The organism is Streptomyces sp. NPDC085460, assembly GCF_044541975.1.
GTDB lineage: Bacteria > Actinomycetota > Actinomycetes > Streptomycetales > Streptomycetaceae > Streptomyces.
The window spans coordinates 449,219-563,335 of record NZ_JBITTO010000001.1 but is presented as its reverse complement, the minus strand read 5'-3'; the positions used below and the strand labels follow the sequence as shown (position 1 = coordinate 563,335).

Genomic DNA, 114,117 nt, shown 5'->3' with positions numbered 1-114,117 from the left:
CCGTGTCTCAGGACGTGCGGCCGGCGTCGGCGGTCGCGCCGGCCGCCTTCGGGTTCTCCGTGACGATGACACGGCCCTTGCGGAGGGTCGCGAGGCGCGGGGCGCGGCGGGCGAGGGCGCTGTCGTGGGTGACCATCACGAAGGTCAGGCCGTGTTCCCGCCAGAGCCCTTCGAGGAGGTCGGCGATCTCGTCGCGGGTGGACTCGTCGAGGTTGCCGGTGGGTTCGTCGGCGAGCAGCACCTGGGGCCGCTTGACCAGCGCGCGGGCGATGGCGACGCGCTGCTGCTGGCCGCCGGAGAGTTCCGAGGGGAGGTGGCCGAGGCGTTCGCCGAGGCCGACGGAGTCCAGCGCCTCGGCGGCCCGGCGGCGCCGCTCGGCGGGCTTGACGCGGAGCGGGACGAGCGCGGTCTCCACGTTCTCCTGGGCGGTGAGCGTGGGGATGAGGTTGAAGCTCTGGAAGACGAAGCCGATGTACCGGCTGCGGACGGCGGTGAGCCGGCTCTCGGAGAGCCCGCCGAGGTCGGTGCCGTCGAGGAGGACGCTGCCGGCGGTGGGGCGGTCGAGGCCGCCGAGCATCTGGAGCAGGGTGGACTTGCCGCCGCCGGTGGGGCCCTGGATGACAAGGTGGTCGCCCTGCGCGATCTTCAGGTCGATCCCGGCGAGGGCGTCGACTCTCTTCTGGCCGCGCCGGTACTGCTTGGTGACGCCGTTGAGTTCGTACATGGGTGGGACTCCTGGGGTGCGGGAGGGACTCCTGCGGTACGGGACGGGGCGGGCGGTTACTCGACGCGGCGCAGCGCGTCGGCGGGGCGCAGCCGGGCGGCGCGCCAGGCGCCGAAGGCTCCGGCGACGAGGCCGCCGGCGACGGCGAGGAGGACGGCGAGGCCGACGGTGGTGAGGCTGACCGGGGCGGTGAGCGCGATGTCGACGCTGCGTTCCGCGGCGGTGCGGGTCGCGCCGGGTCCGCCCGCGCCGCCGAAGGCCATGCCGCCGCCGCGGCCGGCGAACCCGCCGCCGGCCGCGCCGAGTTCGGCGGTGAGCGTGGGGCTGACGGCGGTGACGGCGTAGGCGCCGGCGAGGCCGGCCGCGATGCCGAGGGCGCCGCCGATGACGCCGTTGACGAGGGCTTCGCCGACGACCTGGCGGGTGACGCGGCCGCTCTTCCAGCCGAGCGCCTTGAGGGTGCCGAACTCGCGGACGCGGCGGCTGACGGCGGAGGAGGTGAGGAGGCCGGCGACGAGGACGGCGGCGAGGAGGACGGCGTACGAGAGCCATGTGCCGACGCTGGAGGCGAGGCCGGCGGCGGTGTCGAGGGAGCCGGAGACGGTCCGGGCGAGGTCGGCGGAGGTGGTGACGGTGGTGCCGGTGACGTTCTTCTGGATGGCGGCCTTGACGGCCTCGATCCGCGTCGAGTCGGTGGCCCTGACGTAGACGGTGGTGACCTTGCCGGCAGAGTCGGAGAGGGTCTGCGCCTTCTTGAGCGGAAGGTAGACCTGGGCGGTGGACTGGCCGCTGTCGGCGGTGGCGATGCCGATGACCTCGAACTTCACTCCCTTGACGGTGAGTTCGTCGCCGACGGCGAGGTCCTGCTGCTGGGCGTAGGCGCTGTCGACCACGACGACGGCGGCGTCGGTCTCGGTGGTCTCGAAGGTGCGGCCCTCGGTGACGGTCGAGGTGGTGAGGGGGCCGAGGTCGGGGGCGGTGACGTCGGTGCCGTAGAGGGTGAAGGAGTCGACGCCGAAGGCGGCGCCGCCGCCGGTGACGGTGTCGCCGGGCCCGCCGCCGGTCCCGCCCTGGCCGCCCTGCCCCTGCCCCTGCCCCTGGCCCTGCCCCTGACCCTGCGTCTGGCCCTGGCCGCGCTGGATCTCGCCGCGCCGGAACTCGCCGTCGATCTTCAGGTTGACGAGACTCAGTCCGCCCACCGCCCGGTCGACGCCGGACTGCCGCGCGACGGTGGCGACGGTGGAGTCGGCGAGCGTCTGGAAGCCCTGGACCATGAGCCGGTCGCTGCTCTGCGCCTCGCCGTCGCCCCGGCCCTGGAACTCGAAGCGGGGCCGCGTCGGCTGCGCTCCCTCGGCGGGCCGCTCCTGGGCCTTGGTCACCGTGAGGTCCGTGCCGAGTCCGTAGAGGGATTCGAGGACCTTGCCCTGGGCCTGCTTCATCCCGGCGGAGACCGAGGTCACGACGATGACCAGCGCGATGCCGAGCGCCAGGCCGGAGGCGACGACGAGCGCCGCCTTTCTGCGGCGGCGCAGTTCGCGCCGGAGGTAGGTGAAGAACATGGGCGCGAACGTAGGGGGGCCGTGTGAGGCCGGGATAAGGCCCGCGTGAGAGCCGGATGAGAGCGCGCCGGCGCCCTTCGGGCGGGGTACGGAGACGCCGGGGCGAGCTCTCGGCCCGCTCGTCCGCCGGGGCGCCGGACACCCTCCGGACACCCGTGGCGCCGTTCGCCGGCCGACCCCTGGACAAGCTCCGCCCAGGAACTTACCCTCCAGTACACCTATTCAACTTGTTGAATAAACGAGAGCACCACCAGTGCCGTCCTGGAGGCCCCGTGCACCCCTTCCGTACCGCCGTCGAGAACCGCGACGAGGCCGCCGTCGAGGCGCTGCTCGCCGAGGACGTCGTCTTCACCAGCCCCGTCGCCTTCAAGCCGTACGCCGGCAAGGCCATCACCGCCGCCATCCTCCGCGGAGTCCTGCGCGTCTTCGAGGACTTCACCTACGTCCGCGAGATCGCGAACCCGGACGGGCGCGACCACGCCCTCGTCTTCACCGCCACCGTCGACGGCAAGCGGATCCAGGGCTGCGACTTCCTCCACTTCGACGAGGAGGGGCTGATCGACGACTTCACCGTCATGGTCCGGCCGCTCTCCGCCGCCCAGGCCCTCGCCGCCGCCATGGGCGCCCAGTTCGACCGGATCGCCCAGGAGGCGGCGGCCGGAGCTCCGCGTCAGTAGGTGACGGTGATCCGGCGGGCCGGACCGTCGACGCGGACGGTGCCGCCGTACGGGATCACCACCTGCGGGTCGGTGTGGCCGAGGTCCACGTCGAACACGGCCAGGGTGTCGGGGGCGTAGGCGTCGAGCGCGCGGAGCACGGCGGCGCGCTGGGCGTCCCGGTAGGCGGCCCGGGCGGCGGCGTCGTTCGGGGCGTCGAAGGACCAGGCGCGGGCCCGGCCCATGAGGAGGGCGGAGAAGCGGGCGAGCAGGCCCCGCTCCCCCATGGCCCGCAGGATCCGGAACACCTCGTCGGCCGAGGGCAGCATCTCGGAGGTCTCCAGGAACAGCACCCCGCCCTCGTACGCCGCGGGCTCGGCGATCTCCCCGCCGGCCATGAGGAGCTGGGCGACGATCTCCAGGCAGCCGCCCCAGGTGCGGCCCTCCACCACCCGCCCGGCCCGGTGCCAGTGCCACGGCCCGGCGGGCTCCATGACCGGCGCGGAGTCGAAGGTGCGGGGGTCCTCCCAGGGCCGCTCGACGTCGTTGGTGTCGGTCGGGGCGGGGAGTTCGTACGGCCCCGAGCCGAAGAGCGCGGCCCGGACGGAGGCGTCGGTGACCGGGTGGACGGCGCCGGGCCGCCCGAACTGGGTCATCACCGAGGCCCCGTGGAAACCGACCACGCCGAGGTTCCACAGCCGCATCAGCAGGTTGGTGTTGTCGCTGAACCCGAAGAACGGCTTGGGGTGGGCGCGGATCAGTTCGTCGTCCAGGTGCGGCAGGACGGTGATCTGGTCGTCGCCGCCGATGGAGGCGACGATCGCCTTCACGGCGGGATCGGCGAAGGCGGCGTGCAGGTCGGCGGCCCGGTCCCGCGCGGACGCGCCGAGCTTGCGCGTGGTCGGGTACTCGACGGGCACGAGCCCGTACTCCTCGGAGAGCCGCCGCAGTCCGAGCTCGAAGGGGAGCGGCAACACCTCCGGCAGTCCGGCGGCGGGCGACAGCACGGCGATCCGGTCTCCGGGGCGCGGCTTGGGCGGTATGACGATCTTCGACATCTCCGCACCCTAGGGCCTGTCGTCAAACTCCGGCCGTCGCCCGGAGGGCGGCCCCGCGGCGTCAGGTGCGTGCTCTCGGCGTGCCGGGCGCACGCCCTCGTACTGGGCGTACTCGGGCTTGTGCCCGGTGCGGCGAGAGTGCGTGCATGGCGTCGCGGGGCAGGCCGGTGTTTGACGACAGGCCCTAGCCGGGCTCCCGTCGCGGTCGCCCGGCCGTTCTCCCGTCAGAGGGCGTGGGCGAGCGGGTCGGCGAGGACGTCGTGCAGGACCAGGGCGGCGGCGCCCCGGGCCGCGTCGGTGGCCGGGGAGGCGGCGCGCAGCCGGGCGGCGTCGGCGGGCCAGAGCCCCGAGACGACCCGGGCGGCGAGTTCGGCGGTGACGGCCGGGGCCAGCCAGGGCAGCAGGCGGGGGTAGATGCCGCCGAGGACGACGGCCTCGGGGTCGAGGAGGTTCACCGCGCCGGAGAGCGCCCGGCCGAGCATCCGGCCGGCCTCCCCGAGCGCCGCGAGCGCCCGGGGGTCGGCGCGCTCGGCGCGGGCCGCGAGGTCGTCCACGGAGCCGGCGCCCGCCGCGCCGAGGAGCGCGGCCTGGCCGGCGTACTGCTCCAGGCAGCCGCGCGAGCCGCAGCGGCAGCGGGGGCCCTCCGCGTCGACGACCAGATGGCCGATCTCGCCGGCGAAGCCGTGGGCGCCGCGCAGGAGTTCGCCGTGGACGACGACGGCTCCGCCGACCCCCGTCTCGCCGGTGAGGTGGAGGAAGGTGCGGGGCCCGTCGGCGGCGCCGAAGCGGAGTTCCGCGAGGGCCGCCATGTTGGCCTCGTTGTCGGAGGCGACGGCGAGCGGCGGCGCGGTGGGGCGCAGCGCGGCGAGGGCGTCCCCGAAGAGGCTCTCGGCGGGGGTGTCGTGCCAGCCGAGGTTGGGGGCCTGGCGGACGGTGCCGCCGGAGACCAGACCGGGCAGGGCGAGCGCGGCGCCGGCCGGCCCCAGGCCCAGCGCCTCGGCCTCGGTCAGCGCCTCGGCGGCGATCCCGGCGGCCCGGGCGAGGACGTCGGGGGCGGCGGCGCGGTTGTCGACGCGTACGGTGCGGCGGATCCGGTCGGTGCCGGTGAGGTCCACCAGGCAGACGGAGACGTAGGCGACGTTGATCTCGACGCCGAGGCCCGCCGGGCCGGTCCCGGCCGGTTTGAGGACGGTGCCGGGACGGCCCGCCTGACCGCTGAAGGTCTTGCCGGACTCGACCAGGAACCCGAGGTCGAGCAGCTGCTCCACGAGGGAGGAGACGGCCGGCCGGGTGAGGCCGACGCGGGCGGCGACGGCGGCCCGGGTGGTCTCGCCGGCGTCGTGGACGGTCCTGAGGACGAGACTCAGGTTGTGCCGGCGCACGCCCGACTTGTCGGCCTTGGGTTCCGTGGTCTGGTTCATGGTGAGCGAGAGCCTAGTCGCCCTTTTCGCTCGGACAGAAACGGTCCGACCTGGGGCAGTAGGCTCGGCGGCGCCGGTACGGGAGCAGAGGAGCGACAGAGTGTTCGTCAAGGTGTGCGGGCTCGCCACGACCGCCGACATCGACGTGGCCGCGGAGGCGGGCGCGGACGCGATCGGGCTCGTGATCAGCGGGACCAGTGTCCGGGGGCTCGACCGGGACCGGCTGCCGGCGCTCGTGGCGCGGGTGCCGGACGGCGTGGTGTCGGTCCTCGTCGTCAACGACACCCCGGCCGCCGAGGCCGCCCGGCTCGCCGCCGGCCTGGGCTTCGACGCGCTCCAGCTGCACGGCCGCCGCTACGACCGCGCCGAGTTCGAGGCCGCCGCCGGGGTCTTCCCGCACCTGTGGCGGGCGACCGCGCTCGCCGACGGGCCCGACACCCGCGTGGGCGCGCTGGGCGAGGAGATCCTGCTGCTCGACTCGCCCCGGGCCGGCTCGGGCTCGCGCTGGGACCTCTCGCTCCTGGAGTCGGCCCGCCCGGAGGGCCGCTGGCTCCTCGCGGGCGGACTCGCCCCCGGGAACGTCGCCGAGGCGATCGCCGCCGCCCGCCCCTGGGGCGTCGACGTCTCCAGCGGCGTCGAGTCGGCGCCGGGCGTGAAGGACCACGACCTGGTGCGCGCCTTCGTCACCGCGGCCAAGGCCGCGGCCGGCACGCCCTAGGACCCGGCGTCGGGGGTGGCGAAGACCCGGGCCAGGTGGGCGGTCAGGCGGGTCGGGTCGGGGTCGGCGAGGCGGGCGCCCAGGCAGCCGTCCGGGCGGACGACGAAGGCCGTGGGCCGGTGTGGGTCGACCGCGTACCGCGCGGCGAACTCGCCGCCGGTGTCCCGGTAGACGGGCAGCGGGCCCGCGCCGGCCGGCCCGTCGGGCGGTCGGATCGCGCAGACGTCGACCCGTCCGCCGGTGGCGCGCCAGGCCGTCGAGGCCAGGTCGTCCCGGCCGGCGACGCCGCCGGAGCCGTACCCCGTCCCGTACAGCAGGAGCACGGTCCGGCGGTCGCGGAGGACGTCGTAGAGGCGGACGGGGTAGGTGGCGATGGGGCCCGCGAGGCCCCCGCAGTCGGGGGCGCGGTCGCCCGGTCCCGGCCCGGGGCCGTCGCCGGGCGGGTCCACCGCCGGGCTGCCCCGGTAGCCGACGAGCAGCTGCGCCTCGCGGAGCATCAGGGTCTCCGGGTCCTCCGGGTCGGCCTGTACGCCGCCGCCGGTGGCGTGCCGGACGGTGCGGCCGACGACCTCCTCGCCGACCGGGCGGCGCTCGGCGTCGTAGCTGGCGAGCAGCCCGGCGGAGGCGGCCCCTTCGACGGCGAGGGCGAGTTTCCAGGCGAGGTTGTAGGCGTCCTGGATGCCGGTGTTCATGCCCTGGGCGCCGGTCGGCGGGTGGATGTGGGCCGCGTCCCCGGCGACGAAGACCCGGCCCTCGCCGTACCGGTCCACGATGCGGTGGCTGATCCGGAAGACCGAGGCCCAGCGGAGCGCCGAGGCCGTGGTGCGCTGCGGGGAGAGGCGGTCCAGGACGGCCTGGATGTCGGCGAGGCCGGGGGCGGCGCCGCCGTCGAGCCCGTGCGCGACGCGGGCGCCGGGGCCGGTGTCCTGGGCGGAGAGTCCGGGCGGCACGCGCATCGACATCCGGTAGCGGCGGCGGCCGGGCAGCGGGATGCAGACGAGGACGTCGTCGACGGCCCCGTCGCCGTCGAGGCGCATCGAGCGCAGCCCGTACCCCTCGGGGAGGTCCCAGTCGACCTCCACGTCGCCGAGCATGTACTCCTCCGGGAACGCGCCGCCCTCGAAGGAGAGCCCGAGCCCTTTGCGGACGGTGCTGTGGGCGCCGTCGCACCCCACCAGGTAGCCGGTCCGCAGCTCCTCCCGGGCGCCGGTGGCGTCGGTGAGGCGTGCGGTGACCCCGTCCGGGTCCTGCGTGAAGGAGTCGAGCGCGGTGCCGCGTTCGATGCGGGTGCCGTGGCGCGCGAGGGCCTCTTCGAGCAGCCGCTCGGTCTCGTACTGCGGCAGGGCGGCGAAGCCGTACGGCACCTCGGGCGGCAGCACCAGGTCGTACCGGCCCTGCTCGACGCCGTCGACGTACACGTACTGCCCGCGCATCGGCACGGCCGCCTCCAGGGCGGCCCTGACCAGGCCCATCCGGTCCCACACCTCCAGGGTGCGGGGCTGGACGCCGACGGCCTTGGCGTACGGCAGCCGCTCGGGGAGCCGGTCGACGATCCGGCACGCGACGCCCTGGCGGCGCAGCTCCAGGGCGGCCGTCAGGCCCACCGGTCCCGCCCCGACGACGAGCACGTCCGTCCCGCCGGACCGCGCCCCTGATCCGCTGGTGTGTGCCACGGCGCCTCCCGGGCGTGCGGCCCCCGAACGGGTCGTTCCGCCACCATGGTCGCCCGGGCGCGGGGAGGCGCGCCACTCGGTGCGGGCCGGGTCAGTCAGGCGGCATGAGGTCGCTCTCGCTGACGGTGCAGGTCAGCGAGGGGTAGCGGAAGTCCGTCTCCTGGTTCTCCCGGCGGCGCAGCCGGTAGAAGGCGCCCCGCTGCTCCTCGTCGGCGAGCGTGAGGCGGGCGCCCTGCGGGAGGTGGGCGTGTCCGTCGCGGAACCGGAGGGTGGTCTTCGAGGTGCGGAAGGTGACGCCGAGCCACTGGTTCTCGGCCGCCCTTCCCGCCTCCTCCAGGACGATCCGGTGCCGGAGCAGTCGGTTGGTGTCGACGGAGAAGGCGACGACGGTGTGGTGTGCGAGGGGCAGCTCGAACCCTCCGGCGCCGGGTTCCTTCGGCTCGAACACCAGCTTTCTCGGCGGGCCCGCATCGGGGTTCTCGTAGCAGGAGTAGACGGCGACGATCGACCCGTCGGCCAGGTCGAGTGCCTGGTCGGAGTGGGCGCCCATGGTGGCGTAGGCGTTCGTGTACGTCTCGATGAGGGCGTTGTCGAAGGCGGCCGGGCTCCCCGTGACGTCCTGGATCCGGTGGGCGAGCCGTTCGTGCACCGGCCTGAAGCGCTGGGCGGGGGTGGCGTACCGCGTGGTGGTGCGGACGAGCGGTACGCCGCCCGCCGCGTCGACCTTGGTCAGGACGGCGCCGCGCCGGCCCTTGCCGACGTCCTCCCAGCGCACGGACGCCGACAGTTCGGCGAAGGGGTTGTCCTCCGCCGGGAGGGCGCGGGTCAGGATCCGGTCCCGGAGGTCAGGCGCGGGGGGCACGGTAGTCTCCCGTGTTCATGCTGAAGAGGAACGCGTCGCCGTAGTCGACGAAGGCCGGGGTCCTGTTCTCCTCGGCGTACAGCGCGCGGAGTTCGTCCATGCCGTCCGGGGTGGGCGGTTCCAGCTCCACCAGCGCTCCGTCTCTCTTCAGGAACGTGCGGCCGTCCTGGTGGACTGCTTCGGCGCGCGAACACCGCACCACGTACCCCAGGCGGGTCGGGAGCAGGGCGGCGTCCAGGCCCGAGGGGCGGATCTCGTGGGTGTAGAGGCGGTTGGTGGAGAGCGGCATGAGGAACACCGAGCCGGGGTGGAGGGTCAGGGTGAACTGCGCGGGGAGCGTGGCCCCGTGGAGTTCGGCGGCGGCCGGGTCCTTGAGGCGGAAGTGGAGCCGGGTCAGTCCGCTGACGCCCTTCACGCCGAGGTCGAAGGGGTCGCCGGCCAGGGGTTCCAGCCCGTCGAGTCCGTCGTAGAAGGTGCAGAAGGCCATGATGCCGTCGACCGGCATGTCCTTGGTCTTGTCGGCGTGGGACGAGATCTTCGCCTTGGACTGCTTGCGGCCTTCCGTGGCGGGGGTGTTGTGGTAGGTCTGCGCCAGGACGTGGTTGAGCGGCGCGTGGTTCCGGAAGACGGCGGCGGCCTCGCGGTTGAGGGCGTCGACGATCCGCGTGTCCGTCGGGCGGAAGCCCTCGGTCGGTCCCGAGAGGTTGGTGGAGCAGCGGAGCAGGCGGAAGTGGAGCGCGTCGCCGTCGCGGGTGACGGGGGTGAGGTAGATGCCGCTGCGATGAGCCGTTCCCGGCTTGGTGGACTCCGTCAGGGTCTGGAACTCGTGCTCCGCGCGGATCCTGGCGAAGTGGCCGGCCTCGGGTGCGAAGAAGCGGCGGTAGAAGACGCCGGCGCCGTGGACACGGGTGGGCACGCGGCCGGTGCCGACGGCGGTCCACGGCCCGCCGCCGTCCCCGGCGTGGTCGCGTGACGGATCGGGGGACCGCGTACAGGCGACGGACGGCTCGGGGGACGGCGTACGGGCGACGGACGGCTCCGGGGACGGCGTACGGGCCGGCTCGCCGGCCGGCTCGCGGACCGTGAACACCCGGGCCGCCGACCGCAGGAGGCGCTCGTCGGTCCCGGAGGTGTCGCCGTACAGGTAGACGGTGGCGCGCGTGAGGTCGGGCGCGCCGGCGGCCAGTTCCTCCGGGGTGAGGACCCGGCCGAAGAAGTCCCTGACCACGTCGTCGTCGTGTGACGACGACGGCGCGACGAGGATGTTGTCCGCGTCCTCGATGCGCGCTTCTGTCGGCTCCGTCGTGCTCGTGCTCATGGATCGGCACCTGCCCTTCGCGGATCTCGGCGGCTCACCCGGGATCTTGGAAGGCCAACGGTAACGGCCGCCTATGACAGCAGCGTCGGCGTGGCCTTCGCCAGCACCTCCTCGATGCGCCGCCAGGTCGCGTCGTCGCGGGCGACGGGCGGGAGGACCGGTCCCGTGCCCGTGCCCCAGGCGGTGGCGACGGCGACCGGGTCGTCGCCGGTGGCGGCGCCCGCGGCGAGGGCGGCGGCGCCGAGCGCGACGAGTTCGCCGGCGGCGGGGACGACGAGGGGGCGGCCGGAGAGGCGGCGGACGGTGTCGGTCCAGGCCCGGCCGCGGGCGCCGCCCCCGATCAGGCGCAGCGGCCGGTCGCGTACGGCGGGGTCGGCGGGGTCGAGGCCGCAGGCGGCGAGGAGTCCGTCGAGGGCGCGCAGGACGGTGAAGGCCGCGCCCTCGTAGGCGGCGCCGAGGATCGCGCGCGGGTCGGTGGTGTGGCGGAGGCCGGTGAGGAGGCCGGCGGCGGCGGGGAGGTCGGGGGTGCGTTCGCCGTCCAGGTACGGGAGGACGACGGTCTCGCCGCCGGGGCGGGCGTCCTCGCGGTCGAGGCCCAGGAGGCCGGCGAACCGGTCGACGGCGAGGGTGCAGTTGAGGGTGCAGCCGAGCGGGAGGTAGCCGCCGTCGGCGGCGGCGAAGCCGGCGAGGGCGGGGTCCGCGGGGCGGGTGCGGGTGGCGGCGAAGACGGTGCCGGAGGTGCCGAGGCTGACCACGGGGTGGTCGAGGAGGCCGGCGGCGCCGAGGCCGAGGCCGACGGCGGCGGCCATGTTGTCGCCGGTGCCGGCGGCGACGGTCACCGCGCGGGGCAGGCCCAGGGCGTCGGCGGCGGTCGCGGTGAGCCGTCCGGCGGGGGTGGCGCCGGTGGGGGCGACCGCGGGCAGCAGGGCGGGGTCGAGGGCGAGGAGGTCGAGGACGCCGGGGTCGTAGGCGCCGTCGGCGGTGGCGTACCAGCAGGTGCCGGAGGCGTCGCCGGGGTCGGTGACGGCCTCGCCGGAGAGGCGCTCGGTGAGCAGGTCGTGCGGGAGGCGGACGGCGGTGGCGGCCTCGGCGTGGCGGGGCTCGTGCTCGCGCAGCCACTGCCACTTGGCGGCGGTCATGGAGGCGACGGGGACGGAGCCGGTGCGGCGGAGCCAGGCCCCGGGCCCGCCGAGGCCCTCGGTGAGGGCGGCGGCCTGGGCGGCGGAGCGGGTGTCGTTCCAGAGGAGGGCGGGGCGCAGCGGCCGGTGGCCTGCGCCGAGCACGACGAGGCCGTGCTGTTGGCCGGCGACGGCGATGCCGGTGACGGCGTGCGGGGCGGCGCCGGAGTCGCGTACGGCCGCGCGGACGGCGGTGACCAGGGCCGTCCACCACTCCTCGGGGTCGCTCTCGCGGGCGCCTCCGGTGCCGGTGACGGTGTGCGGGGCGCGGCCGAGGCCGAGGAGTTCGCCGGTGGCGGTGTCGACGGCGACGGCCTTGGTGGACTGCGTGGAGCTGTCCACGCCGATCACGACGGAGCGGCTGACGGGCACGCCCTCACCTCTTTCCGGTTTCCGGTCGTTCCGACCCGTGCCCTTCCGGTCTCCGGTCGTTCCGACGCGTGCGGGGTCTGGCGCCGCCGGGGAACGGTGGCGCCACTCCGACACGTGCGGGGTCTGGCGCCGCCGCTACCGGTGGCGTATTAGTTATCTCAGAAAACAAATCAGGCCGCCAGGAGAAGGACCCACCATGCCCGAGCGTTTCTCCCCCACCCCCGAGGACCGTTTCACCTTCGGCCTCTGGACCGTCGGCTGGCAGGGCCGCGACCCCTTCGGCGACGCGACCCGCCCGGCCCTGGACCCGGTCGAGTCCGTCGAGCGGCTGGCCGGTCTCGGGGCGTACGGCGTCACCTTCCACGACGACGACCTGATCCCCTTCGGCGCGCCGGAGGCAGAGCGCGAAGCCGTCGTGAAGCGGTTCAGGGACGCCCTCGACCGCACCGGCCTGAAGGTCCCCATGGCCACCACCAACCTCTTCACCCACCCGGTCTTCAAGGACGGCGCCTTCACCGCCAACGACCGGGACGTGCGCCGCTTCGCCCTGCGCAAGACGATCCGGAACATCGACCTGGCCGTCGAGCTCGGCGCGGAGGTGTACGTCGCCTGGGGCGGGCGCGAGGGCGCCGAGTCCGGCGCGGCGAAGGACGTGCGGGTGGCCCTGGACCGGATGAAGGAGGCGTTCGACCTGCTGGGGCAGTACGTCACCGAGCAGGGGTACGAGCTGCGCTTCGCGATCGAGCCCAAGCCGAACGAGCCGCGCGGCGACATCCTGCTCCCCACGATCGGTCACGCCCTGGCCTTCATCGAGCGCCTGGAACGGCCGGAGCTGGTGGGCGTGAACCCGGAGACGGGGCACGAGCAGATGGCCGGGCTCAACTTCCCGCACGGCATCGCGCAGGCGCTGTGGGCCGGCAAGCTCTTCCACATCGACCTCAACGGGCAGTCCGGCATCAAGTACGACCAGGACTTCCGCTTCGGGGCGGGCGATCTGCGGCAGGCGTTCTGGCTGGTCGACCTGCTCGAGACCGCCGGATACACCGGGCCGCGCCACTTCGACTTCAAGCCGGTGCGCACCGACGGCGCCGACGGCGTCTGGGAGTCGGCGAAGAACTGCATGCGGAACTATCTGATCCTGAAGGAGCGGGCCGCGGCGTTCCGCGCGGACGCGGAGGTGCGGGAGGCGCTCGCCGCCTCCCGGCTGCCGGACCTCGCCGTGCCGACCGCGCCCGGGGGCCTCGCGGAACTGCTCGCCGACCCGACCGCGTACGAGACCTTTGACGCGGACGCCGCCGCCGCGCGTTCGATGGCCTTCGAGCGGCTCGACCAGCTGGCCCTGGAGCACCTGCTCGGCGTACGGCCCTGAGCCCGGCGACCGGCGCCCTGAACCCCGCTCCCGGCACCCGGTGGCCGGCGACCGGGTGCCCGGTGCGGCGTCAGCGGGGGCCGAGGGTGGAGCGGCGGACGACCAGCTCCGGCTGGAGCACCACCCGCTGGTGCCGGTGGTCCGCCGCCGCCTCGCCGGTCTCCTCCAGGAGCAGTTCGGCGGCCCGGGCCCCCAGGGTCACGGCCGGCTGGCGCACCGAGGTGAGCGGCACGGTGGCCGCCGCCGCGAACTCGATGTCGTCGTAGCCGACGATCGCCATGTCCTCCGGGACCCGCACCCCGGCCGCGTACAGCGCCTGGAGGACGCCGAGGGCGAGCAGGTCGTTGGCGCAGAAGACGGCGGTGGGGCGGTCGGCGAGGCCGAGGAGGCGGGAGCCGGCGTCCCGGCCCGAGGCCACGTCGAGCCGGTCCGCGGGGAGTTCGCGGAGGGCTTCGGCGGGGAGCCCCGCCTCGGCGAGGGCGAGCAGGGCGCCCTCGCGGCGGTCCCGGACCTGCTGGAGGCGGTCGGGGCCGCTGACGTAGGCGAAGGAGCGGTGGCCCGCGGAGACGAGGTGGCGGATGGCGAGGGAGCCGCCGACGACGTCGTCGACGGAGACGGAACAGCCGCCGCCGTCCCCGCCGACCCGGTCGACCAGGACGTACGGGATGCCGTGGCGGCGGAAGTCTCGGAGGTTGCCGCCGCTGGGGTCGGCGGGGGTGACGAGGACGCCCCGGACCCGCTGTTCGGCGAAGAGGGAGAGGTAGTCGGCCTCGTCGCCGGGGTTCTGGTCGCTGTTGCAGACCATGACGCCGAGACCGGCCGCCCGGGCGGTCCGCTCGGCGCCGCGGGCGATGTCCACGAAGAAGGGGTTGCCCATGTCGAGGACGAGCAGCGCCATGATCCGGCTGCGGCCCGCCCTCAGCTGACGGGCGGACTCGCTGCGGACGTAGCCGAGCCGGTCGATGACGCGGCGGACGTGTTCGAGGGTGGCCGGGGAGACCCGGTCCGGCTGGTTGATGACGTTGGAGACGGTGCCGACGGAGACGCCGGCCTCCCGGGCCACGTCCTTGATGCCGACGGTCCGCGCGGTGCCCGTCACCCGTTCCACCTGCGTCCCACCCGGCCGTCCGTCCTGCCCGCCCGGTCCGTCCGGGGTCGCCGCCACCTGTCGCATCCTATGCGGCTGCGCGCTCACGCGAGGTGGAAGACCTCGGTCAGCGGGCGCATCGCCTCGTCCGGGCGCCGGCCGGCCGTCTCCTCGAAGAAGCCGGCCATCTCGGCCTGCCAGCGGGCGTTCACCTCGGTGGCCGCCATCGCGGCCCGCGCCCGGTCGAAGTCCTCGGTCTCCAGGTAGCCGACGAGGAGGCCGTCCTCGCGCAGGAAGAGCGAGTAGTTGTGCCAGCCGGCGGCGGTGAGCGCGTCGCGCATCTCCTGCCAGACCTCGGCGTGGCGCGCGCGGTACTCCTCCGCCCGCTCGGCACGCACCTTCAGCAGGAAGCAGACCCTCCGCACGGCGGCTCCTCGGCTCACGTCATCGAATGAAATGTTTCACACGCTCCGCGACCGGACGCTAGATCCCCGTCCGCCCGGCGGTCAAGAACCTCGACGGTACCTAGGAGGAGGATGACCTTGCGGTGAAGCGTGAATCGATTCATGGTACGTGAGGGGCGCCCCGGCGGGGCTCAGGCGGACTCGCGGACCACCAGTTCCGTGGGGAGGATGACGGTGGCCGGGTCCTCGCCCGCTATCCGGGCGAGGAGGGTGCGGACCATCTCGGCGCTGATCCGGTCCCAGGGCTGCCGGATGGTGGTCAGCGGCGGCTGGGAGGAGAGGGCGGCCGGCGAGTCGTCGAAGCCGCCGACGGCGATGTCCTCGGGGACCCGCTTGCCGGCGCGGGCGAGGGCGTCGAGGACGCCCTGGGCCATCAGGTCGGAGGCGACGAAGACGGCGTCGACGTCGGGGGCCCGCTCCAGGAGGGTGCGGGCGGCCTCGGCGCCGCTGGCGCGGCTGTAGTCGCCGGTGACGACGAGGTCCTCGTCGACGGGGAGCCCGCAGGCGGCGAGGGTCTCGCGGTAGCCGGCGAGCCGCTCGACGCCGCCGGGGGTGTCGAGCGGGCCGGTGACGGTGGCGATCCGGCGCCGGCCGGTGGCGTGGAGGTGGCGGACCATCTCGCGGGCGCCGTCGCGGTCGTCGGCGGCGACGTACCCGATGCGGGTGGTCTGGCCGAGCGGCTTGCCGCAGGCGACGACGGGCACGCCGGCCTCGTGCAGCCGGGCCACGACGGGGTCGCCGGAGTGGCTGGAGACGAGGAGGACGCCGTCGACGTGGCCGGCCTCGATGTAGCGGAGGTTGCGGCGGCGCTCGTCCTCGGTGCCGGCGATCATCAGGATCAGGGGGATGTCGCGGTCGGCGAGCGCCTGGGTGCAGGCGCGCAGGAGGACGTTGAAGTTGGGGTCCTCGAAGAAGCGCTCCTGCGGTTCGGTGAGGAGGAAGGCGACGGAGTCGGACTTGCCGGTGATCAGCGAGCGGGCGTGCCGGTTGACGACGTACCCCGTTCTCCGGATCGCGGCGTCGACGGCCGCCTTGGCCGTCGGGCTGACGTAGTGGCCGCCGTTGAGGACGCGGGAGACGGTGCCGCGCGAGACGCCGGCCTCGCGGGCCACGTCGTGGATGGTCACCGGCCTGCGCCTGCTCGCTGCTGTGCTCATGCTGTGTGTTTCCCCTCGTTCCCCTGTGCTCAGGACTTTACGGCGCCCGACAGCAGGTCGAGGCTCCAGAACCGCTGGATGACGAGGAAGAGGGCGATCAGCGGGACGACGGCGAGGAGCGCGCCGGTGATGACCAGGGTGTAGAGGGCGGGCTGGCTGGCGCCCTGCTTGAGGAGCGTGAACAGGCCGACGGTCATGGGGAACTTCTCGTCGTCGCCGAGCATGATGAACGGCAGCAGGAAGTTGTTCCAGATGGCGACGAACTGGAAGAGGAAGATCGTCACCAGGCCGGGGGCGAGCATCGGGACGGCGATCCGGGTGAAGATGCGCCATTCGCCGGCGCCGTCCACCCGGCCCGCCTCGACCAGCTCCATGGGGATGGCGGCCTCGGCGTAGATGCGGCCGAGGTAGACCCCGTACGGGGAGAGGATCAGCGGCAGCAGCACGGAGGCGTAGCTGTCGGTGAGGTCGGCCTCGGCCATGAGCAGGTACTGCGGGATGGCGAGGATGACCGGGGGCATGAGGACGCCGGTGAGCATGACGTTGAAGAAGAGCTCGCGCCCGCGGAAGCGGTAGACGGCGAGGGCGTAGCCGGCGAAGGCGGAGACGACGGTCGACAGGAGCGCGCCGAGGCCGGCGTAGAGGACGGAGTTGCCCATCCACGTCCAGTAGATGCCGTCGCGGTAGGCGGTGAGGTCGCCGAGGTTGTCGGCGAGGCCGCTGCCCGGGAGGAAGGTGAAGGTGGAGAAGAGTTCGTCGTCCGCCTTGGTGGCGGCGACGACGACCCAGGCGACCGGGAGCAGGCAGTAGAGGGCGCCGAGGATCAGCGCCGCCGTGGGCAGCAGCGCGGTGCGGCGGGGGCGGGGCGGCCCCTGCGGGACGCCGGGGGTGGTGCCGGGCGCGGGGGGCGCCTTGCGGAGCGTCGGGGAGGCGATCCCGGTCATCGGCCGGCTCCTTGTGTGGTGCGGCGGTTGGAGATCCTGAGGAGGGCGAAGGAGAGCGCGAAGGTGGCGAGGGCGAGGACGACGGCCGTGGCGGAGGCCGCGTGGATGTTCCCGCCGGTGAACGCGTCGTTGTAGACCTTCATCAGGGGGCTCCAGGTGGAGGGGATGCCGTTGGTGAGCGGCTTGAGCGTCATGGGCTCGTTGAAGACCTGGAGGGTGGCGATGATGGAGAAGAAGAAGGTGAGGACCAGCGAGGGCGCCACCATCGGGATCTTGACGCGGAGCGCGATCTGGAGTTCGGAGCAGCCGTCGAGCTTGGCGGCCTCGTACACCTCGGCGGGCAGGGCGCGCAGCGCGGTGTAGATGACGATCATGTTGAAGCCGGTCCCGCCCCAGACGGCGATGTTGGACATGGCGAGGTAGAGCGGGCCGCCGTCCATGAGGTCGGGCTGCGGGAGTCCGGCCTTCTCCAGGAGGAAGTGGAAGGGGCTGACGTCCGGGAGGTAGAGGAAGCCCCAGAGGACGGCGGCGATGACGCCGGGCACGGCGTACGGGAGGAAGATCGCGAGCCGGGCGAAGGAGCGGCCCCGGACGCGCGGGGAGTCGAGCAGCAGCGCGAAGAGGAGGGCGAGGCCGAGCATCACGGGGACGACGATGGCCCCGTAGCCGAGGACGCGGAGCGCGCTGGCGAGGAACTCGGAGTCGGTGAGGGCGGAGGCGTAGTTCTCCAGGCCGGCCCAGACCTCGGACTTGGCTCCCTTGCCGAGGCCGAGTCCCTTGATCTCGACCTTGTGGAGGCTGAGCCAGAGCGCGTAGCCGATGGGCAGCGCGAAGAAGAGGAGGAAGAGGGCGGCGGCCGGGAGGAGGAAGAAGTAGGGGGCGCTTCGCGCTCGTTTGAGGGTGGTGGTGGGCGACGGGTGGGCGTACGGGGCGGTCTTCACCCCGTACGACCGGCGGGCGCCCTTGGCGGGCTGGGTCACTTGGCGACTCCGAAGCCCTGCTTCTCCAGGTCGGTCACGGTGGTGTCCTGGACCTTGGCGAGGGCGGCGGGGAAGCCGCTCTTGGCCTTGGCGGCCTTGCCGAACTCGTCCTTGAAGGCGGTGTAGGCGACGTTGACGTTGGGGCCCCAGGCGGCGGGGGCGGTGGTCTTCGCTATCGCGGCGGCCCGGGTGTAGAAGTCGGGCTGGTTGGCGAAGTAGTCGGGGGCCTTGGCGAGGGCGCCGCTGGTCTGGGCGGCGGTGGCGGCGGGGTAGATGCCGCTCTCCTTGACGAGGGCGGCCAGGGCCTCGGGGTCGGTGTTGAGCCAGGTGGCGAATCGGGCGGCGGCGGCCTTGTTCTTGGAGTCGCTGGTGACGGCGGTGGAGGAGCCGCCCCAGCTGCCGGTGGCGTTCTCGCCGTCGGTCCACTGCGGGAGCGGGGCCATGGCCCACTTGCCCTTGGTGTCGGGGGCGGCGGTGGTGAGGGTGCCGGGGGCCCAGACGGCGGAGACCCAGGCGAGCTGTTCGCCGGTGTTGAGGGCCTTGTTCCAGGCGGGGGTGTACATGGGCTGGTTGTCGATGGCGCCTTCGGCGACGAGGCCGCCCCAGAAGTCGGTGACCTTGCGGGTGGCGGCGTCGTCGATGCCGACCTTCCACTTCTCGCCCTCGAAGGTCCACCACGCGGCGCCGGCCTGCTGGGCGAGTCCGGCGAAGAGGCCGGAGTCGTTGGCGGAGAAGGTGGTGAGGGCCTTCTTCGGGTCCTTCTTCTTCAGGGCGCGGGCGGTCTCGGCGAACTCGTCCCAGGTGGTGGGGACGGTGAGGCCGTACTGCTTGAACAGGTCCTCGCGGTAGAAGAACATCAGCGGGCCGGAGTCCTGGGGCAGGGCGTAGACGGCGTCGCCGCCGAAGGTGGTCTGCTGCCAGATGCCGGGGGCGAACTGCTTCTCGACGCCCTTGACCTCGCCGGCGATGTCGGCGAGCGCGTCGTTGCTGACGAGGGTCGGCAGGGCCTGGTACTCGGCCTGGACGAGGTCCGGTCCCTTGTGGGCCTTGGCGGCCGTGATGATCTTGGTGACGAGGTCGTCGCCGGACGCCTGCTTCTGCACGGTGACCTGGATGTCGGGGTGTTCGGCGTTCCAGAGGGCGGCGACCTTGTCCATGCCGGGGGCCCAGGCCCAGTAGGTGAGCTTGACGGGGCCGGACCCGGCGCCCGCCTCACCGCCGGAGTCGGAGGAGCCACAGGCGGTGAGCGCGGTGGCGCCGAGAAGGACGGCGGTGGCGGCGGCGAGGCCGCGGCGCGTGAGCTGGGGCATGGGTGGTTCTCCCTGACCGAAAGGGGCCTCTCCCTCGGACGGAGAGGCCGACCATGCATCTGTGAGCGTTCACAGTAGAGAAACGTTCCGGACACTTGTCAATGGTTGTTCCTGTGCGGTTATGTTGCGTTGCCACTTCGAAATCTGATGTGTGTACGTTCACAGTCACAGCGATCGAACACCCCCTTCCGTTTCACAGGTGCTCAGGAGAGACTCATGTCAGCCACGACCCCCAAGGGCCTGACCCGGCTCGCGTTCGGCGGGGACTACAACCCCGAACAATGGCCGGAAGGCGTCTGGCAGGAGGACGTACGGCTGATGAAGGAGGCCGGCGTCACGATGGTGAGCGTCGGGATCTTCTCCTGGGCGCTCCTGGAGCCCGAGCGGGGCCGCTACGACTTCGGCTGGCTCGACCGGGTCCTCGACCTGCTGCACGCCCACGGCATCCGCGTGGACCTCGGTACGCCGACGGTGGCGCCGCCCGCCTGGTTCTACCGCGCCCACCCCGAGGCGCTGCCGGTCACCGCCGACGGCGTCCGGCACACGTACGGCTCGCGCGGGGCGATCTGCCACAGCTCGCCCGCCTACCGCGAGGCCGCCGCCCGGATCACCACCGAGCTGGCCCGCCGCTACGCCGGCCACCCGGCGCTCGCCCTCTGGCACGTCCACAACGAGTACGGCGTCCCCGTCAGCGCCTGCTACTGCGACACCTGCGCCGCCGGGTTCCGCCGCTGGCTGGCCGGCGCGTACGGCTCGCTCGACGCGGTGAACGAGGCGTGGGGCACCGCCTTCTGGGGCCAGCGGTACGGCGCGTACGAGGAGATCCTGCCGCCCCGCACCACCCCGACGGTCGGCAACCCGGCGCAGCGGCTGGACTACCGCCGCTTCGCCGACGCCACGATCCGCGGGAACTTCCGCGCGGAGCGGGACATCCTCCACGAGCTGTCCCCGGGCGTCCCGGTCACCACCAACTTCATGACCGCGCTCAGCCAGTGCGACGCGCTCGACTACTGGGCCTGGGGCCGTGAGGTGGACCTCGTCACCAACGACCACTATCTGATCACCGACGGCCGGCGCACCCACGTCAATCTCGCGATGGCCGCCGACCTCACCCGCTCCGTCGCCGGCGGCGCCCCCTGGCTGCTCCTGGAGCACTCGACCTCGGGCGTGAACTGGCAGCCGCGCAATCCGGCCAAGCGGCCCGGCGAACTGGCCCGCAACTCCCTCGCCCATGTCGCCCGGGGCTCCGAGGGCGCGATGTTCTTCCAGTGGCGGCAGTCGCGGCGCGGCGCCGAGAAGTTCCACTCGGCGATGGTCCCGCACGGCGGCACGGACACCCGGATCTGGCGCGAGGTCGTCGAGCTGGGCGCGGGCCTCGGCGCCCTGGAGGAGATCCGGGGCAGCCGGACCGTCCCGGACGTCGCCATGCTGTGGGACTGGCACTCCTGGTGGGCGCAGGGCCTGGAGTGGCGGCCGCACGAGGGCCACGACGCCCGCGAGCGCGCGGACAGCTACTACGAGGCGCTCTACGACCGGCACCTCACGGTCGACTTCGCCCACCCCGAGGCCGACCTCTCCGCCTACCCGCTCGTCGTCGTCCCGGCGCTCTACCTGATGACGGAGGCCGCCGGACAGAACCTCCGGGAGTACGTCGAGAACGGCGGCACGCTCGTCGTCTCGTACTTCTCCGGCATCGTCGACGAGCACGACGCCGTCCACCCCGGCGCCTACCCGGGCGCCCTGCGAGACGTCCTCGGGCTCACCGTCGACGAGTGGTCGCCGCTCCTGGACCACCAGCGGGTCGAGCTCACCGGCCCCGGCGGCGCCGCGCTCACCGGCGACCTGTGGACCGAGTTCGTGCGCCCGCGCGGGGCCGAGACCGTCTGGACGTACGCGGACGGCCCGGCCGCCGGCGGCCCCGCGGTCACCCGGCACCGGCTCGGCCGGGGCACCGCCTGGTACGTCTCCACCCGCCTCGACGCGGCCTCGCTGGACGCGATCGTGGCGGCGGCCTGCGACGACGCGGGCGTGCCCGGCCGCGCCGGTCTCCCCCGCGACGTGGAGGTCGTCCACCGCGCCGGCGCCCACGGCCACTACGTCTTCGCCCTCAACCACACGACCGAGGACGCGAAGGTCCCCCTGGACGGCCCCGGCACGGAACTCCTCTCCGGCGCCCGGGTGACCGGCACGCTCACCGTGCCGGCGGGCGGGACCGGGGTCGTCCGCCTGGACGGCTGACGGCCGGACGGCCGACGGGCCACGGCTGACGCGGGCCCGCTGACGGCCGGTGGCCGGCCGGCTGACCCGCGTCGCTCTCCCCCGGCCCCCTCCGGGGCCGGGCCCCGAACTCCCCGGGGGCGGTACGCGCACGCCGCGCCGCCCTCGGGTGAGCCGCACCACCCCCACCAGCACCGTCCCCCAGGAACAGCGCCACCGCACCACCACTCCCCCATCCGTCACCGTCGAAGGGACATCGACGATGCGCATCACCGTCAACAGCCGACCCCGGCCCCGGCTTCGGCCCCAGCTCCAGCCCCGGCTGCGGCTTCGGTCCGCGGGTCTCGCGGCCGTGCTCGGCGCGGGCCTGCTGCTCGCCCCGCTGCCCGCCCAGCAGGCCGTGGCCGCGAGCACGCTCACCAACGCCGGCTTCGAGGCCGACGGCACCGGAGCGGCCACGCCGTCCGGCTGGTCGACCTACTCTGCCACCGGCCAGAACGCCGCCTCCTTCACCGAGGCCGGCGGCCGCAGCGGCGGCCACCGCCTGTCGCACTGGTCGTCCGCCGCGTACAAGGTGGAGACGTACCAGTACCTGTCGGGTCTCACCGACGGGAACTACACGCTCAGCGCCTGGGTCCGCTCCGGCGGCGGGCAGAACGCCGCCTATCTGGCGCTGCGCAACTGCGGCTCCGCCGAGCAGCGCACCGACCTGCCGGTCACCTCGACCGGCTGGATACGGATCGTGACGCCGGTCAAGGTCGTCGGCGGCGCCTGCACGATCAGCGTCAACTCCGATGCCCAGGCGGGCAATTGGCTCAACGTCGACGACCTGACCTTCACCCCGGGCACCACCGGCCTCACCGTGAAGGGCGTCGACCTCTCCGCCCTGAAGAAGAGTCAGGACCTCGGCGGCACCTACAAGAACGCCTCCGGGACGACCGGCGACCCGGTCGCGCTCCTGAGGAACGCGGGCGCCAACTACGGCCGGCTGAAGGTCTGGGTGAACCCGGCCGACGGCTACAACGACAAGGCCCGCGTCCTCGCCACCGCGCAGCGGATCAAGGCGCAGGGCATGAAGCTCCTCGTGGACTTCCACTACTCGGACATCTGGGCCGATCCCGGCGCCCAGTCCAAGCCCGCCGCGTGGGCCGGCCACTCGTACGCGCAGCTCAGGACGGACGTGTACGACCACACGTACGACGTCCTGAGCGCGCTGAAGGCGCAGGGCACCACGGCCGACATGGTGCAGATCGGCAACGAGATCAACACCGGCATGCTGTGGCCCGAGGGTTCCACGACCAACTGGACGCAGCTGGCCGGGCTGCTGAACTCCGGGATCTCGGCGGCCAAGGCGGTCTCCTCGTCCACCCAGATCGCCCTGCACCTGGCGAACGGCGGCGACAACGCCCTCTACCGGAACTGGTTCGACAACGCCAAGGCGCAGGGCGTGAGTTACGACGTGATCGCGTTCTCCTTCTACGGCTACTGGCACGGGGCGCTGTCCTCGCTCCAGGCCAACCTGGACGACATCTCGGCCCGTTACGGCAAGAAGGTGATGGTCGCGGAGACCGCGTACCCGTTCCGGCTGGACAGCGAGGACGCGCACGAGAACATCATCGACCTCTCCTCCGAGCTGGTCCCCGGCTACCCGGCGACCCCGGCGGGCCAGTCGGCGTGGCTGCGGGACGTCATGAACGTGGTGGAGGCCGTCCCGGCCGGCCGGGGTCTCGGCGTCGTCTACTGGGAGCCGGCCTGGACCGCCGTGACCGGCAACGGCTGGGACCCGACGGACCCGGCGTCGGGCAACGGCTGGGAGAACCAGGCGCTGTTCGACTACGACAGCAGGCTGCTGCCGGCGGCGGCGTGGCTCGCCCACCGGTAGACCGCATGGACCGCATGTACCGCGCGTGATGAAGGGCCGGGCCCCGTGGGGTCCGGCCCTTCCCGGTCGTGTCTACCACTCCGCCAGGGAGCCGTCGTCGCGGCGCCAAGCCGGGTTGCGCCAGCGGTGGCCGGTCTCGGCGGCCCGCTCGACGGCCTTCGCGTCGACCTCGATGCCCAGGCCGGGGCCGGTGGGCAGGGCCACGTGCCCGTCCTCGTACCGGAAGACCGAGGGGTCCACCAGGTAGTCGAGGAGGTCGGAGCCGGTGTTGTAGTGGATGCCGAGGCTCTGCTCCTGGATGAGCAGGTTCGGCGTGGCGAAGCCGACCTGGAGGCAGGAGGCGAGGGCGATGGGGCCGAGCGGGCAGTGCGGGGCGAGGGAGACGTCGTACGCCTCCGCCATGGCGGCGATCCTGCGGGTCTCGGAGATGCCGCCGGCGTGCGAGAGGTCCGGCTGGGCGACGGCGATGCCCTGGCCGAGGACCTTCTTGAAGTCCCAGCGGGAGTAGAGGCGTTCGCCGGTGGCGATGGGGATGGAGGTGGAGCGGACGATCTCGCCGATGTGGTCGCTGAGCTCCGGGACGACGGGCTCCTCCACGAAGAAGGGGAGGTAGGGCTCCAGGAGCGGCAGGACCCGGCGGGCCATCGGGGCGGTGAGGCGGCCGTGGAAGTCGATGGCGATGTCGAACGCGTCGCCGACGGCCTCGCGGATGGAGGCGACCCGGTCGACGATCGCCTGCGTGGCGGCGGGCGTGTCGATGAGCCGGAGCTGGGCGGAAGCGTTCATCTTGATCGCGGTGAAGCCCTCGCGCTGCCGGGCGACGGCCTCGGAGGCGACCTCGTCGGGGCGGTCGCCGCCGATCCAGCTGTAGACGCGGACGCGGTCGCGCACGTTGCCGCCGAGGAGCTGCCAGACGGGGACGCCGAGGGCCTTGCCCTTGATGTCCCACAGGGCCTGGTCGATGCCGGCGACGGCGCTGGAGAGGACCGGTCCGCCCCGGTAGAAGCCGCCCTTGGTGAGGACCTGCCAGTGGTCCTCGATCCGCATCGGGTCCTGGCCGATCAGGTAGTCGGAGAGCTCGTCGACGGCGGCGGCGACGGTGTGGGCGCGGCCCTCGACGACGGGCTCGCCCCAGCCGGTGATCCCCTCGTCGGTGTCGATCCGCAGGAAGCACCAGCGGGGGGCGACGAGATAGGTGCGCAGGGAGGTGATCTTCACTGATGGTCCTTCACTTGGAGTCTTTCTTGACGGTCCAGCCGCCGTCCACGACGAGGTTGGTGCCGGTGATGAAGGTCGCGTCGGCGGAGGCGAGGAAGGCGACGGCGGACGCCACCTCCTCCGGGCGGCCGAGGCGGGCGAGCGCGGTCGCGTCGGCGGAGAGCCGGCGGCCCTCCTCGTCGACGTCGTTCCAGACGTCGGTGAGGATCGGTCCCGGCAGGACGGAGTTGAAGCGCACGTCGGGGCCGTACTCGACGGCGAACTGGCGGATCAGGGCGCACATGCCGCCCTTGGAGGCGGCGTAGGCGGGGTAGCCGGGGAGGCCGAAGTCGGCGTGGACGCTGGACGTGGCGACGAGGCTGCCGCCCTCGGCGCGCAGGTCGTCGAGGAAGGTGCGGGTGGCGAGGTAGAGCGCGCGCAGGTTGACGGCGAGCTGGCGGTCCCAGGAGTCGACGGGGAGTTCGTGGGCGGCGGCCGGGGTGTGGGTGAAGGCGTTGCTGTGGAGGACGGAGACGGGCCCGTAGCGGCGGTGGGTCTCCTCGCGGAGGGCGGCCCAGTCGGCTTCGGAGGAGACGTCGCACCGGACGTAGACGGCGCGGCCGCCCTCCGCGCGGATGCGGGCGGCGACGGCCTCACCGGCGGGCGCGGCGATGTCGGCGACGACGACGGCCGCGCCCTCGCGGGCGAGCCGGGCGGCGCTGGCCGCGCCGATTCCGGAGGCGGCGCCGGTGACGAGGGCGGTCTGCCCGGAGAAACGGTTCATGGGAGGGGCTTTCTGGGGGAGGTCAGCGGGTGATGTCCTGGGCGGCGAGGAGGCCGAGTTCGGCGCGGTGCGGCAGGCCCTCCCAGTCGCCCGGGACGGAGACGGCGAAGGCGCCGCAGAGGGCGGCGAGCCGGAGGCGTTCCGGGACCGGGGAGCCGTCGAGGCGGGCGGCGAGGTAGCCGGAGACGAAGGCGTCGCCGGCGCCGACCGGCTCCACGGCGGTGACCGGGACGGCGGCCTGTGCGTGGGCCGTGCCGTCGGCGACGGCGACGGCGCCCTCGGCGCCGAGCTTGACGACGGCCTCGGCGGGCCCGAGCGCGGTGAGGGCCCTGGCCATCGCCTCCGGCGCGCCGTCGGGGACGAAGAGGGTGGCCTCCTCGGGCCCGGCGAAGACCAGGTCGGTGTACGGGAGGAGGCGGGCGAGCGTCTCGGCGGCCTCGGCGCGGCTCCACAGACGCTCGCGGTGGTTGACGTCGAGGGAGACGGTGACGCCGGCGGAGTGCGCGAGGCGGACGGCGTGCTCGACGGCGGCGCGGGCCGTGTCGCTCAGAGCCGGGGTGATGCCGGTGACGTGGAGGATCCGGGCGCCGGTGATCCGGGCCTCGTCGAGGTCGCCGGGGGCGAGGCGGGATCCGGCGAGTCCGGCGCGGTAGTAGGAGACGCGGAGCCGGTCGGCGGTCCTGCGTTCACGGAGCATCAGGCCGGTGGGGGCGTCGGGGTCGGTGCGGGCGCCGGTGACGTCGACGCCCTCGCCCCGCAGTCCGGCGAGGATCATCGCGCCGGCGGCGTCGTCGCCGACCCGGCCGGTCCAGGCGGCGGAGTGGCCGAGCCGGCTCACGCCGACGGCGACGGTGGCCTCGGCACCGGCCCAGCCGAACCGCATCGGGGCGCCGCTGGCGAGCGGCCCGGGTCCGGTGGCGGCGGCGACGGCCATCGCCTCGCCGAGCGTCACGAGGGCGCGCGGGGGGTGAGCGGGGTGGCTCATCGGTCGCGGATCCCGTCGAGGAAGGCCGACGCGCGGTCGGCGAGCGCGGTGAGGGAGCCGCCCTCGCAGGCGTCGCCGACGAGCGGCCCGCCGACGCCGAGGGCGGTCGCGCCGGCGGCCAGGTAGGCGGGGGCGTCGGCGGCCGAGATGCCGCCGGTGGGGACGAGCGGGATGCCGGGCAGCGGGGCGCGGACGGCCTTCAGGTACTCCGGTCCGCCGGTGGCGGCGGGGAAGAGCTTGACCATGGTCGCGCCGGCCCGCCAGGCGGTGAGGATCTCGGTCGGGGTGTACGCGCCGGACAGCACCGGCACGTCGAGACGGACGGCCTCGGCGATGACGTCGACGCAGGTGGCGGGGGTGATGAGGTACGTCGCACCGGCTTCGACGGCGGCCTGCGCGGCGGCGGGGCTGGTGACCGTGCCGGCGCCGAGCGCGAGACCGGGCGGGGCGTCGGCGGCGTACTCCCGGAGCACGTCGAGCACGCCGGGGGTGGTGAGGGTGAACTCGACGGCCCGCACACCGGAGGCGAGCAGGCAGTCGGCGACCTCACCGAAGCGCGTGGCGGACGCGGAGCGAAGGATCGCGATGACGGGAGCGGCGGCCAGGGCGGCACGCAGCCCCTCGTATGGGCTGGTCATGGTGGGTTCCTGGGGGTTGGGGGTGGGGGTGGGGGCTGGTGGCTGGGGGGTTGGAGGTTGAGGGGTTGGAGGTTGGGGGGTTGGGGCTTGGGCTGGGGAGGCGGCGGGGCATGTCCGGAGGGCGGTGTCGGTGCGGGGCGGGTGGAGCGGGGCGGGTAGTACGCCCGGACCGGGCCGGACCGGACGCCATGCCGAACCGAACCGAGCCGGGCCGGGCCAGGCCGGGCCAGGCCGGGCCGCTCGTCCGGATCGTGTTGGGCGGGCCGCCTGCCACGGGCGGGAGCGCGGGAGTTGGGGGGTGGCTTGGGTGGCGGGAGGGTCAGTGGTCGGCGTACGGCGTGGTGGGGAGGCCCGTGACGCCGGGGCGGCAGACGAAGAGGCGGCCTGCGTCGGGCTCGGCGCGGCGGCGGGCCTCGGGGAGGTTGTGGGTGGCGGTGGTGACGACCAGGACGTCGAGGTCCGGGCCTGCGAAGGCGCAGCTCGTGACGTGCGAGGCGGGCAGTTCCACGCGCGCGTGGAGCACCCCCCGGGGAGTGAAGGCGAGGACCTCGCTGCCGCCCCAGACGGCCACCCACACATGGCCCTCGGCGTCGACGGTCAGGCCGTCGGGGTAGCCACTGTCGATGACGGCGAAGGGGCGGCGGCCGGAGAGGCCACCGGTGCCGGGGTCGTAGTCGAAGACGTCGACGCGGCGGGTGAGGCTGTCGGCGTAGTAGAGGAGCGTGCCGTCGGGGCTCCAGCCCAGGCCGTTGGAGATGGAGACGGCCTCGACGAGGGTCGTGAGGCCGTCGGCGTCGAGGCGGTACAGGGCGCCGGCGCCGGGCCGTTCGTCGACGGCCATCGTGCCGCCCAGGAGGCGGCCCGCCGGGTCCACGGCGGCGTCGTTCATGCGGCGGGGCACGCCGTCGTCGGGGAGGTCGGGGGCGGCGAGTTCGACGGCCTCGGCGGGGGGTCGGCCGTCCTCCAGTCGGACGAACGCGGTGCCGGCGGCGGCGAGGAGGGCCCCGGAGGCGCAGGGGACGGCTGCGCCCACGGGGCGGTCGAAGCGGAGGGCGGCGGTCGGTACGAGGTCGGTGCGGCCGTCCTCCCGGGTGAGGGCGGCACGGTGGACGAGGCCCTCGGTGATGTCCACCCAGAGGAGTTCCCGGCGGGCGGCGTCCCAGACGGGTCCTTCGGGCAGACGGCCGGGCGCGGGGGTGCAGGGCACGGCCCTGAGCTGAAGCATCTGGTCTCCTCGGGGTTGGGGTGGGCGGACGGGTAGGCCCGGTGGGCGGACAGGTACGCCCGGCGGGCGGGAACTCCCGGCGGGGCTGGCGGTGGGGGGCTCCTGGCGCGGGTCCTGGCGGGCGCCGCCCGGGGTCCCGGCGAGGGGCCCGACGGGGCCCGGTGAGAGGTCCCGGCGGGGGTGCCTCCCGGGGGCACTCCCGCCGGGCGGGTCCCCACCAGGCAGGCACTCCCCGCCAGGCAGGAAATCCCACCGGACAGGCACTCCCCACCGGACAGGAACTCCCGGCCAGGCAGGCACCCCCACCGAACGGACGCTCCTCCCCGCCAGGCAGGCACCCCCCATGGGAGTGCCCGCCAGGCGGGGCGAGAGAAAAACTACGGGTTCGTCTAACGGTTGTAAATATCCCGCCACCCTCTTCTTCCAACCCTTCGAATAAGATCCGGGTGACGACCGCGCACCGACGGAGGCAGCAGCAGAGATGATCAGGCGCACCTCGCAGGACATTCGCCGCCTCAACCGTTTCGAGGTGCTGCGCCGCGTCTACGCGGGCCCCGGCGCGATGAGCCGGCAGGACGTCGCCGCCGCCACCGGGCTCTCCTTCGCCACGGTCGCCAACCTCACCGCCGAGCTCCTGGAGGCCGGTGTCCTCGTCGAGGCCGGGCACGAGGAGTCGGGCGGGGGACGGCCGCGCGCGCGGCTCGCGGTGAACGCCGAGCGGGGCGCGCTGATCGGCGTCGACATCGCCGAGACCTCGGTCCACGCCGAGCTGTTCGACCTGGCCCTGACGGTCCGGCACTCCGTGGAGCGGCCCCTGCCCCCGGGGGACGTGCGGCCCGCCGACGTCGTGGACACCCTCGCCGGCGCCGTCGAGGAACTGCTCGCGGTCTCCGGGACCGACCGGTCCCGGGTCCTCGGCGTCGGCGTGAGCGTGCCGGGCATGGTCGAGCGCGAGGGCGGGGTGTCGTCGTTCTCGCCGTACTGGTCCTGGCACGAGGTGCCGCTGCGCGCCCTGCTCGACGCGCGGCTCGGGCTGCCGCTGTGGCTGGACAACCCGCTGCGGGCCAGCACGGTCGCGGAGATGTGGTTCGGCGCGGGCCGCGAGGTGGACGACCTGGTGGTGCTGACGCTGCGGGCGGGCGTCGGCGCGGGCATCGCCGTGGGCGGGCAGCTCTACCGGGGCTTCACCAACAGCGCGGGCGAGTGGGGCCACACCTGCCTCGCCCTCGACGGGCGGCTGTGCACCTGCGGCAACCGCGGCTGCGTGGAGGCGTACGTGTCGCTCCGCGGGATCGCCGCGACCTGGCGCGAACTCGCCCCGGACGACGAGCGGGCGGCCGGCACGGACGACGCGGCGACGGTCGCGGCGCTGGCCCGCGCGGCCGACGCGGGCGACCCGATGGCCGCCGCCGCCGTGGACCGCACCGCCCGCTATCTGGGCGCCGCCGTCGCCAATCTGGTCAACCTGGTCAACCCGCAGGTCGTCGTGGTCGGCAACCAGGTCGTCGACCTCCTCGGAGAGCGGCTGCTCCCGGCCGCGTACGAGGCGGTCGGCCGGCACGCCCTCGCCCTCCCGCACCGGGCCGCGACCCTGCGGCGCAGCGCCGTCCCGCACAACGCGGTGACCCGGGGCGCGGCCACCTTCGCCCTGGAGGGCTTCCTCGACGACCGCGAGGTCTTCGGCCCGGTCAGCCGCATGCGCAAGGCCGCCAAGGGCGGTGCCGGGGCGGGTGGCTGACAGCGGTCGGAGAGCGCCGACCCCAGACGTACCGACCAGGGAAGGGCCGACCCCAGCCGCCCCGCCGACCCCAGACGTACCGCCCCCGGACGTACCGCCCCCGGACGTACCGACCCGGGATGTACCGACCCCGTCAGCGGACCGCCCCCCGGTGGCCCAGGCGGTGGGAGAGCTCGGTGGCGCCGTGGACGGCGAGGGCGGTGAGTTCGTTCTCGCGGGCCTCGTCCCAGCGGATGACCGGGACGGAGACGGAGAGCGCGGCCACGACCCGGCCCGAGCGGTCGCGGACGGGCGCGGCGACGCAGGAGACGTCGGGGTTGGACTCGCGCTGTTCGACGGCGACGCCGAGGACGGCGATCTCGGCGAGCGCGGCGCGCAGCGCGTCCGGGTCGGTGATGCTCCGCGGGGTCATGGCGACCAGCTCGCGTCCGTCGAGGAGTTCGTCGAGCTCGTCGGCCGGGAGCGCGGCGAGGAGCATCTTGCCGACCGCGGTGCAGTGGGCGGGGAGCCGCCGGCCGGCCGCCGACACCATGCGGACGGCGTGGGTCGAGTCGACCTTGGCGACGTAGATGACGTCGGCGTCCTCCAGGAGGGCCACGTGGACGGTCTCGCCGCAGGTCTCGGCGATCTCGCGGGCGACCTCGCGGCCCTCGGCGGCCAGGTCGAGCTGCTCCGCGTACCGGCTGCCGAGCTGGTAGGTGCGCACCCCGAGCCGGTAGCGGCCGGGCTGTTCCGGCACCGGCACCAGGTAGTTGCGGGCGGTGAGCGTGGAGACCAGCTCGTGGGTGGTGGTGCGGGGCAGCCCGAGCCGGCGGGTGATCTCGGGGGCGGAGAGCGTGGCGTCCCCCTGGAGGAAGAGCTCCAGGATGTCGAATGCCCTGGTCACCGCGGGGACGAGTCGTCCCATGGTCCCCCACCTCACCTTCACGCCGTTCGAAATGCCGTACCACGGCCGAGATCACGGACATCGCGGACAGAGATTAGTCCCGGACCGGGGGCCGGGCAACGGTCCGGGTGCGGAAGCGCTCCCCTTGACGCCCCCGCGGGCCGCTGCCTACGGTCACGCCACCCTGCCGAACACCGTTCGGTATGCCGAACATCCCGGGAGTATCCGCCGTGCGCATCACGGGAATCACCACTCATGTCGTCGGCACGCCCTGGCGCAATCTCACCTACGTCCTGGTCCACACCGACGAGGGGCTGACGGGCGTCGGCGAGACCCGGATGCTCGGTCACACCGACGCCCTGCTCGGCTATCTGCGCGAGGCGGAGGCGAACCACATCGCCGGTTCCGACCCGTTCGCCGTCGAGGACCTCGTCCGCCGCATGAAGTACGGGGACTTCGGCCGGGCCGGCGAGATCGTCATGTCGGGGATCGCGGTCGTCGAGACGGCCTGCTGGGACATCAAGGGCAAGGCGCTCGGGGTGCCGGTCTGGCAGCTCCTCGGCGGGCGGGTGACGGACCGGGTCCCGGCGTACGCGAACGGCTGGTACACCACCGAGCGGACGCCGGAGGCGTATCACGCGGCGGCCCGCGAGGTCGTGGCGCGCGGCTATCGGGCCCTGAAGATCGACCCGTTCGGCGCGGGCCGGCTCGACCTCGACCCGGCCGCCTCGCGGTACGCGATCGGGCTGATCGAGGCCGTCCGGGACGCGATCGGTCCCGACACCGGCCTGATGGTGGAGATGCACGGCCGCTTCTCCCCCGCCACCGCCGTCCGCCTCGCCCGCGAGCTGGAGCCGTTCCGGCCCGCGTGGCTGGAGGAGCCGGTACCGCCGGAGAACCTGAAGGCGCTGGCGAAGGTGGCGGGGAAGACCGATCTGCCGATCGCCACCGGGGAACGGATCCACGACCGGATCGAGTTCCGCGAGCTCTTCGAGTCCCAGGCCGCCGACGTCATCCAGCCCGACATCGGGCACGTCGGCGGCATCCTGGAGGCCCGCAAGCTCGCCGCGACCGCCGAGACCCACTACGTGACCGTCGCCCCGCACAACGTCGGCGGCTCGGTCCTCACCGCCGCCTCCCTCCAACTCGCAGCCTGCACCCCCAACTTCACGGTCCTTGAGCACTTCAACGACTTCGCCGACGCGGAGATCAAGAAGGTGGTGCGCGGCGCCCCGGAGATCGACCCGGAGACCGGCTGCTTCCCGGTCTCCCACGCCCCCGGCCTCGGGGTCGAGCTCGACGTCGACGCGGCGGCGGAATTCCCGCAGCAGCGGGCCCGGTTCGACCTGTGGGCCGACGGCTGGGAGCGGAGGCGGCCGCGATGACCGCCCCGCACGATGCCCCTCAGAGCGGCACGGACGACGGCACGCGCGATGCCCCTCATGGCGGCACGGACGACGGCACGCGGCGCGATGCTCCGCACGCTTGCACGGACGGCCGCACGCACGGGCCCGTCGACCGCGCCGTCCTCCTCGAACGACCCCGCGTCCACCGGCTCGTGGAGCGCCCGCGCCCCCGGCCCGGCGCCGGCGAGGTGCTGGTGCGGGTCTTCGCCGCCGGGGTCTGCCTCAGCGACCGGGAGCTGTACGAGGGCCGGCGCGCGCCCGGCTACGCGCGCTACCCGGTGGTGCCGGGGCACGAGTGGTCCGGCACCGTCGAGGCGGTCGGCGCCGGCGTGGACCCGGACCTGGTCGGCCGCCCCTGCGTCGCCGAGGGGTTCCGCGCCTGCGGGACCTGCGAGCGGTGCCGGTACGGGGAGACGAGCCTGTGCACCGCCGGGTACGCGGAGACCGGCTTCACCGAGCCGGGCGCCTTCGCCGACCGGCTCGTGGTGCCCGCGCGGCTGCTGCACCTCCTGCCCGAGGGGGCGGACCTGAGCGCAGCCGCCCTGCTCGAACCGGCGGCCGTGGTCGCCGCGGCGGTACGGGCCGGGCGGCCCCGCCCCGGGGAGCGGATCGCGGTCGTCGGCGCGGGCACGCTCGGGCTGCTCGCCGTGCAGTGGCTGGCGGCCTCCTCCCCCGCCGCGCTCGCGGTGATCGACCCGCGGGCCACGCGGGCCGGCCGGGCCCGGGACTTCGGCGCGACCCGGGTCCTCGACCCGGACTCCGCCGCGCTCGCGCACGGGGAGTTCGACCTGGTGGTGGAGACCGCCGGGGCTCCCTCGACGGCCGCCTCGTCCTGCCTGCTGGCCCGCAGGGGCGGGCGGGTGGTGCTCACCGGCATGTTCGCGGAGGGCGCCACGGGCATCGACCCGGTGCACCTCTCGGTCAGCCAGCTGGAAGTCCGGAGCGTCTTCGGCGCCTCCTCGGCCGCCTGGGCGGACGCGGTCCGCGCCTTCGCGACCGGGCTGCTCGACCCGGCGCCGCTCGTCACCCACACGTTCCCGCTCGACCGCTTCGCCGACGCGCTCGCTCTGGTCGGCGGCGGCGACCCGGAGGTCGGCAAGGTTCTCCTGCGGCCCTGAGCCCTCCCCGTACGCCCTCCGGTCTCGCCCTTCCCCCCTCCCCGCCCTCATCCGACCTGTCGCACAGAGGAGCCCGATGCCCCCGCCCCACCCCGAAACCGGCACCCCGCTCCACCCAGGCACCGACACCCCGCTCCACCCCGGAACCGACGCCCTGCGCCGCATCGGCCATCCCGCCCCGCCGCCCGACCCCGCCGACGCCTCCCCGCACGCCTTCCCGGACGGCGGCCGGTGGCGGACCGAGGTGCCGTCCGTGGAGGGCCCGGAGGCGCTGGCCGCCGTCCTCGCGGAGAGCGCGCGGCTCGACGTGCCGGTGCACCGGGTCAGCCAGGGCAGCGGGGTGTGGATGCTCACCGACGCCGAGATCGCCGAGATGGTCGCGGCCTGCGGCGAACGGGACGTCGAGCTCTGCCTGTTCACCGGCCCGCGCGGCACCTGGGACACCGGCGCGGCCACCCGCACCGACTCCGGGGGCGCGGGTCCGCGCGCCCGGGGCCATGACGGGCTCGCGGGGTGCGTCGAGGACGCGCTGCGCGCCACCGGGCTCGGGGTCCGCTCGCTGCTGGTGGCGGACGAGGGCGTGCTCTGGACGCTGCACCGGCTCCGTACCGCCGGAATCCTGCCCGCCGGCACCCGGTTCAAGGTGTCGGCGCTCATCGGGCCGGTCAACCCGGCCGCGTACGCCGTGTACGAGCGGCTGGGCGCCGACTCGGTCAACGTCCCCTCCGACCTGACGACGGCTCACCTCACCGAGATCCGCCGGGTCAGCCGCGCCCCGATGGACCTGTACGTGGAGGCCCCGGACGACCTCGGCGGCACCGTCCGGCTGCACGAGGTCGCCGAACTGGTGCGCAGGGCCGCGCCCTTGTACCTCAAGTTCGGCCTGAGCCGCGCCGCCGGCATCTATCCGTACGGGGCCCACCTGCGGGAGCACGCGCTCACCACCGCGCGCGAGCGGGTGCGCCGGGGACGGCTGGTGCTCGACCAGCTCGCCCGCCACGGCGCCGCCGGCACCATGTCCCCGACGGGCTCGCACGATCCCGGGCCGCTCACCCGCTTCCCCGTCGCGGACTGAGTCCCGCCGTGCGGGCGGCGGGCCGTCAGGGCAGCCGCTCGATGTGTTCGATGTGCTCGATGTGTTCCTCGCCCCACGCGCCGAGCGGGGCGAGGGCGTCGTTCAGGGAGTGCCCGAACGGGGTGAGCGAGTAGACGACCTTCGGCGGTACCTGCTCGTGCACCTCCCGGTGGACCAGACCGCTCGCCGCCATCTCCTTCAGCTGGAGGATGAGGATCCGCTCGCTGATCCCCGGCACGGCCCGGCGTAACGCGCCGAAGCGCAGGGGCTGTTCCCCCAGGGCGAAGAGGACGAGCCCTTTCCACTTGCCTCCCATGACCGCCATGGCCGCGTCCAGCCCGCAGGTGTACTTCCGTCCGTCCATCCCGCCCGCTCCCTCCGCCGCTCCGCATACATTCCTGTGCGTACCGGACAGAAATGTCGGTACTTGATCCAATGTACGGGGTCTCGCACGATGGTCGCGGGGCGCCTGAGCAGCAGGAACCGTGCCCCGATCCGCCACGCGCACCTGGGAGTTGGGCATGACCGAGCAGCACCGCACACCCGTCACCGTGATCGGCCTCGGATCGATGGGCAGCGCCCTCGCGTCGGCCTTCCTCGCCGCCGGCCATCCGACGACCGTCTGGAACCGGACCCCGGAGCGGGCAGCGCCGCTCGCGGAACGCGGCGCGACGGTCGCCGCGACCCCGGCCGAGGCCCTGAGGGCGAGCCCCCTGGTCGTCACCTGCCTCACCACCTTCGACGCGACTCGTGACGCCCTCGGCGCCGCCGGGCCCGAACTCACCGGCCGGACCCTGGTGACCCTCAACAGCGGGGCGCCCGCCGAGGCACGGGACACCGCCCTGTGGGCGGCCGGGCACGGGGCGCGGTTCCTGGCCGGGGCCGTGCTGGACGTGCCGTCGGCGGTCGGCTCCCCCGGCACCCTCCTGACCTACGGCGGCGAGCGGGCGGCCTTTGACACACACGCGCCGGCCCTTCGGGCGCTCGGTGGGGACACGGTCCACCTGGGCGAGGAGCCCGACCTGGCGGCGTTGTACGAGATGGCGGTAGGGGCCACGCTGCTGCCCGCGCTCGTCGGCTTCTTCCAGGGTGCCGCCGCCCTCCAGGCGCGGGGCCGGACGGCCGCGAGCATGGTGGGCTTCACCGGACGACTGCTCGACATGATCAAGGAACTGCTGCCGGTGTTCGCCGACGAGATCGACCGGCGCGACTACAGCGCGGGCGAGTCCTCGGTCGACCTCTTCCTTGCCGGCTCCGCGCACGACGCGGCGCTGGAGGAGGAGACCGGGGTCGACGCCTCCTGGCTCGCGCCGATGCACGCGCTCGTGCGGCGGGCCGCCGACGCCGGGCACGGCGAGGACAGCATCGCCGCCCTCACCGAGGTGCTGCGCAAGCCGGCCGGGGACCCGGACTCCGACTGACCGGAGCCTCTCTGATGACCTGTCAGACGAGGTCCGGCTCGGCGAGCAGGTCGTCGACGAGGGTGAGGCGGGTCTCGGGGAAGTACTCCGCGATCGCCTCGCGCATCATCGCCTCGCCCTCGGGGTCGGGGGTGCCGCAGCGCTCCCGGGTCTCCCGGTCGGGCCAGCGGGCGTACGCCACCCAGGTGCCGTCGTCCGCCCGGTGGAGCCGGGAGCCGTAGCTGCCGCACTCCTGGTGGATCGCCAGGGTCACCCGGTGCCAGCCGTCCATGAGTTGCCGCTCCCGCCCGGGCCGCACCCGCCACCGGTACACCACCGCGAACATCCCGCCGCCTCCCTCGTCCCGCGTCTCGGGCACGAAGTAACTACACCGATCAGTTCACTGTCAATACTGAACGGTTCGGTCGACCTGCGGGCGACTCTTCCGTCGAAGCGCTTCGATCTTTCCTTGCCGACAGCCTGGACACGTCAACTCCCCCGCGTTACGGTCTCGCTGAGCCGTCGGAGCCCATGCCCGACGGCACCGTCGAAGCGGTTCACCACAGTCCTGCGCGCGGGGAGATCGGATGGTCACGCTTGCCGAGGTCGCCCGGCACGCCGGCGTGTCGGCCAGCACGGTGAGCTATGTCCTCAGCGGCAAGCGGCCCATCTCCGACCTCACCCGGCGGCGGGTCCGGGACAGCATCGACGAGCTGGGCTACCAGCCGCACGCCGGGGCCCGCGCGCTCGCCAGCAGCCGGTCGCGGATCATCGCGCTGATGGTGCCGCTGCGCACCGACATGTACGTGCCGGTCATGCTGGAGATCGCCGTCGCCGTCGCCACCACGGCCCGCGCGCACGGCTACGACGTGCTGCTGCTGACCGGCGAGGAGGGGCCGTCCGCGCTGCGCCGGGTCACCGGCAGCGGCCTCGCGGAGGCCGTGATCCTCATGGACGTGCAGCTCGACGACGGGCGGCTGCCGCTGCTGCGGGGGGCCGCGCCGCCGGCGGTCCTGGTCGGACTGCCCGCCGACCCGGCCGGACTGAACTGCGTGGACCTCGACTTCGCCGCCGCCGGGGCGCTCTGCGTGGAGCACCTGGCCGGGCTCGGACACCGGGAGATCGCCGTCGTCGGCGGCTCCCCCGGGGTCTACGCCCGGCACACCGGCTTCGCCGAGCGGACCCTCGGCGGGCTGCGCGAGCGGGCCGCCCTGCGGGGCGTCGGGCTGCTGCACCGGCCGTGCGACGGCAGTCACGACGCGGTCGCCGGGGTGCTCGCCCGGATCCTCGACGAACGCCCGGCGGTCAGCGCCTTCGTGGTGCAGAACGAGACGGCGGTCGAGCCGCTGCTGGCCCTGCTGCGGCGGACCGGCCGGGCAGTGCCGGAGGACGTGTCGGTGGTGGCGGTCTGCCCGGAGGGGGTGGCCGAGCGGGCGTCGGTGCCGCTCACCTCGGTGGCGATCCCGGCGCAGGAGCTGGGCCGGCGTGCGGTGGAGCGGCTGTTCGCCCGGCTGACCGCGCCGGACGGACCCGACGCGACCGGGGTGGAGCTGCTCACCCCGGTGCTGACCGTCCGGGAGAGTTCGGGTCCGGTGAAGGGGCCGCCGCCGGCCCGCCGGCTCCCGGACTGACGAGTGCGTGCTCCGTCCCGGCCCGCAGGGTCAGCCGCCGCCGGCCCTCGGGGGCGCACAGCTCGATGTCGGCGTCACGGTCGGGCCGCAGCACCGCCCGGTACTCCCCCGGCGCCCAGGTGAGGTCGATCCGCGCGCCGAAGCGGGTGCGGACGCCGGTAAGCCTGCCCCGGGCGCACAGTCCGGGTGGCGGCGCGGGCAGCAGGACGAGCCGCCCCGGCGTGGAGCGGACCAGCGCCTCGATCAGGAGGGCGGGCAGGGCGTGGGCGGCGTCGGCGTTGTAGACGTCGCGCTTCGGGTAGTGGGCGCTCATCAGGGAGGCGTGGAAGTAGTCGCCGCCGAGGACCCGCCGGAGGGCGTCGCCGGTGCGCCCTGCGTCGCCGAGCCGGGCGGCGACGAGCCCCTGGTGGAGGTGGCCGTGGGCGGAGTCGTTCTCGCTGCCGCGCAGGGCGAGGGCGCGGGCGGCGGCGCGGGCGAGGTCCGGGGTGTCGTACGGGGTGATCTCGTCGAGCGGCCAGACCGGGTAGAGGTGGCTGAGGTGCCGGTGGTCGTAGCGGTCGCCGAGGCCGGGCCAGGCCCATTCGGCGAGGGCGCCGTCGGCGTTGACGCGGTAGGGCGGCAGGCGGTCGGCGAGGGCCCGCAGCCGGGCGGCGCGGCGGGCGGGGGCGCGGTCGGCGGCGGCGGTGAGGGCGTGACGGGCGGCGGCGAGGTCCATGGTGGCGTTGACGGCGCCCGCGCCGCCGCCCCGCGGGCGGTTCTCCGGCGAGTAGGAGGGGACGACGGCGAGGTGTCCGCCGGGGCCGGTGCGGGTGAGGAAGTCCTCGTAGAAGTCGGCGAGTTCGGCGAGGAGGCCGGTGAGCCAGGGGTCGTGCCGGCCGTCGGTCTCGTCCGCTTCGAGGAGCGGGAGGAGGAGCCAGTCGGCGGCGGCCGTCCAGAGGTGGAGGGGGTAGGCGCGGTCGAAGTGGTACGTGTGGCCGTTCGCTCCGTCGGTGTGGGCGGGTGCCACGATGCCCCGGGTCCCGAAGACGGCGAGGGCGTTGTCCCGCCAGTCGCCCGTCTGGCCCCGGATCAGGGCCCGGTGGGCCTCGGTGACCTCGGGGAGGTCGGCGGCGACGGCGGAGGCGGTCTGGAGCGCGAGGTTGGCGTCGGTGGTGAAGCCGCCGGACCAGGCGGTGTCCCAGTCGCCGGTCCACAGGCCGCAGAGGCGGGGCGGGTACAGGCCGGCCGAGGAGAGCAGGTGGTGGCGGCCGGCGGCGAAGAGGCGCTCCAGGAGGGCGGGTCCCGCCGGGCGGGCGAGCAGCGTGCTGCCGGGCAGGGCCCGTTCGGCGGGCTCGGCGCCGAGGTCGAGGGCGACCCGCAGGTAGGCGGGGCGGTGGAGCGCGGTGTGCCGGCGGAGGAGCCGGTCGTACGCGGCGGCGGGGCCGTCCTCCCCGGCGAGGGCGCGCAGGGCGGCGGTCTCCTCGGCGGGGTCGTACGGGCCGTCGTGGCGGTGGACCCGGGTGAGCAGGAGGAGCCGGGCGGCGCCGTCGACGCGGATGCCCCGGTCGGTGAGGGTGGTGCGGCCGGTGTCGGCGACGGCGAGGGTGACGCCGGTGTAGCCGAGGGTGGAGCCTGGGTAGCGGGCGCGCAGGGTGAGGACGGTCTCGCCGTGGGCGGTGGCGACGGAGCGGCCCACGGCGAGTCCGGCCGGTACGCCGTCGAGCCGGTGGTCGAGTTCGACGCGGACCCGGGGGCCGGGCTCCGTCACGTACTGGACGAGGACGTCGTCGGCGCGGGAGGCGAAGACCCGGCTGGTACGGCCCCCGGCGGTGGCGGTGACGGTGCCGGTGGTGAAGTCGGCCTCGCGCCGCACCCCGGGGGCGGGCCCGGGGGGCTCGGCGCGGACGCGGGTGAGGAAGCCGGGGTGGAAGGGCTGGATCCAGCGCAGCGGCCGCCCGTCGGTGAAGGTGTCGGCGGCCGTGAGGTCGCCGGAGAGGAGGGCGTCCTGGAGGGCGGGGAGCCGGTCGGCGAGGCGGGGCGGGTCGGTGTCGCCGGGCCGGTGGTGGGGGCGTACGAGGGTGTGGTGGGTGACGATGACCCGGTCGTCCTCGGGGTCGCCGTACACGAGGGCCCCGTGCCGGCCGTTCCCGGTGAGGAAGGCGTCCTCCCAGCGGGCGGCGGGCGCGGGTTCCCACGTGCCGTGGACGGGGGTGTGCGGGGGCTCGGGGACGGGTTCGCTCATGGGTGCTCCTCCAGGACGGCGGCGCCGAAGCGGTCGAGGGTGAGGGTGTCGTCGACGGTGGTGCCGGTGAGCAGGTCGCGGTGGCGGCCGGGGACGCGGACGGTGACGGGGTCGCGGCCGTGGTGGAGCAGGAAGAGGAGGTCGCCCCGGCGGACGGCCTCGACGCCGTCGGGGAGTCCGGCGAGGACGGGGTGGATCCCGGCCTCGCGGGCGGCCTCGGCGAGGAGCGCGCGGAGCGCGTCGGGTTCGGGGAGGGTGGAGAGGTAGCGGGTGCGGCCGTGGCGGAGGACGGCGGGGCGGCCGTCGAGTTCGCCGCCCCGGTAGGCGGCGAGGGTCTCGGTGCCGGGGGCGGGGACCAGTTCCTCGGTCCAGAGGGTGGCGCGGAAGGTGCCGCAGTCGGCGTGTTCGCCGGGGGCGAGGGGCCAGTGTTCGTCGATGCGGTCGATGCCGAGGAGGGCGCGGAGGCGGGCGTCCGTGCCGCCGGGGCGGATGCGGTCGTCGGGGTCGGCGACGCCGGTGAAGAAGCCGCAGACGAGGCGGCCGCCGCCGGCGACGTACCGCTCCAGGGCGGTGATCGAGCGGTCGTCGAGGAGGTAGAGGTGCGGGAGGACGACGAGGGGGTGGGCGGTGAGGTCGTGGTGGGGGTGGGCGAGGGTGACGGGGAGGCCGGCCTCCCAGAGGGCGCGGTGCCAGGCGCGGACGAGTTCGCCCTGGTCGAGGTGGGCGGAGAGGGCGCCTTCGTGGCGGCCGGCCCACCAGGAGTCCCAGTCGTGGAGGACGGCGACGCCGGTGCCGTGGACGCGGCTGCCGGCGACGCGGGGGCCGAGGCGGGCGAGGTCGGCGCCGATGCGGACGGTCTCGCGGAAGCCGCGGCCGTGTGCGCCGCTGTGGCCGAGCATGGCGGAGTGGAACTTCTCGGCGCCCTGGCGGGAGGCGCGCCACTGGAAGAAGTGGACGGCGTCGGCGCCCCGGGCGACGGCCTGGAGGGTCCAGAGCCGGTTGAGCCCTTCCGGTTTGGGCCGGTTGACGGGGCGCCAGCTGACGGCTCCCGCTGCCTGTTCCATCACCATCCAGGGGCCGCCGCCGGCCTCGGCGCGGGTGAGGTCGGCGACGAGGGCGTTCTCGTGGGCGCCGGTGCGGGGGTCGGCGGGGTCGGGGTAGACGTCGACGGAGACGACGTCCTCCTCGGCGGCCCAGGCCCAGCCGTCCTGGCCGGACCAGAAGGGCATGAAGTTGGTGGTGACCGGCAGGTGCGGGGTGTGCTTGCGGACGATGTCGCGTTCGGCGCGGTAGCACTCCAGGAGCTGGTCGGAGGTGTAGCGGCGGAAGTCGAGGAGGTGGGCGGGGTTGCGCAGGTAGTGGGCGCGGCGCGGGGGCAGGATCTCGTCCCAGGAGGCGTACCGCTGGCTCCAGAAGGCGGTGCCCCAGGCGGTGTTGAGCGCGTCGAGGGTGCCGTACCGCTCCTGGAGCCAGGTGCGGAAGGTGCGGGCGGCCTCGTCGCCCCAGTCGTGGGTGCAGTACTCGTTGTTGATGTGCCACATGACGAGGGCGGGGTGGCCGGCGTAGCGGGCGGCGAGGTCCTCGGTGATCGCGGCGGCGTGGCGGCGGTAGGCGGCGCTGGAGTGGGAGAAGTGCTGGCGGGAGCCCCACCATTCGGTGCGGCCGTCCTCGTCGCGGGGCAGGGTCTCGGGGTGGCGCCGGCCGAGCCAGGGCGGCGGGGAGGCGGTGGGGGTGGCGAGGACGACGTCGACGCCGTGTGCGTGGGTGAGGTCCATGAGGCGGTCGAGCCAGCCGAACTCGCGTGCGCCCGGCTCGGGTTCGAGCCGGGCCCAGGAGAAGACGCCGAGGGTGACGGTGGTGACCCCGGCCCGCCGCATGAGGCGCAGGTCCTCGGCCCAGGTCTCCTCGGGCCACTGCTCGGGGTTCCAGTCGCCGCCGTAGAGGATGCGGGCGGGGCGGCCGGGCGGCCGGGTGAGGTCGTCGAGGCGGGGCATGGGGCCTTCCTGGGAGGGGTCGCTGGGGCGTGTCAGACCCGCCCTAGGGCCTGTCGTCAAACTCCGGCCGTCGCCCGGAGGGCGGCCCCGCGGCGTCAGGTGCGTGCTCTCGGCGTGCCGGGCGCACGCCCTCGTACTGGGCGTACTCGGGCTTGTGCCCGGTGCGGCGAGAGTGCGTGCATGGCGTCGCGGGGCAGGCCGGTGTTTGACGACAGGCCCTAGGGGGGTCAGCCCTTGACGGCGCCGGTGAGCATGCCCTTCTTGAAGTGCTTCTGGACGAAGGGCGAGAGGACGGCGACGGGGAGCAGGGCGAGGACCATGACGGCCATCTGGACGGCGAGCCCGGAGAGGTTGCCCGCCTTGACGGCCTGGCCGAGGCCGACGGGGATCTCCTGTTTCTGGGCGAGCTGGATGAGGACGTTCTGGAGCGGCATCATGTCCTGGTCGTTGAGGTAGATGGAGGCGTTGAACCAGGCGCTCCAGTAGCCGACCGCGTAGAAGAGGGTGATGACGGCGATCACCGCGCGGGAGAGCGGCATCACGATCGTCCACAGGATGCGCAGGTCGCCCGCGCCGTCGATGCGGGCGCTGTCGATGAGTTCGGGCGAGATGCCCATGAAGAAGGCGCGCAGGACGAGGATGTTGAAGACGCTGACGGCGCTGGGGAGGATGAGGGCGAGGTAGGTGTCGGTGAGGCCGAGGGTCTGCACCAGCAGGTAGGTGGGGATGAGGCCGGCGCCGAAGAACATGGTGCCCATCAGCGTGAAGAGGATGGCGCGGTGGCCGAAGGAGCCGGGCCGGGAGAGTCCGTACGCGGCGAGCACCGAGACCGTCATCGAGAAGAGGGTGCCGGTGAGGGTGACGCCGAGGCTGACGAGGACGGCGCGGGTGACCTGGCCGCCGCTGAGCAGTTCGCGGTAGGCGATGAGGGTGAAGTCCCGGGGGACGATGACCAGTCCGCCGGCTTCGGTGATCGTCTGCTTGCTGGAGAGGCTGGTGACGAGGACGATCCAGAGCGGGAAGAGGACGGCGAGGCAGGCGGCGGTGAGGAGGGCCGCCTTGGCGGTGAGCCCGGCCCGGGTCGGTTCCTCCTCCCAGACGGGCCGGGCGGGTGCCGCCCACCGGGGGCGGCGGGCGCCGTCGGCGCGGGCGGGCGGGGCCGCGGGCCGTTCGAGGACGCGCAGGGTCATTTCCGGTACACCCCCTGTTCGCCCATGAGGTGGGCGACCTTGTTCGCGGAGACGACGAGGACGAGGCCGACGAGGCCCTTGATGAGTCCGGCGGCGGCGGCGTAGCTGAAGTCCTGGCTGCGCAGGCCGGTCCACCAGACGAAGGTGTCGAGGACTTCGGCGGCGGCGGGTCCGACGGCGTCGCGCTGGAGCAGCAGCTGTTCGAAGCCGACGGTGAGGGCGTCGCCGACGCGGAGGACGAGGAGCAGGGCGATGACGGGCCGGAGCGCGGGCAGGGTGACGTGCCACATGCGGCGCCACCGGTCGGCGCCGTCGATGGCGGCGGCCTCGTAGAGGGACTGGTCGACGGCGGCGAGCGCGGCGAGGAAGACGATGACGCCCCAGCCGGCGTCCTTCCAGATGCCCTCGGCGGTGACGAGGAACTTGAAGAGGCCGGGGTCGGTCATCAGGTCGAAGCCCTCGTGGCCGCGTTCGCGCAGGGTCTGGGCGATGATGCCGGCGCCGCCGAAGATCTGCTGGAAGACGGTGATGACGATGACCCAGGAGAAGAAGTGCGGCAGGTAGAGCACGGCCTGGACGAGGGCGCGGACGCGGGGCCGCAGCAGGCTGTGCACGAGCAGGGCCAGGGCGATGGGGACGGGGAAGAAGAGCACCAGCTGGAGGACGAAGAAGACCAGGGTGTTCTCGACGGCGTCCCAGAAGGCGGGGTCGGTGAGGACCCGGTCGAACTGGGCGAGGCCGACCCAGGGGGATTCCAGGATGGCGGTGACGCCGTTGGTGGAGAGGTAGGGGTCGTACTCCTGGAAGGCGACGACGTTCCCGAGGATCGGGACGTAGTGGAAGACGAGGACGAGGGCGAGGGCGGGCACCGTCATCAGGAGGAGGACGCGGTCGCGCCGGAGCCGCCGGCCGAGGGGGATCCTCGGCCGGCGGTCGGTGGTGGTGTCGTGCTCGGTCATGTCAGCTCGCCGCGGAGCCGGTGGTGTCGAGGAGCTTCTTGTACCAGTCGCGGAGCTCGTCGCCGCCCTTGCTCTTCCACTCGGAGACGGCCTGCTGCATGTCGGAGAGCTTCTTCCGGCCGCGGACGATGTCCTTCTCCAGCTGCTCGAAGTCGTTCATGAGGCCGGTCCACCGGCTGGGCTCGGCGACGGTGAGTCCGTAGAAGGAGGACTTGCGGGTGAGGGCGCCCATCCGCTGCTGCCAGCCGATCTGCGCCTCGGTGATCCGGGGCAGGTCGGGGTGGGCGATGTAGGGGGCGGGGCTGGCGACGAACATCCAGGAGCTGCTGACCTCCTGGTTCCCGGCGTCGGTCTTGACCGGCAGGCCGTCCTTGACCGTGTGGTGGACGCCCTCGACGCCGTAGTCGGTGAGCATGCGTTCCGTGGTGCCGTAGGGCGCGGCGGTGAAGTTGGCGATGGCGAGGGCGTCCTCGACGATCTCCTTGGGGGCGCCCTTGCGGACGAAGGACCAGATGTTGGCGGGGTTGGTGGCCCACAGTGCGGGGGTGCCGCCGGCGTGGCCCGGGATGTCCATGGCGGCCATGGCGAAGTCCGGGTTCTGGGCGGCCATCTCGGCGGTCTTGCCGTACCAGTGGGCGAGGTCGTTGTTGTAGATGAGGCACTGGCCCGAGGTGAAGCGGACGCTGGTGTCGCCCTGGTTCTGGGCCTTCTCGTCGGGGTGGACGACGCCGGCGTCGTAGAGCTTGCGGGTCCACTCCAGGGCTTCGAGGTACTCGGGGGTCTCGATGCGGTTGACGAGCTTGCCGTCGACGAGGTTCCAGCCGAGCGCCTTGTCGCCTCCGTTGAGGACGCCGAACATGTTGTAGGCGGTCCAGGTCATGTCGGCGCAGGCCCACACCTTCGCCTTCGCGCTGGTGATCTCCTTGGCGAGGGCCAGGAACTCGTCCGCGCTCTTGGGGAGTTGCCAGCCCTTCGCGTCGAAGAGGTCCTTGCGGTAGAAGGGCGCGATGTTGGTGACGTAGGAGGCGGGCATGGGCAGGCCGCGGAGCTTGCCGCCGAAGATGGAGCGCTGCCAGGCGTCGGTGGGGATGGCGGCGAGGTTGGGGTACGCCTTGACCTTGTCGCCGGAGAGGTACGGTCCCAGGTCCTCGAACTTGGCGTCGATGGCGCTGGGGATCTTGCCGCCGAGGTTCCAGCCGGGGACGACGACGAGGTCGGGGATGGTGCTGGAGGCGAGGACGGCGCCGAGCTTCTGGTCGTAGACGTTGCCGTCCTGGTTCTGCCAGGTGGCCCGGACGCCGACGGCCTCGTTCATGGCCGTGTAGTACGGGTTGCCGGAGGCGGGCGGGGTGCCCCAGAAGGGTGCCATGACGGTGAGCGCGCCGCCCTTGCCGAGCTTCTCCGGTACGGAGGGCTTGAGTTCGGCGCTGGGGATGGCGCGGGTGTAGCCGGCGGCGGAGCCGTTCTGGGCGGGGAGGTCGGCGGGGACGACGCTGCTGGCCACGTGGGCGGGGAGGATCTTCGCGGCGTCCTTGCCGCTGGTGGTGCCGTCCTTCTTGCCGGTGTCGCCACCGCCGCCGCAGGCGGTGAGCAGCGGGGCCCCGCCGGCGACCGCGACGGCGGCGACGGCACCGGTGGCGAGGAAGCCCCTCCGGCTCGGTTCGGTTCTCGGGGAGCCCGTGGAGGCGGCGTTCGGCGTCATTGCGTCAACCCTTCATGGCACGCGCCAGGACACACGGCGTCGAGGGGGGCGCCGGCCGGCTGCGGTGACGGAGATGGAGCAAGGTGCGGGGTGCGGGCGGGGCGGGGCCCCGGGCGCGGCGACGGCGCGGTGGTTCGGCACCGGCGGGTCGAAGCGCTTCGATGTTGCTGCGAGGTTAAGTGACGCCCCCAGGCGCGGCAAGAGCCGTTCACCAGTTTCTCGAAGAGCCACCGGAAGTAGTAGCGGGCCCACAACTCCCGCGCACCAACAGCCAAATGAAGGTGTCGGGCACCTTGACACCCCTGCGCGGGCGCTTGAGCATCGAAGCGCTTCGAAAGTTTCGGTCGCCATGCGGTGACCGCCGTCCAAGGGACTCGTACGTGACCGCAGACCGGCCGCCCTTCCGTGACCCGGCCCTCCCCGTCGGCGACCGCGTCGCCGACCTCTTGGCCCGCCTCACCCCCGCCGAACGCCTCACGCTGCTGCACCAGTTCGCGCCTGCCGTCGAACGCCTGGGCCTCGCCGCCTTCCGGACCGGCCAGGAGGCGCTGCACGGCGTCGCCTGGATGGGCCCGGCGACCGTCTTCCCGCAGGCGGTCGGCCTCGGCGCGAGCTGGCACCCGGAGCTGGTGCGCCGGGTCGGCGAGGCCGTGTCCCGCGAGGCGCGGGTGATGCGCGCCAAGGACGACCGGGTCGGCCTCAACGTGTGGGCGCCCACCGTGAACCTGCTGCGCCACCCGCTGTGGGGCCGCGGCGAGGAGGGCTATGCGGAGGACCCGGCCCTCACCTCCGCGATCGCCGTCGCCTTCACCCGCGGCCTGCGCGGCGACCACCCCGCGTACTGGCGCACGGCCCCGATTCTCAAGCACTGGCTCGCGCACAACAACGAGACGGCCCGGGACACCTCCTCCGCCTCCGTCCGCCCGCGCGTGCTCCACGAGTACGACCTCCGGGCCTTCCGCGGCGCCGTCGAGGCGGGCACGGTGGCCGGCGTCATGCCCGCGTACAACCTCGTCAACGGCCGCCCCAACCACCTGTCGCCGTATCTGGAGACGGAGCTGCGCTCCTGGACCGACCGCGCGCTGCTCGTCTGCTCCGACGCGGGCGCGCCGAGCAACCTCGCTGATTCCCAGGCGTACTTCGACACCCACGAGGAGGCCGTCGCGGCGGCGCTGCGCGCGGGCGTCGACTCCTTCACCGACCACGGCACGGACAGCTCGGTGATCCTCGGCCGGCTCGAACGCGCCCTGGAGCGCGGCCTGATCGGCCAGGAGGACGTGGACCGGGCGGTGCGCCGTCAGCTGACCGTGCGGTTCCTGCTCGGCGAGTTCGACCCGGAACTCGACCCGTACGCGCGGGAGACCGCGTACGACACGGCGGACCACCGCGAACTGGCCCGCGAGGCAGCGGAGTCGGCGCTCGTCCTCCTCCGCAACGCCCCGGCGGCGGGAGGCGACCCGCTGCTGCCCCTGCGGGACGGCGGCCGGATCGCGGTGGTCGGGCTGCTCGCCGACGCGGCCAAGCTCGACTGGTACAGCGGCTCGCTGCTGCACCGGTCCTCCCCGCTGGACGGGATCCGGCAGCGGTTCGGCGCGGACCGGGTGGACTTCGCCGAGGGCGTCGACCGGATCCGGCTGCGGACCGGCGACGGGCTCGCGCTGCGGGTCCCCGACGCCACGGGCGAGGAGCCCGCCCACGGCGGGGAGATCGCCCTCGACCCGGCGCTGCTCGCCGGCCGCACCGACCTGCCGCCGCTCACCGCCGACGCCGAGGGCTCGGTCCTCGACCTGATCGACTGGGGCGGCGGCGTGCTGACGCTGCGCGCCCCCGGCGGCCGCTACCTGTCGGTGGCCGGGGACGGCCTGCTGCGCGCCTCGGCCGACGAGCCGGGCGGCTGGGTCGTCCAGGAGACGTTCCGCTTCGAGTCCCACGGCGACGCGCATGACGGGCTCCTCCTTCGGCACCTCGGGACGGGGGGCTACGTCTCTGTCGCCGCCGACGGCGTGAAGGTTGCCGCCGACCGCGCATCCGCCGCCGTTCTCACCGTGGAGACGGTCGAGCGGGGCGAGGACGCGGTCGCCCGGGCGGCGGCCGGGGCGGGCACGGTGATCGTGGTCGCCGGCAACGACCCGCACATCAACGGCCGCGAGACCGAGGACCGCACGACCCTGGCGCTCCCGCCGCACCAGGACCGCCTGTGGCGGGCGGCCCGCGCGGCGAACCCGCGCACGGTCCTCGTCCTCGTCTCCTCGTACCCGTACGCGGTGAGGGACGCGGCCGAGGAGCTGCCGGCGCTGCTGTGGACCGCGCACGGCGGCCAGGCGGCGGGCACCGCGCTCGCCCGCGTCCTCGCCGGGGACGTCTCCCCCGCCGGCCGCCTGCCGCAGACCTGGTACGGCTCCGACGCCGACCTGCCGGACCTGTTCGACTACGACGTCATCGGCGGCCGGCAGACCTACCTCTACTCCGACCGCGCCCCGCTCTTCCCCTTCGGCCACGGCCTGACGTACACGAGCTTCGGGTACGCGGCGCTGACGGCGACCGTGGACGCGGAGGCGGTACGCCTCTCCTGCGCGGTCACCAACACGGGCGCCGTCGCCTCGGACGAGGTCGTCCAGGTGTACGCGCGCGTGGTCGCCCCGTCCGTGCCCCGTCCGCACCGCGCGCTCGTCGCCCACGAGCGGATCCACCTGGCGCCGGGCGAGTCGGCGACGCTCGCCTTCACGGTGCCGCTGCGGGACCTCGCGTACTGGGACGTGGCGCACGGGCGGTGGGAGGTGGAGCCGGGCGCGTACGAGTTCCTGGCCGGCCCGTCCTCGGCGGACGTCCGCCGTACCGTCCGCGTCGAGCTGGACGGTACGGCTCCGGGCCCGCGCCCGGTCCGGGAGGCGGGGCTCGACGCCGCCGACTACGACGAGCAGACCGGCACGGTCATCACCGACCGCGGCCGCGTCTCCGGCGACGCGGTGACCCCGGCGGACCCGGAGGTGCCCGGCACCCTCCTCTACCGGGCGTGCGACTTCGGCGACGGGGTGACGGAGGTGGCGGTGACGGCGGCCGGGGAGGGCGAGGTGACGCTCTTCGCCGGGCCGGGGCGGACGGAGGCGGCCCGGGTCACGATCGGCCCCACGGACGGCCCGTACGACCACACCACGGCGGGCGCGCCCTGCCACCTGCACGACGTGACGGACCTCCGCGTCGAGCTGCGCGGACCGGTGCGTCTGGCGCACCTCGGCTTCTCCGGCTGAGGGTCCGTGGGCGGGCCCGCCCCTGGCCAGGGGCCCTATAGGCTTCCCCGGTTCCATGAACCCGGGGAGGGACCCACATGATCCACAAGAAGCCCGTACGCCGCACAGCGCTGGTGGCCGCCGCTCTGGCGGCCCTGGCCGTCTCCTGCGGCACGACCCCCGAGCCCGACGCGGCGGCGGGGGCCCCGGCGACGACGGCACCGGCGGCACCGGCGACGACCGAGGCGCCGGGATCGGCCGAGCCCACGTCCGCGCCCGAGGGCTCCGATGCCCTCCCCGACGACTCCACGCCCTCCCCCGCGCCCCCGGCGGACCCGTCCGCGCCCGGCACCGGCGAGAAGGTCCGCGACGCCTTCGCGACCCTCCAGGCCACGCTCAACGACTCCTGCGCGACGGACTGTGAGTACTTCCTCACCCGCGTGAACAAGGAACTCCAGGAGCTGGACTGGGCGATGAAGAACGACCCCAAGGGCCCCGGCCACTTCCCCGAACCGATCCAGAAGATCGAGGAGCTCAACAAGACGCTGGCCGGGGACAGCTCCTACAAGAACCTGAAGGAGCACCAGAAGGAGCTGATCGGCACCCGGGACTTCATCAACACCTGGATGCAGGACCACCCGGACGACTACCGCTGACGGCCGCGAACGCCAGCGCGGCGGCCACAAGCCCCGCGCTCAGCAGAAACGGTCCGGTGGGCCGCTCCACCACCAGGCCCGCCGACAGCGGCCCCGCCACGGCCCCGACGTTGAGCGCGGCCGTGGCGTAGGCCCCGGCGAGAACGGGCGCGCCGCCCGCCTCGTACAGGATCCCGGCGATGAGGGTCCCGCCGACGGCGAAGCACAGCGCCCCCTGGACCGGCAGGACCCCGAGCAGCCCCGCCGGACGGTCGGCGAGACCCGAGAGAACCACCCACCCGCACAGCAACAGCGGCCCGCCGAACGCCAGCAGCCGGCCGGCGTGCCGGTCGGCGAGCCGCCCCGCCACGGTGACCCCGGCGAAGGAGCCCACACCGAAGAGGACAAGGGCCACGGAGACCCAGGACGCGGACAGTCCGGCCGTCCCGGTGACGACCGGCGCCAGGTAGGTGAACGAGCCGAAGGTGGCGGCGTTCACGAGCGCGGCGAGCACCATGGCCCGCACGAGCCCGGGCGCGCGCAGCACGCGGAACTCGGCTCGCAGCGGGCGCGGTTCACCCTTGCCGTCGCCGCCGGGCACGCCCCACAGGATGCCGATCGTGGCGGGCACGCACAGCACGGCGACCGCCCAGAACGCGGCCCGCCACCCGGCGAGTTCGCCGAGGAGGGCGCCGCCCGGGACCCCGACGACGGTGGCGACGGTCGTCCCGCCGAGGAGCACGGCGAGCGCCCGCGCCTTGCGGTCCGGCGGCACCATCGCGGTGGCGGCGGCGAGCGCCAGTGCCAGGAAACCGGCGTTGGCGAGGGCGGCGACGATCCGGGTGAGGAGCAGGACGGGGAAGCTGCTCGTCACCGCGCCGACGACGTGCGCGGCGAGGAAGACCAGCACGAACACGAGCAGCCCGGCCCGGCCGGACCACCGCCGGGCGAAGACGGCGACGAGGGGCGCGCCGACCACCATGCCGACGGCGAACGCCGAGGTGAGCGAACCGGCGGCGCCGATGCCGACCCCCAGGTCACGGGCGAGGTCCGGCAGCAGACCGGCGAGCATGAACTCCGAGGTGCCCATGGCGAAGACGGCCAGGGCGAGCGGATACAGAGGAAGCGGAAGAGACACGAATGCTCCGAGGCGGGGCGAGAAGGACGAAGGACGTCGATGTCGTCGCGTCACCACCGCCGGGCCCGCTCCGCGAGAGCGCGGGCACGCCCGACCGGCCGCACGGCGCGGGGCGCCGCTGCGGTCGGCGGTTGTTCACCGGCTCAGAGTGTGCGGAGGTTCAGGGGCCGGCGGGGTGACCGCGAGCCCCCCGCTCTGGATGCCTCGGGGCTTGCCATGCCGGGCACGTTACGCCCGCCCTCTGCCTGCCCGCACCCGAATTCCGCGGACTCAGCTCGTCCGCACGGTCGGCAGCGCGTCGGAGCGGCCGTAGGCCAGGATCCGGACGAGGGCCTCGCACATGCGCGCGACGTCCTCGGGTGGCGCGTTCAGGACGGCCTCGACCACCGGGTCGTCCAGGCCGAGGTCGTCCAGACGCGCGGGGTCGAAGGTGACCCGCAGGAGGTCACCCGACAGCTCCACCGTGCGCACGCAGCCGTGCGCGGTGTTCTGGTCGGGTGTCACGACACAGTACGAGTCCAGGCCGAGGCGGACCTCCTGCTCGTCCGGCTCCTCGACGGAACACTGGAATTCGAGCGCGAAGCTCTCCTCGTCCTCCGACTCGATGACGCCGGCCGACGGGCAGTACGCGCCCGGCGGCAGCTCGTCGTGCCAGCCGTAGGCGATGTTCGCCACGAATCTGTAGGTCATGCCCTCACGCGTCCGTCCACTCGCCGCCCGTCATCACCTGGCGTCCCGCCAGCTCCGGCTCCTCGTGCCACGCCTGCACGTCCACCGGCCGCACCCGGAACCAGCGGTACGCCGGACCGGCCCGGCGGGCGTTCCATCCGGTCTTGGCGCGGAACCCCTCGGCCGCCTCGGCCGGGACCTCGTCATGGGTGTACGTCGTGACCTCGCCGTCGAGGAGGACGACGTCCCGGGTGTCCCCGAGGGCGAGGCGGGTACGGGGGTTGGCCGCGAGGTTCCGCCCGGTGGGGTTGGCCAGCCGCGTGACGAGCCAGACGTCCTGCCCGTCCCAGAGGAACGACAGCGGCACGAGGTAGGGCACCCCGTCGGGCCCTGCGGAGGCCACCCAGAGGTCCATCTCCCGCCCCAGCCGCTCCCGTACGTCGTGGATGCGCTGCGCACGGTCGCGTATCACTGCTTGACGGCCTCGATGAAGACGGCGAAGGCAGCGGCGGAGACGGCGAGGCTCGGACCGGCGGGAACCTTCGAGTCACGGAGAGGGACGAGGTTATGGGTGGGGACGAGGTTGTGGGCGACTTCGACGCAGTCGTTGCCGCCGTTGCTGTAGGAGGACTTGTACCAGTTGGGGGACTCGGTCATCACAGCATGCCCTTTCGCAGGTCTTCGATCATGGCCACGGTGTCCGCTGGAGACAGCGATTCCGCTGCCAGTTGATGGTAGAGCCTGAGCATGGACGACACCGCTCCGCTCTCGCGCTCCAGATGGCCCCTAGCCTGTGATTCGGCATAGAAGAGCACGGACCTGTCAGGGAGGGTCACAAGGTTCACGGGGAGGTCGAAGGGGCGCCGCTCTCCTATGCCGAAGGGCGCCACTTGAAGAACCGTGTACGGGTGCGCCGCGACCTCTACGAGTCTGCCGAGCTGTGCCGCCATGACTCCGGGGCCACCGACTTGGCGGCGGAGGCAGCTCTCGTCCATCACGACGAAGAGCACTGGCGGCTCCTGCCGTTCCAGAATCTGTTGGCGCCCAGCCAGGAACGTCACCCGCTCTGCGGCTTGGTCCGCCGTGATGGTTCCGCGTGCCGCGAAGCCGCCTGCCACCGCCTTCGCGTACTCAGGCGTCTGGAGCAGTCCAGGAATGATCCCGATCGTGAACAAGCGGATCTCGACAGCCTTGCGCTCCTGGAGCACGTACTCGGGGAAGCCCTCCAGCAGCACGCCGTGCCGCACCTGTCGGCACTCGCGATCGAACGACTGTCCCGTCCCCGTCAACCCGAACGCCGCGTCGACAGCTCCCGAGAATTTGAGAGTTGCGGATCGGCCACCAATTTCGACGCCCGAGATGTGCTTGCTGGAGTACCCCGTACGCGCCGCCAACTCCTCCTGCGTCCAGCCCCGCTCCTCCCTCAGCCTGCGTAGACGTGCCCCATAGGCCGCCATGGGGCCACTGTCCGGATCAAGCGCCTTGCCGTAGCCCACGGATCTCCCCCAAAAGTCCGTCCGTTGAGGAGTTTTCGACTGTACGCCACGCTGGGTGCTCCCCGTAGTGGATTCGCTACAGAGAGGAACCCCCATGCCCACAAGCGACCCCGTACCCCCCGTCCCGGACCTAGGGACGTACATGGCGGCAGACACACCCGAGGGCCGGCCGCGCCTCGGGAAGGTGACCGCCTGGGACGGCGAGCTGGTCCATCTGCAACAGCCCGGCGGCGGCACCGCGTGGACCGCCGCACCGGCGGAGCTGCGCCGGCCGACGCACGAGGAGCGGTCGCTGATCCGCGTCCTCACGACTCCCGTCCCGGGGGCCGCGCGGGGAGCCCGGCAGACGTACCCGGAACCCCCGATCGCGCTCCCCGAGCACCCCGTGCCGCCGGCCGTGCCGACGCCGGGCTGTGCGACGTGCGAGCTGGTGGCCGTATGGGAGCGGAACTCCCTCCTCAGGCACGACTACTCGAAGGCGGCGGACTTCCGCGTCGAGATGCGCAACCACCCGCACACGGAACCGAAGCTGACGCTGCCCGGTGGGCGGCCGTGATCAGTCGCCGGAGGGCGGACGCGGACGACGGGCACCGTTCAGGACGGAGTCGAGCAGGCCGGGGAAGAGCGCGTCGAGGTCGTCGCGCCGGAGCCGTACGAGGCGGGAGCGGCCCTGGACGGTGGTCCAGGTGACGCCCACCTCGCGGAGCGGTCACGGCGAGCCGTTGGACGATCTCCAGGCGCACCGGGTCGGCCAGGGCGCGCAGCACCTCGACGATCCGGATCGCGTCGGCCGCCGGCTGGGACACCTCGCGCACAGCTCTGCCGTCGTCCACACTTCCGCGCTGCGCCGGAAAGGCGGCACGAACCGTGCTGAGCACACTCCTCCCCCTGGCCCCGGCGACGTTCGCCGTCGGTACCGACGGCTACGTCATCGCGGGCCTGCTCCCCTCCACAGCCGCCGACTTAGGCGCGTCCACGCCGGCCGCAGGCCAGGCGCGCTCACGGGCGGCCTGGACCGGCGGACGGCGCTGCTGGTCCCGCCGGCCGTCTTCGTGATCGGGAACGCCGTCACCGCCGTCGGCGCGGGGGTCATCACGGCCGCCGCCTCCAGCACGGCGGCGGCCGTCGTGGCGCCCGAACGCCGGGGCCGGGCACTGGCGTTCGGGCTGGGCGGGCTCACGCTCGCGACCGCGCTCGGCATGCCGCTGGGGACGCTGATCGGCGGCGCGGGCTGGCAGCTCACCCTCTCGGCCGTCGCCGGGGTCGGCGTGCTCGCGGCCCTGGGCGTCGCCGCCGGCCTGCCCCGGGCGGAACTCCCCGCCGCCTCCCTGGCCGACCGGCTGCGACCGCTCGGACAGGCGCGCGTGCCCGCGCTGCTCGCGGTGACCTCGCTGGTCGTCCTCGGCGCGTACACCCTGTACACGTACGTCGTCCCGGCGCTGCGGGGCGCGACGGGCGGCAGCGAGCCGCTGTCGTCGCTGGTCCTGCCGGCGATGGGGGCCGGCACGCCGGCCGGCACCCTCGCGGCGGGGCGCCTGGTGGACCGCCGGGACCCGGCCGGCGTCCTCACGGGCGCCCTGCTCGTGGCCGTACCCGCCCTGGCGCTCACCCCCGTGGCGGTGCGCGGACTCGCGTCGGCCCTGGTGTGGGCGGTGGTCTGGGGCGTGACGGTCGGCATGGTGGTCGTACCGCAGCAGCACCGGCTCCTCGCCCTCGGCCCCACGTCCGCGCCCGTCCTGCTCGGCCTCACCTCCTCGGCGCTCTACCCGGACGTCGCCCTCGGCGGTCGACTCGGCGGTCTCGCCCAGGAGTCGTTCGGTCTGGCCCCGGCCGCCCTCGGACCGCTCGGCGCCGCCGTCACCGCCCTGGCCCCCCTCTGGCACCTGACGACCGCTCGCGACAAATCCGGCGACGGCGGCGAGCGGCCCCGGGATACTCCTCTCCCATGGATGAGGTCGAAGTCGTCGTCGCCCACGCCGAGCGCGCGACCCTGCGGGTCGGGGACGTGTTCCTGAAGGTGGACGCCGATCGGGCGCGCGTCGACGCCGAGGTCGAGGCGATGACCCTCGCGCCGGTCCCGACCCCGGAGGTGCTGTGGCGCAAGCCGCCGGTGCTCGCGCTCGCCGCGCTCCCGGGGACGACGCTCGGGCGCCTCGGCGGGCCGGCGACCGGGTCACCGGCGGCGTGGGGCGCGGCGGGCGCCGCCCTCCGGACGCTGCACGACGCGCCGCCGCCGCCCCGGACCGGACGGGCCGGGCGGAGCGTCGTCGCGCTGGCGGCGGAACTCGACGCCGAGTGCGCGTCGCTCGTGGCGAACGGCCTGCTGCCCGCCGACCTGGTCACCCGTAACCGCCGGGTCGCGGAGGCCGCGCTCCGGCCGTGGACTCCGGCGTTCACCCACGGCGACCTCCAGATCGCGCACGTCTTCGTCGACGGCGACGAGGTCACGGGCATCATCGACTGGTCCGAGGCGGGCCGGGGTGACGCCCTGTACGACCTCGCCACCTTCACGCTCGGGCACGAGGAACACCTCGCCGACGTCCTCGCCGGCTACGGCACCGACGTCGACGTCGACCTCGACGTGATCCACGCGTGGTGGTCGCTGCGCAGCCTGCTGGCGGTGCGCTGGCTGGTCGAGCACGGCTTCGACCCGTTCGCGCCGGGCTGCGAGGTCGACGTGCTGCGATCCCGGATGTGAGGCCGCGTCGGCCCGCGACCTGACGAACGAACCCGACATCCACCCCCGGAACAAAAGGTGGCGGAATTCTGGCCGGTTCGAGACGCGCCACCGCCTCTGCCGTTGCACGTCTCCGCGAGGGTCGCCCATCCGTACGACAGCTCGGGCCGTCCGGCGACTCCCGTCGCCCCGCAACCGGGCGGCCCTCCGCGTCCGGGTCCCGCCGACCCTCCCCGTTCGGGTCGTGATCGTTTTCCGTCTCGACGGCCCTTCCTCCACCGGCACCCCCGCTGAGCAGGTGAGACGAGCCGGCGCGAAGAAGCTGGCCAAGATCGCCTGGTTGCGCTCCCCCCTCACTGGAGCATTGCACTCCGCTTATGGATGAATACATGGCGTTACCACGCTTGCTCGTTTCCCTCTTCTCGTGGAACCCGACGAAAGGGCACAGCCATGTCTTCGGCCATGCGTAAGACGACGCCCCCTTCCCTGACGCGGCGGCTGGCCGCCGCGGCCGTCGCGCTGGGCAGTTGCCTCGCGCTCGCCGGCCCGGCGGCACCCGCCGGCGCGGCACCCGCCGACCCGGTGAAGACCGTCTTCTTCGGCGACTCCTACACCGCCAACTTCGGCATCGCCCCCGTGAACAACCAGGACAACGAGAGGGGCTGGTGCTTCCAGGCCACGGAGAACTACCCCGCCGTCGCCACCCGGCGCCTGGCCGACAAGGGCATCACGCTCGACGTCCAGTCGGACGTCTCCTGCGGAGGCGCGCTCGTCGAGCACTTCTGGAAGGAGCAGGAGCTGCCCTTCGGCGCCGGAAGCGTCCCGGCGCAGCAGGACGCGGTCAAGGAGGACACCCAGCTGGTCGTCGGCAGCGTGGGCGGCAACACGCTGGGGTTCACCAGCATCCTCAAGCAGTGCTCGGCCAAGCTCCGGGGCAACGACGGGGCGCTGCTGCCCGGATGGCCGGTGGACCCGGACCAGCCGGCGGGCGAGTGCGGGACCTTCTTCGGGTCGGGAGACGGAAAGGAATGGCTGGACTACAAGTTCCAGCAGGTCGAAGGGGAACTGGAGGAAATGCTCCTACTCATGAGCTACCGCTCTCCGGACGCCCAGCGCGTCCTGGTCGGCTACCCCCGGTTCGTACCGCAGGACGCCACCAAGTGTCAGACCGCGGCCCCGGGGCAGACGGAGCTGCCGTTCGTCGACATCCCCCAGGACGCGCTGCCCGTCCTGGACCAGGTCCAGAAGCGGCTGAACGACCTCATGAAGAAGGCCGCCGCGGACGACGGCGCCGACTTCGTCGACCTCTACGGCCGGACCGGGAGCAACACGGCCTGCGACGGCGCCGACCGGGGCATCGGCGGCCTGCTGGAGAACTCCAAGGTCGAACTCCTCGGCCAGGCGATCCCGTGGTACGGACACCCCACCGAGAAGGGCCGCGACCTCCAGGCCCAGCACGTGGCCGCCAAGGTCGAGGAAGTCCTCAACCGCTGACCCCGGCGCCGACACCGACTCCATCGACGAAGCCCCAGGACCGGTTCTTCCCGGCCTGGGGCTTCGTCACGGTCCGACGGCACACGACGGCCGGGGTTCAGCTCCCGTCCTCCACGCCCCCGGGCCCCAGCTCCCGCACCGCGTACGGGAGGTCGGTGCCCGTCGCCGTCGCCGTGGGGCCGGTGTCCGTCCGGGTCACGTGGTACGCGGCGGCCGGGGCGCCCCGGTGGTCCGGCACCGTGACGGTGGTCGTCGTCCCGGCGGCGGCGCCGGGGGCGACCAGCAGGGTGAGGCCGTCCGGCCAGGGGTCGTCGGGGCGGTCGGAGGGCGCGGCGAGGGGGAGGACGGCGCCGGGGCGGACGTACAGGGGGAGGCTGTCGAGGGCGTGGGTCTCGCGGCGCCAGCAGGGGCCGGTGACGGTCTCTCCGGTGAGGAGGTGGGTCCAGGGGCCCTCGGGGACGTACACCTCGACCTCGCCGGCCGGGTCCATGACGGGGGCGACGAGGAGGTCGGGTCCGAGCATGTACTGGCGGTCCAGGGTGCGGCAGGCGGGGTCGCCGGGGAATTCGAGGAGCATGGGGCGCATGACGGGGACGCCCGTCGTGTGGGCCTCGGCGGCGGTCGCGTACAGGTAGGGCATGAGGCGGTGCTTGAGGCGGGTGAAGCGGCGGGCGACCTCGACGGCCTCCTCGCCGTACTCCCACGGCACCCGGTAGGAGTCGCTGCCGTGCAGGCGGCTGTGGGAGGAGAGCAGGCCGAAGGCGAGCCAGCGGGTGAAGACCTCCGGTGCGGGGGTGCCCTCGAAGCCGCCGATGTCGTGGCTCCAGAAGCCGAAGCCGCTGAGGGAGAGGGAGAGTCCGCCGCGCAGGGACTCGGCCATGGCCTCGAAGGAGGCCCAGCAGTCGCCGCCCCAGTGGACGGGGTACTGCTGGCCGCCGGCGGTGGCGGAGCGGGCGAAGAGGACGGCCTCGCCGGGGCCGCGTTCCTTCTCCAGGAGTTCGAAGACGGTGCGGTTGTAGAGGTGGGTGTAGTAGTTGTGCATCCGCTCGGGGTCGGAGCCGTCGTGCCAGACGACGTCGGTGGGGATCCGCTCGCCGAAGTCGGTCTTGAAGCAGTCGACGCCCTGGGCGAGGAGGGGGCGCAGCTTGTCCTGGAACCAGGCGCGGGCGTCCGCGCTGGTGAAGTCGACGAGGGCCATGCCGGGCTGCCAGAGGTCCCACTGCCAGATGTCGCCGTTCGGGCGTCTGACCAGGTGTCCGGCGGCGGCCGCCTCGTCGAAGAGGGCGGACTTCTGGGCGATGTACGGGTTGATCCAGAGGCCGACGCGCAGGCCGCGGGCCTTGAGGCGGGCGAGCATGCCGTCGGGGTCGGGGAAGGTCTCCGGGTCCCAGCGGAAGTCGGACCACTGGTGCTCGCGCATCCAGAAGCAGTCGAAGTGGAAGACGGAGAGCGGGATGCCGCGGGCGGCCATGCCGTCGACGAAGGAGGTGACGGTGGCCTCGTCGTAGGGGGTGGTGAAGGAGGTGGTGAGCCAGAGGCCGAAGGACCACGGCGGGGGGAGGGCGGGGCGGCCGGTGAGGGCGGTGTAGCGGCGCAGGACGTCCTTGGGGGTGGGTCCGGCGACGACGTAGTACTCCAGGGACTGGTCCTCGACGCTGAACTGGACCTGGCCGACGGCTTCGGAGCCGACCTCGAAGGAGACGCGGCCGGGGTGGTTCACGAAGACGCCGTAGCCGCGTGAGGAGAGGTAGAAGGGGACGTTCTTGTACGCCTGTTCGCTGCTGGTGCCGCCGTCGGCCTGCCAGACGTCGACGGACTGGCCGTTCTTGACGAAGGGCGTGAAGCGTTCGCCGAGGCCGTAGACCTGTTCGCCGACGCCGAGGGCGAGCTGGACGGCCATGTGGTGGGCGCCGTCGGGGGTGGTGACGAAGGCGGTGCCCTTGCGGCCCGAGGTGGTGAGCGGCCGGCCGTCGGCGTCCAGGAACTCCAGGGACCAGGGGCGGGCGCGGTCGAGGCGGAGGCGGAGCGGGCCGGAGACGAGCTCGACGGCGGTGCCGTCGTCGCGGACGGTCCCGGCCTCCGGGTCGGGGGCGGCGAGGCCGAAGTCGGGGCCGCGCCGGACCTTGCCCGCGTGGTGGGTGACCCGGACGCCGATCACGCCCTCGGCGCGCGCGTGGCACTCCACTGTGAGCAGCGGCGAGTTCAGGGTGTCGCCGCGGGTGCGGACCCGCTTGACGGCGGCGTGCGCGGTGAGCCGGCCTGGGGTGACGCGCAGGTCGCGGAGTTCGGTGGCGTACGAGGCGTGCACGCCCTCGCGCATCAGCCAGAAGCCGTCGGTGAACTTCATGCGGGTCCTCGGGGGGTGGGGTGGGAGGGGGGGTGAGGAGGAGCGGGGGGCTTCGCCCCAATAGTTATCCCAGAAAACAAAACCGGGGAAGGGGCCCCGGGGGGCGCCCTGTCGCGCCCTGGGGCGATGACGGATAGAAAACGCTTTCTACGAACCCTGCGCGAAGCATTGACGAAACACCAACGCCCCCTTAGCTTCATGCCCGTTGCACTTCGTACGTCATATATGAGACGCCATACACGAGATCTGAGAGTGCTCCATGGCCTTCGCCCCCAGCCCCATCCCCTCCCGGACCCAGTACGTCCAGGAGGCGATCAAGCACGACATCCTCACCGGGGGGCTCAGACCCGGGCAGGCGCTCGTGGAGGCCGAACTCGCCGCCCGCTTCGGGGTCTCCAAGACCCCGGTGCGCGAGGCGCTGAAGACCCTCGCGGGCAGCGGGCTCGTCGTCATGAGCCAGTACAAGGGCGTCACCGTGCGGACGGTGGACGCGGACATGGCCAGGGCCGTGTACGACGTCCGGCTGCTCCTGGAGCCGGAGGCGGTCCGCCGCGCGGTCGCCTCCGGCGCCCCGCTCGACGCCGCCCGCGACGCGCTCGCCCGGGCCGCCGGAGCCGAGGATCCCGCGGAACGCTCCCTGGCCAACCGGGCGTTCCACCGCGCGCTCTACCTCCCCTGCGGCAACCCGCTGCTCGGGCGGATGCTCGACGAGGTGCGCGACCAGGCCGCGCTCGTCTCCACCGTCGCCTGGGCCGCCGTCCCCTCCTGGGAGCGCGAGGCGGCCGAGCACGAGGAGATCCTGCGGCTCGCCGCCGCGGGCGACGCCGACGGGGCCCACCGGGCGGTCCACGCCCACATCGCCTCGTTCGTGGAGCGCGCCTTCCCCTCGAACCCCCTGGAGTCCGCCGCCGACGCGTACTCCACCCTCCTGGACAGCGAGTAGGAATGAACTTCGAGACCCTTCGGGCCGCCCTCGCCGACGTCGTGGCCATCCCGGTCACGCCGTTCGCCGAGGACGGCCGGGTGGACTCCGCCGCCCACCGTGCGCTGCTGCGGCGGCTGCTCGACGGCGGGGTGCGCACCCTCACCCCCAACGGCAACACGGGCGAGTTCTACGCCCTCACCCCCGACGAGCGGCGCTCGGTCACCGAGGCGACCGTCGCCGAGGCGGCCGGCCGCGCCGCGATCCTGGTCGGCGTCGGGCACGACGTGCCGACGGCCGTCGAGGCGGCCCGGCACGCCCGGGACACCGGGGCGCACATGGTGATGGTCCACCAGCCGGTGCACCCGTACGTCTCCGAGAGCGGCTGGGTCGACTACCACCGGGCCATCGCCGAGGCGGTGCCGGAGCTGGGCGTCGTCCCCTACATCCGCAACCCGCTGCTGAGCGGGGCGCGCCTGGCCGAACTCGGCGCCGCCTGCCCGAACGTGGTCGGCGTCAAGTACGCGGTGCCGGACGCGGCGCGGTTCGCCGGCTTCGCCCGGGACGCGGGCCTGGACCGGTTCGTGTGGGTGGCCGGTCTCGCGGAGCCGTACGCGCCCTCGTACTTCTCAGCCGGCGCCACCGGCTTCACCTCCGGCCTGGTCAACGTCTCCCCCGCGCTCTCCCTGGAGATGCTGGAGTCCCTGCGGTCGGGGGACTACGGGACGGCGATGAAGGTGTGGGAGCGGATCCGCCGCTTCGAGGAGCTGCGCGCCGCCAACGGCAGCGCGGACAACGTGACGGTGGTGAAGGAGGCGCTGGCCTCGCTCGGGCTGTGCCGCCGGGACATCCGGCCGCCGAGCCGGGAGCTCCCGGAGGACGAGCGGGCCGAGGTCGCGGCGATCGCGGGCGGGTGGCCGATATGACGGACGCCCGGATGCGGTCCCATGAACCGTCGCGGGGACCGCAGGAGAAGGCGCCGCACGAGCTGCGCAGTCATCAGTGGTACGGGACCGACGGGCTGCGGTCGTTCAGCCACCGGGCCCGGACCCGGCAGCTCGGCTACCTGCCCGAGGAGCACCTCGGCAAGCCGGTGATCGCGATCCTCAACACCTGGTCGGACATCAACCCCTGCCACGTCCACCTGCGCGACCGCGCGCAGGCCGTGAAGCGCGGGGTGTGGCAGGCGGGCGGCTTCCCGCTCGAATTCCCGGTGTCCACGCTGTCGGAGACCTTCCAGAAGCCGACCCCGATGCTCTACCGCAACCTCCTCTCTCTGGAGACGGAGGAGCTGCTGCGCTCGTACCCGGTGGACGGGGCGGTGCTGATGGGCGGCTGCGACAAGACGACGCCCGCGCTGCTGATGGGCGCGGCCTCGGTGGACCTGCCGACGGTCTTCGTGCCGGCCGGTCCGATGCTGCCGGGGCACTGGCGGGGGGAGACCCTCGGCTCCGGCACGGACATGTGGAAGTACTGGGACGAGCGGCGGGCCGGCACCATCGGCGACTGCGAGCTGGCCGAGCTGGAGAACGGGCTCGCCCGCTCCCCCGGCCACTGCATGACGATGGGGACGGCGTCGACGCTGACGGCGGCGGCGGAGACCCTGGGCGTGACCGTGCCGGGCGCCTCCTCGGTGCCGGCGGTGGACTCGGGGCACGACCGGATGGCCGCCGCCTCGGGCCTGCGGATCGTGGAGCTGGTCCGTCAGGACCTCAGGCTGTCGCGGCTGCTGACCAGGGAGGCGTACGAGGACGCGGTCGCCGCCGTGCTCGCGCTGGGCGGCTCGACCAACGCGGTGATCCACCTGATCGCGATGGCCGGCCGGTCGGGCGTGAAGCTGACGCTCGACGACTTCGACCGGATCGCGCGGACGGTGCCGGTCCTCGCGAACCTGCGGCCCGGCGGGGCCCACCTCATGGAGGACTTCCACTTCGCCGGCGGGATGCCCGGCTTCCTGTCGCGGATCACGGACGTGCTCCACCTGGACCGGCCCACGGTCTCCCACGCCACCCTGCGCGAACAGCTCGACGGGGCGCTCGTCCACAACGACGACGTGATCCGGGAGCGGCACCGGCCGCTGGCGGCGGAGGGCGGGCTCGCGGTGCTGCGGGGCAACCTCTGCCCGGACGGCGCGGTCATCAAGCACGTCGCCATGGAGCAGAAGTTCCTCAAGCACACCGGTCCCGCCGTCGTCTTCGACGACTACCGGACGATGCAGCGGACCATCGACGACCCGTCGCTCGGCATCACCGCCGACCACGTGCTCGTGCTGCGCGGCGCGGGCCCGAAGGGCGGTCCCGGGATGCCGGAGTACGGGATGCTGCCGATCCCCAAGTACCTCCTGGAGCAGGGGGTGCGGGACATGGTCCGGATCTCGGACGCCCGGATGAGCGGGACGAGCTACGGGGCGTGCGTGCTGCACGTGGCGCCGGAATCCCATGTCGGCGGGCCCCTTGCCCTGGTCCGTACGGGCGATACGATCACCCTCGACGTCGCGGCCCGCTCCCTCCATCTGCACGTCACGGACGAGGAGCTGGAGCAGCGCGGGGCCGCGTGGACCCCGCCGCCGGCCCGGTACGAGCGCGGCTACGGCGCGCTGTACATGGAGCAGATCTCCCAGGCCGACACCGGCTGCGACTTCGCGTTCCTGGCCAGGCCGGGGACGACCCCCGATCCGTACGCGGGCTGAGCCCCGCCCCGCCCCGAGCTCCGCCCCCGCCTCCGCCCCACCCGCGCACCACCCCCGCACCGCCCACGGGCCGCTGTCGGCCCCGCACCGCCCCACCGAACCCCTTGTTCGGGATATCGAATGCCGTTCGCGAAGCGCTTCACCGCTGGTGACGCGCCTCCCGAACCCCGCACGCCCGCCCGAGAACGGAGCCGCCGTCATGGCCACAGCTGTGACCAAACCGCCCCGAGCCACTACGGCACGGGAGCGCCGCCGCACGGGAGCGACGCCCCGCCGGCTGCCGTATCTGCTGATCGCCCCCGCCGGCCTGCTGATGCTGGGCTTCATCGCCTACCCCGTGCTGAGCGTCTTCTACTACAGCCTCCAGCACTACAACCCGACGAAGCCCTGGCGGAACGGCTTCGCCGGCCTCGACAACTTCACGAAGATCTTCACCGACGACCCGCACTTCTGGGGCACGCTCTCCTTCAGCCTCAAGTGGGTCGTGGTGGAGGTGACGCTCCAGCTCCTCTTCGGGCTCGCGCTCGCCCTCATCGTGAACCAGACCTTCTTCGGCCGGGCGCTCGGCCGGGCGCTCGTCTTCTCCCCCTGGGCCGTCTCCGGCGTGCTCACCTCGGCGATCTGGGTGCTGCTCTACAACTCGCAGACCGGTATCACCCGTTATCTGGCGGACCTCGGCATCGGCGAGTACGGCACCTCCCTGCTCTCCGACACCGGCACCGTCTTCTGGGCGGCGATCGTCGCGGACCTCTGGCGGGGCGTGCCCTTCTTCGCGATCCTCATCCTCGCCGACCTCCAGTCCATCCCCGGCGACCTGTACGAGGCGGCCGAGGTCGACGGGGCGGGCCGGCTGCGCCAGTTCTTCCACATCACGCTCCCGCACATCCGGGACGCGATCGTCCTCTCCACGCTGCTGCGCGCGGTGTGGGAGTTCAACAACGTCGACCTGCTCTACACGCTGACCGGCGGCGGACCCGCGGGCGTCACCACGACGCTGCCGCTGTACGTCGCCGAGACCAGCGTCGACGCCCACAACTTCGGATACGCCTCCGCCCTCACGACGGTGGCGTTCGTGATCCTTCTCTTCTGCTCGATCGTCTACCTGCGCCTGAGCAAGTTCGGAGGCGACAGCAAGTGACCGCCGCAGCCACCCCCACCCGTACCGCGCCCGCCGGGCAGTCCGCCCCGCCCGCCGGCCCGCCGGACCGCACCCCGCCCGCGGCCGCCCGCAAGCGGCACCGGGCCTGGGACGAGGTGCCCCGCTGGCAGATCTACCTGCCGCTCGGGATCTACCTGGTCTTCACGCTCGTGCCCTTCTACTGGATCCTCCTCTTCGCCGTCCGGCCGGCCGGCTCGACCTCGCTGCTGCCCTGGCCGATGACGACCGAGCACTTCGAGAAGGTGTGGACCGACCGCAGCTTCGGCGTGTTCTTCCAGAACAGCCTGCTCATCGGCGTCGCCGTGCTCATCAGCACCACCCTGGTCGCGCTGGCCGGCGGATACGCCCTCGCCCGCTTCGACTTCCGGATCAAGAAGGGCTTCATGCTGGCCCTGCTCTGCTCCCAGTTCGTGCCGGGCGCCCTGCTCCTCGTGCCCCTCTTCCAGATCTTCGCCGAGCTGCGGATGATCAACTCGATCGGCAGCGTCATCCTCGCCGAGACCGTCTTCCAGCTGCCGCTGTCGATGATCCTCATCAGCGGCTTCATCAGGAACGTGCCGCCCTCGCTCGAAGAGGCCGCGTGGGTCGACGGCTGCGGCCGCTTCCGCGCCTTCCTGATCGTGGTGCTCCCGCTGCTGCGGCCCGGTCTCGTCGCCGTCGGCTCCTTCGCCTTCGTGCACGCCTGGAACCACTTCCTCTTCGCCCTGATGTTCCTCAGCAGCCAGAGCAAGCAGACCATCCCGGTCGGCCTCAACACGCTCATGGGCGCCGACAGCGTCGACCTCGGCGCGCTCGCCGCCGGCGGTGTCATCGCCGCCGTCCCCGTCGTGATCGTCTTCGCCTTCATCCAGAAGTGGCTCGTCACCGGCTTCAGCGCCGGGGCGGTGAAGGGATGAGCCCCATGCCCGCGCCCCTGCCCGCGTCTCCGTCCGTGCCTCCGTCCGCGTCTCTGTCCGTGCGCGAACCCCTGCCCGTCGTCCTCGCCGGCGCCCGCGGCCACGGCCGCAGCCACCTCCTCAACATCCACCGCCTCCAGCGGCTCGGCCTGGTCCGCCTCGCCGGTGTGTGCGAGCTCCGCCCGCTCGACGCCGCCGAGCTCGACGGGCTCGGCGAGCCCGCCCAGTCCGACGACTTCGAGGCGCTGCTCGCCGCCACCGGCGCGAAGCTCGCCGTGCTCAGCACCCCCATCCAGACCCACACCGACCTGACCCTCGCCGCCGCCCGGCACGGCGCCGACATCCTCCTGGAGAAGCCGCCGGCCCCGTCCTACGCGGAGTTCCGCCGGATGGCCGACGGGGTCGCGGCGGCCGGCGCCGCCTGCCAGATCGGCTTCCAGTCGCTCGGCTCGCACGCCGTCCCCGCCGTCCGGGCGCTCATCGCCGACGGAGCGATCGGAGAGGTCCGGGGCGTCGGCGCGGCCGGCGCCTGGGTCCGCGACACCGCGTACTTCCGGCGCGCGCCCTGGGCCGGCCGGCGCCGCCTCGACGGGCTCGACGTCGTCGACGGGGCGCTGACCAACCCGCTGGCCCACGCCGTCGCCACCGCCCTCGCGCTGGCCGGGACCTCCCGCGCCGAGGACGTGACCGGCATCGAGACCGAGCTGTTCCACGCCCACGCCATCGAGTCCGACGACACCTCCGCCGTCCGCGTCACCACCACCGCCGGCCTCCCGGTCACCGTCGCGGCGACGCTCTGCGCGGAACGGACCGGCGAACCGTACGTCGTCGTCCACGGCACCCGCGGCCGGATCACCTTCTGGTACCGCGAGGACCGGGTCCTGCTCCAGCGCGCCGGGCACGGCCCCGAGGAGCTCGTCCACGGGCGCACCGACCTCCTGGAGAACCTGGTCGCGCACGTCACCGACGGCACTCCGCTGCTCGTGCCGCCGGACGAGACCGGCGCGTTCATGCGGGTCGTCGAGGCGGTCCGCACCGCCCCCGACCCGCTGCCGCTGCCCGCCGCCCACTGGCGCACCGAGCCCGGCGAGAGCGCCGAGCGGCGGGTCGTGACGGGCGTGGAGGCGCTGGTCGAGGCGAGCGCCGAACAGCTCAGGCTCTACTCCGAGCTCGGCGCCCCCTGGGCGGCCCCGGCCCCGGCGGAGGCCCGATGAGCGCCGCCGCCGGGACCACCACCGCCCTGCGGGTCGCGGGCCGCACGGTCGCCCACTGCGTGACCCGGCCCGAGCTGGCCGCCGACCACTCCCCGCGCCCCTACCTGCATCCGGTGACCACGCTCGCCGGGCGGGCCGTCACCGAGGTGCTGCCCGAGGACCACGTGCACCACCTGGGCGTCTCCGTCGCCGTCCCGGACGTCGACGGGCGGAACTTCTGGGGCGGACGGACCTTCGTCCGGGGCCGCGGCTCCGTCGAGCTGGACAACCACGGCGTGCAGCGGCACGACGGCTTCAAGCTGTGCGACCCGGACGGCTTCGTCGAGGAGCTGAGCTGGACCGCCGGCGGCGAGCGGCTGCTCGCCGAGCACCGCACGGTCGCCGCCGTCGCCCTCACCGGCACGGCGTGGGCGCTCGACCTGACCTTCTCCGTCGCCAACGTCTCCGGCCGCGACCTGTCGATCGGCAGCCCGGCCACCAACGGCCGCCCCGGCGCCGCCTACGGCGGCTTCTTCTGGCGCGCCCCCAAGGAGCCCGCCGCGCCCGAGGTGTTCGGCCCCGCCGCGGACGGCGAGGAGGCCGTCCACGGTGCCCGCGCCGACTGGGTCGCGATGGCCGGCGACGGCTGGACGCTGGTCTTCGCCGGCGCGACCGCGCCCACCCGGCGCGACCCGTGGTTCGTCCGCGCCGCCGAGTACCCGGGCGTCGGCTCGTCCCTCGCGTACGAGGAGCGGCTCGCGGTCCCGGCCGGCGAGACCTTCGTACGGCGCGTGGTCACCGTCGTCGCCGACGGCCGGCTCGACCGGGACGCGGCGGCGGCCCTGGTCCGCAAGGCGGTGGCGTTGTGAACGGGGCCGTGCTGCCCCGGGCCGGGGTGCCCGAGGTCACCGGCGACCTGGGGAACGGCACGTACCGCAACCCGGTCCTGGCGGCCGACTGGTCCGACCCCGACGTGGTCCGGGTCGGCGAGGACTTCTACCTCACCGCCTCCAGCTTCGGCCGCGCCCCCGGGCTGCCGCTGCTGCACTCCCGCGACCTCGTCAACTGGACCCTCGTCGGCCACGCGCTCGAACGGCTCGTCCCCGAGGAGGCGTTCACCGCGCCCCGGCACGACCGAGGGGTGTGGGCGCCGTCCCTCCGCCACCACGACGGCCGGTTCTGGATCTTCTGGGGCGACCCCGACCACGGCGTCTTTCAGGTCAACTCTCCTGCGATCGAAGGTCCTTGGAGCAGTCCCCACCTGGTCAAGGAGGGGCTCGGGCTGATCGACGCCTGCCCGCTGTGGGACCCGGAGACCGGCGAGGCGTACCTGGTGCACGGCTGGGCCAAGTCCCGCGCCGGCTTCAACAACCGGCTCACCGGCCACCGGATGCGCCCGGACGGCACCGGGGTCCTCGACGAGGGCCGGACCCTCGTCGACGCCGACCGCCTCCCCGGCTGGTTCACCCTGGAGGGGCCCAAGCTGTACCGGCACGACGGCCGGTTCTGGATCCTCGCCCCGGCCGGCGGCGTCGCCACCGGCTGGCAGGGCGCCTTCCGCGCGGACTCGTTCTCCGGCCCGTACGAGGAGCGGATCGTCCTCTCCCAGGGCGACACCGACGTCAACGGCCCCCACCAGGGCGGCTGGGTGCGCACCGGCGCCGGCGAGGACTGGTTCCTGCACTTCCAGCAGACCGGCGCGCACGGCCGGCTCGTCCACCTCCAGCCGATGCGCTGGGACGCGGACGGCTGGCCGGTCCTCGGCGACGGGGGTTCCCCCGTCCGCGTGCACCGCAAGCCGGCCCTGCCGCAGGCCCCGCCCGCCCGGCCCGCCGTGGACGACGCCTTCCCCGGCGGCGCGTTCGGCCCGCAGTGGTCGTGGACCGCGAACCCCGGCGCGGGATGGACGACTCCGCACGACGGGGACGGTCTCCGGCTCGGCTGCGTCCGTACGGACCGGGCCGTGGACCTGCGGTCCGTGCCGCACGTGCTGACCCAGCGGCTCCCCGCCGGGGCCCGGACCGTCGAGGTCCGGCTCCGCCTGGAGTCCGGGACGCCCGGGGCGCGGGCCGGACTGGTCGTGCTCGGCGACGCGTACGCCTGGATCGGCCTGGAACGGGCCGCCGACGGCGGAGCGCTGCTCGTCCACCGCTTCGCTCCCGGCAACGCCGACCGCGAGCGGGACGCGGACCGGGCCAGGCCGCTCCCCGCCGCCGAGGCGCTGCTGCGGATCGAGGTCACGGCCGACGCCCGCTGCCGCTTCTCCTACGACGCCGGCGAGGGACCCGTCCGGCTCGGCCCCGAGTTCGCGGCCACCCCCTGGCGGTGGGTGGGCGCCCTGCTCGGTCTGTTCGCCGCCGCGCCCGGGACGGACGGGACTCCGTCCGGGGCGGGGCTCTTCACGGACTTCCGCAGCCGCGCCGCCGGCGCCCCCACCGACACCCCCGTCACCCCCATCCCCCGCACCACCCCGAGAGAAGAGAGCCGACGATGACCATCTTCCCCGGCCGGCGCAGAGCCGCCCTCGCCCTCGCCCTCTCCGGCGTCCTCGCGCTGACCGTCACCGCCTGCGGTGACGACGGCGTGGGCGCCGGCGGCGAGGGAACCGAGGGATCGGGCAAGGGCAAGATCACCTTCTGGGACAACAACGGCGGTGTCCGCACCGACGTGTGGAAGGAGATCATCGCCGACTTCGAGAAGGCGAACCCGGACATCGACGTCGAGTACGTCGGGGTCGCCTCGAAGGAGGTCCAGTCCAAGTACGACACCGCCATCCAGGGCGGCGCGCTGCCGGACGTCGGCGGCGTCGGCGCGGCCATGCTCGCCGGGATCGCCGCACAGGGCGCCCTGGAGCCGCTGGACGCGCGGATCGAGCAGAGCTCCCTGTTCGGCAAGCTGAACAAGGGCATGGTCGAATCCGTCCGGGCGGCCGGCGGCCAGGACAAGCTCTTCACCGTGCCGACCTCCGCCAGCAACGGCGTCCTCTACTACCGCACCGACCTCTTCAAGGCCGCCGGTCTCGAAGAGCCCACCAGCTGGGCCAAGTTCTACGCGGCGGCCGACAAGCTCACCGCCAAGGACAAGAACCGCTTCGGCTACACCATCCGCGGCGGCGCCGGCTCCATCGCCCAGGCCCTCGACGCCATGTACGGGCAGAGCGGCATCACGTCCTTCTGGGAGAACGACAAGACCACCGTCAACGCCCCGGAGAACGTGGCCGCGCTGGAGAAGTACGCCGCCCTCTTCAAGAAGAACACCCCGGCGGCCGACGTCAACAACGACTTCACCAAGATGGTCGCCCAGTGGGACAGCGGCGAGATCGGCATGCTGAACCACAACCTCGGCTCGTACCAGGACCACGTGAAGGCCCTCGGCACCGACAAGTTCCGCGGCATACCGAACCCGACGCGGGAGGACGGCACCCGCGTGATGGTCTCCAACCCGGTCGACGGCCTCGGCCTCTTCTCCTCCAGCAAGAACAAGGCCGCCGCCTGGAAGTTCATCGAGTTCGCCGCGGGCCACGCGTCCAACTCCAAGTGGAACAAGTCCGCCGGCGCCATCCCCGCCCACGTCCAGGCCGCCCAGGACCCGTGGCTCCAGGAGGCGGAGCCCACCAAGCTCGCCGCCGAGGTCCTCTTCAGCGGCAAGGCCGCCATCGTCCAGCTGCCCTACTACCTGCCCGACTGGAACACCATCTCCAAGGCCGACAACGAGGCCAACTTCCAGAAGGTGCTGCTCGGTTCGATGACGGCGAAGCAGTTCGCGGACACCCTCGCCGAGCAGCTGAACGCGGCGCAGGCCGAGTGGAAGTCGCAGGCGAAGTGACGGTCGGCCGCCGCGAGGCGGTCGTGGCCGGGGCGGGCCTGGCGCTCGCCCTGGCCGCCCGGCCGGCCGCCGCCCGTACCGAGGAATCCGCCGGGTCCTCCTCCCGGCGCCCCCGCACCCTGTTCGTCGCCGGGGACTCCACCGCCGCGCGGAAGTACGCCGACGCGGCCCCCGAGACCGGCTGGGGCATGGCCCTCCCCTTCTTCCTGCACCGCGGGATCACGGTCGCCAACCACGCCGTCAACGGACGCTCCACCAAGAGCTTCCTCGACGAGGGACGGCTCGACGCGATCACGGCCGCCCTGCGCCCCGGGGACGTCCTGCTCGTCCAGTTCGGCCACAACGACTCCAAGTCCACCGACCCCGCCCGGTACGCCGCCCCCTGGGGCGCCTACCAGGACAACCTGCGGGTCTTCGTCGAGGCCGCCCGCTCCCGGGGCGCGCTCCCCGTGATCGCGACCTCCGTCGAGCGGCGCCGCTTCGACGCCGCCGGGACCGCGCAGCGCTCGCTCGGCGACTACCCGGCCGCCGCCCGCGCGGTGGCCGCCGCCACCGGCGTACCGCTGCTCGACATCGAGGCCCTGTCGTTCGCCCTGTGGCAGCGGCTCGGCCCGGAGGCGACGAAGACGTACTTCAACTGGACCGCCACCGAGCAGGACAACACCCACTTCAACCCGCCCGGCGCCATCGAGGTGGCCCGGCTCGTCGCCCGCGAACTGCTCCGCACCCGGGTCCTCGCCCCGCGCGACACCCGCCGGCTCGACGCCTGTATCCCCGCCGAGTGGATCACCTGGGCCCCCGTACCCCCCTCCACAGCACCTTCCGCATCCTGAGGAGAACCGCGCGTGAACAGAAGCACGAAGCTCGGAGCGGTGGCCGCCGCCGCCCTCGTCCTCACCGTCACCGCGCCCGCCGCCGGCGCCCACTCCGGCCACCGCCCGGCCGCCGACCCGGCCCGCGCCACCCTCCCCGCCGGCGACGGCTGGGCCTCCGACGGCACCGGCACCACCGGCGGCGCCGCCGCCGACCCGTCCCGCGTCTTCACCGTCACCACCTGGGCCGAGCTGCGCGCCGCCCTCGCCGCCCCCGGCACCGAGCCCCGCATCGTCAAGGTCGCCGGCACCCTGAACGCCACCGAGGCCGGCTGCGCCGCCTTCGAGGCCCCCGGCTACGACTTCGACCGGTACCTCGCCGACTACGACCCGGCGGTCTGGGGGTACGAGACCGAGGTCAGCGGCCCGCAGGAGGAGCTGCGCGCCGCCTCCGCCGCCGCCCAGGGCGAGGCCATCAAGGTCAAGGTGCCCGCGAACACCACCCTCGTCGGCGTCGGCCGGAACGCGACGATCCTCGGCGGCAGCCTCCAGGTCCAGGGCGTCGACAACGTGGTGATCCGCAACCTCACCCTGGAGAGCCCGCTCGACTGCTTCCCGCAGTGGGACCCGACGGACGGCGCCACCGGCGCCTGGAACTCGGAGTACGACAGCCTCGTCGTGTACGGCTCCACCCACGTGTGGATCGACCACAACACCTTCACCGACGGCCGCTTCCCGGACAGCTCCCTGCCTTCGTACTACGGCGAGGTGTACCAGCAGCACGACGGCGAACTGGACGTCGTGCGCGGCGCCGACCTCGTCACCGTGTCGTGGAACGTCTTCACCGACCACGACAAGACGCTGATGATCGGCAACAGCGACAGCGCGGGCGCCACCGACCGGGGCAAGCTCCGCGTCACCCTCCACCACAACCTGTTCGACGACGTCGTGGAGCGGGCCCCGCGCGTCCGCTTCGGCCAGGTCGACGCGTACAACAACCACTTCAAGGTGCCGGACACGAACTACGTCTACAGCCTGGGCATCGGCCAGGAGTCCCAGCTGTACGCGGAGAAGAACGCGTTCACCCTGTCCTCCGAGGTCCCCGCCGGGCAGATCCTCAAGAAGTGGAAGGACGCGCCCGTCACGACCAAGGGCAACTACGTCAACGGGCGCCCGGTCGACCTCCTCGCCGTGCACAACGCGCAGTTCCCGGAGGAGGCGCTGCGCGGCGACGCGGGCTGGACGCCCGTCCTCCGCACCCGCGTCGACCACCCGTGGGCGGTGCCCCTCCTCGTCGGCCTCGGCGCCGGCGCCGGCCGGGCCCGCTGACCGGCTGTCCCCCCTGCCCCGGGCCGGGGCGGAGCGCGGCATCCCCGTCCCGTCGCGCCCGCCCCGGCCCGGTCTCCTTTCCCTCCACCGCACGCCTCTCCCCCTGTCACCGCTGTCACCGCTGTCACCGCTGTCACTGCCGTCACCTCTGTCACCGCTGTCACCGCTTCGGCGAAGGAGCATCCGCATGCCCTCGCACCACCTCTCGCGTACGACCCCCGGCCGACGGGCCTTCCTCGTGGGCGCGGGCACGGCCCTCGCCGCCCTCGCCCTGCCGGCGGCGCCCGCCGCAGCGGCGGGGCGCCCGTCCCGTCCCTTCGGGCGGTACGGTTCGCCGGCCTCGCGGCTCACCGGGCGGACGCTGTACGTCCACCCGGGCGGGCTCGGCGACCACACCTCCGTCCAGGCCGCGGTGAGCGCGGCGGACGGCGCGGGCTGGACGCTGGTCCTCGCGCCGGGCACGTACCGGGAGACGGTCGCGGTGAGCCCCGCCAGGACCGGGATGACGTGGATCGGGGCGAGCGGGGACGCCGAGGACGTCGTGGTCGTGTACGACAACGCGGCCGGCACCCCGAAGCCGGACGGCTCCGGCACGTACGGCACCACCGGCTCCGCCACGGTCACCCTCCAGGCGGCGGACTTCACCGCCCACGCGGTCACCTTCGCCAACGACTTCCTCCGCACGGACCTGCCGGGCAATCCGGGCACGCAGGCGGTGGCGGTGAAGGCGCAGGGCGACCGCTCGGCCTTCCTCCACTGCCGGTTCCTGGGCCACCAGGACACCCTGTACGCGGACTCGATGTCCCTGACGGCCTTCGCCCGCCAGTACTTCGCGCACTGCTACGTGGAGGGGGACGTCGACTTCGTCTTCGGGCGGGCCACGGCGGTCTTCGAGCACTGCCACTTCCGGACGCTGGTCCGCACGGACCTGGCGGGGGCGCCGTACGGCTTCGTCTTCGCCCCGTCCACGGCCCGCGCCAACCCGTACGGCTTCCTGGCCTCCCGCTGCCGGATCACCAGCGAGGCCCCGGACGGGTACTACAAGCTGGCCCGCCCGTGGGTGCCGGGGTCGGACCCGACGGCCTGGCCGTCGCTGGTGGTCCGGGAGAGCGTGCTCGGCGCGGGGATCGACGCGGCGGCGCCGTACGCGAACATGCGGGACGTGTACCCGTGGCAGGAGCAGCGCTTCGCGGAGTACCGCAACGCGGGCCGGGGCGCGGTGGTCACGGTGCCGGAGAACCGTCCGCTGCTGACGGCCGCGCAGGCGGCGACGGCGACCCGCGCCGCGTACCTCGGCGACTGGGACCCGGCCGCCGAGGTGTGCCGCTGAGGTGTTCCGCTGGGGTGCGCCGCTGGGGCCGGGGTCTCAGACGAGGAGGTCCACGCAGTCGAGGGCGGTGCCCGCGCTCAGGAAGCCCGTTCCGGTGGAACCGCTGACGACGTTCAGCCGGAGCACGTTGTACTGGGACGGGTCCGCCCGCCACGCGCTCGCGGGCACGCTGTAGGTGAAGGTGTGGTTGTTGCCCCGGTACGAGCCGTTGGTGAGCGAGCGGGTCGAGGGCTGGGCGGGCGGGGACGGGATCGCGGAGACCCACGTGTCGTTGACGGTGACCTGCGGGCGGCCGTTGAGGAAGGCGGTGGTGACGCCGATCCGGAGCGTGTGCGCGGCGGCTGCCTGGGCGGCGGTGAGCCGGAAGTGGATCAGGAGACCGTCGTTGACGTCCTTCCAGAGGTAGCAGGGGACGGCGGCGGAGGCCCCTGCGCTGCCGACGACCACGTTGCCGGTCCAGGGCGCGGCCCGGGTGTCGGCGGGGTGGGCGTACGTCATCAGCTGGGCGTTCTTGAAGCCGGCGGGGGTGCCGTCCCAGTCGCCGAGGCGCCAGACGGCGGGGGCGGTGCTGGGGTCGCCGCTGATCGTGAGCGTGTGCAGGGCGGTGGCCGTGCCGGCGGTGACGGTCACCGTGGTGGTGTGGACGGCGAGTTCGCCCTTGTAGACGGTGAGCGTGTACGTACCGGGGAGCATGTTCCGGCAGGAGTACGCGCCGGTGCCGGCGGCGGCGCGGGTCCAGTACTGGGCGTCGGCGTTGGCGAAGCCGACGGTGTAGGGGTGGGCCGGGTCCATGTTCTTCAGGCCGACGCCGGCGACCCGGCCGCGGCCCGCGGCACCGACCCAGCCGGGGATGCCGAGCGGGTCGACCCAGCTCGTGTCGTGGACGGCGGGGAAGAGCGCCGGGTCGGGGGTGCCGCCGTCGGTGAAGGCGAGCAGGTAGGGCCCCTGGAGGCCGAAGCGCATGGCCTCGGTCTGGGACTGGTTGTAGTGCAGGATCTCGTAGAGCCCGACGCCCAGTTCGTTGGAGTGGCGGAGCAGCGACCGGTAGAAGGGCCCGCCGGACGCCTTCTCGTGGTTGGAGCGGACCATCCAGAGGCCGACGGTGCCGGTGGTGTAGCCGATGTGGTCGTAGTCCATGACGCGGACGCCGGAGTAGTGCTTGGAGCGGGTCTGCCCGTCGGCGCGCCGCCAGACGTCGCCGGCCTCGATGACGGTGTCGGCGCCCTCGACCCAGGAGTCCGGGCCCTCGTTGGGGAAGATGCCGGGCTTGAGGCGGGCGATGAAGCGGGTGGCGGTGAAGGACGTGTCGGCCTTGTCGGTCCACAGGTAGACGTTCGCGCGGCCGGAGCGGGCCGCGTAGTAGTGGCGCAGGGTGCCGTGGACGACGGTGACCAGGATCGTGGGACCGGTCTGCGCGAGGGTGACGGTGGAGGCGCCGAGGCCCGACTCGACGTGGGAGTTCTTGCCGCCGTAGCCCTGGTACTCCCGGCCCTTGTAGACGAGGGAGGTGAGGTCGCCGTTGGCCTTGGAGACCTTGAGGACGAGTCCGGCGCCGGTGTCGATCACGTAGTGCGCGCCGTCGTCGCTCCAGCCGAACCCGGCCGCGGCGGCGGGTGGGGCGGTGGCGGCGAGGGCGGTGGTCGCGGCGGCGGCGACGGCCGCGCCGAGGACGGTCCGGCGGCGGACGGGACGGTTCTGCGCGTGCTGCATGGTGCGGCTCCTTCGGTGGGCACGGGGGGCCGTGCGGTAGCCGTAGGTCGCCGCCGGGCGGGGAAGGGTTGCCGGTTTCGCGGAAACTTCGAAACGTTTCAAGGATGCGGCTGCGTGGGCCTGGGGGCCGTCAGCCGAAGCCGCCCCGGAGGGTCGTCCGGCCGCCGTCGCGTCCGGAGAGGACGACCGTGTACGTGTCGCCGGAGGCGTCCCTGACGCCCTCGGCGTGGTTGTACTGGGCGGCGAACGTGTGCGGCCCCGCCGGGACCGTACGGCCCCGCTTCAGCGTCCAGCGGTAGACCAGGGCGCCGGACTCCTCCGCGACCGACACCGTGAAGTCGTCCGCCGGCCGGGTCTGCCAGTGGCCGGTGCTGACGACACCGCCGTTGAGGGCGACCCGCACCTCGACGGTGACACCGGTGACCTCGGCCCCGGTGGTGACGGCCAGGTCGCTCTGGGCCCACCAGCGGTTGCTGCCGGGGTCGATGGTGCCGGCCGCGCGGGCCGCCGGGCCGGGCGCCGTGACCCCTGCCGGGGGCGCGGGCCGGTCCTGGAGGGCGGTCACGGCGAGACCGCCGAGGCCGACGACGCCCACGACGGTCGCGGCGACGGCGGCCATCGCCGTCCACCGGGACCGGCCCGCCCAGGGCGCGCGGAGGGGGTTCCGGGTGCGGTCTGCCCCGGGGGCGGTCATGCCCCGTTCGACCCGGGCCAGCATCCGGGCCCGGTCCGGCCGGTGCGCGAGGGCCGCCTCGCGCAGCTCGCCGCGCAGCCGTGTCTCGTCCATCAGCGCCTCCCCGCGGCGAGTTCGGTGGCGGCCCGGTCGCCGAGCAGCTTCTGGAGCTCGGCCATGCCCTTGGCCGTCTGGCTCTTGACCGTGCCGACCGAGACGCCCAGGGCCAGGGCGGTGTCCCGCTCGGAGAGGTCGAAGGCGTGGCGCAGCACGACGCAGGCGCGCTTGCGGAACGGCAGGGCGCGCAGCGCGGTCCTGACGTCGATGACGGCGGGCACGTCGGGGTCCTCGGTGTGCTCGGGGCGCCGGTCCCAGAAGGCGGCGATCCTGCGGCGTTCACGGACGGTCCCGCGGATGCGGGTGCGGACGAGGTTGGCGACGACCCCGCGGGCGTAGGCGGCGGGGTGGTCGGCGGCACGGACCCGGTCCCAGCGGTGCCAGAGCGCGAGCATCGCGTCGGCGGCGAGGTCGTCGGCGGCGTCGGTCTCGCCGGTGAGGAGGTGCGCGAGGCGGCCGAGTTCGGCGTAGTGGCGGTCGAAGAACTCCCGGAACTCGGCGGCTCCGTCCCCGTCCCGGCCGGGGTCCCGGCCCTCGTTCCGGCCGGGGTCCCGGCCCTCGTCCCGGCCGGGGTCCCGGTCCTCGTCCCGGCCGGGGTCCCCGTCCTGGCCCCGGCCCGTGTCAGATTCCGTCACGGCCCGCCCCGGGCGCGGTGGGCGCCGGTCCGGTGCCCGCGCGGACGGTGAGGCGGGGAGCGAGGAGTTCGGTGCCGTGGGCGGGTGCGCCCCGCAGCCGGGCCACGAGCCGCTCGACGGCGATCCGTCCCATGTCCTGAACGGGCACGGCGACCGCGGTGAGCGGTACGGAGGCGTGGGCGGCGACCTGGTCGGGGCAGAGCGCGGCCACGGAGACGTCCTCGGGGACGGCCCGGCCCTGGTGGCGCAGGACGGCGAGGAGGGGCTCGACGGCGGCCTCGTTCTGCACGACGAGGGCGGTGGTGCCGGGGCGCTCCTCGAAGATCCGGGTGACGGCGGCGGCGACGGCGGCGTAGGTGCCGTCGACGGGCCGGTGCAGCACGTCGAGGCCGCGCTCCGCGGCGGCGGCGCGGACACCGGTGAGGGTGCGCGCGGCGTAGCCGGTGCCACGGGCGTAGACGGCGGGGGGTTCGCCGAGGACGGCGAGGCGGCGGTGGCCGAGGTCGGCGAGGTGGTCGACGCAGCGGGCGCCGGCCGCGGCGAAGTCGAGGTCCACGCAGTCGAGTCCGGAGGTGTCGGCGGGCAGGCCGATGAGGACGGAGGGCCGCTCGGCCTCGCGGAGGAGCGGGAGGCGGGGGTCGTCGAGCTCGACGTCCATGACGATCATGCCGTCGGCGATGGCGCTGCCCTCGACGCGGCGGACGGCCTCGGGGCCCTCCTCGCCGGTGAGGAGCAGCACGTCGTGGCCGTGGGCGCGGGCCGTGGTGGTGACGGCCATGGCGATCTCCATCATGACCGGCACGTAGAGGCCGGTGCGCAGCGGCATCATCAGGGCGAGGATGCTGGTCCGGCTGCTGGCGAGGGCACGGGCGCCGGCGTGCGGGCGGTAGCCGAGCTCGTCGATGGAGTGCTGGATGCGCTCGCGGGTGGCGGCGGAGATGGAGCGCTTGCCGCTCAGGACGTAGCTGACGGTGCTGGCCGACACACCGGCGTGACGGGCGACGTCGGCGAGGGTGACCACGTGCGCGCTCCTGGGCTGGGCTGGTCCGGGGGTGGGTCCGGGTCGGGCCCGGGGTGGGTCCGGGTCGGGCCCGGGGTGGGTCCGGGTCGGGCCCGGGGTTGGGTCCGGTGTGGGTGGGGGTCCCGTCGTCGACAGGGACCCCCGACCCTAAGCGTCCGCTCGACGGACTGTCCAGGTGGGGCGCGAAGAGTCCAAGGGCCGGAGGCCGGGGCGGGGTTGTGCGGGGGCGTGCGGCGCGATGGGATGGAATCCGGCGCGCAAGCGCTTGCCGGCGGGTGTCCACGCCCCGCGCCCCTCCCCGACTTCCCCCTCTCCCCCTCTCCCCCTCCCCTCCCCTCCCCTCTTCTCACCTCCGACGGGAGCACCCCATGACCGACCTGCCCTGGTACACCTCCTTCGCCCCCGAACAGGGCACGCTGCCGCCGCGCGCCTGGACGGCCGAGTCGGACGCCGCGCGGCTGCCGCTCGGCGGCGACTGGGCGTTCCGTCTCTCCCCCGCCGCCGACGCGGCGGACACCTCCTTCGCCGAGCCCGGCTTCGACGCCGGGGCGTGGCGGACCGTCGCCGTGCCGGGGCACTGGGTGCTCCAGGGCAAGGACGGCGAGTTCGGCGGGCCCGCGTACACCAATGTGCTGTACCCCTTCCCGGTCGATCCGCCGTTCGTGCCCGACGAGAACCCGACCGGTGACCATCTGCGCCGGTTCGACCTGCCGGACGGCTGGCCGGCGGAGGGTGGGGCGGTGCTGCGCTTCGACGGGGTCGAGTCCTGCGCCCGGGTGTGGTTGAACGGCACGGAGTTGGGCTGGTTCAAGGGGTCGCGGCTCGCCCACGAGTTCGCGGTCGGGGAGCTGCTGCGGGAGCGGGACAACGTGCTCGCCGTCCGGGTCCACCAGTGGTCCTCGGGGTCGTACCTGGAGGACCAGGACCAGTGGTGGCTGCCCGGCATCTTCCGGGACGTGACGCTGCTGCACCGCCCCGAGGGCGCGCCGGGCGACTTCTTCGTGCACGCCTCGTACGACCACGCCGCCGGCTCCGGGGAGCTGCGGGTCGACTGTGACGTGCCAGGCCGGGTCCGGGTGCCGGAGCTGGGGCTCGACCTGGCCACCGGGGAGTCGGTGACGGTGCCGGTGGAGCCGTGGAGCGCGGAGGTGCCCCGGCTGTACGAGGGGGAGCTGTCGGCCGGCGGGGAGCGGATCGGGCTGCGGATCGGCTTCCGTTCGGTGTACGTGGAGGACGGCGTCCTGAAGGCGAACGGGCGGCGGATCCTCTTCCGGGGCGTGAACCGGCACGAGTTCCATCCGGAGTCGGGGCGGGCCGTGGACCCGGAGACGATGCGCGCCGACGTGGAGTTGATGAAGCGTCACAACATCAACGCGGTGCGGACCTCGCACTATCCGCCGCACCCGGCCTTCCTCGACCTGTGCGACGCGTACGGTCTGTGGGTGATCGACGAGGGCGATCTGGAGACCCACGGTTTCGAGGAGCTGGGCTGGCGGGGCAATCCGGTGGACGACGAGCGGTGGACGCCGGCGCTGCTCGACCGGGCGGCCCGGCTGGTCGAGCGCGACAAGAACCACCCGTCGGTGGTGCTGTGGTCGCTCGGCAACGAGTGCGGCACGGGCGCCGGTCTCGGCGCGATGGCCCGCTGGATCCACGACCGGGACCCCTCGCGGCCGGTGCACTACGAGGGCGACCGCGCCTGCCCGGACGTGGACGTGTACTCCCGGATGTACCCGCCGCACGCGGAGGTGGCGGAGATCGGCCGGAGGGAGGACGGGGGTCCCGAGCACCGGCGTGAACTCCCCTTCCTCCTCTGCGAGTACGCGCACGCGATGGGCAACGGACCGGGCGGGCTGAGCGAGTACCAGCGGCTCTTCGAGACGTACGAGCGCTGCCAGGGCGGCTTCGTGTGGGAGTGGATCGACCACGGGCTGGTCCATCCGGTCCACGGGTACGGCTACGGCGGCGACTTCGGCGAGGAACTGCACGACGGGAACTTCGTCTGTGACGGTCTGCTGTTCCCGGACCGGACGCCGTCGCCGGGCCTGGTCGAGTACAAGAAGGTGATCGAGCCGGTGCGGATCGCGCCGGGCGGGCGACCGGGCACGGCGCTGGTCACCAATCTGCACGACGTGGCGGACCTGTCGGGCCTCGCCTTCCGGTGGGAGTTCCTGGCGGACGGACGGATCGTGGGCGAGGGGGCGCTGGACGTGCCGCCGCTGCCCGCCGGGGAGAGCGCGGAGGTCGCCCTGCCCGCGCCTCCCCCGCATCCGGCCGGGGCGGAGACGGGGTGGACGGTACGGGCGGTGCTCGCGGCCGGCACGGTGTGGGCGCCCGCCGGGCACGAGGTCGCCTGGGGCGTGCTGCCGGTCTCCCCGGCCCGGCCCCCGGCGCCCCTGGGCGCGGCCGTCGGGGCGGTGGCGGAGGGCGACCGGATCGTCCTGGGCCCGGTGGTGTTCGACGCCCGCACGGGCGCGCCGCTCTCCCTGGGCGGGCTCGCGGTGACGGGCTTCGGCCTCGACGTGTGGCGGGCGCCGACGGACAACGACGAGGGCGCGCCCTGGCAGCCGGACGCGCGCTTCGGCCCGCTGTGGCGGGAGCTGGGGCTGCACCGGATGCGGCACCGCACGGACGGGGTGGAGCCGGACGGCGAGGGGCTGACGGTCCGGGCCCGGGTGGCGCCCGCGGCCCGTGACGTCGGTCTCGCCGTCACGTACCGCTGGACCTCCGACGGCACGACGACCCGGCTCGCCGTCGACGTCGTCCCGGAGGGCACCTGGCCGGTGCCGCTCCCCCGCCTCGGGGTACGGCTCGGACTGCCGGCCGCCCTCGACCGGGCCGAGTGGTACGGCGGCGGCCCCGGCGAGGCGTACCCGGACACCCGCGCCGCCGCGCGCCCGGGCGTCTGGGAGTCCACGGTGGCCGGGCTCCAGACCCCGTACGTCCGCCCGCAGGAGAACGGCGCCCGGATCGACACCCGGTGGCTGGAGCTGACGGGCGGCGGCGCGGGGCTGCGGGTCGGGGGCGAGCCGTCGTTCTGGTTCACCGCCCGCCGCTGGACGCACGCGGAGCTGGACGCCGCCGCGCACCGCCCGGACCTGGTGCCGGGCGACACGCTGTGGCTGAACCTGGACCACGCGCTCCACGGCATCGGGTCCCAGTCCTGCGGCCCGGGCGTGCTGCCGGAACACCGCCTGGAGGCGGCCCCGGCGTCCTTCTCGCTGACCTTCGCACCGCCCAGGCCACGTTGAGGCGGGGCAGCGGACCGGCGGGCTGCCCCCGGACGTCGTCGGTGTCGGCGGTGGCGGTGGTCCGCCACCGCGACGTCTGAGGCGGCCCCGGACGCTAGCGGAACGCCCGCGCGGGCAGTAGCCGCTGTGTCTTCAACTCGGCGGCGACGAGGGCCGCGTACTCGGTGGCGCCCTGGACCGAGGTGTGGGTGTTGTCCCGCTTCTCGGCCGTCAGGTACAGCGCCTTGGAGGCTTCCGGTCCGAGCCGTTCGACGCGGGCCCTGGTGAGGGCGGTGAGGTCGATCAGCGGGGTGGCGAGGGTGTCCGCGAGGGACCGGATCTCGGCGGGGTGGTCGACGCCGAGTCCGTTGACGAGGAGGGCGATGTCGTTGTCGAGGGTGCCGTCGGCGTTGAACCAGCGGCGGACGATCGGGGTGACGAGGACGGGTTCGCCGCCCCGGGCGCGTACCCGCTCGACCAGGGTGGTGAGGTTGGCCCGGTAGCCGGCGGCGTCGGTCTGCTTGTCGTTGTGGGCGAGCTGGATCAGGACCGGGTCGCCGGGCCGGATCGCGGCCTCCACCCGGTCGAAGAGGGCGGGGTTCGAGAGGAAGGTGACGGTGCTCTCGCCGGAGTCGGCGTGGTTGGCGACGGCCACCCCCCGCTTCAGGTGGACGGGGAGCCGCTGGCCCCAGCCGGTGTACGGGTCGCCCGGCTGGTCGCAGACGGTGGAGTCGCCGATCAGGAAGAGGCGGGTGGCCCTGGGGGCGGGGGTGACCCGGAGGGACTCCACCCTGGGGGCGGCGCCACCCAGCAGCAGGTCGAGGCCGGGACTGCCGGCGGGTCCGGTGGGCTCGCCCTCGGGGTCGCGGACGTCGACGGTGAAGGAGCGGCGCAGCCGCTCGCCGGCCCCGGTCGGGGTCTCGGCGAGCAGGGCGCGGCGGGACTCGCCGCTGATCGCGGTCGCGCCCGCGGTCGCGCCGCCGAGGGTGACGGTGACGTCGTATGTGCCGGGCGGCAGGTCGACGTGGCAGGCGAGGGCGGTGCTTCCGGCGACCGGGGCACAGTGGTCGAGGCCCTGCCCGTGCGGGGTGCGGGCGTGGGCGGTGGCGGGTGCGGTGGCGGCGAGGAGCGCGAGCAGACTCGCCGCGAGGACCACGGTCCTCTTCATCGGGCGTCTCCTGTGGGTCACTGGGGGAGGTGGTCGCCGACGAGGGCGAGGTTCTGGATGGCGGCGAGGCCGTACAGGGCGGTGGTGTTGGTGCTGATCCACAGGTGCTCGTAGCCGGGTTCAAGGGCGGCCGGGCCCTGCACGGGCGTCTTGTCCCAGACCATGGCGGAGGTGTAGCCGTCGCTCTTGTCGAACCTGGCCCAGGCGCGCTGGGCGAGCTGGGTGTCGTTCAGCTGGGCGGCGGCGTAGGCGTCCTGGCGGGAGTGGCCCTGGAAGAGGAGGAGGGTGCCGAAGTTCTTGCCGTAGCGGGCGGCCTGCTCGGTCTTCGAGGCGTTGAAGTAGCGGCAGTAGTCGAGCCAGGCGGACCTGAAGGCCGGCATGTCGACGAGGTCGATGAGTTCGGCGCACATCTCGACGAGGCCGAACATCGCGGAGAGGTGGGAGACGCCGACGACGGGCTGCTCGGCGATCGCGAAGCGGCCGGTGTCGAGGTCGTAGAGGCCGGTGCCCTGCACGAAGCCGTTGGGCTGGGCGGCGATCGTCTCCATGGTGGAGCGCAGCCGCGCCTCCGCCTTGGCGGCCTTGGGCCCGCCGCGCTCCCACTCGGTGAGCCAGGCGGCGGCGAGTCCGCTCCAGTCGGTGCCGAAGCCGATGGAGAGGGCGTGGCGGTCGGGGGTGTAGGGCTCGGTGCGGATCTTGCGGATCGGGTCGAGGACGAGGAAGGTCTCGTCGGAGTCGACCAGGTCGTGCATGAGGTCGCCGACGCGTTCGTCGGCGGTGAGGAAGTAGTAGGGGCGGCGGTAGACGGCGGTGGAGATCCGCTGCTGCTTGGCGCTGTCGGCGAAGTGCTGGACACCGTGACGGGTGCCGAGCCCCGCCCAGGTGCCGAGGTGGTAGACGTCGACCTCGCCGGTGTGACGGGTCATCGCCTCGGCGAAACGGAAGACGTCGGCGCGGCCGGAGCGCAGATAGGCGTACCAGAGCCACAGGTCCGGCGAGAGCTCGGAGTTGTCCCAGGCGTAGCCGCCGACGTCGTACCGCCACTGGTGCCGGTCCTCGTCGTAGGTGTGCATGATGTCGCCGTAGTCCCAGAAGCCGTACCAACGGCGCTGCTCCACCTGGTCCTTGTAGTAGGTGAAGAGGTAGTCGAGCCGGTCCTCGATCCGCGCCTTCGCCGGGGTGGAGCGGTCGACGGGCGAGAACAGCCCGCCGAAGACGCGGGCGCGGACCAGGTCCTCGGGGCTCGCGGCGAGCTGCGGCGGGGTGCGGACGGCGGCGGCCTGGGCGACGAGGGCGGCCGCGGTGGGGGTGGCGGCGTTGGCCCAGAACATCAGCTCGCTGGTGCGGGCGATGCCGTAGGGGGTGCCGAAGCCGGGCTCGTAGTCCTCGTAGGTGATATTGAGCCCTTCGAGCTGCTCGGGGAAGGTGTCCTGGCCCATGCCGTCGTGGTAGAAGCGCAGGTCCATGGGCTGGGCCTCGGGGGACCAGAGCCAGAGGGTGACCTCGGCCTCGTCGCCCGCGGCGCCGCGGATGTCGAGCTGGGCGGGGTGCTTCTGCCAGAAGTCCCGCAGCCCGAAGGAGAGTCCGCCGCTCGCGCCGCCGACGTAGCCGAAGCCGCCGGCGCGCCGCCCGCCACCGGCGGGGATCCAGCCGTGACCGTCCTTGGTGCGCTTGCGGATCCCGAAGCCGTCGGCGGTGAGCTGCGAGAGCGTGTAGTCGCCCCAGGTGGGGATGTACGCGAGCCGGCTGGTGACGCGCTGGTCCCAGGTGGCCGGGTCGGGCAGCCTCTCCCCCTTGACCTGCGCGGCGCGGACGGCGGCGCCGGGGTCGCGGCGCAGACCGGTGACGCCCTGGACGGCCTCGGTGAGGAAACCGGCGTCCTGGCCGGCGAGCCGGACGTGCCGGTCGTAGCAGGCGTCCCGCATCGGGACGGTGAAGCGGACGCCGAGGCCGCGGATGAAGTCCTTGTTCTGGTCGCCGTCGTAGGTGATCGTGTGGACCATCCGGAGGGCCTCGGAGCCGGCGTGGAAGTACAGCCGCACGGAGAAGGGCAGCCAACTCCTGCGTCCCTTGCGGTGCTTGCCGTCGATCCGCACCACGGCCCTGACGGGCCCGGCCTGTTCGACGACGGCGCCGGAGATCTCGCCGTCGAACCGCTCCCACTTGGCGTTGCCGTGGTCGCCGTCGTCGAGGTCGCTCTGCCGCAGCAGCACGAGCCGCCCGTCGGTGGCGATCCGCACGCCGTCGCGGGTGAGGGACTCGACGAGCTTGCCGCCGTCCTTCCCCAGCACGGCCTTGACCACACCGGTGTCGACGGTGATCCTGCGGCCGGTCTCGGTGACGGCGACCTGCCGCACGCCGGCCGCGGGTGTGCCGGGCGCGAGCGCGTACCGCTCGGCCCCGGCCGCCTCGGGCCCGACCGCGTGCGCGGTCCACTTCAGCGAACCGTCGGGCCAGCGGGCCGTGGTCCACGTCTGTACGGGGACGGGGACGCCGTCGGCGGTGGTCAGCGCGAACTCGCGGTCCCCCGGGTGCACGCCCTTCGGCCAGGCGACGCCGAAGGTCGACCCTCCGGCGGCCCCGAGGCCGCCCGGCTCCAGCCACGTGAGGGTCGCGGGCCGCTCCTCGGCGACCGGCTCGGCGGCGGGCGCCGCCCGCGCCTCGTTCCGGCCCAGCACCCAGCTGAACTGGGCGGCGGCACCGGCGACGGCGGCCGCCTTGAGGAGGGAGCGGCGGGGTAGCGAGGACATGGGAGCTCCTTTCGAGAGCATGCCGACGGCACGCCGGCGGGAGGGGGGACACGCGGGGGTCTCGGGCGCGCTGCCGGCGAGGGCGTCGCGGCGCCTGGCGTACCGGGCGTGACGGTCGATCAGGCGGATCGGCTTGCGGCGTACCGGGCTTCGGCGCGCCAGGCTTGCGGCGTAACGGACTTCGGCGCACCAGACTTGCGACGTCCCGGAGGACGGCGTACCGGGCTTGCGGCGTACTGGAGGACGGCCTACCGGAGGGTCAGGCGTCCGCGAGGGCCGCGCCCGTACGGCGCTCGGCCGCCAGGGTGCCGGCGGTCAGGAGGCCCAGGGCGGGCAGGGCCAGCGGGGCGGAGAACCAGGCGGAGCCGGCGACGACCGCCAGACCGCAGACGACGAGCAGGGAGCCGGCCGGGTCCCGCGCGGAGCGGCGCCAGGCGGCGGCGAGCAGCGCCCGCCAGGAGGCACCCGGTCGCCAGGCGGTGGCCGCCCGGAGCAGGGTGACGGTCGCCCAGAGCGCCGCGAGGATCGCGAGCGCTCCGGCGGCGCGCCCGCCGGGCACCGGCAGCGCCCGTACGAGCGCGAGGTCGGCCAGGACCAGGGCGAGCACCGCCCACCAGGCCAGGCCGGCCGCCCACCCGCCGCCGCGCAGGGCGGCGCGCACATCGGCCGCGAAGGACCGCGCCCCGGTCGCCTCGCCCTCGATCGAGCGCCGCAGATGGCCCGCACCGGCGGCCAGCGCCGCCGGCAGGGTGACGAGCGGGAGCGCGGCGACGGCGATCCACACCCCCGTCAGCAGGCACTCGGCGAAGACGCCGAACCGGGCGAGGAAGCGGTCCCGCCTCACTTGAGCCCCGAGGTGGCCATGCCGTCGATCAGGTACCGCTGGAAGGCGAGGAAGAAGGCGACCACGGGGAGCAGCGCCACCAGCGACATCGCGATCATGCCACCGTAGTTGGCGACGCCGTCCTGGTCGACGAACATCTTCAGGCCGAGCGAGACGGTGTACTTCTCGGGTTCGTTGAGATAGATCAGCGGGCCCATGAAGTCGTTCCACGCGTTGATGAAGGTGAAGATCGCGCTGGTGATGAGGGCGGGCCGGCACAGCGGCAGCACGATCGACCAGTAGGTCCGCAGATGGCCGCAGCCGTCCAGGCGCGCCGCCTCGTCGAGCTCCCGGGGCAGTCCGCGCATGAACTGCACCATGAGGAAGACGAAGAAGGCGTCCACGGCGAGGTACTTGCCGAGGAGCAACGGCGTGTAGGTGTTGATGAGTTCGAGCTTCTGGAAGAGCACGTACTGCGGGATGAGCAGCACGTGGTACGGCAGCAGCAGCGTGCCGATCATCAGGGTGAAGAGCAGGTTGCGGCCGGCGAAGCCGATCTTGGCGAAGGCGTAGGCGGCGAGCGAGCTGGAGATCAGCACGCCGGCCACCGAAGCGAGCGCCAGGAAGAGCGAGTTGCCGAAGAAGGTGGAGATGGGGATGTCGGCGATGCCGTCGGCGAGCCGCCGGTAGTTGTCGGTGATGGGGTCGGTGGGCAGGACGTTCAGGCTGCCGACGATCTCGTCGTTGGGCTTGAACGACCCGCCGATCACCCACATCACGGGATAGAGCACAACCGCGAGCACGGCGAGCGAGCCGAGGTGCCAGGCGAGAGACCCGGCGCGGACACCCCGCGCCCCGGTGCGGACGAGGCTCATCGGCCCCCCTCCTCGTAGTGCACCCAGCGCCGCTGGGACCAGAACAGGACCGCCGTGACCAGGCCGACGGCGAGCAGCAGCATCCAGGCCATCGCGGAGGCGAGCCCCATGCGGCTGTTCTCGAAGCCCTGGACGTAGAGGTAGCAGGTGTAGACGAGGGTGCCGTCGGCCGGACCGCAGGCGTTGCCCTGGCTGCCGATGATGTAGGCCGAGCCGAAGATCTGGAACGAGTGGATGGTCTCCAGGAGCACGTTGAAGAAGAGCACCGGGGAGATCATCGGCAGGGTGATGTGCCAGAACCGGCGCCACGGCCCCGCGCCGTCCATCTGCGCGGCCTCGTACAGCTCGCGGGGCACCTGCTTGAGCCCGGCGAGGAAGATGACCATGGGGGCGCCGAACTGCCAGACGGTGAGCGCGACCAGGGCGTAGAGGATCCGGTCCGGATCGCCGATCCAGCCGCCCGGGTCGAAGCCGAGCAGCTGCTGCGCCCGGTCGACGGGGGCGTCGTCGGCGAACAGGGCGCGCCAGACGATCGCGATGGAGACGCTGGCGCCGATGAGCGAGGGGGCGTAGAAGGCGGCCCGGTAGAAGCCCTGGCCGCGCCGGCTCTGGTTGAGGAGGACGGCGACGCCGAGGGCGGCGGCGAGCTTCAGCGGGGTGCCGAGGACCACGTACCAGCCGGTGACCTCGACGGAGGTGCGCCAGCGGGGGTCGCCGAACATCTCGGTGAAGTTGTCGAGGCCGATCCACCGGGGGGCGTCGAAGAGGTTGTAGTCGGTGAAGGCGAAGTAGAGCGAGACGGCCATGGGTCCCGCGGTGAGCAGCAGGAAGCCGGCGATCCACGGGGACATGAAGAGGTAGCCGGCGAGGTTCTCGCGGGCGCTGCGGGAGCGCGGGGCGCGGCCCGCCGGCCGGCGGGGGCGTCCGGTGCGGGCGGCGGGGACCGCGGGCCCGGGCCCCTCCCCCGGCGGGGCCGTCGCCGACGGCTGCGGCGCGGCGGGGATCGGTGCGGTCGTCACAGGCGTGTCCATCAGGCGGAGAGCGCGGTCTTCGCCTCGGTGAAGTACTGCTTCACCGCGTCGGCGACGGTCCTGGTGCCCAGCGACATCTCCTCGGAGAGGCGCAGGAAGGCGGCCTCGCAGACGTCGGCGCCGGCCGGGTGCGGGGTGATCGGTTCCAGGACGCGCGAGTCGACGAGCTGCTTCTCGTAGGCGGCGATCTGCTTGCCGACGGGGTCGGAGGGCACGTAGGCGGCGTACTGGGCCTCGGTGGCGGGGACGCCCCGGTCGTAGCCCATGATCGTGCCGACCTCGGGGTCGTGGACCATGAAGTCGATGAACCGGGCCACTTCTTCGGGGTGCTTGGTGCGCCGGGAGGCGCTGAGCATGAGGGAGCCGAGGTACTGGCCGGTGCGCTTGCCGTCGCTGGTGGGAATGGGGGCGAGGCCGTACTGGCTCTTGCCCTCTGCGGTGTAGCGGACGGCGAAGTTGTCCCAGGTGAACTCGGTGCCGGCGAGTTCGGCGGTGACCGCCGACTTGGGCTTGGCCTGGATGGTCTTCTTCGGGTCGGCGTAGACACCGGACTTCACGCGCTCGGCGGCCTTGTCCCACCAGTCCGTCAGATCGGCCTCGGTGAAGCCGAGTCCGGTGGTGGTGAAGAACGCCTTTCCCTGCTGGCGCAGGTAGAGGTCGTACAGGTACATGATCCCGTAGGGTCCGGCGTCGCCCGCGCGGCCGGCCGTCTCCTGGATCCGGGCCAGGGCGTCGTGGTACTCGTCCCAGGTCCAGCCGGGCCTGGGGGTGACCTTGGCCCGGGTGAGGACGGCCTGGTCGACGACGAGGGCCATCGAGTTGCTGCCGACGGGGACGCCGAGGAGCTTGCCGTCGACCTCGCCGAACTTCTCCAGGCCGGCCCGGAAGCCCTCCAGGCGCAGGTTCCCGGCCTCGACCTGCTCGCGCAGGTCGAGGAGGACGTTCTTGGCGTCGTACTTGCGCAGGAAGCCGATGGCGTTCTGGAAGACGTCGGGCGTGTTGCCGCCGGACGCCTGGGTGTTGAACTTCTTCCAGAAGTCGGCGTACGGCTGGAAGTCGGTCTTGACCTTGATCTTCGGGAACTTCTTCTCGAAGAGGGCGATCGACTGGTTGATCCGCTTGGCGCGGTCGTCGGAGCCCCACCAGGTGTACCGGATGGTGACGGTTCCGTCGCCGCCCGCCGAGCCGGAGCCGCCTCCGCAGCCCGCCGCGGTCAGGCCGAGTGCCGCCACCGAGCCACCCGTGATCTTCAGCAGACTCCGACGGTCGACAGTGCCTTGAGTACGCACAGTTCGTCCTCCCGCGCGTGATTAGAACGTTTCAGGAAAGCGCTTGCTGGGTCACCGTAGGGTTGCCTGTCAGCCACGTCAACGCTTCGGACAGGATCTTTCGAAGCGCTTCGAAGGCGGGGTATGCCTCGGTGTAGTGAAAGGATTCAAAGAGGGGCCGGTCAGGCCAGCCGGATGACGTTCCAGGACATCGGCGCGAGGACCGCCCTCAGGGCGCCGTCCACGAGCTCCGTTCCGGCCACCGCGTGGGGCACCACCCGGTCGGGCTCGGCCAGGGTGTTGCGGGCCTCCGGGTCGGCGTCGGCGAGCGCGCTGTGCTCGACCACCCGCTCCAGGCCGCAGCCCCGCAGGGCCACCTCCAGCGGCAGGGCCCTCTCCCGGTCGCGGTTGACCGCGAAGACCGTCACGCTCCCGTCCTCCGCGCGCACGGCGGTCGCGTGCAGCAGCGGCACCTCGCCGTACTTCTCGGTGCGGTACGCCGGCGAGACCGGACGCACGTCGAGCACGGTCCCGCGCCCGTATCGCGCGGCCTGCGCGAACGGAAAGAAGGTCGTCTGCCGCCACGCGGGCCCACCGGGCTCGGTCATGATCGGCGCGATCACGTTCACGAGCTGGGCCAGACAGGCCACCGCGATCCGGTCGGCGTGCCGCAGCAGCGCGATGACGAGCGAACCGAAGACGACCGCGTCGGTGACCGTGTACACGTCCTCCAGGAGCCGCGGCGCCTCCTGCCAGTCCTCGAACGGGTGCGGGTGGGGACGGCGCTGGTACCAGACGTTCCACTCGTCGAAGGAGAGCGTGAGCCGCTTCTCCGACTTCAGCCGGGCCGCCACGTGATCGCAGGTGGCGACGACCTCCTCGATGAACGCCTCCATGTGGACGGCCGAGGCGAGGAAGGAGTCCCGGTCGCCGTCGGTCTCCTCGTAGTAGGCGTGCAGCGAGACGTGGTCCACGACCTCGTACGTCTCCGCCAGCACCGTCGCCTCCCAGGACGCGAAGGTCGGCAGGTCGCGGGCGGAGCTGCCGCAGGCGACGAGTTCGAGACCCGGGTCGATCTGGCGCAGGGCGCGCGCGGTCTGGGCGGCGAGCCGGCCGTATTCCCCGGCCGTCTTCTGGCCGGTCTGCCAGGTGCCGTCCATCTCGTTGCCGAGGCACCACAGGCGGATGCCGAAGGGGTCCTTGTCGCCGTGCTCCACGCGCAGGTCCGAGAGGGCGGTGCCGCCGGGGTGGTTGGCGTACTCGACGAGCTCCATCGCCTCGGCGATCCCCCGCGTGCCGAGGTTCACCGCCAGCATCGGCTCCACGCCCGGGCCGAGCTTGCGCAGGAAGCCCATGAACTCGCCCAGGCCGAAGCGGTTCGACTCGGTGGTCCGCCAGGCGACGTCGAGCCGGCGCGGGCGGTCGCCCACCGGGCCGACACCGTCCTCCCAGCGGTAGCCGGAGACGAAGTTGCCGCCGGGGTACCGCACGACCGTGACGCCGAGCTCGCGGACGAGGTCGAGGACGTCGGTACGCAGGCCGTCCGCGTCGGCGGCGGGGTGCCCCGGCTCGTACACGCCGGTGTAGACGCAGCGCCCCAGGTGCTCGACGAAGGAACCGAAGAGACGGGGATCTACGGGGCCGACGGTGAAGTCGGGGTCGAGGGTGAAGCGGGCGGTGCGCTCGGGAAGTGACACGGGAGATCCTCTCGTTCGAGATTTCGACCACTGGCCGCATGTCCGAACGAGAACGTAGGAGGGGGGTTGGGGTGCGGTCAATGGATCGCCTGATGGATGGGATCCGGGAGGTTGGATCCGAGAGGTTGGATCCCGGAGATTGGATCCCGGAGATTGGATCCAGGAAACCGGATCTTGGATGTTGGATCCAGAAGGTTGGATCCAACATCCGGCCCCGCCCCAGCCCCGCCCCCAGAACGCCCGAAGGCCGGGCGGTCCCCTCTCGGGGGCCGTCCGGCCTCGTCGTACGCGGAACCTCTCGCGCGGGGCGGGCTGTTATTCGAGCAGCTCCGCGTACGAGCCCATGGCCAGGGCGATGTCCGCCTGGGCCCAGAACCGGTGGTAGGTGAAGACGGGGGCGGCGCCGCCCGCCAGGTACGCCTCGATCTTCGGCCAGGCGGGGTCGTCCTGGTAGAAGGAGCGGATCGAGGCGAAGGTGGAGGTGGAGTCGACCTTGTCGCCGTTCGGCATCACGCCGGTCCAGCCGTTCGGCACGTAGACCGGGTCGTCGAAGCGGTTGTAGTCGGCGCGGGTCTCCTGGACGGCGATGCCCAGGGGGTCCTGGTGGTGGTCCCACATGCCGTCGAGGAGTGCCTTGGCGACCCGCTTGGCCTCGGCGTGGCCGGACTTGGCCGCGTAGTAGGTGAGGGTCTTGGCGTAGGCCGCGGCGACGCCGACGTCGTTGGTGTAGTCGGCGACGGTGACGTGCAGGCCGGCGTTGTCGCCGGGGTTCGCCGCGTTCCAGGTGTCGGGCGCCCCGGACCACTGGAGGGTGGACGGGAAGCGGAAGGTGCCGTCCGGGTTGACGGTGGTCTTCGACAGCGCCCAGGAGACCCACTTGTCGAGGACGGTCTTGGCCTCGGCGTCACCGGTCTGCTGGTAGTACTCGGCGACCCGTTCCATCGACCACGCCTGGAAGCCGAACCACTGGTTCGACGCGGGGTCGTGGTAGACGGGCTTCTCGTCGTAGTACATGCCGTGGAAGGTGGGGGTGCCGGCCGGCGGGGTGGCGTAGCGGCCCTGCCAGCTGTTGGTGGCGCCGCCCGCGATGGCGCCCTCGCTCGACTGGAGCCAGCGGTAGAACTCCAGCTGCCGGTCGAGGCTGGTGGCCCAGTCCGTCTGTCCGGTCGCGGACTTGGGCTTGAGCGGGGCGTACGAGCTCAGCGCGTAGGCGGCGAGCGGGTTCTGGTAGCCGCCGTGGGCGTGGCTGGAGCCGATGCGCCAGGACCAGCCGGCGGAGGTGTCGGTGGCCCCGCCCCAGGCGTAGTACCAGGACATCAGGTAGTGGGCGCTGTCCTTGCCGGTGCCGGCCGGGCAGGCGGTCGGGCCGACGCAGTTCCCGACCTTCTTGAAGTACTTGTCGAACATGGCGTACCGCAGGTAGTCGCCCATCTTGGCGGCCTTGCCGATGGTGCCGGCGACCTGGTCGCCCTTGCCCTGCTGCTTGGCCCACAGGTCGGCCCAGTAGGCGGCCTGGACGGCGCGGGCGTCGGCGTCGGGGGCGTTGGTGAACTTCCACTGCTTGGCGTAGGAGGCGTCCCTGGTGAAGAGGTCGAGGTAGCCGTTCTTGCCGCCGTAGGTGAAGTTGTCGCAGGTCGGGTGGGTCACGGTCTCCCAGACGGACTCCTGGGGGCCGCGCTGGAAGGTGTTGACGTACGAGGGGCCGGTCGCCGTCGGTCCGGCGGAGCACGTGCCGGGCTCGTTGCCGTAGCCGTAGACGTTGTCGACGTCCTGGATCCAGTGCATGCCGTAGATGTCGTCGGTGCCGTAGGCGCTCTTCAGTTCGCCGGCGATCGGGTCGGCGCCCGAGGCGACGCCGCCGTCCAGCTTGGCCGGGTACTGGGACGGGAGGTCCCACTCGGGGGCGTAGGTGGCCGGCTTGGAGGCGTTGTAGGTGCCGGTGGTGGGCGTGTCGGCGTGGGTGGGGATCATGTACTTCTCCATGATCGTCCACGCGCCGTTGAACTTGCTCCAGTCACCGGTGATCTTGCCGTACATGGCTTCCAGCCAGATCAGGTAGCTGTACGCCTCCGAGGTCGTCTGGTGGCCGTGGTCGGGGGCCTCGACGATCAGCGTCTCGACGGAGTGGTACGGGATGCCCTCGGGCGAGAAGTAGCCGTTGGCCGGGTTGGTGATCTTCCCGTACATGTCGAGGAAGCGGGCGTCGTACGTCGAGTCCGCGGCCAGCTGGGTGACCGAGACCTCGGCCTTGGCGTGGCCGGGGGCGGTCGCGGTGAAGACGGCCACGCCGGTGCCGGTGGCGGCGGCGCTGACGGTCACCTTCCGGGCGGTGTTCCAGTTCGCCGGGGTGAAGGTGAGGGTGGCCGGGCTCGCGGTCAGGCCGGTGTTGCCCGAGGTACGGGCGACGGTCACGGTGACGTCGGAGGCCGGGGCCTTGGAGAGCTTGAGGTCGAAGGTGCCGGTGGCGCCCTGGCGGACGCTCAGCGCGCCCGGGGTGACGACGAGCGCGGGGCCCGCGGCGACGGTGATGCCGACGGGGGCGGACTCGGCGGAGGCGCCCTGGCTGTCGTACGCCTTGGCGTAGAGCGAGTGGGCGCCGGTGGCGAGACCGGTGGCGCTGTACGTGAAGGGGGCGGTGGTGTCGGTGCCGAGCAGGGTCGTGTCGCTGTAGAACTCGACCTTGTCGACGGTGGCGCCGTCGGCCGCCGCGGCGGTCGCGGCCAGCGGGACGGCGTCGCCCTGGCCGTAGACCGCGCCGGCGGCGGGGCTGGTGAGGACCGCGACCGGCGGCTGGTGGGCGCCGGTGCAGGGGGTGCCGTTGACGGCGAAGTTCGTAGGGGCGGCGTTGGCGCCGCTGTAGGTGAACTGGCCGCCGGCGGTGACGGCCGCGCCGGGGGCGACGGTGCCGTTCCAGCCGGCGTTGGTCACCGTCACGTTCTTGCCGGACTGGGACCAGACACCGCTCCAGCCGTTGGTGAGCTTCTGGTCGCCGGCGTAGGAGTAGGTGAGGGTCCAGCCGTTCAGGGCGGCGGAGCCCCGGTTGGTCAGGGTGAGTTCGGCGGTGAAGCCCGAACCCCAGTCGTTCGTCTTGTAGTCGACGCCGCACTGCACGGCGGCCGCCTGCGCGGTGCCGGCTCCGGCGCCGGCGGCCAGCAGGCCGAGGGGGAGGGCGAGCGCCGCGGTGAAGGCGGTCAGGTGCCTGCGGGGGCGGCGTGGTCTCAGGCGTGGCATACGGGTGGATCTCCTCGCGGCTCGGGAGGTCGGGGTGTGCGAAGAGCGGACCGTTCAGGGGGTGCGTGAACAAGCCATGAACCAGTGGGAGCGCTCCCACTGTGCAAGCGTGACGCAACCACGTCAAGATGCGTGAAGAGTCGAAGACATGCGACGAGGAATTTCCTCAACTCCTCTTTTGCTTGGCGTCGGTTGCGGCTACGGTCTGCCCCGACCAGTGGGAGCGATTCCATCCAGGCGGCACGCCGTAAGGGGCGTGCCCTCGCTGTGAGGACTCGCTCATGCGACATCCCCCACGTCTCACCGCGCTGCTCGCGGGAGCAGCGGTCACGGCGGCGAGCACCGCGCTCGCCGTCGTGGGTACGGCCTCAGGAGCCGCGGCCGCACCCGTCTGCACCGTGGAGTACTCGGTCACCAACCAGTGGACCGGAGGATTCCAGGGTGCTGTCACCGTCACCAACAACAGCACCGCGCTGAACGGCTGGAGCCTCGGCTTCTCCTTCCCCGCCGGCCAGCGGGTCAGCCAGGGCTGGGGCGGCAAGTGGACCCAGTCCGGCGCCGCCGTGACCGTCACCAACGAGAGCTGGAACGCCCAGCTCGGCGCCGGCGCGAAGCTGACGACGGGCTTCACCGCCTCGTGGACGGGGGCCAACACGGCCCCGACCGCGTTCACGCTCGGCGGTGCGCCCTGCGTCACGGACGGGCCGACCACCCCTCCGACCACACCGCCCACGACCCCTCCGACCACCCCGCCCACCACTCCCCCGACGACGCCGCCCACCACTCCCCCGACCACCCCTCCGACCACACCGCCCACCACCCCGCCCACCTCGCCGCCGCCGACCCCGGTCACCGGCGCGCCCGAACTCACCGTCACCGGAAACAAGTTCACCGACCAGAACGGCGCGGTCCGGCGCCTCCTCGGCGTCAACCGCTCCGGCGGCGAGTTCATGTGCGTCCAGGGCCACGGCATCTGGGACGGTCCCGCCGACGACGCCTCCGTGAAGGCGATCGCCGACTGGAAGGCCGACACGGTCCGCATCCCCCTCAACGAGGAGTGCTGGCTCGGCCTGGACAACATCAAGCCCGAGTACCGGGGCGGCAACTACGTCGACGCCGTCAAGGACCTCGTGACCAAGGTCCTCGCCCACGGCATGACACCGGTGCTCGAACTGCACTGGACGCACGGCCAGTACACCGGCAACTCCTCGGGCTGCGGCGACGTGCACGCCTCCTGCCAGAAGCCGATGCCCAACGCCCAGTACACGCCGGCGTTCTGGACCTCGGTGGCGAACACGTTCAAGAACGACAAGCGCGTCGTCTTCGACCTCTTCAACGAGCCCTATCCGGACCGGGCGACCTCCACCGCGACCCAGGCATGGACCTGCTGGCGCGACGGCGGCACCTGTCCCGGCATCGGGTACGAGGTCGCCGGCATGCAGGACCTGGTGGACGCGGTCCGCGCCACGGGGGCGAAGAACCTCGTCCTCGTGCCCGGCATCGCGTACTCCAACGACCTCAGCCAGTGGCTGACGTACCGCCCCACCGACCCGGCGCAGAATCTCGGCGCCGCCTGGCACGTCTACAACTTCAACACCTGCTCCAACGAGACGTGCTGGAACGACACCCTCGCCCCCGTCGCCGCGCAGGTCCCCCTGCTGGCCGGCGAGATCGGCGAGAACACCTGCGGACACGCGTTCATCGACCGCGTCATGAAGTGGTTCGACGACCGCGGGCTCTCGTACCTGGGCTGGACCTGGAACACCTGGAACTGCAACTCCGGTCCCGCGCTGATCAGTTCGTACGACGGCACACCCACCGCGTTCGGCGTCGGACTGCGCGACCACCTGCGCGCGGTCAAGCCGTGACGTCCGCCCGTCCGGCCCGGCGAACCCCTCGCCGGGCGACCTCCCCGAAAGGAATCCCCACCCCCATGAGCCGCACCAGCCGTACCGCCCTCCTGGCGGCCCTCGGCCTCGTCACCGCGACCGGAGCCACCGCCACGGTCTTCGGCGCCACCGCCGGCGCAGCCACCCCCGGCTGCAAGGTCGACTACAGCATCACCAACCAGTGGAACACCGGCTTCGGCGCCAACGTCGTCGTCACCAACACCGGCGACCCGGTGACCTCGTGGACGCTGGAGTGGAGCTACGGGGGCAACCAGCAGGTCACCCAGGGCTGGAACGCCGCCCTCACCCAGTCCGGCGCCGCCGTCACCGCCAAGAGCCTGTCCTACAACGGCACGCTCGCCACCGGCGGTTCGACCTCCTTCGGCTTCAACGGCTCCTACAGCGGCACGAACGCGGTCCCGGCGACCTTCAAGCTCAACGGCGTGACCTGCAACACCGCCACGCAGCCCACGGACCCGCCGACCACGCCCCCGACCACGCCGCCCACCACCCCGCCCACGACGCCGCCGACCACCCCGCCGGGCCAGAAGGCCGACAACCCCTACGCCGGCGCCAAGGTGTACGTGAACCCCGAGTGGTCCGCCAAGGCGGCGGCCGAGCCGGGCGGCACCAAGATCTCCCAGCAGCCCACGGGCGTCTGGCTGGACCGCACCGCGGCCATCGCCGGCGTGAACGGCGGCATGGGCCTGCGCGACCACCTCGACGAGGCCCTGGTCCAGAAGGGCTCCGGCGAGCTCGTCGTCCAGCTGGTCATCTACAACCTGCCCGGCCGCGACTGCGCCGCCCTCGCCTCCAACGGCGAGCTCGGCCCGACGGAGATCGAGAAGTACAAGTCCCAGTACATCGACCCGATCGCGGCGATCCTGGCCGACCCCAAGTACGCGGGCCTGCGGATCGTCACGACGGTGGAGATCGACTCCCTGCCGAACCTCGTCACCAACGTGGCCGGGCGGCCGACCGAGACCGCCAACTGCAACGTGATGAAGGAGAACGGCAACTACATCAAGGGCGTCGGCTACGCGCTCAACAAGCTCGGCGCCGTCGCCAACGTCTACAACTACGTCGACGCGGGCCACCACGGCTGGCTGGGCTGGGACTCCAACTTCGGCCCGTCCGCCGAGCTGTTCAAGCAGGCCGCGACCGCCGAGGGCTCGACCGTCGCCAACGTCCACGGCTTCATCGTGAACACGGCCAACTACAGCGCCCTGAAGGAGGACCACTTCAAGATCGGCGACAGCGTCAACGGCGCCTCGGTCCGCACCTCGAAGTGGGTCGACTGGAACCAGTACGCCGACGAGCTGTCCTACGCCCAGGCCATGCGCGACAAGCTGGTCTCGCTCGGCTTCGACAGCAAGCTCGGCATGCTGATCGACACCTCCCGCAACGGCTGGGGCGGCACCCAGCGGCCCACCGGCCCCGGCGCGCTCACGGACGTGAACACCTACGTCAACGGCGGCCGTTACGACCGGCGCATCCACCTCGGCAACTGGTGCAACCAGTCCGGAGCGGGGCTCGGCGAGCGTCCCCAGGCGGCCCCGGCCGCCGGCATCGACGCGTACGTCTGGATGAAGCCCCCGGGCGAGTCCGACGGCGCCTCGAAGGAGATCCCGAACACCGAGGGCAAGGGCTTCGACCGCATGTGCGACCCGACATACACGGGCAACGCCCGTAACGGCAACAGCATGTCCGGCGCGCTCCCCGACGCCCCCATCTCGGGCCACTGGTTCTCCGCCCAGTTCCAGGAGCTCCTGAAGAACGCCCACCCGGCGCTGTAGTCGACGCCTCTCCGTGACCCGACCCGGCGGTAGCGGGTCACGGAGAGGACCACCCGGAAACGGCCGGACGGGACCCCACGGGCCCCGTCCGGCCTTCCGGCTGTCCCCGGCCCCGTCAGCAGGACCCCCGCACCACCAGCTCCGTCGGCAGGACGCGCCGGGGGGCGTCCTCCAGGGTGCCCGCCACGTCGTCGAGGAGCATGCGGGCCATGGTGCGGCCCATCTCCTCGATGGGCTGGCGGACGCTGGTGAGCGGCGGGTCCATGAGCCGGGCCACCGGGGAGTCGTCGACGCCGACCAGGGCGACGTCCTCGGGGACCCGGCGACCCGCCTCGCGCAGCGCCGCGCGGGCGCCGGCCGCCATCACGTCGGAGGCGGCGAAGACGGCGTCAAGACCGGGGCGGCGGGCGAGGAGGCCCCGCATGGCGCGCCGGCCGCCCTCCTCGGTGAAGTCCCCCGCGGCGACCAGCCCCTCGTCGGGGGCGTGGCCCGCCTCGGCCAGGCCCGCGCGGTAGCCGCCGAGGCGGGCCCTGGCCACGTACATGTCCAGGGGGCCGGTGACGGTGGCGATGCTCCGCCGGCCGCGGCCGACGAGGTGGGCGACGGCGGCGCGGCCCGCCCCGATGTTGTCGGAGTCGACGTACGGGACGGGTTCGGCCTCGGAGCGGCGGCCGTTCATGACGACCGGGATGCCGAGCTCGCGGACGCGGTCGGGGAGCGGGTCGTCGCCGTGCACGGAGGCGAGGAGGACGCCGTCGACGCGCTGGGCGGCGAGGTACTGCTCGAAGCGCTGGCGCTCCTGCTCGCTCCGCACCAGGGTCAGCAGCAGCTGCTTGTCCGCCTCGGCCAGTCCGGCGCCGACCCCGCGGATCAGGTCCAGGAAGTAGGGCTCGGCGAAGAGCCTGGCCTCGGCCTCGGGGATGACGAGGGCAACCGCGTCCGTGCGGCTGCCGGCGAGCGCGCGGGCGGCCTGGTTCGGTACGTAGCCGAGCTCGGCGACGGCCCGCGCCACGGCGGCGCGGGTCTGTTCGCTCACGCGCGGGGAGCCGTTGATGACCCGGGAGACGGTGCCCCGGCCGACCCCGGCGCGGGCCGCGACCTGCTCCAGGGTGGGTCTGCTGTTCTGCCGTCCGTTCACCGTCGCCGTACTCCCCTCGTCGGACCTCGTGCCGCTCACCAGGGCCGCGGTGGGCGGGCCCTCCGACCCGCGGCCGTATCAATGGGAGCGCTCCCACCCTAGAGCACCGCACTCCCCCGGCGCCACGCGTGTGTTCAGGAGATGACGTGAAGACCCGGCCCCGGGCGCCCGGAGGCCCGTCCCGCACCTTCCGGTAACGAATCCGCGTTCATGTCTTGACACCCCCCACCCCCCGGCGGCAACCTTCCGGCAACGACGTGGGAGCGCTCCCATCCGGGGGCGGAACAGCCTGCATCAGGTCCCGGCAGGGCCCGCCGAGCCGCGAGCAGCCGGCCGGACCTCTTGGCGCACAACGAGCACCACCTTGGACGAGGAGAGTGGAATGCGCACTTCCAGCAGCAGACGCGGACGCCGCACGGCCGCCGCGGCGGTCGCCGCAGTGGTCACCGGCACGGTCCTGCTCACCGGTTGCGGAAGCGACAAGGACGACGAGGCCGGGAAGGACGGCGGCACGATCACCCTGCGCGTCGGCACCTTCGGCTCGTTCGGCTACGACAACAAGACCGGCGCGAAGCTGTACGCCGAGTACGAGCGGCTCCACCCGAACATCAAGATCGAGGAGTCGAACGTCGCCGACGGCCAGAAGTACTGGGACACCCTGAAGCTGCGCCTCTCCCGGAACAGCGGCGTCGCCGACATCCAGGCGATCGAGGTCGGCTACATCGCCGAGGCCACCGGCCCGACCATGGCCGACAAGTGGCTGGACGTCGTCAAGGACGGTGGCGCCGACACCTCCAAGTTCCTCGACTGGAAGGTCAAGCAGGCCACCACCGCCGACGGCAAGGTCATCGGCCTCGGCACCGACATCGGCCCCATGGCGGTCTGCTACAACAAGGACCTCTTCGCCAAGGCCAAGCTGCCCACCGACCGCGAGGAGGTCGCGAAGCTGTGGGCCGGCGACTGGGCCAAGTTCCTCACCGTCGGCGAGACGTACAAGAAGAGCGCCCCCGCCGGCACCGCCTTCCACGACTCCGCCAGCGGTCTCTTCAACGCGGTGCTCTCCAGCGACCCCGTCCAGTACGCCGACTCCAGTGGCAAGCTCGACTGGGAGAACAGCCCCGGTGTGAAGAAGGCATGGGAGCTCGGCGTCAAGGCCGCCGAGAGCGGACTCACCGCCAAGCTGCGCCAGTTCGACGAGGCCGGCACCTGGAACGCCGCCTTCAAGAACTCCAAGTTCGCCACCGTCGCCTGCCCCAGCTGGATGACCGGCATCATCAAGGACCAGGCCGGTCCCGCCAACCAGGGCAAGTGGGACATCGCCGCGCCGCCGGTCGCCGGCAACTGGGGAGGAGCCTTCCTCGCCGTGCCCAAGGCGGGCAAGCACACCAAGGAAGCCGCCGAGCTGGCCGCCTGGCTGACCGCCCCCGAGCAGCACGCCAAGGTCTTCGCGGTGAACGGCAACATCCCCTCGTCGAAGGACACCCTCCTCTCCCCCACGGTGCAGAACGCCAAGCTGCCGTACTTCGGGGACACCCCGGTCGGCAAGATCTTCTCCTCGGCCGCGGGCCGCATCACCCCCGCCGTCATCAGCCGCTACGACGGCCAGGTGAAGACCTTCCTCACCGACAACGGCATCCTCGACATCGAGCAGCGGGGCACCGACCCGGCCAAGGCGTGGGAGAACGTCAAGAAGCTGGTCGACGACAAGATCGCCCAGTAGCGGGGACCGCGTACCGGCCCGCCGCCACCGACGGGCGGCGGGCCGGCACCGTCCGCACCACCGCACGCATCGACCTGGAAGGACGCCATCCGTGGCCACCTCCGTACGGGCGGAGCGGGGCGGCACCCCGCCGCCCGCCGCACCGCCCTCCCCGCCCGGCCCCCGCGGCCGCCGCCGCTCCGGCCCGGGCACCTGGCGCAGCACCCTCTACCGCTGGGACGTCAAGGCGATCCCGTACGTCTTCATCGCCCCCTTCTTCCTCACCTTCGCCGCCTTCGGCCTCTTCCCGCTGATCTACACCGGCTATCTGTCCCTCAACCGGGTCGAGCTCGGCGGCACCCCCGAGTGGAAGGGCCTGGAGAACTACACCGACCTCGCCACCAGCGAGTTCTTCTGGAACGCGCTCCTCAACACCTTCACGATCGGCGTCATCTCCACCGTCCCGCAGCTCCTGATGGCCCTCGGCCTCGCCCACCTGCTGAACTACAAGCTCCGCGGCCGCGGCTTCTTCCGGGTCGCGATCCTCGCCCCGTACGCCACCTCGATCGCGGCGGCGACCCTGGTCTTCGCCCAGCTGTTCAACGCCGACTACGGGATGATCAACAGCGTCCTGGACTGGGTCGGCATCGGGCCGGTCGACTGGAAGAACGCCAAGTGGCCGGCGCAGATCGCGATCTCCGTCATCGTCACCTGGCGCTGGACCGGCTACAACGCGCTGATCTACCTCGCCGCCATGCAGGCCGTCCCGCAGGACCTCTACGAGGCCGCCTCCCTGGACGGCGCCTCCCGCTGGCGCCAGTTCATCAGCGTCACCATCCCCTCCATCCGGCCGACGATCTTCTTCACCATCATCGTCTCCACCATCGGCGCCACCCAGCTCTTCGGCGAGCCGATGCTCTTCGGCGGCAGCGTCGGCATCAGCGGCGGCAGCGGCCACCAGTTCCAGACGCTGAGCCTCCTGATGTACGAGAAGGGCTGGATCACCGGCGCGCTGGGCTCCGCCTCGGCGATCGCCTGGGTCATGCTGGCGCTCCTGCTGCTCCTCGGCGGCATCCAGGCGCTCGTCTCCCGCCGCAACCGCAAGAAGCTGGGGGACTGACCATGGCCCGCACCCTCGACACCACCGCGACCGTCGAACCGAAGACGCCCGGGGAGCGCCCGGGGCGCCGCCGCTTCCGCCAGACGGCGGGTCGGCAGCACCACGCGGGACCGCTCACCTACGTCCTGCTCGTCATCGCCACGGTGGTCTCGCTCTTCCCGTTGTACTGGAACGTGGTCGCCGCCTCGCACACCGGCGATCGCGTGGTGCAGGCACCGGCCCCGCTGCTGCCCGGCTCCCGCCTGCTCGACAACCTCAGCTTCGCCTGGGACCAGGTCGACATGGGCGAGGCACTCATCAACACCACGGTCGTGGCGAGCCTGGTGGCCGCCTCCACCGTCCTCTTCTCCACCCTCGCCGGCTTCGCCTTCGCCAAGCTGCCCTTCAAGGGGCGCGGCATGCTGCTGTCCCTGGTGGTCGCCACGATGACGATCCCGCCGCAGCTCAGCGTCATCCCGCTGTACCGGATCATCACCGACCTCGACTGGTTCGACCAGCTCCAGTCCGTGGTCCTGCCCTCGCTCGTCGCGGCGTTCGGCGTCTTCTTCATGCGCCAGTTCCTCGTCGAGGCGCTGCCGGTGGAGCTGGTCGAGGCCGCCCGCATGGACGGGGCGCACAGCCTGCGGATCATCTGGCACGTGGTCTTCCCCGTGGCCCGCCCGGCGATGGCCGTGCTCGGCATGCTCGTCTTCGTCCAGGCGTGGAACGACTTCTTCTGGCCCTTCATCGCGCTCACCCCGGACGGCAACCCGACCCTCCAGGTGGCGCTCGCCGGCCTGGGCGCGGGCAACCACACCGTCGACCACGCGATCGTGCTGACCGGCGCGCTGATATCGACCGTGCCGCTGCTGCTGGTCTTCGCCTTCCTGGGCAAGCACATCGTGGGCGGCATCACCGCCGGCGCCGTCAAGAGCTGACCGGCCCGCCCCACTCCCGTACCGCCTTCCGCTCGGCTCCGTCCGGGTTCCGTCGCCGTCGCCGGACCCGGACGGGCCGCCCCGTACCCCGTGTTGGGAGCCCCCTCCTATGACCGCGTCCGAAACCCGGCCGCTCACCGCCGTCCGCCCGTTCCCCTCCGACTTCCTCTGGGGCGCGGCCACCGCCGCCTACCAGATCGAGGGGGCGGCCCGCGAGGACGGCCGTACCCCGTCCATCTGGGACACCTTCTCGCACACCCCCGGCAAGGTCTTCGAGGGCCACACCGGTGACGTGGCCGTCGACCACTACCACCGGTTCCGCGAGGACGTCGCCCTCATGGCCGAACTCGGCCTGAACGCCTACCGGTTCTCCGTCTCCTGGTCCCGGGTCCAGCCCACCGGCCGGGGCCCGGCCGTGCAGAAGGGCCTGGACTTCTACCGGTCGCTGGTGGACGAGCTGCTCGCGGCCGGCATCGAGCCCGCGCTCACCCTCTACCACTGGGACCTGCCCCAGGAGCTGGAGGACGCGGGCGGCTGGCCGGAGCGCGCCACGGCCGAGCGGTTCGCCGAGTACGCGGGGATCGTGGCCGACGCGGTCGGCGACCGCGTCAAGCGGTGGACGACGCTCAACGAGCCCTGGTGCAGCGCCTTCCTCGGGTACGGCTCCGGGGTGCACGCCCCCGGGCGCACCGACCCGGTCGCCTCGCTGCGCGCGGCCCACCACCTCAACCTCGGGCACGGTCTCGCCGTCCAGGCGCTGCGCGCCGCCCTGCCGGCGGACCGTCAGATCGCGGTCTCGCTCAACCTGCACGAGGTGCGTCCGCGCGGCGGCTCGGCCGAGGACCTGGAGGCGGCCCGGCGGATCGACGCCGTGGGCAACCGGGTGTGGCTGGGACCGATGCTGGAGGGCGCCTACCCCGAGGACCTGCTCGCCGACACCCGGCACCTGACCGACTGGTCCTTCGTCCGGGACGGCGACACGGCGGCGGCGCACCAGCCGCTCGACTTCCTCGCCATCAACTACTACGCGCCCACCCTCGTGGCGCACGTCGCCGACGGGGAGGAGAAGCCCCAGGACGACGGGCACGGCGACAGCGCCCACTCGCCCTGGCCGGGCGCCGACCGGGTCGCCTTCCACCGGGCGCCGGGCGAGCGGACGGCGATGGGCTGGCCGGTCGACCCGAGCGGCATGTACGACCTGCTGCGCCGCACCTCCGAGGCGTACCCGGACCTGCCGCTGGTGATCAGCGAGAACGGCGCCGCGTACGAGGACGTGGTGGGCGAGGACGGCGGGGTCCACGACCCCGAGCGCACCGCCTACGTGCACGCGCACCTGGAGGCGGTGCATCGGGCGATGGCGGACGGCGTCGACGTGCGCGGCTACTTCCTCTGGTCGCTCCTCGACAACTTCGAGTGGGCGTACGGCTACGCGAAGCGGTTCGGCATGGTCCACGTCGACTACGACACCTTGGTGCGCACCCCGAAGACCAGTGCCCGCTGGTACGCGCGGGTGGCGCGCTCGGGCGAGCTGCTCGCGCCGGACGCGGTCTGAGTCCGGACGCGACCGAGGGCCGTGCCGGGTCACCGGCACGGCCCTCAGGGTGTTCTGACGTCGGCTCAGATGTCGATCACGCGGTAGCCGATGACGTAGACGCCGCCGGAGCCCTCGACGCTGCGCCACTGGGTCTCGGCGCCGGCCTCGGTGCCGGTGACGAGGGTGGCGCCGAGCTTGTCGTCGCCGCCGAAGGTGTCCTTGTCCCAGAGGGTCAGGGTGCGGGCCTGCTGCTTGCCGAGGATGAGGGCGGCGTTGCCGTTGCCGTCGGCCATGGAGCGGACGTAGCCGGTGCCCATGGTCTGGTAGCCGATGCCGTTGCCCGGCCAGACCTTGACGGCGTTGCCGTTGGCGTCGGTGATCTTGAGGTACGCCTCGTCGTGGTCGCCCTCGCTGTTCTTCTGGCAGTGCAGCTCGACGAGTTCGATCCGGACGTAGTCGATCGGCTCGGCGTGGGCGGTGCCGGCGAAGGCGGCGATGCTGCCGAGCCCGAGGAGGGCGGTGGCGGCGATGCGTGCGACGCGGTTCTTGCGCATGGTCTTGTCTCCCCCGAAGGTGTTCGTTCGCTCGTTTCCTGTGTGCCGTTCCCCCGGCACGTCCCTCACTGTGCCGCCCCTCCCCCGCTCCGCTCTACGCGCGTTCCGCTGAATGGAACGTCCTGGGAAGGGAGTTCAGGGCGCGAGGGCGACGGGCGGGATGACGCGGTGCGGTACGCCCCGGGCGAGGGCGCGGCCGAGCGCGGCCCCGGCGTCGGCGACGGACGCGGCGAGGGCGTCGAGCCGCCGTCCGGCCGGCACCATCGCGGCGAGCGCGGCGACGGTCCGCCCGTCGCGGCCCCGTACGGGGAAGGCGGCGCAGCACACGCCGTCCATGACGTCCTCGCGGTCGAGGACGGGACCGCCGCGCAGGGGGCCGCGGAGGGCAGCGCCCGCGGCGGTGTCGAGCCGGAAGGCGGTGCCGTTCCGCACGGGCAGCAGCGGCTCCAGTTCGCCCGGGGCGGAGGCGACGACGATGGCCTGGTCCTCGCGGAGCACGGCGAGGACGACGCTGGCGCCGGTGGTGCCGCGCAGCCGCTGTACCGGCAGCCGGGCGGCGAGCCGGAGGCCCGGGTGGGGTTCCCACGCCTGGCCGAGCCGGTAGAGCTCCGGTCCGACGCGGTAGCGGGAGCCTCGGCGTTCCACCGCGCCGACGGTGACGAGCTGGTCGAGCAGCCGGTGGGCGCTGCCCTTGGGCACCCCGCAGGCGAGGGCGAGTTCGGTGACGCCGGCCTCGTCGCCGCACCGGCGCAGCGCGTCGAGGAGGGCGAAGGCCCCTTCGAGGACGCCCCGTCCGCGTCCGGGCCGGTCCTGCGCCTCCGTCCGCTCCGGGTCGCCGGGTCTCGGACGTGTCCCGTGGTCCATGGGTCGTGTTCCCCCTGTCTCTCCGCCCGGCCGTCGTCCCCCTGTGGCACGGCCGCGGGCGCCTCCCCACGATGCCGCAGACCCGGACGAATCACCTAGGGGTTCGGCGCCGGTGCGTCGCGGCCGGGGGCGCGGTGGGCGGTGAGCGCGGGCGGGGGGAGGGCAGCCCCGGAGGCGGCGGTGTCGGGGCGCTCCGTCCCTACGGCCGGAGGGGTGTCGGTGATGCGGTAGCCGACCCGGGGCGTCGTCGTGATGACGGACGGGTCGCCGAGTTTGCGGCGCAGTCGGCCGATGGTGACGGTCACCGTGTTGGTGAACGGGTCGGCGTTCTCGTCCCACACCTGTTCCAGGAGGTCCTCGGCACTCAGAAAGCCCGGACTGGCGCGCAACAACGCCTCCAGGACGGCCAGTTCCCTGACGGACAGGTCGAGTGTCCGCCCGCCGCGCAGGACGGTCCGACGGACCGGGTCGAGCTCGATGCCGGCGACGCGCAGCGTGCGGGCCCCGGCGGTGGGCCTGCGGCGGGCCAAGGAGCGGACGCGCAGAATCAGTTCGGGGAAATGGAAGGGCTTGGCGAGGTAGTCGTCGGCACCGAGGGTGAGCCCGCTGACCCGGTCACCGGGCTCCCCGGCCGCCGTCAGCATCAGCACCATCGGGCGGTCGTCCCGCTCCGTGATCATCTGGCAGAGCGCGTCGCCGTGGATGCCGGGCAGATCGCGGTCGAGGAGCACCACGTCGTACGCGTGCGTGTCGAGCTTGGCGGCGGCCTCCAGGCCGTCGTGCGCGAGGTCGACGGCCATCCCCTGGTCCCGCAGTCCTTCGGCGACGACCTCGGCGAGAGACCGGGCGTCCTCCACGAGCAGGATCCTCACGGTGCCGCCCCTTCCGCGCCGGGCACCGCCGGCAGCGCCACGGTGACCCGCAGGCCGCCCTGCGAACGGGCCAGGAGGTCGAGGCGGCCGCCGTGCGCGCTGACGATCGCCGCCACGATCGACAGGCCCAGACCCGAACTCCCCTCCGGCCCCGTGCGGGCGGCGCCGAGCCGTTCGAACGGCTCGGTGAGCCGCTCCACCCGGGCCTGCTCCAGGACGTTCCCGCCGGACTCGACCACCAGGACCGACTCCCCGGCGGTGTGTTCGGTGGAGAGGCGGATCCAGCCGCCCGTCCTGTTGTGCACGATCGCGTTGTCGAGGAGGTTCTCCACCATCCGGGACAGCAGCGCCTCGTCACCGCGTGTGCGGACACCCGCCCGCACCTCGTCGTCGACCGTCAGCGACCTCGCGGTGATCTCGGCGCCCCGCGCGGTCAGTGCCGCGCGGACCAGCCCGCCGAGCGGGACGACGGCCTCGGAGGCGGCCGGAGTGGCGTGCTGGGCGCGCGCAAGGTCGAGGAAGCCGTTCAGGAGGTGTTCCACCCGGTCGAGTTCGGCCCGCAACCGCTCGGCGAGGGCCACGGTCTGCGCCGACGGCTCCGGTTTGGCCACGGCCACGTCCAGCGACGCCCTCATCGTCGCCAGCGGGGTGCGGAGTTCGTGCGAGGCGTTGCCGACGAACCGGCGCTGCGCGGCGAACGAGGCTTCGAGCCGTTCCAGCAGGCCGTCGATCGTGTCGGCGAGCTCCTTGACCTCGTCCGCGGGTCCGGTGACGGCGAGCCGCTGGTGCAGGTTCTCCGCGGAGATCCGCCGCGTCGCCGCGGTGATCAGCCGCAGCGGGCGCAGGACGTGGCCGGCGAGGAGGTGGCCGAGGAGGAGGGAGGCTCCCGTCATCAGCGCCAGCGCGATCAGCGAGCCGACCAGCAGCCTGTGGTTCTGCTGCGCCTCCATGTCCGCGAGCTGCCCGCCCAGTTCCCGGATCCGCCGTTCGGCGGAGGCGAGGTCGGGCGAGCCTCCCTGCGGGCCTTCCGGGGTCCTCTCGGGGGCGCGACTGGTCACGCGGGTTCCGGAGGCGATCCAGGCCGACGCGAGCAGCAGGACGCCGGAACCGAGGAACCCTCCGGCGTACAGGAGCGTGAATCGCCGGCGGACAGTCCCGCCCCCTGGCCAGCCCATGGTCCACCCCTTCTCCGTGTCCGAGGGGACCAGCATGCCCGGGCGGACCTAACAGCGGTGTGACAGAGGCCGTTCGGACCACGTCATGGCCGGACCCGTAGACCAGGACCATGATTCCGACCGACGAAATCCTTCGACGGGAGTGGGCCGGGTTCCGGCGCGTGGGCAGGCTGATCGCGATGGCGGTCGCGGCCCTGGCCGTCGTCGCCCTCGGCCTGCTCCACACGTCCGCCGACCACACCTCCTGCGACGGTCCGTGCCCGCCCGAGCCGACCGGGCCGGGCGGCGCCCTCGTGGACGACCGGTTCTCCTTCCTCCACCGCGACCTGGGCGCCGACGGCGGCATCACGGTCCGGCTGACGTCGATGAAGGGCACGATCACGTACCCGCCACCCGATCACGACCGGATCGTCCCGGGGCTGGTGCCGTGGGCGAAGGCCGGGATCATCATCAAGGACGGCGTCCGCCCGGGTTCCACCTATGCGGCGCTGATGGTCACCGGCAGCCACGGCGTACGGATGCAGTACGACTACCGCCATGACATCGCCGGCAGCCGCGACGGGGTACCGGGCGCCGGCGCGGCGCCGCGCTGGCTGCGGCTGACCCGGTCGGGCGACACCGTCAGCGGTCACGAGTCGGCCGACGGCACGACGTGGTCGGAGGTCGGTACCGTGCGGCTTCCGGGGCTTCCCGAGACGGCGCAGGTCGGCCTGTTCGCGACGTCCCCCGGGGATCTGACGCTGCGGCGGACGGGCCTGGGCGGTGCCAAGGAAGAGGTTCGATGGACGCAGGCGGGCGGCACCTTCGACAGCGTCGCCCTCCGGGGCGCGGCCTCCGGGGGCTGGACCGACACCGGTGTCGGCGAGCGGAACCGGTCGGACTGGGAGAAGTACCACCTCGCCTCCGGCGCCGTGGAGAAGAACGGCACGATCACCGTCACCGGTGCCGGCGACATCGGCCCGTCGGGTGCCGAGGACGGCGCCCGCCCGGTGGAGAGCGCTCTGGGCGGCCTGGCCGTGGCCCTGCTCGTGATCCTCGTGGTCGCGGTGCGCTTCGCCACCACCGGGCCCCCCGCCGGGGCCCCGGGCGGCGGGCCGGTCACCCGTGACCGGCTCGCGGCGAAGGCGGCCGTCGTCGGGGCCGTCACCTTCACGACCGCGCTCCTCGCCCTGGCCGTCGTGGTCCCGGCCGGCGCGGCGATCCTGAAGGACAACGGGATCCCCGTCGTCGAGGTGTCGGCGGCGACCGGTGTACGGGTGGTCGTCGGTACCGCTGTCGCCCTCGCCCTCGCCTCGGTGGTCGCCCTCGCGCTCGGGTCCCTGCTGCGGCGGGCCTGGCTCGCGATCGTCGCGGCGGTCCTGCTGATCGTGGTCCCGTACGTCGTGACCTCCGTCCCGCTGCTGCCGGACGCTCTGGCCCAGTGGCTGCTGCGGGTCACTCCGGCCGCGGGCTTCGCCACCCGGCAGACCCTCGTCGAGTACGCGCAGGTCGTGGCCCACTACGCCCCCTCCACCGGATACTTCCCGCTTCCCTGGTGGGCCGGGCTCGCCGTGCTGTGCGCGTACGCGGCGACACTCCTGGGACTCGCCCTCCGCCGACTGCCGCGCGGCGACGGGGCACGGCCGTCGTCCCGGGCGTAGAGCCTCGGGCATGCCGAGGGCCGGGCCCGTCCTGGAGGACGGGCCCGGCCCGGTGACCGGCCGCGCGCGGGATCAGACGCGGTCGGCGGCGATCAGGACGTACTGGAAGGAGCCGTCCTTGTACGACTCGATGAACGCCTCCTCGATGCCGGTGACCAGGGACGAGGTGGCGCGCAGCTCCCAGTAGGGGAGGGTGTCGGGGGTCAGGTCGATGACGGCCTGGGGCACGAGGCGGTTGTCGGCCATGGCCTTGAGGTACTCGCGGCGCGAGTGGATGTTGCACTCGAAGTGGGCGTTGATCTGGGAGACCCACTTGGAGGGCTGGCCGTACCTGGGGTTCCAGCAGCCGGTGATGGTGACGTAGCGCCCGCCGACCTTGAGGAAGCGGGAGTGCTCGGCCATCAGGTCGTCGAGGTCGACGTACATGCTGGACTCGTTGTTCCAGGAGGCGGTGATGGAGCCCTTCTCGAACGGGGTGTCGAGCATGTTGCAGACCTGGGCGCGGACGTGGCTGTCGATGCCCAGCTCGCGGGCGCGCTTGTTGCCGAAGTCGGCCTGGGTGGAGGAGAGGGTGACGCCCTCGACCTTGCAACCGAAGCGCTGGTGGGCCATGACGCTGGAGCCGCCGCGGCCGCAGCCGGCGTCGACGAGGGTGTCGGCGGCGGTGACGGTGCCGAGGTGGTCGAGGAGGACCTCGGCCTGGGCGGACTCCAGCCGGTGCAGCTCGGTGACGAGCTTCTTCTCGTACTCGCTGTCCTCGGGGGTGCCGAGGGAGGCGTGGTCGACGGCGCCGATGCCGTAGTGGTGGTGGTAGAGGCCGTCCACGTCACCGAGGCGCAGGTTCACGGGCCGGGCCTCGGCGTTCCAGTAGCGGGCGATGTCGCCCTGGTACGGGGTCGCCGGGCCGGGGATGATCGCGGTGGCTTCGGTGGAGGTCAGCTCGGTGGTCACAGAGGAATCCATTTCTTGCGGGAAGGTGCTTACCAGAAGTCGGGCAGGCTGTAGCGGAACGTGTTGGTCTGGTGCCAGTAGTGGTTGCCGTCGACCCAGGTGGCGACGCCCTTGAGGAAGCGCAGCGCGGTGGGGACGGCGAAGGTGGCGGCCACTTCGGCGGCGGCGGCCTCGAAGGCGTGCATGAGGTCGTTGTGGACCTCGATCGCCTTGAGGTAGGCGTCGCGTTCGGAGAGCTTCTCGCGCTCGGCGAGCACCACCGGCAGGTTGAGGTGGACGCCGGGGCTGGAGAGTTCCTTGGTGTAGGAGTACAGGTCGTTGACGATGGTCGTCGCGTTGCCCGCGAGGGCGATGACCCGCTGCATCTCCGGCCGGGCGTGCAGGTCCGCCGGCAGTTCGTAGCCGCCGACGGTGTCGGTGATGGTGGGGCAGGGGCGGAAGTTGTTGAACTGGCGCATGGCCAGGTACTCCCACACCTCGGGCATGTGGCCGGTCTCCGACCAGGCCGCTTCGGCGAGGTAGCCCATGTGGAGGCGGGCCATGTCGTGCCGGAAGCGGTCGGACTGGGAGGGCGAGGCGGCGCGGACGAAGTACTCCATGGCGGAGCGGTAGGCGCGGCGCGGGGCGTCCGAGCCGAGCGATTCCGCCCACGCCGGCGCGTACTCCGTCGTGGTGTGGAGGGGGTCGAGCGCGGTGTGCGCCATGAGGAGGCGGCCGCCGAGTCCGATCGGGGAGCCGCCGTGGTCCTCGCAGTAGCAGTCGTCGACGGCGTTCTCGGCGACCATGAGCCGGGTGGCGAGCATGACGTGGTCGACGGTCGGGGCGTCGGGGTGACAGGCCACCATGTAGCGGCCGACGGAGAAGCCGTCGAACTGGCCCTCCCATTCCTCCGGGTAGAGCTCGACCTCGTCCAGGGCCCAGTCCTTGATCCGGCGGCTGACCTCGTCCACGCGGGCGGGGTCGGGGTCCGGGACGGGGTGGAAGTAGAGGCCGGGGATGGGCCGGCCCTCGGCCGCGGGGGCGGCCTCGGGGGCCGGCGCGGCCGGGCCGGGGAGCCCGTCCGGCACCGGGGGCGGTGCCGGACGGGTGAACGAGACGGTGGCCGTGCCGAGTCCGCTGGGTCCGCCGGGGATCCAGCGGGGCGCGGCCTCCGGCGCGGGCGCCTCGGTGGCCGGGCCGGTGAGGGCCCGGTCGAGGACGTCGGCCCCGAGGCGGGCCGCCGCCGCGGGCAGGTGTGCCGGCAGGGGGGAGAGCCCGGGGTCGGGCATCCGTAGCTCCTTGCTGAGTGGGGTGGTCCGTCCCGGACGCGGGACGGCCGGGGCCGTCAGTCGCGGCGGCGGGCGATCTGCACGTTCTCCATCACGCCGAGGGCGTCGGGCACGAGGACGGCGGCGGAGTAGTAGGTGGTGACCAGGTACGACATGATCGCCTGCTCGCTGATGCCCATGAAGCGGACCGAGAGGCCGGGCTCGTACTCCTCCGGGATGCCGGTCTGGCGGAGGCCGATGACGCCCTGGTTCTCCTCGCCGGTACGCATGGCGATGATGGAGCTGGTCTGCTCCTTGGTGATCGGGATCTTGTTGCAGGGGAGGATCGGGACGCCGCGCCAGGCCGGCACGGACTGGCCGCCGAGGTCGACGTGGTCCGGGTAGAGGCCGCGGGCGTTGAACTCGCGTCCGATGGCGGCGATGGTGCGCGGGTGGGCGAGGAAGAGCTTGGTGCCCCGGCGGCGGCTGAGCAGCTCGTCCATGTCGTCCGGGGTGGGCGGGCCGGAGTGGGTCTGGATGCGCTGCTTGAAGTCGGCGTTGTGCAGGAGGCCGAACTCGCGGTTGTTGACGAGCTCGTGCTCCTGGCGCTCGCGCAGGGCCTCGATGGTCAGGCGGAGCTGCTCCTCCGTCTGGTTGTGCGGGCCGTTGTAGAGGTCGGCGACGCGGGTGTGGACCTTGAGGACGGTCTGCGCGACGGAGAGCTCGTACTCGCGCGGCTTGAGCTCGTAGTCCACGAAGGCGCCGGGGAGGACGGCCTCGCCGACGTGCCCGGAGGACATCGCGATCTCGGCCTCGCCGTGCTTGTTCTGGGCCTGCTCGGGGAGGGTGCTGAACGCCTCGATGTGGGCCTGGAGGGCCGGGGAGTTGGCCTTCACCGCGGCGAAGTCGGCGCGGGAGAGGGTGAGGAGGGTGCCGGCGGTCTCGGCGGTGGCCGTGTAGTCCCAGGTGGCGTCGGCGTCGAGGAGCGCGTTCTCGCCGAAGCGGTCGCCGTCGCCGAGCACGGCGACCGCGACGTCGTCGCCGTAGGGGCCCTCGGAGGTCTGGCTGACGCGGCCGTGGGCGAGGAGGTGGATCTCGCCGGCCGCGTTGCCGCGGGTGACGATGATGTCGCCGGCGGAGAAGTCGCGCTGGACGCAGCGGTCGGCGAGCGCGGTGAGCACGTCGACGTCGTCGAAGCCGCGCAGCAGGGCGAGTTCGCCGAGCTCGCGGGGGATCACGCGGACGGTGGCGCCGTCCTGGACGAACTCCACCCGGCCGTCGCCGACGGTGTAGCTGAGCCGGCGGTTGACCCGGTAGGCGCCGCCCTTGGTCTCCACCCAGGGGAGCGTCCGCAGCAGCCAGCGGGAGGTGATCTCCTGCATCTGCGGGGCGGACTTGGTGGTCGAGGCGAGGTTCCGCGCGGCGTGGGTGCTGAGGGACTGCTGCGGGGGTGCCGCCTGGGCTTCCGGGCTGGTGTCGACGGTCATCGGACCGGGGTCTCCTTAGCGAGGGTGGTGACCGGGCACGGCGACACGCCGGACCCGTCGAGGAGGGGAATGGAGGGAGGGCGTCCGGTCATCCGTCCGGACCCGGGGAACAGTAACGGCCCGTCAGCACGCCCCGCCCGGTGAGCCGAGGGGCATTACCTCGATACGGTGATCTTGTTTCGGCGCTGGTTTACCGGCAGCTCCGGCGGCTTTCCGCCACGTGTTCCGGGGTCCGGTGGCAGCCTGGCCGGTCGGGGGTCCCGGGGTGGGTCGGCGCCCCGATCGGACGGTACGCATTCCGGCCACGTCCACCATCGCGGCCCCTGCTTGACAACCCGCCCCACCCGTCACACAAGTCAACCGGGCGCGTCAACACGGACCCCCGCGCTCTCCCGGGGCCCGCCGGAACCGGCTCCTCCGTTCTCGGTGCGGCGCCCAACTCCCCTATGTACCTGGGTAGTTCATGGGATCATGCGGGTCGCGGCCAGAGGGACGCGGGGGCACCAGGGGGGTACGGATGGCACAGCGGCATGCCCACCGGCGGGGCGGGGGCGACTCGGGGCGGGGTGTGCGGTGAGCGGGGCCCGGCACCCGTACGCGGAGACGGAGCCGGAGGGGGCGCCCGACCGGCGGTACGCCAACGCGGACCTGCTCCCCGCCGCCACCGGCGAGTTCCGCTGGCACTGGTGGGACTTCGCGGCCATCTGGATCTGCGTCTCCTGGAGCCTGGCCCATCTGATGCTCTCCGGGATGCCGGGCCAGGACCGGTTCACCTGGCCGCAGACGCTGCTGATCGTCGGGATCGCCCAGCTCGTCGTCCTGCTGCCGTCGCTCCTGGTGGAGCACGCCGGGGACCGGTACGGGGTGCCGTTCGCGGTCTTCGCGCGCAGCGCCTTCGGCGTGCGGGGCGCCGCGCTGCCGGCGCTGCTGCGCTTCGTCTCGGCGTGCGTCTTCTTCGGCTTCCAGGCCGATCTCGGCGTCCAGGGCATCCAGCTGCTCGTCGGGGACGCGGTGGGCTCCGGCTACGACGACCCCTTCAACCCCGCCTACCTGGTCTTCCTCGGCGCCCAGCTGTGGATCATCTCCAAGGGCCCGAACGGACTGCGCCGGTTCGCGGACCTCGCCGCGCCGGTGCTGATCGCGGGGCTCGCGGCGGCGATGCTGTGGGCGTCGGCGCACGGGGAGGGTCCGCCGCTGCCCGAACCGGCCCGGCCGATCGGCTGGGGGACGGAGTTCTGGGCGGCGGCGGCCCCGGCCCTGGCGTCGGCGACGGCCCTGTTCGCCGCGGTCGGGCTGACCGTGCCGGACCTGGTGCACCTGGGCTCGCGCGGCCGGCCGGCGGAGGGTACCGGGCGGCGCCTGGGCATGGGACTGCTGCTCCCCGTCCTGATGACGGGGATCGTGCTCTACACGATGGCGCTGATGTCCCTGTCCTCGTACGCGGCGGACGGGTACTCCGGTTCGCTCACCCTGCACGCGCTGGACGACATGCCGGGCGGCAGCGTCGTCGCCGCGGTGATGCTGATCGTGGCGACGCTCTGCGCCAACCTCGGCCTCAACCTGGTGTCGGCGGGGTACGACCTGTCGAGCACCGCCCCGTCCGCGATCGGGTTCCGGGGCGCGGCCGTGCTCGCGGCCCTCGTGGGCACGGCGGTGGCGTGGTGGGCGCGGAGCAGCAGCGACTACCAGGTGCTGGCCTGGGCGAACCTGGCGGAGGGGTTCTTCGGCACGGTGTCCGGGATCCTGGTCGTGGAGTACTGGATCGTGCGCGGGACCCGGCTGCGGCCGGCCGAGCTGTACCGGGCCGGGGGGCCGTACTGGTACGCGGGCGGCTGGAACTGGCGGGCCGTCGTGGCGTTCCTGGTGGGCGGGGTGCTGGCGGTGGGCGGCTCCCGGGAGGGCGCCGGGGCCGCGTGGGACGGTCCGCTGCTGCCGTTCCTCGCGCCGCTCGACGACTTCGGCTGGCTGGTGGGGCTGCTGGTCTCCGGCGGGCTGTACGCGGCACTGACCCTGTGGGGGCGGCGCGGCGCGCCGGCGGGCGACTGACGGGCGCGGCCCGGTGCGGGCTG

The 114,117-nt window shown here is 73.3% G+C and carries 90 protein-coding genes and 2 pseudogenes; 38 read left to right on the top strand and 54 right to left on the bottom strand.

Features of this window, described 5'->3' with window-relative positions:
- Positions 1-7 precede the first annotated feature (7 nt).
- Both ACIGHB_RS02540 and ACIGHB_RS02535 read right to left on the bottom strand, forming a co-directional pair.
- Positions 8-724 carry an ABC transporter ATP-binding protein gene (locus ACIGHB_RS02540; protein WP_399908879.1) on the bottom strand — a complete coding sequence of 239 codons (717 nt, stop codon included), beginning with the start codon at positions 722-724 and terminating at the stop codon, positions 8-10.
- A gap of 56 nt (positions 725-780) precedes the next feature.
- On the bottom strand, positions 781-2,283 hold the full coding sequence (locus ACIGHB_RS02535; protein ID WP_399908877.1) for an ABC transporter permease: 1,503 nt from the start codon (positions 2,281-2,283) through the stop codon (positions 781-783).
- A gap of 272 nt (positions 2,284-2,555) precedes the next feature.
- Between ACIGHB_RS02535 and ACIGHB_RS02530 the strand changes: the two genes are divergently transcribed.
- Complete coding sequence (locus tag ACIGHB_RS02530; RefSeq protein ID WP_399908875.1) at positions 2,556-2,960, top strand: nuclear transport factor 2 family protein; 405 nt, start codon at positions 2,556-2,558, stop codon at positions 2,958-2,960.
- Here the strand turns inward: ACIGHB_RS02530 and ACIGHB_RS02525 are convergent.
- Positions 2,954-3,997 (bottom strand): S66 peptidase family protein, encoded by a 1,044-nt coding sequence (locus ACIGHB_RS02525; RefSeq protein ID WP_399908873.1) that lies wholly within the window; start codon positions 3,995-3,997, stop codon positions 2,954-2,956. The two genes, ACIGHB_RS02530 and ACIGHB_RS02525, sit on opposite strands and share 7 nt — an antisense overlap.
- A gap of 224 nt (positions 3,998-4,221) precedes the next feature.
- Complete coding sequence (locus tag ACIGHB_RS02520; RefSeq protein WP_399908871.1) at positions 4,222-5,418, bottom strand: ROK family protein; 1,197 nt, start codon at positions 5,416-5,418, stop codon at positions 4,222-4,224.
- A gap of 100 nt (positions 5,419-5,518) precedes the next feature.
- On the opposite strand from ACIGHB_RS02520, the gene ACIGHB_RS02515 reads away from it, so the two are divergent.
- A complete protein-coding gene (locus ACIGHB_RS02515) occupies positions 5,519-6,136 on the top strand; it encodes a phosphoribosylanthranilate isomerase (RefSeq protein WP_360310262.1) in 618 nt (205 codons plus the stop codon).
- On the opposite strand, the gene ACIGHB_RS02510 is transcribed toward ACIGHB_RS02515, so the two are convergent.
- The 4 genes from ACIGHB_RS02510 to xylB form a co-directional block, all read right to left on the bottom strand.
- On the bottom strand, positions 6,133-7,809 hold the full coding sequence (locus tag ACIGHB_RS02510; protein WP_399908868.1) for an FAD-dependent monooxygenase: 1,677 nt from the start codon (positions 7,807-7,809) through the stop codon (positions 6,133-6,135). The genes ACIGHB_RS02515 and ACIGHB_RS02510 overlap by 4 nt on opposite strands.
- A gap of 91 nt (positions 7,810-7,900) precedes the next feature.
- On the bottom strand, positions 7,901-8,671 hold the full coding sequence (locus tag ACIGHB_RS02505) for a hypothetical protein (RefSeq protein WP_399908866.1): 771 nt from the start codon (positions 8,669-8,671) through the stop codon (positions 7,901-7,903).
- Positions 8,655-9,989 (bottom strand): hypothetical protein, encoded by a 1,335-nt coding sequence (locus tag ACIGHB_RS02500; protein WP_399908864.1) that lies wholly within the window; start codon positions 9,987-9,989, stop codon positions 8,655-8,657. The genes ACIGHB_RS02505 and ACIGHB_RS02500 overlap by 17 nt, the downstream gene beginning before the upstream one ends.
- A gap of 71 nt (positions 9,990-10,060) precedes the next feature.
- The gene (gene xylB, locus ACIGHB_RS02495) at positions 10,061-11,539 is read right to left on the bottom strand and encodes a xylulokinase (RefSeq protein WP_399908862.1); all 1,479 of its coding nucleotides are present in this window, start codon (positions 11,537-11,539) and stop codon (positions 10,061-10,063) included.
- A gap of 196 nt (positions 11,540-11,735) precedes the next feature.
- Here xylB and xylA point away from each other — a divergent pair, with 196 nt between their 5' ends.
- Positions 11,736-12,908 carry a xylose isomerase gene (gene xylA, locus ACIGHB_RS02490; protein WP_399908860.1) on the top strand — a complete coding sequence of 391 codons (1,173 nt, stop codon included), beginning with the start codon at positions 11,736-11,738 and terminating at the stop codon, positions 12,906-12,908.
- 70 nt (positions 12,909-12,978) lie between these two features.
- On the opposite strand, the gene ACIGHB_RS02485 is transcribed toward xylA, so the two are convergent.
- The 6 genes from ACIGHB_RS02485 to ACIGHB_RS02460 all read right to left on the bottom strand — a co-directional run bounded on the left by ACIGHB_RS02485 (position 12,979) and on the right by ACIGHB_RS02460 (position 18,850).
- Positions 12,979-14,007, bottom strand: coding sequence for a LacI family DNA-binding transcriptional regulator (locus ACIGHB_RS02485; protein ID WP_399908858.1), 1,029 nt, complete (start codon positions 14,005-14,007; stop codon positions 12,979-12,981).
- A 92-nt stretch (positions 14,008-14,099) separates the two neighbouring features.
- Complete coding sequence (locus tag ACIGHB_RS02480) at positions 14,100-14,420, bottom strand: L-rhamnose mutarotase (RefSeq protein WP_360310280.1); 321 nt, start codon at positions 14,418-14,420, stop codon at positions 14,100-14,102.
- 170 nt (positions 14,421-14,590) lie between these two features.
- Entirely contained in the window at positions 14,591-15,616 is a 1,026-nt protein-coding gene (locus ACIGHB_RS02475) for a LacI family DNA-binding transcriptional regulator (protein ID WP_360310250.1), read from the bottom strand.
- Positions 15,617-15,645: 29 nt separating this feature from the next.
- Positions 15,646-16,560: a carbohydrate ABC transporter permease gene (locus ACIGHB_RS02470; RefSeq protein WP_360310248.1), complete on the bottom strand. Its 915-nt coding sequence runs from the start codon at positions 16,558-16,560 to the stop codon at positions 15,646-15,648.
- Positions 16,557-17,540, bottom strand: a complete 984-nt coding sequence (locus ACIGHB_RS02465; RefSeq protein WP_399908855.1) for a carbohydrate ABC transporter permease — start codon at positions 17,538-17,540, stop codon at positions 16,557-16,559. Before ACIGHB_RS02465 ends, ACIGHB_RS02470 begins: the two co-directional genes overlap by 4 nt.
- A complete protein-coding gene (locus tag ACIGHB_RS02460) occupies positions 17,537-18,850 on the bottom strand; it encodes an ABC transporter substrate-binding protein (protein ID WP_399908853.1) in 1,314 nt (437 codons plus the stop codon). The genes ACIGHB_RS02465 and ACIGHB_RS02460 overlap by 4 nt, the downstream gene beginning before the upstream one ends.
- Positions 18,851-19,066: 216 nt before the next feature.
- Between ACIGHB_RS02460 and ACIGHB_RS02455 the strand changes: the two genes are divergently transcribed.
- A complete protein-coding gene (locus ACIGHB_RS02455; RefSeq protein ID WP_399908851.1) occupies positions 19,067-21,088 on the top strand; it encodes a beta-galactosidase in 2,022 nt (673 codons plus the stop codon).
- A 241-nt stretch (positions 21,089-21,329) separates the two neighbouring features.
- The gene (locus tag ACIGHB_RS02450) at positions 21,330-22,949 is read left to right on the top strand and encodes an arabinogalactan endo-beta-1,4-galactanase (protein ID WP_399908849.1); all 1,620 of its coding nucleotides are present in this window, start codon (positions 21,330-21,332) and stop codon (positions 22,947-22,949) included.
- Between the two features lie 72 nt (positions 22,950-23,021).
- Here ACIGHB_RS02450 and dgoD read toward each other — a convergent pair whose 3' ends face one another.
- The 5 genes from dgoD to ACIGHB_RS02425 form a co-directional block, all read right to left on the bottom strand.
- Positions 23,022-24,167, bottom strand: coding sequence for a galactonate dehydratase (gene dgoD / locus ACIGHB_RS02445; RefSeq protein ID WP_360310240.1), 1,146 nt, complete (start codon positions 24,165-24,167; stop codon positions 23,022-23,024).
- Between the two features lie 10 nt (positions 24,168-24,177).
- A complete protein-coding gene (locus ACIGHB_RS02440; protein WP_399908847.1) occupies positions 24,178-24,930 on the bottom strand; it encodes an SDR family NAD(P)-dependent oxidoreductase in 753 nt (250 codons plus the stop codon).
- Between the two features lie 22 nt (positions 24,931-24,952).
- Positions 24,953-25,915 carry a sugar kinase gene (locus ACIGHB_RS02435; protein ID WP_399908845.1) on the bottom strand — a complete coding sequence of 321 codons (963 nt, stop codon included), beginning with the start codon at positions 25,913-25,915 and terminating at the stop codon, positions 24,953-24,955.
- Positions 25,912-26,553: a bifunctional 4-hydroxy-2-oxoglutarate aldolase/2-dehydro-3-deoxy-phosphogluconate aldolase gene (locus ACIGHB_RS02430; RefSeq protein ID WP_360310234.1), complete on the bottom strand. Its 642-nt coding sequence runs from the start codon at positions 26,551-26,553 to the stop codon at positions 25,912-25,914. Before ACIGHB_RS02430 ends, ACIGHB_RS02435 begins: the two co-directional genes overlap by 4 nt.
- A 319-nt stretch (positions 26,554-26,872) precedes the next feature.
- A complete protein-coding gene (locus tag ACIGHB_RS02425) occupies positions 26,873-27,778 on the bottom strand; it encodes an SMP-30/gluconolactonase/LRE family protein (RefSeq protein WP_399908843.1) in 906 nt (301 codons plus the stop codon).
- A 481-nt stretch (positions 27,779-28,259) separates the two neighbouring features.
- On the opposite strand from ACIGHB_RS02425, the gene ACIGHB_RS02420 reads away from it, so the two are divergent.
- A complete protein-coding gene (locus ACIGHB_RS02420) occupies positions 28,260-29,516 on the top strand; it encodes an ROK family protein (protein ID WP_360310230.1) in 1,257 nt (418 codons plus the stop codon).
- Between the two features lie 133 nt (positions 29,517-29,649).
- Here ACIGHB_RS02420 and ACIGHB_RS02415 read toward each other — a convergent pair whose 3' ends face one another.
- A complete protein-coding gene (locus tag ACIGHB_RS02415) occupies positions 29,650-30,423 on the bottom strand; it encodes an IclR family transcriptional regulator (RefSeq protein WP_399908840.1) in 774 nt (257 codons plus the stop codon).
- A gap of 209 nt (positions 30,424-30,632) precedes the next feature.
- On the opposite strand from ACIGHB_RS02415, the gene ACIGHB_RS02410 reads away from it, so the two are divergent.
- The 3 genes from ACIGHB_RS02410 (at position 30,633) to ACIGHB_RS02400 (ending at position 34,001) form a co-directional block, all read left to right on the top strand.
- Positions 30,633-31,787, top strand: a complete 1,155-nt coding sequence (locus ACIGHB_RS02410; RefSeq protein ID WP_399908838.1) for a mandelate racemase/muconate lactonizing enzyme family protein — start codon at positions 30,633-30,635, stop codon at positions 31,785-31,787.
- On the top strand, positions 31,784-32,926 hold the full coding sequence (locus tag ACIGHB_RS02405) for a zinc-binding dehydrogenase (protein ID WP_399908836.1): 1,143 nt from the start codon (positions 31,784-31,786) through the stop codon (positions 32,924-32,926). The genes ACIGHB_RS02410 and ACIGHB_RS02405 overlap by 4 nt, the downstream gene beginning before the upstream one ends.
- A gap of 76 nt (positions 32,927-33,002) precedes the next feature.
- Positions 33,003-34,001: a hypothetical protein gene (locus ACIGHB_RS02400; protein WP_399908834.1), complete on the top strand. Its 999-nt coding sequence runs from the start codon at positions 33,003-33,005 to the stop codon at positions 33,999-34,001.
- A gap of 25 nt (positions 34,002-34,026) precedes the next feature.
- Here ACIGHB_RS02400 and ACIGHB_RS02395 read toward each other — a convergent pair whose 3' ends face one another.
- Positions 34,027-34,365, bottom strand: coding sequence for a winged helix-turn-helix transcriptional regulator (locus tag ACIGHB_RS02395; protein ID WP_399908832.1), 339 nt, complete (start codon positions 34,363-34,365; stop codon positions 34,027-34,029).
- Positions 34,366-34,522: 157 nt separating this feature from the next.
- On the opposite strand from ACIGHB_RS02395, the gene ACIGHB_RS02390 reads away from it, so the two are divergent.
- On the top strand, positions 34,523-35,422 hold the full coding sequence (locus tag ACIGHB_RS02390) for an NAD(P)-dependent oxidoreductase (RefSeq protein WP_399908830.1): 900 nt from the start codon (positions 34,523-34,525) through the stop codon (positions 35,420-35,422).
- Positions 35,423-35,444: 22 nt separating this feature from the next.
- Here the strand turns inward: ACIGHB_RS02390 and ACIGHB_RS02385 are convergent, their stop codons facing one another.
- Complete coding sequence (locus tag ACIGHB_RS02385) at positions 35,445-35,780, bottom strand: hypothetical protein (protein WP_399908828.1); 336 nt, start codon at positions 35,778-35,780, stop codon at positions 35,445-35,447.
- 208 nt (positions 35,781-35,988) lie between these two features.
- On the opposite strand from ACIGHB_RS02385, the gene ACIGHB_RS02380 reads away from it, so the two are divergent.
- Positions 35,989-37,032: a LacI family DNA-binding transcriptional regulator gene (locus ACIGHB_RS02380; protein WP_360310214.1), complete on the top strand. Its 1,044-nt coding sequence runs from the start codon at positions 35,989-35,991 to the stop codon at positions 37,030-37,032.
- On the opposite strand, the gene ACIGHB_RS02375 is transcribed toward ACIGHB_RS02380, so the two are convergent.
- The 5 genes from ACIGHB_RS02375 to ACIGHB_RS02355 form a co-directional block, all read right to left on the bottom strand.
- Positions 36,956-39,253 carry a glycosyl hydrolase family 95 catalytic domain-containing protein gene (locus ACIGHB_RS02375; RefSeq protein WP_399908825.1) on the bottom strand — a complete coding sequence of 766 codons (2,298 nt, stop codon included), beginning with the start codon at positions 39,251-39,253 and terminating at the stop codon, positions 36,956-36,958. The genes ACIGHB_RS02380 and ACIGHB_RS02375 overlap by 77 nt on opposite strands.
- Positions 39,250-41,247, bottom strand: a complete 1,998-nt coding sequence (locus ACIGHB_RS02370) for a beta-galactosidase (protein ID WP_399908823.1) — start codon at positions 41,245-41,247, stop codon at positions 39,250-39,252. The genes ACIGHB_RS02375 and ACIGHB_RS02370 overlap by 4 nt, the downstream gene beginning before the upstream one ends.
- A 227-nt stretch (positions 41,248-41,474) precedes the next feature.
- Positions 41,475-42,437, bottom strand: a complete 963-nt coding sequence (locus ACIGHB_RS02365) for a carbohydrate ABC transporter permease (protein ID WP_399908822.1) — start codon at positions 42,435-42,437, stop codon at positions 41,475-41,477.
- Complete coding sequence (locus ACIGHB_RS02360) at positions 42,434-43,396, bottom strand: ABC transporter permease subunit (protein WP_360310208.1); 963 nt, start codon at positions 43,394-43,396, stop codon at positions 42,434-42,436. The genes ACIGHB_RS02365 and ACIGHB_RS02360 overlap by 4 nt, the downstream gene beginning before the upstream one ends.
- A 1-nt stretch (position 43,397) precedes the next feature.
- A complete protein-coding gene (locus ACIGHB_RS02355; protein WP_399908820.1) occupies positions 43,398-45,098 on the bottom strand; it encodes an extracellular solute-binding protein in 1,701 nt (566 codons plus the stop codon).
- 380 nt (positions 45,099-45,478) lie between these two features.
- On the opposite strand from ACIGHB_RS02355, the gene ACIGHB_RS02350 reads away from it, so the two are divergent.
- Both ACIGHB_RS02350 and ACIGHB_RS02345 read left to right on the top strand, forming a co-directional pair.
- On the top strand, positions 45,479-48,346 hold the full coding sequence (locus ACIGHB_RS02350) for a glycoside hydrolase family 3 C-terminal domain-containing protein (protein WP_399908818.1): 2,868 nt from the start codon (positions 45,479-45,481) through the stop codon (positions 48,344-48,346).
- Between the two features lie 77 nt (positions 48,347-48,423).
- On the top strand, positions 48,424-48,981 hold the full coding sequence (locus ACIGHB_RS02345; RefSeq protein ID WP_399908816.1) for a hypothetical protein: 558 nt from the start codon (positions 48,424-48,426) through the stop codon (positions 48,979-48,981).
- On the opposite strand, the gene ACIGHB_RS02340 is transcribed toward ACIGHB_RS02345, so the two are convergent.
- The 5 genes from ACIGHB_RS02340 to ACIGHB_RS02320 all read right to left on the bottom strand — a co-directional run bounded on the left by ACIGHB_RS02340 (position 48,941) and on the right by ACIGHB_RS02320 (position 52,224).
- Positions 48,941-50,098, bottom strand: a complete 1,158-nt coding sequence (locus ACIGHB_RS02340; RefSeq protein ID WP_399908814.1) for a Cmx/CmrA family chloramphenicol efflux MFS transporter — start codon at positions 50,096-50,098, stop codon at positions 48,941-48,943. The two genes, ACIGHB_RS02345 and ACIGHB_RS02340, sit on opposite strands and share 41 nt — an antisense overlap.
- A 270-nt stretch (positions 50,099-50,368) precedes the next feature.
- Positions 50,369-50,788, bottom strand: a complete 420-nt coding sequence (locus ACIGHB_RS02335) for an Imm10 family immunity protein (RefSeq protein ID WP_399908812.1) — start codon at positions 50,786-50,788, stop codon at positions 50,369-50,371.
- Between the two features lie 4 nt (positions 50,789-50,792).
- Positions 50,793-51,239, bottom strand: a complete 447-nt coding sequence (locus tag ACIGHB_RS02330) for a pyridoxamine 5'-phosphate oxidase family protein (RefSeq protein ID WP_399908810.1) — start codon at positions 51,237-51,239, stop codon at positions 50,793-50,795.
- Entirely contained in the window at positions 51,236-51,424 is a 189-nt protein-coding gene (locus tag ACIGHB_RS02325; protein WP_399908808.1) for a DUF397 domain-containing protein, read from the bottom strand. The genes ACIGHB_RS02330 and ACIGHB_RS02325 overlap by 4 nt, the downstream gene beginning before the upstream one ends.
- Positions 51,424-52,224: a helix-turn-helix transcriptional regulator gene (locus ACIGHB_RS02320; protein WP_399909348.1), complete on the bottom strand. Its 801-nt coding sequence runs from the start codon at positions 52,222-52,224 to the stop codon at positions 51,424-51,426. The genes ACIGHB_RS02325 and ACIGHB_RS02320 overlap by 1 nt, the downstream gene beginning before the upstream one ends.
- A gap of 181 nt (positions 52,225-52,405) precedes the next feature.
- Here ACIGHB_RS02320 and ACIGHB_RS02315 point away from each other — a divergent pair, with 181 nt between their 5' ends.
- A complete protein-coding gene (locus tag ACIGHB_RS02315; RefSeq protein WP_360310284.1) occupies positions 52,406-52,819 on the top strand; it encodes a hypothetical protein in 414 nt (137 codons plus the stop codon).
- Here ACIGHB_RS02315 and ACIGHB_RS02310 read toward each other — a convergent pair.
- Positions 52,820-53,078: pseudogene (locus tag ACIGHB_RS02310) on the bottom strand (ArsR/SmtB family transcription factor). It abuts the gene before it with no gap.
- A 237-nt stretch (positions 53,079-53,315) separates the two neighbouring features.
- Here ACIGHB_RS02310 and ACIGHB_RS02305 point away from each other — a divergent pair.
- The 3 genes from ACIGHB_RS02305 (at position 53,316) to ACIGHB_RS02295 (ending at position 56,434) form a co-directional block, all read left to right on the top strand.
- Entirely contained in the window at positions 53,316-54,278 is a 963-nt protein-coding gene (locus ACIGHB_RS02305; RefSeq protein WP_399908806.1) for an MFS transporter, read from the top strand.
- Entirely contained in the window at positions 54,209-54,961 is a 753-nt protein-coding gene (locus tag ACIGHB_RS02300; RefSeq protein WP_399908804.1) for a phosphotransferase family protein, read from the top strand. Before ACIGHB_RS02305 ends, ACIGHB_RS02300 begins: the two co-directional genes overlap by 70 nt.
- 441 nt (positions 54,962-55,402) lie before the next feature.
- Positions 55,403-56,434, top strand: a complete 1,032-nt coding sequence (locus ACIGHB_RS02295) for an SGNH/GDSL hydrolase family protein (RefSeq protein WP_399908802.1) — start codon at positions 55,403-55,405, stop codon at positions 56,432-56,434.
- A 97-nt stretch (positions 56,435-56,531) separates the two neighbouring features.
- On the opposite strand, the gene yicI is transcribed toward ACIGHB_RS02295, so the two are convergent.
- Complete coding sequence (gene yicI, locus ACIGHB_RS02290; RefSeq protein WP_399908800.1) at positions 56,532-58,781, bottom strand: alpha-xylosidase; 2,250 nt, start codon at positions 58,779-58,781, stop codon at positions 56,532-56,534.
- Positions 58,782-59,040: 259 nt separating this feature from the next.
- Between yicI and ACIGHB_RS02285 the strand changes: the two genes are divergently transcribed.
- The 12 genes from ACIGHB_RS02285 to ACIGHB_RS02230 all read left to right on the top strand — a co-directional run bounded on the left by ACIGHB_RS02285 (position 59,041) and on the right by ACIGHB_RS02230 (position 72,936).
- Entirely contained in the window at positions 59,041-59,724 is a 684-nt protein-coding gene (locus ACIGHB_RS02285; RefSeq protein WP_399908798.1) for a GntR family transcriptional regulator, read from the top strand.
- 2 nt (positions 59,725-59,726) lie between these two features.
- Positions 59,727-60,629 carry a dihydrodipicolinate synthase family protein gene (locus tag ACIGHB_RS02280; protein WP_388881122.1) on the top strand — a complete coding sequence of 301 codons (903 nt, stop codon included), beginning with the start codon at positions 59,727-59,729 and terminating at the stop codon, positions 60,627-60,629.
- Positions 60,630-60,640: 11 nt separating this feature from the next.
- Complete coding sequence (gene araD, locus ACIGHB_RS02275; protein WP_399908796.1) at positions 60,641-62,392, top strand: L-arabinonate dehydratase; 1,752 nt, start codon at positions 60,641-60,643, stop codon at positions 62,390-62,392.
- A 199-nt stretch (positions 62,393-62,591) separates the two neighbouring features.
- The gene (locus ACIGHB_RS02270; protein WP_360310180.1) at positions 62,592-63,530 is read left to right on the top strand and encodes a sugar ABC transporter permease; all 939 of its coding nucleotides are present in this window, start codon (positions 62,592-62,594) and stop codon (positions 63,528-63,530) included.
- A complete protein-coding gene (locus tag ACIGHB_RS02265) occupies positions 63,527-64,447 on the top strand; it encodes a carbohydrate ABC transporter permease (RefSeq protein ID WP_360310178.1) in 921 nt (306 codons plus the stop codon). Before ACIGHB_RS02270 ends, ACIGHB_RS02265 begins: the two co-directional genes overlap by 4 nt.
- Positions 64,448-64,452: 5 nt before the next feature.
- Positions 64,453-65,661 (top strand): Gfo/Idh/MocA family protein, encoded by a 1,209-nt coding sequence (locus ACIGHB_RS02260; RefSeq protein ID WP_399908793.1) that lies wholly within the window; start codon positions 64,453-64,455, stop codon positions 65,659-65,661.
- A complete protein-coding gene (locus ACIGHB_RS02255) occupies positions 65,658-66,509 on the top strand; it encodes a PmoA family protein (RefSeq protein WP_399908791.1) in 852 nt (283 codons plus the stop codon). The genes ACIGHB_RS02260 and ACIGHB_RS02255 overlap by 4 nt, the downstream gene beginning before the upstream one ends.
- Before the next feature lie 8 nt (positions 66,510-66,517).
- Complete coding sequence (locus tag ACIGHB_RS02250) at positions 66,518-68,134, top strand: family 43 glycosylhydrolase (RefSeq protein ID WP_399909347.1); 1,617 nt, start codon at positions 66,518-66,520, stop codon at positions 68,132-68,134.
- Positions 68,131-69,465 (top strand): sugar ABC transporter substrate-binding protein, encoded by a 1,335-nt coding sequence (locus ACIGHB_RS02245; RefSeq protein ID WP_360310173.1) that lies wholly within the window; start codon positions 68,131-68,133, stop codon positions 69,463-69,465. The genes ACIGHB_RS02250 and ACIGHB_RS02245 overlap by 4 nt, the downstream gene beginning before the upstream one ends.
- Positions 69,462-70,298: a rhamnogalacturonan acetylesterase gene (locus ACIGHB_RS02240; RefSeq protein ID WP_399908788.1), complete on the top strand. Its 837-nt coding sequence runs from the start codon at positions 69,462-69,464 to the stop codon at positions 70,296-70,298. Before ACIGHB_RS02245 ends, ACIGHB_RS02240 begins: the two co-directional genes overlap by 4 nt.
- A 12-nt stretch (positions 70,299-70,310) precedes the next feature.
- Positions 70,311-71,606 (top strand): polysaccharide lyase family 1 protein, encoded by a 1,296-nt coding sequence (locus tag ACIGHB_RS02235; protein ID WP_360310169.1) that lies wholly within the window; start codon positions 70,311-70,313, stop codon positions 71,604-71,606.
- A gap of 187 nt (positions 71,607-71,793) precedes the next feature.
- Positions 71,794-72,936 carry a pectinesterase family protein gene (locus ACIGHB_RS02230; RefSeq protein ID WP_399908786.1) on the top strand — a complete coding sequence of 381 codons (1,143 nt, stop codon included), beginning with the start codon at positions 71,794-71,796 and terminating at the stop codon, positions 72,934-72,936.
- 36 nt (positions 72,937-72,972) lie between these two features.
- On the opposite strand, the gene ACIGHB_RS02225 is transcribed toward ACIGHB_RS02230, so the two are convergent.
- The 4 genes from ACIGHB_RS02225 to ACIGHB_RS02210 form a co-directional block, all read right to left on the bottom strand.
- On the bottom strand, positions 72,973-74,646 hold the full coding sequence (locus tag ACIGHB_RS02225) for a rhamnogalacturonan lyase B N-terminal domain-containing protein (protein ID WP_399908784.1): 1,674 nt from the start codon (positions 74,644-74,646) through the stop codon (positions 72,973-72,975).
- Positions 74,647-74,776: 130 nt separating this feature from the next.
- Positions 74,777-75,433, bottom strand: coding sequence for a hypothetical protein (locus ACIGHB_RS02220; RefSeq protein WP_399908782.1), 657 nt, complete (start codon positions 75,431-75,433; stop codon positions 74,777-74,779).
- Entirely contained in the window at positions 75,433-76,071 is a 639-nt protein-coding gene (locus ACIGHB_RS02215) for a SigE family RNA polymerase sigma factor (protein ID WP_399908780.1), read from the bottom strand. The genes ACIGHB_RS02220 and ACIGHB_RS02215 overlap by 1 nt, the downstream gene beginning before the upstream one ends.
- Positions 76,058-77,092 carry a LacI family DNA-binding transcriptional regulator gene (locus ACIGHB_RS02210; RefSeq protein ID WP_399908778.1) on the bottom strand — a complete coding sequence of 345 codons (1,035 nt, stop codon included), beginning with the start codon at positions 77,090-77,092 and terminating at the stop codon, positions 76,058-76,060. Before ACIGHB_RS02210 ends, ACIGHB_RS02215 begins: the two co-directional genes overlap by 14 nt.
- Positions 77,093-77,460: 368 nt before the next feature.
- On the opposite strand from ACIGHB_RS02210, the gene ACIGHB_RS02205 reads away from it, so the two are divergent.
- Positions 77,461-80,343 (top strand): glycoside hydrolase family 2 TIM barrel-domain containing protein, encoded by a 2,883-nt coding sequence (locus tag ACIGHB_RS02205; RefSeq protein WP_399908776.1) that lies wholly within the window; start codon positions 77,461-77,463, stop codon positions 80,341-80,343.
- A 94-nt stretch (positions 80,344-80,437) separates the two neighbouring features.
- Here ACIGHB_RS02205 and ACIGHB_RS02200 read toward each other — a convergent pair whose 3' ends face one another.
- The 8 genes from ACIGHB_RS02200 to ACIGHB_RS02165 all read right to left on the bottom strand — a co-directional run bounded on the left by ACIGHB_RS02200 (position 80,438) and on the right by ACIGHB_RS02165 (position 93,165).
- Positions 80,438-81,490 (bottom strand): rhamnogalacturonan acetylesterase, encoded by a 1,053-nt coding sequence (locus tag ACIGHB_RS02200; RefSeq protein ID WP_399908774.1) that lies wholly within the window; start codon positions 81,488-81,490, stop codon positions 80,438-80,440.
- Positions 81,491-81,507: 17 nt separating this feature from the next.
- Entirely contained in the window at positions 81,508-84,240 is a 2,733-nt protein-coding gene (locus ACIGHB_RS02195; protein ID WP_399908772.1) for a Tat pathway signal sequence domain protein, read from the bottom strand.
- Positions 84,241-84,499: 259 nt separating this feature from the next.
- Entirely contained in the window at positions 84,500-85,084 is a 585-nt protein-coding gene (locus ACIGHB_RS02190) for a hypothetical protein (protein ID WP_399908771.1), read from the bottom strand.
- Positions 85,081-85,938, bottom strand: coding sequence for a carbohydrate ABC transporter permease (locus ACIGHB_RS02185; protein WP_360310141.1), 858 nt, complete (start codon positions 85,936-85,938; stop codon positions 85,081-85,083). The genes ACIGHB_RS02190 and ACIGHB_RS02185 overlap by 4 nt, the downstream gene beginning before the upstream one ends.
- Complete coding sequence (locus tag ACIGHB_RS02180) at positions 85,935-86,969, bottom strand: ABC transporter permease subunit (RefSeq protein ID WP_399908768.1); 1,035 nt, start codon at positions 86,967-86,969, stop codon at positions 85,935-85,937. Before ACIGHB_RS02180 ends, ACIGHB_RS02185 begins: the two co-directional genes overlap by 4 nt.
- Positions 86,969-88,258, bottom strand: coding sequence for an extracellular solute-binding protein (locus ACIGHB_RS02175; RefSeq protein WP_360310137.1), 1,290 nt, complete (start codon positions 88,256-88,258; stop codon positions 86,969-86,971). The genes ACIGHB_RS02180 and ACIGHB_RS02175 overlap by 1 nt, the downstream gene beginning before the upstream one ends.
- 161 nt (positions 88,259-88,419) lie before the next feature.
- Entirely contained in the window at positions 88,420-89,934 is a 1,515-nt protein-coding gene (locus tag ACIGHB_RS02170; protein WP_360310135.1) for an alpha-N-arabinofuranosidase, read from the bottom strand.
- Between the two features lie 315 nt (positions 89,935-90,249).
- Complete coding sequence (locus ACIGHB_RS02165) at positions 90,250-93,165, bottom strand: glycoside hydrolase family 48 protein (protein WP_399908766.1); 2,916 nt, start codon at positions 93,163-93,165, stop codon at positions 90,250-90,252.
- Between the two features lie 281 nt (positions 93,166-93,446).
- Here ACIGHB_RS02165 and ACIGHB_RS02160 point away from each other — a divergent pair, with 281 nt between their 5' ends.
- Both ACIGHB_RS02160 and ACIGHB_RS02155 read left to right on the top strand, forming a co-directional pair.
- A complete protein-coding gene (locus tag ACIGHB_RS02160; protein ID WP_399908764.1) occupies positions 93,447-95,033 on the top strand; it encodes a cellulase family glycosylhydrolase in 1,587 nt (528 codons plus the stop codon).
- Positions 95,034-95,098: 65 nt separating this feature from the next.
- Positions 95,099-96,850: a glycoside hydrolase family 6 protein gene (locus ACIGHB_RS02155; RefSeq protein WP_399908762.1), complete on the top strand. Its 1,752-nt coding sequence runs from the start codon at positions 95,099-95,101 to the stop codon at positions 96,848-96,850.
- Between the two features lie 115 nt (positions 96,851-96,965).
- On the opposite strand, the gene ACIGHB_RS02150 is transcribed toward ACIGHB_RS02155, so the two are convergent.
- A complete protein-coding gene (locus tag ACIGHB_RS02150) occupies positions 96,966-97,988 on the bottom strand; it encodes a LacI family DNA-binding transcriptional regulator (RefSeq protein WP_399908760.1) in 1,023 nt (340 codons plus the stop codon).
- Positions 97,989-98,370: 382 nt separating this feature from the next.
- On the opposite strand from ACIGHB_RS02150, the gene ACIGHB_RS02145 reads away from it, so the two are divergent.
- The 4 genes from ACIGHB_RS02145 to ACIGHB_RS02130 all read left to right on the top strand — a co-directional run bounded on the left by ACIGHB_RS02145 (position 98,371) and on the right by ACIGHB_RS02130 (position 103,276).
- Complete coding sequence (locus ACIGHB_RS02145) at positions 98,371-99,708, top strand: ABC transporter substrate-binding protein (RefSeq protein ID WP_388881191.1); 1,338 nt, start codon at positions 98,371-98,373, stop codon at positions 99,706-99,708.
- 91 nt (positions 99,709-99,799) lie between these two features.
- On the top strand, positions 99,800-100,807 hold the full coding sequence (locus tag ACIGHB_RS02140; protein WP_360310123.1) for a sugar ABC transporter permease: 1,008 nt from the start codon (positions 99,800-99,802) through the stop codon (positions 100,805-100,807).
- A 2-nt stretch (positions 100,808-100,809) separates the two neighbouring features.
- On the top strand, positions 100,810-101,724 hold the full coding sequence (locus ACIGHB_RS02135; RefSeq protein ID WP_360310121.1) for a carbohydrate ABC transporter permease: 915 nt from the start codon (positions 100,810-100,812) through the stop codon (positions 101,722-101,724).
- Between the two features lie 109 nt (positions 101,725-101,833).
- A complete protein-coding gene (locus ACIGHB_RS02130) occupies positions 101,834-103,276 on the top strand; it encodes a GH1 family beta-glucosidase (protein WP_399908756.1) in 1,443 nt (480 codons plus the stop codon).
- A gap of 65 nt (positions 103,277-103,341) precedes the next feature.
- Here ACIGHB_RS02130 and ACIGHB_RS02125 read toward each other — a convergent pair whose 3' ends face one another.
- The 4 genes and pseudogenes from ACIGHB_RS02125 to ACIGHB_RS02110 form a co-directional block, all read right to left on the bottom strand.
- Positions 103,342-103,812, bottom strand: coding sequence for a hypothetical protein (locus ACIGHB_RS02125; RefSeq protein ID WP_360310117.1), 471 nt, complete (start codon positions 103,810-103,812; stop codon positions 103,342-103,344).
- 135 nt (positions 103,813-103,947) lie between these two features.
- Positions 103,948-104,676 carry an IclR family transcriptional regulator gene (locus tag ACIGHB_RS02120; RefSeq protein WP_399908754.1) on the bottom strand — a complete coding sequence of 243 codons (729 nt, stop codon included), beginning with the start codon at positions 104,674-104,676 and terminating at the stop codon, positions 103,948-103,950.
- A gap of 221 nt (positions 104,677-104,897) precedes the next feature.
- Positions 104,898-105,548 (bottom strand): annotated as a pseudogene (locus tag ACIGHB_RS02115) (response regulator transcription factor); the annotation flags it as partial.
- Entirely contained in the window at positions 105,545-106,759 is a 1,215-nt protein-coding gene (locus ACIGHB_RS02110) for a sensor histidine kinase (RefSeq protein ID WP_399908752.1), read from the bottom strand. The gene ACIGHB_RS02110 and the pseudogene ACIGHB_RS02115, both read right to left, overlap by 4 nt.
- Before the next feature lie 74 nt (positions 106,760-106,833).
- Between ACIGHB_RS02110 and ACIGHB_RS02105 the strand changes: the two genes are divergently transcribed.
- Entirely contained in the window at positions 106,834-108,363 is a 1,530-nt protein-coding gene (locus ACIGHB_RS02105; RefSeq protein WP_399908750.1) for a hypothetical protein, read from the top strand.
- Between the two features lie 72 nt (positions 108,364-108,435).
- Here the strand turns inward: ACIGHB_RS02105 and ACIGHB_RS02100 are convergent, their stop codons facing one another.
- From ACIGHB_RS02100 to ACIGHB_RS02090, 3 genes are read right to left on the bottom strand one after another with little or no spacing between them, the layout of a single operon-like run.
- Entirely contained in the window at positions 108,436-109,314 is an 879-nt protein-coding gene (locus ACIGHB_RS02100) for a geranyl diphosphate 2-C-methyltransferase (RefSeq protein WP_360310109.1), read from the bottom strand.
- Positions 109,315-109,343: 29 nt separating this feature from the next.
- Positions 109,344-110,582, bottom strand: coding sequence for a family 2 encapsulin nanocompartment cargo protein terpene cyclase (locus tag ACIGHB_RS02095; protein WP_399908748.1), 1,239 nt, complete (start codon positions 110,580-110,582; stop codon positions 109,344-109,346).
- Between the two features lie 56 nt (positions 110,583-110,638).
- Positions 110,639-112,048 carry a family 2B encapsulin nanocompartment shell protein gene (locus tag ACIGHB_RS02090; protein ID WP_360310105.1) on the bottom strand — a complete coding sequence of 470 codons (1,410 nt, stop codon included), beginning with the start codon at positions 112,046-112,048 and terminating at the stop codon, positions 110,639-110,641.
- Between the two features lie 573 nt (positions 112,049-112,621).
- Between ACIGHB_RS02090 and ACIGHB_RS02085 the strand changes: the two genes are divergently transcribed.
- Positions 112,622-114,094: a cytosine permease gene (locus tag ACIGHB_RS02085; RefSeq protein ID WP_399908746.1), complete on the top strand. Its 1,473-nt coding sequence runs from the start codon at positions 112,622-112,624 to the stop codon at positions 114,092-114,094.
- The last annotated feature ends 23 nt before the right edge of the window (positions 114,095-114,117 follow it).

What these genes read in the sequence shown, in the direction of transcription:
- ACIGHB_RS02120 (WP_399908754.1), bottom strand. Translation starts at nt 104,676, where the DNA reads ATGGACCACGGGACACGTCCGAGACCCGGCGACCCGGAGCGGACGGAG.
- ACIGHB_RS02415 (WP_399908840.1), bottom strand. Translation starts at nt 30,423, where the DNA reads ATGGGACGACTCGTCCCCGCGGTGACCAGGGCATTCGACATCCTGGAG.
- ACIGHB_RS02500 (WP_399908864.1), bottom strand. Translation starts at nt 9,989, where the DNA reads ATGAGCACGAGCACGACGGAGCCGACAGAAGCGCGCATCGAGGACGCG.
- ACIGHB_RS02225 (WP_399908784.1), bottom strand. Translation starts at nt 74,646, where the DNA reads ATGCAGCACGCGCAGAACCGTCCCGTCCGCCGCCGGACCGTCCTCGGC.
- ACIGHB_RS02390 (WP_399908830.1), top strand. Translation starts at nt 34,523, where the DNA reads ATGACCGAGCAGCACCGCACACCCGTCACCGTGATCGGCCTCGGATCG.
- ACIGHB_RS02395 (WP_399908832.1), bottom strand. Translation starts at nt 34,365, where the DNA reads ATGGACGGACGGAAGTACACCTGCGGGCTGGACGCGGCCATGGCGGTC.
- ACIGHB_RS02375 (WP_399908825.1), bottom strand. Translation starts at nt 39,253, where the DNA reads ATGAGCGAACCCGTCCCCGAGCCCCCGCACACCCCCGTCCACGGCACG.
- ACIGHB_RS02185 (WP_360310141.1), bottom strand. Translation starts at nt 85,938, where the DNA reads ATGAGCCTCGTCCGCACCGGGGCGCGGGGTGTCCGCGCCGGGTCTCTC.
- ACIGHB_RS02230 (WP_399908786.1), top strand. Translation starts at nt 71,794, where the DNA reads ATGCCCTCGCACCACCTCTCGCGTACGACCCCCGGCCGACGGGCCTTC.
- ACIGHB_RS02155 (WP_399908762.1), top strand. Translation starts at nt 95,099, where the DNA reads ATGAGCCGCACCAGCCGTACCGCCCTCCTGGCGGCCCTCGGCCTCGTC.
- ACIGHB_RS02325 (WP_399908808.1), bottom strand. Translation starts at nt 51,424, where the DNA reads ATGACCGAGTCCCCCAACTGGTACAAGTCCTCCTACAGCAACGGCGGC.
- ACIGHB_RS02335 (WP_399908812.1), bottom strand. Translation starts at nt 50,788, where the DNA reads ATGACCTACAGATTCGTGGCGAACATCGCCTACGGCTGGCACGACGAG.
- ACIGHB_RS02320 (WP_399909348.1), bottom strand. Translation starts at nt 52,224, where the DNA reads ATGGCGGCCTATGGGGCACGTCTACGCAGGCTGAGGGAGGAGCGGGGC.
- ACIGHB_RS02475 (WP_360310250.1), bottom strand. Translation starts at nt 15,616, where the DNA reads ATGAGCACAGCAGCGAGCAGGCGCAGGCCGGTGACCATCCACGACGTG.
- ACIGHB_RS02285 (WP_399908798.1), top strand. Translation starts at nt 59,041, where the DNA reads ATGGCCTTCGCCCCCAGCCCCATCCCCTCCCGGACCCAGTACGTCCAG.
- ACIGHB_RS02535 (WP_399908877.1), bottom strand. Translation starts at nt 2,283, where the DNA reads ATGTTCTTCACCTACCTCCGGCGCGAACTGCGCCGCCGCAGAAAGGCG.
- ACIGHB_RS02450 (WP_399908849.1), top strand. Translation starts at nt 21,330, where the DNA reads ATGCGCATCACCGTCAACAGCCGACCCCGGCCCCGGCTTCGGCCCCAG.
- ACIGHB_RS02470 (WP_360310248.1), bottom strand. Translation starts at nt 16,560, where the DNA reads ATGACCGGGATCGCCTCCCCGACGCTCCGCAAGGCGCCCCCCGCGCCC.
- ACIGHB_RS02360 (WP_360310208.1), bottom strand. Translation starts at nt 43,396, where the DNA reads ATGACCGAGCACGACACCACCACCGACCGCCGGCCGAGGATCCCCCTC.
- ACIGHB_RS02270 (WP_360310180.1), top strand. Translation starts at nt 62,592, where the DNA reads ATGGCCACAGCTGTGACCAAACCGCCCCGAGCCACTACGGCACGGGAG.
- ACIGHB_RS02405 (WP_399908836.1), top strand. Translation starts at nt 31,784, where the DNA reads ATGACCGCCCCGCACGATGCCCCTCAGAGCGGCACGGACGACGGCACG.
- ACIGHB_RS02195 (WP_399908772.1), bottom strand. Translation starts at nt 84,240, where the DNA reads ATGTCCTCGCTACCCCGCCGCTCCCTCCTCAAGGCGGCCGCCGTCGCC.
- ACIGHB_RS02455 (WP_399908851.1), top strand. Translation starts at nt 19,067, where the DNA reads ATGTCAGCCACGACCCCCAAGGGCCTGACCCGGCTCGCGTTCGGCGGG.
- yicI (WP_399908800.1), bottom strand. Translation starts at nt 58,781, where the DNA reads ATGAAGTTCACCGACGGCTTCTGGCTGATGCGCGAGGGCGTGCACGCC.
- ACIGHB_RS02540 (WP_399908879.1), bottom strand. Translation starts at nt 724, where the DNA reads ATGTACGAACTCAACGGCGTCACCAAGCAGTACCGGCGCGGCCAGAAG.
- ACIGHB_RS02525 (WP_399908873.1), bottom strand. Translation starts at nt 3,997, where the DNA reads ATGTCGAAGATCGTCATACCGCCCAAGCCGCGCCCCGGAGACCGGATC.
- ACIGHB_RS02220 (WP_399908782.1), bottom strand. Translation starts at nt 75,433, where the DNA reads ATGGACGAGACACGGCTGCGCGGCGAGCTGCGCGAGGCGGCCCTCGCG.
- ACIGHB_RS02345 (WP_399908816.1), top strand. Translation starts at nt 48,424, where the DNA reads ATGATCCACAAGAAGCCCGTACGCCGCACAGCGCTGGTGGCCGCCGCT.
- ACIGHB_RS02105 (WP_399908750.1), top strand. Translation starts at nt 106,834, where the DNA reads ATGATTCCGACCGACGAAATCCTTCGACGGGAGTGGGCCGGGTTCCGG.
- ACIGHB_RS02440 (WP_399908847.1), bottom strand. Translation starts at nt 24,930, where the DNA reads ATGAACCGTTTCTCCGGGCAGACCGCCCTCGTCACCGGCGCCGCCTCC.
- ACIGHB_RS02205 (WP_399908776.1), top strand. Translation starts at nt 77,461, where the DNA reads ATGACCGACCTGCCCTGGTACACCTCCTTCGCCCCCGAACAGGGCACG.
- ACIGHB_RS02420 (WP_360310230.1), top strand. Translation starts at nt 28,260, where the DNA reads ATGATCAGGCGCACCTCGCAGGACATTCGCCGCCTCAACCGTTTCGAG.
- ACIGHB_RS02430 (WP_360310234.1), bottom strand. Translation starts at nt 26,553, where the DNA reads ATGACCAGCCCATACGAGGGGCTGCGTGCCGCCCTGGCCGCCGCTCCC.
- ACIGHB_RS02460 (WP_399908853.1), bottom strand. Translation starts at nt 18,850, where the DNA reads ATGCCCCAGCTCACGCGCCGCGGCCTCGCCGCCGCCACCGCCGTCCTT.
- ACIGHB_RS02260 (WP_399908793.1), top strand. Translation starts at nt 64,453, where the DNA reads ATGCCCGCGCCCCTGCCCGCGTCTCCGTCCGTGCCTCCGTCCGCGTCT.
- ACIGHB_RS02130 (WP_399908756.1), top strand. Translation starts at nt 101,834, where the DNA reads ATGACCGCGTCCGAAACCCGGCCGCTCACCGCCGTCCGCCCGTTCCCC.
- ACIGHB_RS02300 (WP_399908804.1), top strand. Translation starts at nt 54,209, where the DNA reads ATGGATGAGGTCGAAGTCGTCGTCGCCCACGCCGAGCGCGCGACCCTG.
- ACIGHB_RS02315 (WP_360310284.1), top strand. Translation starts at nt 52,406, where the DNA reads ATGGCGGCAGACACACCCGAGGGCCGGCCGCGCCTCGGGAAGGTGACC.
- xylA (WP_399908860.1), top strand. Translation starts at nt 11,736, where the DNA reads ATGCCCGAGCGTTTCTCCCCCACCCCCGAGGACCGTTTCACCTTCGGC.
- ACIGHB_RS02295 (WP_399908802.1), top strand. Translation starts at nt 55,403, where the DNA reads ATGCGTAAGACGACGCCCCCTTCCCTGACGCGGCGGCTGGCCGCCGCG.
- ACIGHB_RS02145 (WP_388881191.1), top strand. Translation starts at nt 98,371, where the DNA reads ATGCGCACTTCCAGCAGCAGACGCGGACGCCGCACGGCCGCCGCGGCG.
- ACIGHB_RS02110 (WP_399908752.1), bottom strand. Translation starts at nt 106,759, where the DNA reads ATGCTGGTCCCCTCGGACACGGAGAAGGGGTGGACCATGGGCTGGCCA.
- ACIGHB_RS02180 (WP_399908768.1), bottom strand. Translation starts at nt 86,969, where the DNA reads ATGGACACGCCTGTGACGACCGCACCGATCCCCGCCGCGCCGCAGCCG.
- ACIGHB_RS02370 (WP_399908823.1), bottom strand. Translation starts at nt 41,247, where the DNA reads ATGCCCCGCCTCGACGACCTCACCCGGCCGCCCGGCCGCCCCGCCCGC.
- ACIGHB_RS02355 (WP_399908820.1), bottom strand. Translation starts at nt 45,098, where the DNA reads ATGACGCCGAACGCCGCCTCCACGGGCTCCCCGAGAACCGAACCGAGC.
- ACIGHB_RS02245 (WP_360310173.1), top strand. Translation starts at nt 68,131, where the DNA reads ATGACCATCTTCCCCGGCCGGCGCAGAGCCGCCCTCGCCCTCGCCCTC.
- ACIGHB_RS02095 (WP_399908748.1), bottom strand. Translation starts at nt 110,582, where the DNA reads ATGCCCGACCCCGGGCTCTCCCCCCTGCCGGCACACCTGCCCGCGGCG.
- ACIGHB_RS02280 (WP_388881122.1), top strand. Translation starts at nt 59,727, where the DNA reads ATGAACTTCGAGACCCTTCGGGCCGCCCTCGCCGACGTCGTGGCCATC.
- ACIGHB_RS02125 (WP_360310117.1), bottom strand. Translation starts at nt 103,812, where the DNA reads ATGCGCAAGAACCGCGTCGCACGCATCGCCGCCACCGCCCTCCTCGGG.
- ACIGHB_RS02165 (WP_399908766.1), bottom strand. Translation starts at nt 93,165, where the DNA reads ATGCCACGCCTGAGACCACGCCGCCCCCGCAGGCACCTGACCGCCTTC.
- ACIGHB_RS02520 (WP_399908871.1), bottom strand. Translation starts at nt 5,418, where the DNA reads ATGAACCAGACCACGGAACCCAAGGCCGACAAGTCGGGCGTGCGCCGG.
- ACIGHB_RS02200 (WP_399908774.1), bottom strand. Translation starts at nt 81,490, where the DNA reads ATGAAGAGGACCGTGGTCCTCGCGGCGAGTCTGCTCGCGCTCCTCGCC.
- ACIGHB_RS02160 (WP_399908764.1), top strand. Translation starts at nt 93,447, where the DNA reads ATGCGACATCCCCCACGTCTCACCGCGCTGCTCGCGGGAGCAGCGGTC.
- ACIGHB_RS02090 (WP_360310105.1), bottom strand. Translation starts at nt 112,048, where the DNA reads ATGACCGTCGACACCAGCCCGGAAGCCCAGGCGGCACCCCCGCAGCAG.
- araD (WP_399908796.1), top strand. Translation starts at nt 60,641, where the DNA reads ATGCGGTCCCATGAACCGTCGCGGGGACCGCAGGAGAAGGCGCCGCAC.
- ACIGHB_RS02400 (WP_399908834.1), top strand. Translation starts at nt 33,003, where the DNA reads ATGCCCCCGCCCCACCCCGAAACCGGCACCCCGCTCCACCCAGGCACC.
- ACIGHB_RS02135 (WP_360310121.1), top strand. Translation starts at nt 100,810, where the DNA reads ATGGCCCGCACCCTCGACACCACCGCGACCGTCGAACCGAAGACGCCC.
- ACIGHB_RS02255 (WP_399908791.1), top strand. Translation starts at nt 65,658, where the DNA reads ATGAGCGCCGCCGCCGGGACCACCACCGCCCTGCGGGTCGCGGGCCGC.
- ACIGHB_RS02365 (WP_399908822.1), bottom strand. Translation starts at nt 42,437, where the DNA reads ATGACCCTGCGCGTCCTCGAACGGCCCGCGGCCCCGCCCGCCCGCGCC.
- ACIGHB_RS02380 (WP_360310214.1), top strand. Translation starts at nt 35,989, where the DNA reads ATGGTCACGCTTGCCGAGGTCGCCCGGCACGCCGGCGTGTCGGCCAGC.
- ACIGHB_RS02435 (WP_399908845.1), bottom strand. Translation starts at nt 25,915, where the DNA reads ATGAGCCACCCCGCTCACCCCCCGCGCGCCCTCGTGACGCTCGGCGAG.
- ACIGHB_RS02425 (WP_399908843.1), bottom strand. Translation starts at nt 27,778, where the DNA reads ATGCTTCAGCTCAGGGCCGTGCCCTGCACCCCCGCGCCCGGCCGTCTG.